Origin of the sequence: Janthinobacterium sp. ROICE36 (genome assembly GCF_002869965.1) — a bacterium.
Lineage (GTDB): Bacteria > Pseudomonadota > Gammaproteobacteria > Burkholderiales > Burkholderiaceae_D > Janthinobacterium.
In genome coordinates this window covers 1-115,343 of record NZ_PEBS01000001.1, presented here as the reverse complement: position 1 = coordinate 115,343, position 115,343 = coordinate 1, and the positions used below count along the sequence as shown (strand labels likewise).

At 62.9% G+C, this 115,343-nt stretch carries 99 protein-coding genes and 1 pseudogene (1 of these 100 running past the window's edge); 60 read left to right on the top strand and 40 right to left on the bottom strand.

The window, feature by feature from the left end:
- From CSZ94_RS00495 to CSZ94_RS00475, 5 genes are all read left to right on the top strand, one after another.
- Positions 1-77, top strand: partial view of a bifunctional enoyl-CoA hydratase/phosphate acetyltransferase gene (locus CSZ94_RS00495; RefSeq protein WP_102119684.1) — the 3' portion only. It extends 1,339 nt beyond the left edge of the window; 77 of the gene's 1,416 nt are visible here — the last part of the coding sequence; its start codon lies off the left edge, out of view; the stop codon is at positions 75-77.
- The gene (locus CSZ94_RS00490) at positions 74-1,294 is read left to right on the top strand and encodes an acetate/propionate family kinase (protein ID WP_102119683.1); all 1,221 of its coding nucleotides are present in this window, start codon (positions 74-76) and stop codon (positions 1,292-1,294) included. Before CSZ94_RS00495 ends, CSZ94_RS00490 begins: the two co-directional genes overlap by 4 nt.
- A 224-nt stretch (positions 1,295-1,518) precedes the next feature.
- Positions 1,519-1,995, top strand: coding sequence for a hypothetical protein (locus CSZ94_RS00485; protein ID WP_102119682.1), 477 nt, complete (start codon positions 1,519-1,521; stop codon positions 1,993-1,995).
- A gap of 165 nt (positions 1,996-2,160) precedes the next feature.
- Positions 2,161-4,419: a M43 family zinc metalloprotease gene (locus tag CSZ94_RS00480; RefSeq protein WP_219725951.1), complete on the top strand. Its 2,259-nt coding sequence runs from the start codon at positions 2,161-2,163 to the stop codon at positions 4,417-4,419.
- A gap of 5 nt (positions 4,420-4,424) precedes the next feature.
- A complete protein-coding gene (locus CSZ94_RS00475) occupies positions 4,425-4,793 on the top strand; it encodes a hypothetical protein (RefSeq protein ID WP_146009703.1) in 369 nt (122 codons plus the stop codon).
- Here CSZ94_RS00475 and CSZ94_RS00470 read toward each other — a convergent pair.
- From CSZ94_RS00470 to CSZ94_RS00450, 5 genes are all read right to left on the bottom strand, one after another.
- Positions 4,790-4,978 (bottom strand): helix-turn-helix domain-containing protein, encoded by a 189-nt coding sequence (locus tag CSZ94_RS00470; protein ID WP_180977305.1) that lies wholly within the window; start codon positions 4,976-4,978, stop codon positions 4,790-4,792. The two genes, CSZ94_RS00475 and CSZ94_RS00470, sit on opposite strands and share 4 nt — an antisense overlap.
- 187 nt (positions 4,979-5,165) lie before the next feature.
- A complete protein-coding gene (parC, locus tag CSZ94_RS00465) occupies positions 5,166-7,520 on the bottom strand; it encodes a DNA topoisomerase IV subunit A (RefSeq protein ID WP_102119679.1) in 2,355 nt (784 codons plus the stop codon).
- Between the two features lie 48 nt (positions 7,521-7,568).
- A complete protein-coding gene (locus tag CSZ94_RS00460; protein ID WP_146009702.1) occupies positions 7,569-9,374 on the bottom strand; it encodes a J domain-containing protein in 1,806 nt (601 codons plus the stop codon).
- Positions 9,375-9,386: 12 nt separating this feature from the next.
- Entirely contained in the window at positions 9,387-11,096 is a 1,710-nt protein-coding gene (locus CSZ94_RS00455; protein WP_102119677.1) for a molecular chaperone HscC, read from the bottom strand.
- A complete protein-coding gene (locus tag CSZ94_RS00450; protein WP_102119676.1) occupies positions 11,096-13,093 on the bottom strand; it encodes a DNA topoisomerase IV subunit B in 1,998 nt (665 codons plus the stop codon). Before CSZ94_RS00450 ends, CSZ94_RS00455 begins: the two co-directional genes overlap by 1 nt.
- Before the next feature lie 463 nt (positions 13,094-13,556).
- Between CSZ94_RS00450 and kdpF the strand changes: the two genes are divergently transcribed.
- From kdpF to CSZ94_RS00415, 7 genes are all read left to right on the top strand, one after another.
- Positions 13,557-13,646, top strand: a complete 90-nt coding sequence (gene kdpF, locus CSZ94_RS00445) for a K(+)-transporting ATPase subunit F (protein WP_034746483.1) — start codon at positions 13,557-13,559, stop codon at positions 13,644-13,646.
- Positions 13,646-15,451, top strand: a complete 1,806-nt coding sequence (kdpA, locus tag CSZ94_RS00440; RefSeq protein ID WP_102119675.1) for a potassium-transporting ATPase subunit KdpA — start codon at positions 13,646-13,648, stop codon at positions 15,449-15,451. Before kdpF ends, kdpA begins: the two co-directional genes overlap by 1 nt.
- A 9-nt stretch (positions 15,452-15,460) precedes the next feature.
- The gene (gene kdpB / locus CSZ94_RS00435; RefSeq protein ID WP_102119674.1) at positions 15,461-17,551 is read left to right on the top strand and encodes a potassium-transporting ATPase subunit KdpB; all 2,091 of its coding nucleotides are present in this window, start codon (positions 15,461-15,463) and stop codon (positions 17,549-17,551) included.
- 10 nt (positions 17,552-17,561) lie between these two features.
- Positions 17,562-18,137: a potassium-transporting ATPase subunit KdpC gene (gene kdpC, locus CSZ94_RS00430; protein WP_102119673.1), complete on the top strand. Its 576-nt coding sequence runs from the start codon at positions 17,562-17,564 to the stop codon at positions 18,135-18,137.
- A 57-nt stretch (positions 18,138-18,194) separates the two neighbouring features.
- Entirely contained in the window at positions 18,195-20,936 is a 2,742-nt protein-coding gene (locus CSZ94_RS00425; RefSeq protein WP_102119781.1) for a DUF4118 domain-containing protein, read from the top strand.
- Positions 20,933-21,631 carry a two-component system response regulator KdpE gene (gene kdpE / locus CSZ94_RS00420; protein ID WP_102119672.1) on the top strand — a complete coding sequence of 233 codons (699 nt, stop codon included), beginning with the start codon at positions 20,933-20,935 and terminating at the stop codon, positions 21,629-21,631. The genes CSZ94_RS00425 and kdpE overlap by 4 nt, the downstream gene beginning before the upstream one ends.
- 131 nt (positions 21,632-21,762) lie before the next feature.
- A complete protein-coding gene (locus CSZ94_RS00415; RefSeq protein ID WP_102119780.1) occupies positions 21,763-22,521 on the top strand; it encodes a TorF family putative porin in 759 nt (252 codons plus the stop codon).
- 136 nt (positions 22,522-22,657) lie between these two features.
- On the opposite strand, the gene CSZ94_RS00410 is transcribed toward CSZ94_RS00415, so the two are convergent.
- Genes CSZ94_RS00410 through CSZ94_RS00400 form a run of 3 tightly spaced genes read right to left on the bottom strand, consistent with a single transcriptional unit; the run spans position 22,658 to position 24,514 of the window.
- Positions 22,658-23,200, bottom strand: coding sequence for a ParA family protein (locus CSZ94_RS00410; protein ID WP_102119671.1), 543 nt, complete (start codon positions 23,198-23,200; stop codon positions 22,658-22,660).
- Positions 23,178-24,209 carry a 4-hydroxy-tetrahydrodipicolinate synthase gene (gene dapA, locus CSZ94_RS00405; RefSeq protein ID WP_102119670.1) on the bottom strand — a complete coding sequence of 344 codons (1,032 nt, stop codon included), beginning with the start codon at positions 24,207-24,209 and terminating at the stop codon, positions 23,178-23,180. Before dapA ends, CSZ94_RS00410 begins: the two co-directional genes overlap by 23 nt.
- The gene (locus CSZ94_RS00400) at positions 24,206-24,514 is read right to left on the bottom strand and encodes a hypothetical protein (protein ID WP_243136064.1); all 309 of its coding nucleotides are present in this window, start codon (positions 24,512-24,514) and stop codon (positions 24,206-24,208) included. The genes dapA and CSZ94_RS00400 overlap by 4 nt, the downstream gene beginning before the upstream one ends.
- Positions 24,515-24,745: 231 nt before the next feature.
- On the opposite strand from CSZ94_RS00400, the gene CSZ94_RS00395 reads away from it, so the two are divergent.
- Both CSZ94_RS00395 and CSZ94_RS00390 read left to right on the top strand, forming a co-directional pair.
- Positions 24,746-25,741, top strand: a complete 996-nt coding sequence (locus CSZ94_RS00395; RefSeq protein ID WP_102119669.1) for a gamma-glutamyl-gamma-aminobutyrate hydrolase family protein — start codon at positions 24,746-24,748, stop codon at positions 25,739-25,741.
- The gene (locus CSZ94_RS00390; protein WP_102119668.1) at positions 25,738-26,817 is read left to right on the top strand and encodes an alginate lyase family protein; all 1,080 of its coding nucleotides are present in this window, start codon (positions 25,738-25,740) and stop codon (positions 26,815-26,817) included. The genes CSZ94_RS00395 and CSZ94_RS00390 overlap by 4 nt, the downstream gene beginning before the upstream one ends.
- 13 nt (positions 26,818-26,830) lie before the next feature.
- Here the strand turns inward: CSZ94_RS00390 and CSZ94_RS00385 are convergent, their stop codons facing one another.
- The 8 genes and pseudogenes from CSZ94_RS00385 to CSZ94_RS00355 form a co-directional block, all read right to left on the bottom strand.
- The gene (locus CSZ94_RS00385; protein ID WP_102119667.1) at positions 26,831-29,281 is read right to left on the bottom strand and encodes a TonB-dependent siderophore receptor; all 2,451 of its coding nucleotides are present in this window, start codon (positions 29,279-29,281) and stop codon (positions 26,831-26,833) included.
- Between the two features lie 95 nt (positions 29,282-29,376).
- On the bottom strand, positions 29,377-30,156 hold the full coding sequence (locus CSZ94_RS28405) for a FecR family protein (RefSeq protein WP_258000705.1): 780 nt from the start codon (positions 30,154-30,156) through the stop codon (positions 29,377-29,379).
- A 54-nt stretch (positions 30,157-30,210) separates the two neighbouring features.
- Positions 30,211-30,693 (bottom strand): annotated as a pseudogene (locus CSZ94_RS28400) (sigma-70 family RNA polymerase sigma factor); the annotation flags it as partial.
- A gap of 198 nt (positions 30,694-30,891) precedes the next feature.
- Positions 30,892-32,022, bottom strand: a complete 1,131-nt coding sequence (locus CSZ94_RS00375; RefSeq protein WP_102119665.1) for a YbdK family carboxylate-amine ligase — start codon at positions 32,020-32,022, stop codon at positions 30,892-30,894.
- Positions 32,023-33,210 (bottom strand): cation:proton antiporter, encoded by a 1,188-nt coding sequence (locus CSZ94_RS00370; protein WP_180977304.1) that lies wholly within the window; start codon positions 33,208-33,210, stop codon positions 32,023-32,025.
- A 311-nt stretch (positions 33,211-33,521) separates the two neighbouring features.
- Positions 33,522-34,691, bottom strand: coding sequence for a vWA domain-containing protein (locus tag CSZ94_RS00365; RefSeq protein WP_102119663.1), 1,170 nt, complete (start codon positions 34,689-34,691; stop codon positions 33,522-33,524).
- Complete coding sequence (locus tag CSZ94_RS00360; protein WP_102119662.1) at positions 34,685-35,323, bottom strand: GNAT family N-acetyltransferase; 639 nt, start codon at positions 35,321-35,323, stop codon at positions 34,685-34,687. Before CSZ94_RS00360 ends, CSZ94_RS00365 begins: the two co-directional genes overlap by 7 nt.
- A gap of 9 nt (positions 35,324-35,332) precedes the next feature.
- The gene (locus CSZ94_RS00355) at positions 35,333-36,202 is read right to left on the bottom strand and encodes an AAA family ATPase (protein WP_102119661.1); all 870 of its coding nucleotides are present in this window, start codon (positions 36,200-36,202) and stop codon (positions 35,333-35,335) included.
- A gap of 233 nt (positions 36,203-36,435) precedes the next feature.
- Here CSZ94_RS00355 and CSZ94_RS00350 point away from each other — a divergent pair, with 233 nt between their 5' ends.
- Entirely contained in the window at positions 36,436-36,765 is a 330-nt protein-coding gene (locus tag CSZ94_RS00350) for a c-type cytochrome (protein WP_092796428.1), read from the top strand.
- Positions 36,766-36,776: 11 nt separating this feature from the next.
- On the top strand, positions 36,777-37,118 hold the full coding sequence (locus CSZ94_RS00345) for a c-type cytochrome (RefSeq protein ID WP_071075485.1): 342 nt from the start codon (positions 36,777-36,779) through the stop codon (positions 37,116-37,118).
- Positions 37,119-37,131: 13 nt separating this feature from the next.
- Here the strand turns inward: CSZ94_RS00345 and norR are convergent, their stop codons facing one another.
- Positions 37,132-38,688 (bottom strand): nitric oxide reductase transcriptional regulator NorR, encoded by a 1,557-nt coding sequence (norR, locus tag CSZ94_RS00340; protein ID WP_102119660.1) that lies wholly within the window; start codon positions 38,686-38,688, stop codon positions 37,132-37,134.
- A gap of 150 nt (positions 38,689-38,838) precedes the next feature.
- Between norR and nirK the strand changes: the two genes are divergently transcribed.
- The 3 genes from nirK to CSZ94_RS00325 are packed head-to-tail and all read left to right on the top strand — an operon-like array spanning position 38,839 to position 43,315.
- Positions 38,839-40,314, top strand: a complete 1,476-nt coding sequence (nirK, locus tag CSZ94_RS00335) for a copper-containing nitrite reductase (RefSeq protein WP_102119659.1) — start codon at positions 38,839-38,841, stop codon at positions 40,312-40,314.
- Between the two features lie 29 nt (positions 40,315-40,343).
- Positions 40,344-41,021, top strand: coding sequence for an iron-sulfur cluster repair protein YtfE (gene ytfE / locus CSZ94_RS00330; RefSeq protein ID WP_102119658.1), 678 nt, complete (start codon positions 40,344-40,346; stop codon positions 41,019-41,021).
- Between the two features lie 14 nt (positions 41,022-41,035).
- A complete protein-coding gene (locus CSZ94_RS00325) occupies positions 41,036-43,315 on the top strand; it encodes a nitric-oxide reductase large subunit (RefSeq protein ID WP_102119657.1) in 2,280 nt (759 codons plus the stop codon).
- Between the two features lie 2 nt (positions 43,316-43,317).
- Here CSZ94_RS00325 and CSZ94_RS00320 read toward each other — a convergent pair whose 3' ends face one another.
- The 3 genes from CSZ94_RS00320 to CSZ94_RS00310 all read right to left on the bottom strand — a co-directional run bounded on the left by CSZ94_RS00320 (position 43,318) and on the right by CSZ94_RS00310 (position 47,454).
- Positions 43,318-44,784 carry a virulence factor gene (locus CSZ94_RS00320; protein ID WP_102119656.1) on the bottom strand — a complete coding sequence of 489 codons (1,467 nt, stop codon included), beginning with the start codon at positions 44,782-44,784 and terminating at the stop codon, positions 43,318-43,320.
- Positions 44,784-46,931: a T6SS effector phospholipase Tle3 domain-containing protein gene (locus tag CSZ94_RS00315; RefSeq protein WP_102119655.1), complete on the bottom strand. Its 2,148-nt coding sequence runs from the start codon at positions 46,929-46,931 to the stop codon at positions 44,784-44,786. The genes CSZ94_RS00320 and CSZ94_RS00315 overlap by 1 nt, the downstream gene beginning before the upstream one ends.
- Positions 46,932-47,031: 100 nt before the next feature.
- Positions 47,032-47,454, bottom strand: coding sequence for a DUF1841 family protein (locus CSZ94_RS00310; RefSeq protein WP_102119654.1), 423 nt, complete (start codon positions 47,452-47,454; stop codon positions 47,032-47,034).
- Between the two features lie 442 nt (positions 47,455-47,896).
- On the opposite strand from CSZ94_RS00310, the gene mqo reads away from it, so the two are divergent.
- The gene (gene mqo / locus CSZ94_RS00305) at positions 47,897-49,480 is read left to right on the top strand and encodes a malate dehydrogenase (quinone) (protein ID WP_374703550.1); all 1,584 of its coding nucleotides are present in this window, start codon (positions 47,897-47,899) and stop codon (positions 49,478-49,480) included.
- A gap of 100 nt (positions 49,481-49,580) precedes the next feature.
- On the opposite strand, the gene CSZ94_RS00300 is transcribed toward mqo, so the two are convergent.
- The gene (locus CSZ94_RS00300; protein ID WP_102119652.1) at positions 49,581-50,213 is read right to left on the bottom strand and encodes an RNA pyrophosphohydrolase; all 633 of its coding nucleotides are present in this window, start codon (positions 50,211-50,213) and stop codon (positions 49,581-49,583) included.
- 204 nt (positions 50,214-50,417) lie between these two features.
- Here CSZ94_RS00300 and CSZ94_RS00295 point away from each other — a divergent pair, with 204 nt between their 5' ends.
- Both CSZ94_RS00295 and CSZ94_RS00290 read left to right on the top strand, forming a co-directional pair.
- Complete coding sequence (locus tag CSZ94_RS00295; protein ID WP_102119651.1) at positions 50,418-52,157, top strand: proline--tRNA ligase; 1,740 nt, start codon at positions 50,418-50,420, stop codon at positions 52,155-52,157.
- Entirely contained in the window at positions 52,154-52,780 is a 627-nt protein-coding gene (locus CSZ94_RS00290; RefSeq protein WP_102119650.1) for a lytic transglycosylase domain-containing protein, read from the top strand. Before CSZ94_RS00295 ends, CSZ94_RS00290 begins: the two co-directional genes overlap by 4 nt.
- 123 nt (positions 52,781-52,903) lie before the next feature.
- Here the strand turns inward: CSZ94_RS00290 and CSZ94_RS00285 are convergent, their stop codons facing one another.
- Together CSZ94_RS00285 and ffh are read right to left on the bottom strand one after the other, a co-directional pair.
- Entirely contained in the window at positions 52,904-53,299 is a 396-nt protein-coding gene (locus tag CSZ94_RS00285) for an SWIB/MDM2 domain-containing protein (protein ID WP_071653383.1), read from the bottom strand.
- 344 nt (positions 53,300-53,643) lie between these two features.
- The gene (ffh, locus tag CSZ94_RS00280) at positions 53,644-55,011 is read right to left on the bottom strand and encodes a signal recognition particle protein (protein WP_102119649.1); all 1,368 of its coding nucleotides are present in this window, start codon (positions 55,009-55,011) and stop codon (positions 53,644-53,646) included.
- 239 nt (positions 55,012-55,250) lie between these two features.
- Here ffh and CSZ94_RS00275 point away from each other — a divergent pair, with 239 nt between their 5' ends.
- The 16 genes from CSZ94_RS00275 to CSZ94_RS00200 all read left to right on the top strand — a co-directional run bounded on the left by CSZ94_RS00275 (position 55,251) and on the right by CSZ94_RS00200 (position 73,991).
- On the top strand, positions 55,251-55,760 hold the full coding sequence (locus tag CSZ94_RS00275; protein WP_102119648.1) for a sigma-70 family RNA polymerase sigma factor: 510 nt from the start codon (positions 55,251-55,253) through the stop codon (positions 55,758-55,760).
- Complete coding sequence (locus CSZ94_RS00270) at positions 55,757-56,749, top strand: FecR domain-containing protein (protein WP_180977303.1); 993 nt, start codon at positions 55,757-55,759, stop codon at positions 56,747-56,749. Before CSZ94_RS00275 ends, CSZ94_RS00270 begins: the two co-directional genes overlap by 4 nt.
- Positions 56,750-56,975: 226 nt before the next feature.
- On the top strand, positions 56,976-57,257 hold the full coding sequence (locus tag CSZ94_RS00265) for a hypothetical protein (RefSeq protein ID WP_102119647.1): 282 nt from the start codon (positions 56,976-56,978) through the stop codon (positions 57,255-57,257).
- Entirely contained in the window at positions 57,254-58,957 is a 1,704-nt protein-coding gene (locus tag CSZ94_RS00260; protein WP_180977302.1) for a PepSY-associated TM helix domain-containing protein, read from the top strand. Before CSZ94_RS00265 ends, CSZ94_RS00260 begins: the two co-directional genes overlap by 4 nt.
- Positions 58,954-59,295 carry a DUF3325 domain-containing protein gene (locus CSZ94_RS00255; RefSeq protein WP_102119646.1) on the top strand — a complete coding sequence of 114 codons (342 nt, stop codon included), beginning with the start codon at positions 58,954-58,956 and terminating at the stop codon, positions 59,293-59,295. The genes CSZ94_RS00260 and CSZ94_RS00255 overlap by 4 nt, the downstream gene beginning before the upstream one ends.
- Positions 59,296-59,386: 91 nt before the next feature.
- A complete protein-coding gene (locus CSZ94_RS00250) occupies positions 59,387-60,574 on the top strand; it encodes an efflux RND transporter periplasmic adaptor subunit (RefSeq protein WP_102119645.1) in 1,188 nt (395 codons plus the stop codon).
- A gap of 5 nt (positions 60,575-60,579) precedes the next feature.
- Complete coding sequence (locus CSZ94_RS00245; RefSeq protein WP_102119644.1) at positions 60,580-62,583, top strand: MacB family efflux pump subunit; 2,004 nt, start codon at positions 60,580-60,582, stop codon at positions 62,581-62,583.
- Positions 62,584-62,774: 191 nt separating this feature from the next.
- A complete protein-coding gene (locus CSZ94_RS00240; RefSeq protein WP_258000704.1) occupies positions 62,775-63,713 on the top strand; it encodes an ABC transporter substrate-binding protein in 939 nt (312 codons plus the stop codon).
- A 231-nt stretch (positions 63,714-63,944) separates the two neighbouring features.
- Entirely contained in the window at positions 63,945-64,748 is an 804-nt protein-coding gene (locus CSZ94_RS00235; protein ID WP_102119642.1) for a cytochrome C assembly family protein, read from the top strand.
- Positions 64,745-65,005: a PP0621 family protein gene (locus CSZ94_RS00230; protein WP_102119641.1), complete on the top strand. Its 261-nt coding sequence runs from the start codon at positions 64,745-64,747 to the stop codon at positions 65,003-65,005. The genes CSZ94_RS00235 and CSZ94_RS00230 overlap by 4 nt, the downstream gene beginning before the upstream one ends.
- Before the next feature lie 113 nt (positions 65,006-65,118).
- On the top strand, positions 65,119-66,159 hold the full coding sequence (locus CSZ94_RS00225; protein ID WP_102119640.1) for a sigma 54-interacting transcriptional regulator: 1,041 nt from the start codon (positions 65,119-65,121) through the stop codon (positions 66,157-66,159).
- The gene (gene ampD / locus CSZ94_RS00220) at positions 66,159-66,770 is read left to right on the top strand and encodes a 1,6-anhydro-N-acetylmuramyl-L-alanine amidase AmpD (RefSeq protein ID WP_102119639.1); all 612 of its coding nucleotides are present in this window, start codon (positions 66,159-66,161) and stop codon (positions 66,768-66,770) included. Before CSZ94_RS00225 ends, ampD begins: the two co-directional genes overlap by 1 nt.
- Positions 66,771-67,152: 382 nt before the next feature.
- A complete protein-coding gene (locus CSZ94_RS00215) occupies positions 67,153-70,107 on the top strand; it encodes a ribonucleoside-diphosphate reductase subunit alpha (RefSeq protein WP_102119638.1) in 2,955 nt (984 codons plus the stop codon).
- Between the two features lie 118 nt (positions 70,108-70,225).
- Positions 70,226-71,377 (top strand): ribonucleotide-diphosphate reductase subunit beta, encoded by a 1,152-nt coding sequence (locus CSZ94_RS00210; RefSeq protein WP_102119637.1) that lies wholly within the window; start codon positions 70,226-70,228, stop codon positions 71,375-71,377.
- Between the two features lie 782 nt (positions 71,378-72,159).
- The gene (locus tag CSZ94_RS00205; protein WP_102119636.1) at positions 72,160-73,374 is read left to right on the top strand and encodes a transcriptional regulator; all 1,215 of its coding nucleotides are present in this window, start codon (positions 72,160-72,162) and stop codon (positions 73,372-73,374) included.
- A gap of 83 nt (positions 73,375-73,457) precedes the next feature.
- Positions 73,458-73,991, top strand: coding sequence for a YggT family protein (locus tag CSZ94_RS00200; RefSeq protein ID WP_258000695.1), 534 nt, complete (start codon positions 73,458-73,460; stop codon positions 73,989-73,991).
- A gap of 46 nt (positions 73,992-74,037) precedes the next feature.
- On the opposite strand, the gene CSZ94_RS00195 is transcribed toward CSZ94_RS00200, so the two are convergent.
- The 8 genes from CSZ94_RS00195 to CSZ94_RS00160 form a co-directional block, all read right to left on the bottom strand.
- Entirely contained in the window at positions 74,038-74,979 is a 942-nt protein-coding gene (locus CSZ94_RS00195; protein ID WP_102119634.1) for a carbohydrate kinase family protein, read from the bottom strand.
- A gap of 11 nt (positions 74,980-74,990) precedes the next feature.
- On the bottom strand, positions 74,991-76,226 hold the full coding sequence (locus tag CSZ94_RS00190; protein ID WP_102119633.1) for a DUF3426 domain-containing protein: 1,236 nt from the start codon (positions 76,224-76,226) through the stop codon (positions 74,991-74,993).
- An 8-nt stretch (positions 76,227-76,234) separates the two neighbouring features.
- Positions 76,235-77,179, bottom strand: coding sequence for a 50S ribosomal protein L11 methyltransferase (prmA, locus tag CSZ94_RS00185; RefSeq protein ID WP_102119632.1), 945 nt, complete (start codon positions 77,177-77,179; stop codon positions 76,235-76,237).
- Positions 77,176-78,591, bottom strand: coding sequence for an acetyl-CoA carboxylase biotin carboxylase subunit (gene accC / locus CSZ94_RS00180; protein WP_102119631.1), 1,416 nt, complete (start codon positions 78,589-78,591; stop codon positions 77,176-77,178). The genes prmA and accC overlap by 4 nt, the downstream gene beginning before the upstream one ends.
- A gap of 101 nt (positions 78,592-78,692) precedes the next feature.
- Positions 78,693-79,151, bottom strand: coding sequence for an acetyl-CoA carboxylase biotin carboxyl carrier protein (gene accB, locus CSZ94_RS00175; protein ID WP_102119630.1), 459 nt, complete (start codon positions 79,149-79,151; stop codon positions 78,693-78,695).
- A 90-nt stretch (positions 79,152-79,241) separates the two neighbouring features.
- Positions 79,242-79,679, bottom strand: a complete 438-nt coding sequence (aroQ, locus tag CSZ94_RS00170; protein WP_101482773.1) for a type II 3-dehydroquinate dehydratase — start codon at positions 79,677-79,679, stop codon at positions 79,242-79,244.
- An 82-nt stretch (positions 79,680-79,761) separates the two neighbouring features.
- A complete protein-coding gene (locus CSZ94_RS00165) occupies positions 79,762-80,316 on the bottom strand; it encodes a TlpA family protein disulfide reductase (RefSeq protein ID WP_071075523.1) in 555 nt (184 codons plus the stop codon).
- Between the two features lie 19 nt (positions 80,317-80,335).
- Positions 80,336-80,974 carry a hypothetical protein gene (locus CSZ94_RS00160; protein WP_102119629.1) on the bottom strand — a complete coding sequence of 213 codons (639 nt, stop codon included), beginning with the start codon at positions 80,972-80,974 and terminating at the stop codon, positions 80,336-80,338.
- A 115-nt stretch (positions 80,975-81,089) separates the two neighbouring features.
- On the opposite strand from CSZ94_RS00160, the gene mpl reads away from it, so the two are divergent.
- The 9 genes from mpl (at position 81,090) to CSZ94_RS00115 (ending at position 90,497) form a co-directional block, all read left to right on the top strand.
- Positions 81,090-82,466, top strand: a complete 1,377-nt coding sequence (gene mpl, locus CSZ94_RS00155) for a UDP-N-acetylmuramate:L-alanyl-gamma-D-glutamyl-meso-diaminopimelate ligase (protein ID WP_102119628.1) — start codon at positions 81,090-81,092, stop codon at positions 82,464-82,466.
- Complete coding sequence (locus tag CSZ94_RS00150) at positions 82,463-83,047, top strand: YqiA/YcfP family alpha/beta fold hydrolase (RefSeq protein WP_102119627.1); 585 nt, start codon at positions 82,463-82,465, stop codon at positions 83,045-83,047. The genes mpl and CSZ94_RS00150 overlap by 4 nt, the downstream gene beginning before the upstream one ends.
- Positions 83,044-83,658 carry a chorismate--pyruvate lyase family protein gene (locus CSZ94_RS00145; RefSeq protein WP_102119626.1) on the top strand — a complete coding sequence of 205 codons (615 nt, stop codon included), beginning with the start codon at positions 83,044-83,046 and terminating at the stop codon, positions 83,656-83,658. Before CSZ94_RS00150 ends, CSZ94_RS00145 begins: the two co-directional genes overlap by 4 nt.
- A gap of 2 nt (positions 83,659-83,660) precedes the next feature.
- On the top strand, positions 83,661-85,748 hold the full coding sequence (locus tag CSZ94_RS00140; RefSeq protein WP_102119625.1) for a ribonuclease catalytic domain-containing protein: 2,088 nt from the start codon (positions 83,661-83,663) through the stop codon (positions 85,746-85,748).
- Positions 85,749-85,882: 134 nt separating this feature from the next.
- Positions 85,883-86,740 (top strand): TonB family protein, encoded by an 858-nt coding sequence (locus tag CSZ94_RS00135; protein WP_102119624.1) that lies wholly within the window; start codon positions 85,883-85,885, stop codon positions 86,738-86,740.
- The gene (gene aroE, locus CSZ94_RS00130; RefSeq protein WP_102119623.1) at positions 86,737-87,579 is read left to right on the top strand and encodes a shikimate dehydrogenase; all 843 of its coding nucleotides are present in this window, start codon (positions 86,737-86,739) and stop codon (positions 87,577-87,579) included. The genes CSZ94_RS00135 and aroE overlap by 4 nt, the downstream gene beginning before the upstream one ends.
- Complete coding sequence (gene mtgA, locus CSZ94_RS00125) at positions 87,561-88,307, top strand: monofunctional biosynthetic peptidoglycan transglycosylase (RefSeq protein ID WP_374703552.1); 747 nt, start codon at positions 87,561-87,563, stop codon at positions 88,305-88,307. Before aroE ends, mtgA begins: the two co-directional genes overlap by 19 nt.
- A gap of 222 nt (positions 88,308-88,529) precedes the next feature.
- A complete protein-coding gene (gene corA / locus CSZ94_RS00120) occupies positions 88,530-89,495 on the top strand; it encodes a magnesium/cobalt transporter CorA (RefSeq protein WP_034746658.1) in 966 nt (321 codons plus the stop codon).
- A 285-nt stretch (positions 89,496-89,780) separates the two neighbouring features.
- Positions 89,781-90,497: an HAD family hydrolase gene (locus CSZ94_RS00115; protein ID WP_102119621.1), complete on the top strand. Its 717-nt coding sequence runs from the start codon at positions 89,781-89,783 to the stop codon at positions 90,495-90,497.
- Between the two features lie 125 nt (positions 90,498-90,622).
- Here CSZ94_RS00115 and hemL read toward each other — a convergent pair whose 3' ends face one another.
- On the bottom strand, positions 90,623-91,912 hold the full coding sequence (gene hemL, locus CSZ94_RS00110) for a glutamate-1-semialdehyde 2,1-aminomutase (protein ID WP_102119620.1): 1,290 nt from the start codon (positions 91,910-91,912) through the stop codon (positions 90,623-90,625).
- Between the two features lie 50 nt (positions 91,913-91,962).
- Positions 91,963-92,820, bottom strand: coding sequence for a bifunctional hydroxymethylpyrimidine kinase/phosphomethylpyrimidine kinase (thiD, locus tag CSZ94_RS00105; protein WP_102119619.1), 858 nt, complete (start codon positions 92,818-92,820; stop codon positions 91,963-91,965).
- Positions 92,821-92,916: 96 nt separating this feature from the next.
- Between thiD and CSZ94_RS00100 the strand changes: the two genes are divergently transcribed.
- The 7 genes from CSZ94_RS00100 to CSZ94_RS00070 all read left to right on the top strand — a co-directional run bounded on the left by CSZ94_RS00100 (position 92,917) and on the right by CSZ94_RS00070 (position 102,872).
- A complete protein-coding gene (locus CSZ94_RS00100; RefSeq protein WP_010401308.1) occupies positions 92,917-93,069 on the top strand; it encodes a rubredoxin in 153 nt (50 codons plus the stop codon).
- 86 nt (positions 93,070-93,155) lie between these two features.
- On the top strand, positions 93,156-93,578 hold the full coding sequence (locus CSZ94_RS00095) for a response regulator (RefSeq protein WP_308410523.1): 423 nt from the start codon (positions 93,156-93,158) through the stop codon (positions 93,576-93,578).
- A 35-nt stretch (positions 93,579-93,613) separates the two neighbouring features.
- The gene (locus CSZ94_RS00090; protein WP_102119618.1) at positions 93,614-93,979 is read left to right on the top strand and encodes a response regulator transcription factor; all 366 of its coding nucleotides are present in this window, start codon (positions 93,614-93,616) and stop codon (positions 93,977-93,979) included.
- A gap of 11 nt (positions 93,980-93,990) precedes the next feature.
- Entirely contained in the window at positions 93,991-94,611 is a 621-nt protein-coding gene (locus CSZ94_RS00085) for a chemotaxis protein CheW (protein ID WP_308410522.1), read from the top strand.
- Positions 94,611-96,848, top strand: a complete 2,238-nt coding sequence (locus tag CSZ94_RS00080; RefSeq protein WP_102119616.1) for a methyl-accepting chemotaxis protein — start codon at positions 94,611-94,613, stop codon at positions 96,846-96,848. The genes CSZ94_RS00085 and CSZ94_RS00080 overlap by 1 nt, the downstream gene beginning before the upstream one ends.
- A gap of 73 nt (positions 96,849-96,921) precedes the next feature.
- Positions 96,922-102,198, top strand: a complete 5,277-nt coding sequence (locus CSZ94_RS00075; RefSeq protein WP_180977301.1) for a hybrid sensor histidine kinase/response regulator — start codon at positions 96,922-96,924, stop codon at positions 102,196-102,198.
- Positions 102,199-102,227: 29 nt separating this feature from the next.
- Positions 102,228-102,872 (top strand): hypothetical protein, encoded by a 645-nt coding sequence (locus tag CSZ94_RS00070; protein ID WP_102119614.1) that lies wholly within the window; start codon positions 102,228-102,230, stop codon positions 102,870-102,872.
- Positions 102,873-102,908: 36 nt separating this feature from the next.
- Here CSZ94_RS00070 and CSZ94_RS00065 read toward each other — a convergent pair whose 3' ends face one another.
- A complete protein-coding gene (locus tag CSZ94_RS00065; protein ID WP_102119613.1) occupies positions 102,909-104,372 on the bottom strand; it encodes a cryptochrome/photolyase family protein in 1,464 nt (487 codons plus the stop codon).
- Positions 104,373-104,813: 441 nt separating this feature from the next.
- On the opposite strand from CSZ94_RS00065, the gene CSZ94_RS00060 reads away from it, so the two are divergent.
- The 6 genes from CSZ94_RS00060 (at position 104,814) to CSZ94_RS00035 (ending at position 109,496) form a co-directional block, all read left to right on the top strand.
- Positions 104,814-105,416, top strand: a complete 603-nt coding sequence (locus CSZ94_RS00060) for a YqgE/AlgH family protein (protein ID WP_102119612.1) — start codon at positions 104,814-104,816, stop codon at positions 105,414-105,416.
- Positions 105,413-105,811, top strand: coding sequence for a Holliday junction resolvase RuvX (gene ruvX / locus CSZ94_RS00055; protein WP_180977300.1), 399 nt, complete (start codon positions 105,413-105,415; stop codon positions 105,809-105,811). The genes CSZ94_RS00060 and ruvX overlap by 4 nt, the downstream gene beginning before the upstream one ends.
- A gap of 39 nt (positions 105,812-105,850) precedes the next feature.
- Positions 105,851-106,375, top strand: coding sequence for a bifunctional pyr operon transcriptional regulator/uracil phosphoribosyltransferase PyrR (gene pyrR / locus CSZ94_RS00050; protein ID WP_102119611.1), 525 nt, complete (start codon positions 105,851-105,853; stop codon positions 106,373-106,375).
- Positions 106,368-107,333 carry an aspartate carbamoyltransferase catalytic subunit gene (locus CSZ94_RS00045; RefSeq protein ID WP_034746695.1) on the top strand — a complete coding sequence of 322 codons (966 nt, stop codon included), beginning with the start codon at positions 106,368-106,370 and terminating at the stop codon, positions 107,331-107,333. Before pyrR ends, CSZ94_RS00045 begins: the two co-directional genes overlap by 8 nt.
- A gap of 24 nt (positions 107,334-107,357) precedes the next feature.
- A complete protein-coding gene (locus CSZ94_RS00040) occupies positions 107,358-108,659 on the top strand; it encodes a dihydroorotase (RefSeq protein WP_102119610.1) in 1,302 nt (433 codons plus the stop codon).
- Positions 108,660-108,746: 87 nt separating this feature from the next.
- Positions 108,747-109,496, top strand: a complete 750-nt coding sequence (locus CSZ94_RS00035) for a lysophospholipid acyltransferase family protein (RefSeq protein WP_102119609.1) — start codon at positions 108,747-108,749, stop codon at positions 109,494-109,496.
- Here CSZ94_RS00035 and CSZ94_RS00030 read toward each other — a convergent pair.
- From CSZ94_RS00030 to CSZ94_RS00005, 6 genes are all read right to left on the bottom strand, one after another.
- Entirely contained in the window at positions 109,486-110,250 is a 765-nt protein-coding gene (locus tag CSZ94_RS00030) for an ABC transporter permease (RefSeq protein ID WP_102119608.1), read from the bottom strand. The two genes, CSZ94_RS00035 and CSZ94_RS00030, sit on opposite strands and share 11 nt — an antisense overlap.
- A gap of 2 nt (positions 110,251-110,252) precedes the next feature.
- Positions 110,253-111,497 (bottom strand): ABC transporter substrate-binding protein, encoded by a 1,245-nt coding sequence (locus tag CSZ94_RS00025; RefSeq protein WP_102119775.1) that lies wholly within the window; start codon positions 111,495-111,497, stop codon positions 110,253-110,255.
- Positions 111,498-111,518: 21 nt separating this feature from the next.
- On the bottom strand, positions 111,519-112,319 hold the full coding sequence (locus CSZ94_RS00020) for an ABC transporter ATP-binding protein (protein ID WP_102119607.1): 801 nt from the start codon (positions 112,317-112,319) through the stop codon (positions 111,519-111,521).
- Positions 112,316-113,395 (bottom strand): acyl-CoA dehydrogenase family protein, encoded by a 1,080-nt coding sequence (locus CSZ94_RS00015; protein WP_102119606.1) that lies wholly within the window; start codon positions 113,393-113,395, stop codon positions 112,316-112,318. Before CSZ94_RS00015 ends, CSZ94_RS00020 begins: the two co-directional genes overlap by 4 nt.
- Before the next feature lies 1 nt (position 113,396).
- A complete protein-coding gene (locus tag CSZ94_RS00010; RefSeq protein ID WP_102119605.1) occupies positions 113,397-113,951 on the bottom strand; it encodes a carboxymuconolactone decarboxylase family protein in 555 nt (184 codons plus the stop codon).
- A 118-nt stretch (positions 113,952-114,069) separates the two neighbouring features.
- Positions 114,070-114,990 (bottom strand): AraC family transcriptional regulator, encoded by a 921-nt coding sequence (locus CSZ94_RS00005; protein ID WP_102119604.1) that lies wholly within the window; start codon positions 114,988-114,990, stop codon positions 114,070-114,072.
- Between the last annotated feature and the right edge of the window lie 353 nt (positions 114,991-115,343).

Here is a 115,343-nt window from a genome sequence, read left to right as displayed (position 1 = left end):
ATTCGCGCGCCAGCCGCATCGCCTCGTGCGCCATCGCCGTGATGCTGGCCAATCATTACCGGAGCACGCCACCATGAACGCACCAGTCCAATATGCCGCCGACGGCAGCCTGATCCTGGTGCTCAATTGCGGCTCGTCGAGCATCAAGTTCGCCCTGTTCGAGCAAGCCGGCGGCGTGCTGCCGCAGCAGGCGCAATGGAGCGGCAAGGTCGAAGGCATCGGCCGCGAAAACGCCACTTACCGCGCCGGCGGCCTGCCGGCTGTATCCCTGCAGCTCGACCCGGATAAACCGCATCACGCAGCCCTTGAAACCATCCGCGCGCAAGTCGTGGCGCAGCTGGCCGGGCGCCCGCTGCGCGCCGTGGCGCATCGCGTGGTGCATGGCGGCAGCAAATATTTCGCTCCCGTACGCATCGATTTCAAGGTGCTGGCGGACTTGAAAAGTTTTGTACCGCTGGCGCCGTTGCACCAGCCATTTGCATTGGAGGCGATCGAGGTGCTGCTGGAATCGAGGCCCGACATTGCCCAGGTGGCGTGCTTCGACACGGCCTTTCACCACACGGTGCCGCAGGTCGAACAGATGCTGCCGCTGCCCTACGAAGCCTGGGAGCGGGGCTTGCGCCGCTACGGCTTCCACGGCCTGTCGTACGAATACCAGTCGCTGGTGCTGGAGCAGCGCTTCGGCCCTGTCGCGCGCGGCAAGGTCATCGTCGCCCACCTGGGCAGCGGCGCCAGCCTGTGCGCCATGGAGGACCTGCATAGCGTGGCCACGACCATGGGCTTTTCCGTGCTCGATGGCCTGATGATGGGTACGCGCTGCGGTTCGCTCGATCCGGGCGCCGTGATCTACCTGATGGAAATCGAAAAACTGTCGCTGGAAAAAGTGGCGCATGTGCTGTATCACGAGTCGGGCTTGCTGGGTGTCTCCGGCGTGTCGGCCGATCCGCCAGTGCTGCTGGCGCAGCAGGACCGGCAAGATGCCACGGGCGAGCGCATCCGCGCCGCGCTGGCCCTGTATATCCGCCGCATCGTGCGCGAGATCGGCGCCCTGACGGCCGTGCTGGGTGGGCTGGACATGCTGGTGTTTACGGCCGGTATCGGCGAGCACAGCGCCGAACTGCGCCAGCGCATCTGCACCGAGCTGGGTTTCATCGGCCCCGTGCTCGACGCGGAGGCCAATGCGCGCAACGCCAGCCGTATTTCCACCGATGCCAGTCGCATCGTGGTGGGCGTGGAACCGGCCAACGAGGAATGGGTGGCAGCACGCCATGCGGCCCTGGCCATCAGCGCATGAGGATCTGACAAGCCATCGCAGCCGATGGGAAATTTGCCGAATTGCACATATTTTTCGTTGAGTGCCCGTTGAGTGCGATAGCGCACAGTGTGGTTTGCCAGTTATCTTTACTATGAAGTCATGCCATTGCGCTACATCAAGAAACAGCGCGATGCCTGGCAAATTTTGAACATTTTGCCCGCCTTTAGTAAGAATAAAATTAAACCATATTGAAAGGTCTCATCATGAACAAATTACTCGCCGCCCTGATCGCTACCCTGTTTGCCACCGCTGCCATCGCGCAAACGTCGCCAGTTACCCCAGCCGTTGCCAGCGCTCAGGCGTCTGCGCAGCATGACATCAACAAGGCTGCCAACAAGGAAGCCAAAGTCGATGCCAAGGCTGACGCCAATGTCGCCAAGGCAGAAATGAAGGCTGACGAAAAGAAAGCCGACGCCCAGCACAAGGCGAACAAAACCAAGGCCAAGGCCCACGACAAAGTAGTCGATGCCGATGCGGAAGACAAGATGAAGGCGCAAGCCAAGGCTGACAAGGCTGCTGCCAAGGCCGATGCGAAAGCGGGCAAAACCTCCGTGAAAGCGGATGCCAAGGTCGCCAAGGAAAAAGTGGAAGCGAACGCCGATAAGGCCATCGCCGCCACCAAGACGGAAGAAGCCAAGGCCAAGGCGGACGCTGAAGTCAAGGCCGCCGCCGCCAAGTAATTCCCTATTTACGGGCCACGGCCTGCAAGCCCCAAAGACAGCTTCGGCTGTCTTTTTTTTCGTCCGCCACTTTTCTTGGCCACCGCTTGCCAGTCTTGATCTGGCGCAAATGCTCCTCTTTTCGCCGTGCCATAGTGAACTGGCAAACAGACGAAGGGAGACATCATGAGCACCGCTAAAACGAAAAAATCACCGGCCACCGGTTCGGCGGTAGGTATGCCTGCCATGTCTTCCATGCAGGCGATGCCGGTCGAGGGCGACGTACGGGCCGACGCTGGCGTGGCAGGCAGCGATGCCATGTCCGGGACCCGCCTGGGCATGTCGTATGCCGACCAGGCCGCCACCGATGCTGGCGCCACTCCTGCCGCCTGGAGCATGCCTGGCGGCGGCATGAGTGGCGACCGCGATGGTGGCGGGGGCGGCATGGGCGGCGGTAATGGGGGACAGGGTGGCGGCACGCCGCAGACACGCACCTGCGCCACGATGGACGTGCATCGCCGCCTGCTGAGCGAAGATCCTTCCTATGCGAGCGTGCGCGCCGATATTGAAAACCTGGCCGGACTCTACGAGGGTGACAGCGACATTGCCAGCCGTTCCGGCGTGACGCAGATACCGGTGGTGGTGCACGTGGTGTGGAATACGGCCGCGCAGAATATTTCGGATGCGCAGATCGCCAGCCAGATCGATGTGTTGAACCGGGATTTCCGGCGCGTCAATCCGGATGTGAACAGCACGCCGGCACCGTTCCTGCCGCTGACGGCCGATGCGCACGTGGAGTTTGCGCTGGCCACGATCGATCCGCATGGCGCGGCGACCAGCGGCATCGAGCGGCGCCAGACGACGGTGGCATCGTTTGGCGCCGACGATGCCGTGAAGTCGCAGGCGACGGGCGGCATGGATGCCTGGCCGGCCGACAGTTACCTGAATATCTGGGCGTGCCAGCTGGGTGGCGGCTTGCTGGGCTACGCGCAATTTCCCGGCGGCCCGGCCGCCACCGACGGCGTGGTGATTCTGCAATCGGCCTTCGGCACGACTGGCACGGCCGCGCCACCGTTCCACCTGGGACGCACGGCCACGCATGAAATCGGCCACTGGCTGAACCTGAACCATATCTGGGGCGATGACGGCACGGGGTGCTCGGGCTCGGACAATGTGGCCGACACGCCGAATCAAGGCGGGCCGAACACGGGCCAGCCATCGTTCCCGCATGTTTCCTGCAGCAACGGACCGAATGGCGACCTGTTCATGAACTACATGGATTATGTCGACGATCCCGCCATGTTCATGTTCACCGCTGGCCAGGTGGCGCGCATGCAGGCCTGTCTCGATGGTCCGCGCGCCAGCATCGGCACCGCGACGGGAGGCACTGGCGCCACGCCGCGCCCGAGTTCTTCTCCCGTCGTGGCCTGGGGCGCGCAGCGCCTCGACGTCTTCGTGCTGGGTACGGACCTCGCGCTGTACCACAAGGCATGGAATGGCACGGCCTGGGCGCCGTCCGTCACCGGCTTCGAAGGGCAGGGTGGCATCTGTACCAGTGCGCCGCAGGTGGTGTCGTGGGCACCGGACCGGCTCGACGTGTTCGTCACGGATACCGACAGCGGCTTGTTCCACAAGTGGTGGAATGGCACGGCCTGGGGGCCGTCGCTGACCGGCTATGAAGCGATGGGCGGGCTGTGTGTGGGAGATCCCCGCGCCGTGGCCTGGGGGCCGAACCGTCTCGACGTGTTTGTCGTCGGCACGGACCGCTGCCTGTATCACAAGTGGTGGAACGGTTCCGCCTGGGGGCCATCGCTGACGGGCTACGAAGCCATGGGCGGTATCTGCCTGGAGCAGCCGGAAGCCGTGGCGTGGGGGCCGAACCGCCTGGACGTCTTCGTCATTGGTTCCGACCGTGCGCTGTATCATAAATGGTGGAACGGCACGGCCTGGGGACCGTCGCTGACTGGCTATGAGCGCCTGGGCGGCATCTGCACCTCGTCGCCGAAGGCGGTGGCGTGGGGACCGAACCGACTCGATGTGTTTGTCACGGGCACCGATGGCGCGCTATACCATAAATGGTGGGATGGCGCCAAATGGGGGCCGTCCATCGACGGCTTCGAGCGCCTGGGCGGTATATGCTTGGGCGAGGTGGAAGCCGTGTCGTGGGCGCCCAAGCGGCTCGACCTGTTCGTCATCGGCACGGACAGCGCCCTGTACCACAAGGCATGGAACGGATCCGTCTGGTCGCCATCCGTGACGGGCTTTGAAAACCTGGGCGGCGTGTGCACTTCGCGGCCGCGCGCCACGGCCTGGGCGGCGAACCGCCTCGACGTGTTTGTCACGGGGACGAATGGCGCCCTGTTCCACAAGGCGTGGAACGGCACGGCCTGGTCGCCCTCCGTGCGCGGCTATGAAAGCCTGGGCGGCGTGGTATCGTGTTTCTGACGTCAATGTATCGAACGGGAGGCGGTATGCACGGCATGACGATGGCATTGCCCAGCGGTAGCTGGACGCATTCCTTCGAAGAGGATGCAGACGGTATCGAGGTGTACCGGCCCACGACCACGTTCGCCTTTCCGCCCAGCCGCAAGGGGCGCAAGGTTCTGGAGTTTGGTGTCGGTACCGGGAGCATGGAAGGAGGGGAGGCGAGCATGACCAGCCTGTCGCCCGGCCCCGATGACCGTCCCCGTGCCGGCCCGCTTACCCGCTTGCTTCCCCTGGGCATGGGGCGCTATGCACTGGCTGGCGCGCCGGGTCCGCAAGAGGTGATCGACATCGTCGAAGCGACGCCCGACGTGCTGCGCCTGTCGCGGCGTTAAGGCTTGCCGCACAGCTTGCAGGCGAGCGCCGTGCGGTTGCCCACGCCGAGTTTCTGGTAAATCGCATGCAGCTGGTTGCGGACGGTGGCTGGCGACTTGCGCAGTTCCCTGGCGATGCTTTTATACGGCAAGCCTTCGGCCGCCATGGTCGCTACCAGCCTCTCGGCCGGGGTCAGGCGCTGCATGGCAGCCTGCCTGTATCGTTGTTGCTCATACCTGTTCTCCTGGCTGTGGCAGCATGCCGGTGGCATGCCTGCAGGGATAACGGGAACGCAGGAAGTATCTGTAAAATTATTTTTTCCTGTGCCGGTAGGCGGCGATGGGCGAAAAAAAAGACAGGCGAACCTGTCTTCCCGTATGGATTGATGACGCTCAGCCGATGGCTGCCATCGAGACCGGTTTCAGCTTGGCCGCCAGCGCCTTGCCCTTCTTCGCGCGCTTGCCGAAGTGCTCGGCCAGGGCCGTGGCACCGAGCGATGCATCCTGCGGTTTCGCGGCCCGGCCGATGCCCGAAACCACCACGCCGCGCTGGGTGATCGGCTGCACGGCCAGCAGCTTGTCCTTGGCGTCCAGGTCGATCAACTTGACCCCGGTGCCGCCCTTGGACAGGGTTTTCATTTCATCGAGGCCAAACACCAGCAGGCGCGCGCCTTCCGTCAAACAGGCCAGGGCGCTGGCCGTCTCGGGGATGACCTTCGGCGCCAAGGGCACATCACCGTCGTCCAGGGTGATGAAGGCCTTGCCGCCTTTCAGGCGGCTGCTCATGTCGCCCGCCTTGGCGATGAAGCCGTAGCCGGCGCTCGACGCCAGCAGCAAGTTGGTGGCGCCATTGCTCGCAAAGTAGTGCAGGATGCGCACGGCGTTGCCAGGCGTGCCGCCGCTCAGGTCGCACAAGGTGGTGATCGGCACACCGTCGCCACGCGCGTTGGGCAGGGCCGAGACGGGAACCGAGTAAATCTTGCCATTGTTGCCAAAGCCCAGCAGGGTGTCGACCGTGCGGCATTCGAAGGCGCCATGCATGGTGTCGCCTGCCTTGAAGGTGAATTGCGCCGCATCATGGCCGATACCGGTGCGTGCGCGCACCCAGCCTTTTTCCGAAATGATGACGGTGACCGGTTCATCGACCACTTTTTGTTCAGCCACGGCTTTTTGCGCTTCCTCGATCAGGGTACGGCGCGCATCGCCGAACTGCTTGGCGTCCGCTTCGATCTCGCGGATGATGGCGCGCTTCATCGAACCCGGATTGTCGAGCAGGTCTTGCAGCGACTTTTCTTCCTTGCGCAGCTCGGCCAGTTCCTGCTGGATCTTGATCGTTTCCAAACGCGCCAGCTGGCGCAAGCGGATTTCCAGGATGTCGTCGGCCTGGCGCTCCGACAGTTTGAATGCCTCGATCAGGGCCGTTTTCGGCTCATCCGAATTGCGGATGATCTGGATCACCTTGTCGATATTGAGCAGGATCGCTTCGCGTCCTTCCAGGATATGGATGCGGTCCTTGACCTTGCCCAGTTTGTAGCTGGTGCGGCGCGTGACGGTCTCGAAGCGGAAATCGATCCACTCGCGCAGGATGTCGCCCAGGCCTTTTTGGCGCGGACGGCCATCGCCGCCTATCATCACCAGGTTGATCGAGGTCGACGATTCCAGCGAGGTGTGCGCCAGCAGCATCAGCATGAATTCCGTCTGGTCCTGATTCTTTGACTTCGGTTCGAACACCAGGCGCACGGGCGCGGCGCGGCCTGATTCGTCGCGGATGGTGTCGAGCGAATTGAGGATCAGCGCCTTCAGGGTCACCTGGTCCGGCGATAGCGCCTTCTTGCCCAGCTTGATCTTCGGATTCGTCAGTTCTTCGATTTCTTCCAGTACCTTTTGCGACGAGGTACCGGGCGGCAGTTCCGTCACGACGGCTTGCCATTGGCCGCGCGCCAGCTCTTCGATCTTCCAGCGCGCGCGTACCTTCATGCTGCCACGCCCGCTCGCGTACATGTCCTGGATTTGCGAGGGCGGCGTGATGATCTGGCCGCCGCCAGGGAAGTCGGGGCCGGGAATGATGGCCATCAGCTCGGCGTGCGTCATCTTCGGATCGCGGATCAGGGCGACAGCCGCTTTCGCCACTTCCGCCAGGTTGTGCGACGGAATTTCCGTGGCCAGGCCGACGGCGATGCCGGAGGCGCCATTCAGCAGCACCATCGGCAGGCGCGCTGGCAGCAGCTTCGGTTCTTCCGTCGAACCGTCGTAGTTGGGCTGGAAGTCTACCGTGCCCATGCCGATTTCATCCATCAGCAGCTTGGCGATCGGCGTCAAACGCGCTTCCGTGTAGCGCATGGCCGCGGCGCCATCGCCATCGCGCGAGCCGAAGTTGCCCTGGCCATCGATCAGCGGGTAGCGCAGCGAGAAATCCTGCGCCATGCGCACCAGCGCGTCATACACGGATTGGTCGCCGTGCGGATGCAGCTTGCCCAGCACGTCGCCGACCACGGCCGCCGATTTGCGCGGCTTCGCCGTGGAATTGAGTCCCAGCTCATTCATCGCATACAGGATGCGGCGCTGCACGGGTTTCTGGCCATCGCATACGTCGGGCAGGGCGCGGCCCTTGACCACCGAGATGGCGTAATCGAGATAGGCGCGCTCGGCGAAGGTAGAGAGGGTCAGCGCTTCGCCGTCGAATACCGGTTCATCCGGCTCGATAGGCTCAGGCTGGGCATCGTCAAATAAATTGGTTTGTGTGGACATAGCGCTTGTTTCGGTGTTGAGTGGTTGCGGTTGAATTCGTGGGGCTGATTATGACAGCCTGGATTTGGAAAAGGACTTGCCGTAGTTCAGATACATATAGCGCAAGGTGAGATACAGCACGGCCACGGCCAGTTCGACGCTGTTATGCATCATTGGCATGGCGCGGATGGAAGGAGCCTGATCGGCCAGCAAAAAAATGCCGATGGATGGCACCAGCACCAGTGGCCACATCGTCTTCCAGCGGAAATCGGTGGGGGAAAACAGCAAGCCGGCGCACGCCCAGACAAATAGCATGGCGCCGACGAGGGGGGCCGGCAACTGCTGCACATACAGTAGCGACAGCAAGCCTGCACAACCGATCAGCCACGCCGCGCGCAGGCGGGGCAAGAACGCCTCTGGCCAGCCGCAATCACCATACAGGCCGGTGGCGCTGCGCAGGGCCAGCGCCGCCAGGCAAAACATCAATGGCATGGCCTCGCCGATGGCCAGCGCGGTGGCACCTTTGCCGCTCATGAACATGGCGGCGAACAGCGACAGGCCCAGGGACAGGAGCAGCAGCATGCCATGCAGCAGCTGGCGGTTCATCGCATACGCGAGCAAGGCCGACGCGCACAAGCCGGCCGAGGTGAGGAGGCGCATGGTATCGCTGCGTTCGGGCAGGAAGAGCAGCAGCGCCAGCAGCAGATAGGGCACGATCCATCCCAGTTGCCGCAAGCCGGGCCGCGCCCACAGCACCGGCAGGCAATCCTGCAGCGCTTCCTGCAGCGTGTCGAGTCGCGCGAACAGCGGCGCGGGCCAGCGCAAGGCATGCATGGCCAGCAGGGCAAAGGCCAGCGCCTGGAAGCCCAGCAGGCTGGCATAGGCAGCCGTGTCGCCAAGCTTGAAACCGGCCGCATCGAGCACGCCCGCGAGCATGAAGTGCAGCACGAAACCCAGGCCGCCCGAAGCCAGCGCCGTCTGCTTGAAGTAGCGCTTGGAAAAGACGGCCTGTTCCCACTGCTCGAACAGGTCGGCATCGAGCTTGTAGGCCAGCATCTCGGCGTGCTGCCAGCGTATCGCGTGCAGCAGCTCGCGCAGCTGCAGCGTGAATTTTTGGTCGAACAGCTGGCGCACGTAGGCCGATGGTGGCTGTTGCGACATGATGCAGTCCAGGCCGGGATAGCTGTCGCGGTTGTCGCTGAAATGGGTGAACGAGCGGTCCGCCCGGTAGCGCTGCACGGCGCCGCGCACCAGATCCGCATGGCTGCGCGCCAGATAGGAAAAATCGTCGTCCCAGCCCAGCTGCTCGAACAGGGCCTGGCGCAGCGCCAGGTCATAGCCGGCGTTGGCGCAATAGCGCAGCGCGCACAGGTCGAACTCCTCGCGCACGTCGAGGTTCAGCATGGCGTCGTCCTGCAGCATGCGGGCCAGCACGTCGTCGGCATTCGCGTGCAGGGTCAGTGCCAGGCAGCCTTGCCACAGCATGGCCGCTTCCTGCGCCGGGTCTATGGCGACCACGCCCCATTGTTCCGATGGCGGTGCCTGTCTTTGCAGTGTTTCGTCGATCACGCCCCACAATTCTGCGGACGCCTCCTGCGCCGTGTCGTCGACGATGCCCCACAGGTCGGCCGGTTCCATGGGCGGCGCTTGCGCCGCTTCCGCTTCGACCGATTGCGGTTCCTGCAACTCCGCGGCAAACAGGTGTGCATGGCGCAGCGCGTATTCATACGCTTCACGCAGCTCCTGGAAGGCAGCCGGATCATCCTCGGGCCGCGTCACCTTCAGGCGTTTCGCATACGCGCGCTTGATGGCGCGCTCGTCGCCGGTTGGCTCCGTGCCCAGGATATCCCACAGGCTGCGCTGTCCCTTGTGCATGCCGCCGTCCATTTACAGGAAGCTCTCGCTCTCGACCTGGCGCAACACCTCGTCGAGCGCCTGGCGCGCCTTGCGGATGGTGTTCGGGTCCTGCGTTTCCAGCGCGGCCTGGAAGTTGGCCGTGTGCGCTGCCAGGTACTGGCGCACGTCGCCCAGCGACTGTTCGTACAGCCGGTCAGCGCGCGTGACCAGGGTGCGGTTTTCCATCTGCTCGCGCGGGTGGATCTTCAGGTCGGCCAATTCTGCAAAGCGTTGCTCGATCTGCTCCGGCGTCATCACGCCTGCGTTGTCGCTGATGATCATCTTGTGGCGTTCCTGCGTGGCCAGCACCGTCACTTCCGCTTCCAGCACGCCGCTGACGTCGTAGGTGAAGCGCACGTCGATGCCAATCTCGCCGGCTTTTTTCGCGGGAATCGGGAAGCTGATCTTGCCGAGGAAGACGTTGTCGGCTACCAGGCGCGATTCGCCCTGGAAGATTGTCACGTTGATTTCCTTCTGGTTGTCGTAAATGGTGGTGATGTTTTCCGTGCGCGAGACGGGCACCACGGAGTTGCGCTCGATGATAGGCAGGTAATGCCCGCCTTCATACTGATTCGCGACGACCTGGCGCGAAATCGAAATGCCGAGCGAGTACGGCGCCACGTCCGTCATGACCACTTCATCCAGGGCAGCATCGCGCATCTTGAGACCCGCCTGCACGGCGGCGCCCAGCGCCACGGCTTCGTCCGGGTCCAGGTGGATGACGGGGAAGCGGCCGAACATGCGCGAGACAAGTTTACGCACCAGCGGCATGCGCGTGGCGCCGCCTGCCAGCACCACTTCATTCAATTCCGCGGCGCGGATGGTGGTGTCGCGCAGCGCCCGCTCCACGGGCAGGCGCAAGCGCGCCAGCAGTGGTTCGCACAACTGCGCCAGTCTGTCTTCGCTGATCTCCCAGCTGTATTCCTTGTCCTGGTAGCGCGTGGCCATGCGCACGGATGGCTGGTCCGACAGCAAGCGTTTGACGCGCTCGGCTTCATCGCGCAGCAGTTGTTGCTGGCGCGGGTCGAACAGGCGGCTGCCGGCCGCATCGCGCAGGCCGCTGCCTTCCAGAAAGGCGTCGACCAGCACGCTGACGAAGTCTTCGCCCCCTAGAAAATTGTCGCCAGCCGAGGCGCGCACTTCCATCACGCCTTCGAACAGCTCCAGGATCGACACGTCAAACGTTCCGCCGCCCAGGTCGAAGACGAGGAATTTGCTTTCCTGTTCCTTGTCGCGGATACCGTAGGCCAGCGCAGCAGCCGTCGGCTCGTTCAGCAGCCGCTCCACCCGCAAGCCGGCCAGCTGGCCGGCGATGCGCGTGGCCTTGCGCTGCGCATCGCTGAAATACGCGGGTACGGTGATGATGGCTTCCTCGACCTTGTGGCCCAGGAAGGCTTCGGCATCTTCCTTCAGCGCGCGCAGCACCATCGACGACAGCTCTTCCGGACGGAATTGCTGCGTGCCGAGGGTGATTTTTTTTTCACTGCCCATGTAGCGCTTGAAGACGGCCGCCGTCAGCTGTGGGTGCGTTTGCAGGCGCTCGCGCGCGGCGCGGCCCACTAGCACGCTGCCGTCGTCGTCGATGCTGACGCACGATGGCGTCAGGTGTTCGCCCAGCGCGTTCGGGATGATGCAAGCCTTGCCGTCGCGCCAGATGGCGACCAGGCTGTTGGTGGTGCCCAGGTCGATACCGATGATCATCAGATATCCGCCTCCGCCTCATTGCCGTGTTCCTCGATCCAGGCGCGGCGTCCTGCCGCTTCGCCTTTGCCCATCAACATATTGAAGCGGGCGGCGCATGTCATGTGGTCGATTTCGCCCAAGGTCACGGGCAGCAAACGGCGCGTGTCCGGGTTCATCGTCGTTTCCCACAGCTGTTCGGCGTTCATCTCGCCCAGACCCTTGAAGCGGGAGATCGACCAGGCACCCTGTTTCACGCCTTCCTTGCGCAGCTTGTCCTCGATGGCGACCAGTTCGCCGTCGTCGAGCGCGTAGATTTTCTGCATCGGCTTCTTGCCGCGTGCCGGCGCGTCGACGCGGTACAGTGGCGGACGGGCGATGCAGATGTGTCCCTTGTTGATCAGGGCCGGGAAATGCTTGAAGAAGAGCGTCAGCAGCAGTACCTGGATGTGCGAGCCGTCCACGTCCGCATCCGACAGGATGCAGATCTTGCCATAGCGCAGGCCGGACAGGTCGGGCGAGTCGCCCACGCCGTGCGGATCGACGCCGATGGCGACCGCAATGTCGTGGATCTCGTTATTGGCGAACAGGCGGTCGCGGTCTGTCTCCCACGAGTTCAGGACCTTGCCGCGCAGTGGCAGGATGGCCTGGAATTCCTTGTCGCGGCCCATCTTGGCCGAACCGCCCGCCGAGTCGCCCTCGACGAGGAATAGTTCATTGCGCGTGATGTCCGACGATTCGCAGTCGGTCAGCTTGCCGGGCAGGACAGCCACGCCAGAGGATTTTTTCTTTTCCACTTTTTGCAGCGAGCGCTGGCGCGACTGCGCCTGCTTGATCACGAGATCGGCCAGCTTCTTGCCGTAGTCGACGTGCTGGTTCAGCCACAGTTCCAGCGGCGGCTTGGTGAAGGTCGACACCAGGCGCACGGCGTCGCGCGAGTTCAGGCGTTCCTTGATCTGGCCCTGGAATTGCGGATCCAGCACCTTCGCCGACAGCACGAACGAGGCGCGCGCAAAGACGTCTTCCGGCAGCAGTTTCACGCCTTTTGGCAGCAGCGAGTGCATCTCGACGAAGTTTTTCACGGCGCCGAACAGGCCGTCGCGCAAGCCCGATTCGTGCGTGCCGCCATTCGAGGTGGGAATCAGGTTGACATACGATTCGCGCACGATGGCGCCTTCTTCCGTCCACGCCACCACCCAGGCCGCGCCTTCGCCTTCGGCAAACCCTTCCGAGTCCGGGCCCGCGTATTGCGCGCCTTCGAACAGGGGAATCAGGGTTTCGCCATTCGATACCTGCGCCAGCGATTCGGTCAGGTAGCCACGCAAGCCTTCCGCATACTGCCAGGTCTGCGTATCGCCCGTCTTGGCGTTGGTCAGCGTGACGGTCACGCCGGGCAGCAGCACGGCTTTCGAGCGCAACAGGCGTTGCAGCTCGGTTTGCGAGATATTGGGCGAATCAAAATATTTCGCATCGGGCCAGGCGGTCACGCGCGTGCCCGACTTCTTGCCGTCGCGCGGGGCGGGACGGGAATTCAATGGCTCGATCACGTCGCCATTCGCAAACACCATGTGATGCAAGCCGTTGCCGTCGCTTTCCTTGCGCCAGACGGTGATTTCCAGGCGCGTCGACAGCGCATTGGTGACGGACACGCCGACACCGTGCAAGCCGCCCGAGAATGCGTAGGCGCCGCCCGAACCCTTGTCGAACTTGCCGCCCGCATGCAGCCGTGTAAACACGATTTCCACCGTCGGCACGCCTTCTTCAGGGTGGATGCCGACGGGAATGCCGCGGCCATTGTCTTCGACGGTGATGCTGCCATCCGTGTTTTGCGTGACGGCGATATGCGTGCAATGACCGCCCAGCGCCTCGTCGGAGGCATTGTCGATCACTTCCTGAATGATGTGCAGCGGATTTTCAGTGCGGGTGTACATCCCCGGGCGCTGCTTGACGGGTTCCAGTCCTTTCAGGACACGGATGGATGATTCGCTGTAGTCGGATGCTGGTTTTTTAGTGGCCATACGTGTTCAAGCTAAGTAAAGACAGTGGTTGGAACGCCAGGCCGGGGCACTGCGGGGCGCAGTGACAACGGCGGCGATAACTGTATGAATATACAGTATATTCCGTCCAGCGTCACTGGCAGAGGGCAGTGCGGCAGGCTTGGCGTCCTTGTGCGGACGCTCGCGCATTCTATCTTGTCCAGCGAGCAATAGCGCTACTCCAGGGCAACAACAGTGCGCTGCGCGCGTGGTTTTGCGCCAATTGTGGACGATTTTATGAGCCAAAGCCCCTGTTTTTACATCTTGTTTACAGCTGCCTCCCCAGTCTTTACGAATTTTTTAGACCCTTTTGGCTAATCTGCTCACTATCAAAACAAACCTGAATGAGGGTGGGAATGGATATCGTGTATCTCGGCTTGATTGCCGTTTTTTTCGTCGTGGTGGCCGGCTTTGCCGTCGCCTGCGACAAATTAGGGAGCGTCAAATGAACGCGTTTTATGTGCTGGGCGCCGTGGTCTCGGCTGGCCTGCTCGTGTACCTGCTGGTGGCGCTGCTGAAGGCTGAGGAACTGTGATGACGACGCAATCGATACTATTATTGGTGGCCTTCCTGGCCGTGCTGCTGGCCGCTGGCTATCCGCTGGGCTTGTACATGGCCAAGGTGGCCGGCGATGGCCCCGTGCGCGGCCTGGGCTGGTTGCAAAAATTTGAAAACTTGCTGTACCGCTGGTCCGGCCTGCCTGCCGACAAGGCCATGGGCTGGAAAAGCTACGCCATCGCCCTGATCGTGTTCAACGCGCTCGGCGCTGTCTTCGTGTATGCCCTGCAGCGCCTGCAGGGCTTCTTGCCTCTGAATCCCCAGGGTCTGGGCGCCGTCAGCCCCGATTCTTCGTTCAATACCACCGTCAGCTTCGTCACCAATACCAACTGGCAAGGCTACGGCGGCGAACAGACCATGAGTTACCTGACCCAGATGCTGGGCATGACGTGCCAGAACTTTTTTTCGGCGGCCACCGGCATTACCGTGATCTTTGCGCTGGTGCGCGGCTTCGCCTCGCGCTCGGGCAAATCGATCGGCAACTTCTGGGTCGACCTGGTGCGTGCCACCCTGTATATCCTGTTGCCGCTGTCGCTGGCCCTGTCGGTGGCCTTCATGGGCGAAGGCATGATCCAGAATTTTTCCGCCTATAAGGAAGTGACCCTGCTCGACCAGGTGGCGTATGAAACGCCGAAAATGGCGGCCGACGGCCAGCCCGTGCTGGACGCCGCCGGTAAACCCATCATGGAAGCGCAAGTGGCGACCACGCAGACGATCGCCATGGGCCCCGTCGCGTCGCAGGAATCGATCAAGCTGCTGGGCACGAATGGCGGCGGCTTCTTCAATGCCAATTCCTCGCATCCGTACGAAAATCCCACCGTGCTGTCGAACTTCCTGCAAATGCTGGCCATTTTCATCATTCCCGCCGGCCTGTGCTTCACCTTTGGCAGCATGGTGGGCGACCGGCGCCAGGGCTGGGCTGTACTGGCCGCGATGACCTTGATCTTTGTCGTCATGACGGTCGGCGTGATGAGCGCCGAGCAGCAAGCCAATCCGGCTTTGCAAGCCCTGGGCGTGGACCAGCAGGCCAGCAGCCTGCAATCGGGCGGCAATATGGAAGGCAAGGAAACGCGTTTCGGCATCAGCTCCTCGACTCTGTTCGCGGCGGTGACGACGGCGGCATCCTGCGGCGCCGTCAATTCCATGCACGACTCCTACATGCCCCTGGGCGGCATGGTGCCGCTGCTGCTGATGCAGTTCGGTGAAGTGATTTTCGGCGGCGTGGGCACGGGCCTGTACGGCATGCTGATGTTTGCCATCCTGGCCGTCTTCATCGCCGGCCTGATGATAGGCCGCACGCCTGAATACCTGGGCAAGAAAATCCAGGCCTATGAAATGAAGATGGTATCGCTGGCCATCCTGATCACGCCAGCCCTGGTATTGACGGGCACGGCGATCGCCGTGATGGTCGAACCGGGCAAGATCGGCGTGGCCAATCCGGGCGCGCACGGCTTCTCGGAGATCCTGTACGGCTTCACCTCGGCGGCCAACAACAACGGCAGCGCGTTTGCCGGGCTGTCCGCCAACACGCCGTTCTACAACGTGATGCTGGCGATCGCCATGTGGTTCGGCCGCTTCGGCGTGATCGTACCCGTGCTGGCAGTGGCCGGTTCGCTGGCGGCCAAGCAGCGCCTGTCGGCCAATGCCGGCACCATGCCCACGCACGGCCCCATGTTCTTCGGCCTGCTGATCGGCGTGGTGGTGCTGGTCGGCGTACTCAATTACGTTCCCGCGCTGGCCCTGGGCCCGATCGTCGAACACCTGCAACTTTTTACAAAATAAGAGGCTACCATGTCACGCACAAGCCTGACCTTGTTCGATTCCGCATTGATTGGCCCTGCCATCGTCGATGCGTTCAAAAAACTCGACCCCCGCACGCAGTGGCGCAGCCCCGTGATGTTCGTGGTCTATGTCGGCAGCATCATCACGACCCTGCTGGCCATCCAGGCGCTGAATGGCCAGGGCGAGGCGCCGTTTGGCTTCATCCTGTCCGTCGCCGTGTGGCTGTGGTTTACCGTGCTGTTCGCGAACTTCGCCGAGGCGCTGGCCGAAGGCCGCAGCAAGGCCCAGGCGGCCTCCTTGCGCGCCCTGAAGCAGACGGTGATGGCAAAGAAAATGCAAACGCCGAAATACGGCACCTCCTGGTTGCCCACGCCGGCGACCGATCTGCGCAAGGGCATGACGGTGCTGGTCGAGGCGGGTGACGTGATTCCCGCCGACGGCGAAGTGACGGCCGGCGTGGCCTCCGTCGACGAGAGCGCCATCACGGGCGAATCGGCGCCCGTCATCCGCGAATCAGGCGGCGACTTCTCCGCCGTGACGGGCGGCACCCGCGTGCTGTCGGACTGGCTGCTGGTGCGCGTTTCCGTCAACCCGGGCGAAGCCTTCATCGACCGCATGATCGCCATGGTCGAAGGCGCCAAGCGCCAAAAGACGCCGAATGAAATCGCGCTGACGATTTTGCTCGTGGCCCTGTCCATCGTCTTCCTGATCGTCACCGTGACCTTGCTGCCGTACTCGCTGTTTTCCGTGGCGGTGGCCGGTAGCCAAGGTGTGACAAGTTCGCCGGTGTCGATCACCGTGCTGATCGCGCTGCTGGTGTGCCTGATTCCGACGACCATCGGCGGTCTGCTGTCGGCCATCGGCGTGGCCGGCATGAGCCGCATGATGCAAGCCAATGTGATCGCCACCTCGGGCCGCGCCGTGGAAGCGGCCGGCGACGTGGACGTGCTGCTGCTCGATAAAACGGGCACCATCACCCTGGGCAACCGCCAGGCGTCAAGCTTTGTACCTGCTCCCGGCGTGACGGAGCAGCAGCTGGCCGACGCCGCGCAACTGGCCTCGCTGGCCGATGAAACGCCGGAAGGGCGCAGCATCGTCGTGCTGGCCAAGCAGAAGTTCAATATCCGCGAACGCGAGATGGCCAGCCTGCACGCCACCTTCGTGCCCTTCACGGCGCAAACGCGCATGAGCGGCGTGGATATCCCGGGCGAGCAGCAAGTGCGCCAGTTGCGCAAGGGCGCGGCCGATTCCATGAAAAAGTATGTGGAAGCGCTGGGCCAGCCGTATCCGCTCGAGGTGTCGCGCGCCGTCGACGATATCGCGCGCCGTGGCAGCACGCCGCTGGTGGTGGTCGATGACGGCCGCGTCATGGGTGTCGTGGAATTGAAGGATATCGTCAAGGGCGGCATCAAGGAGCGTTTTGCGGAACTGCGCCGCATGGGCATCAAGACCGTGATGATTACGGGCGACAACAAGCTGACGGCTGCGGCCATCGCCGCCGAGGCGGGCGTGGACGATTTTCTCGCCGAAGCGACGCCGGAAGACAAGCTCAAGCTGATTCGCAGCTACCAGTCCGAAGGCCGCCTGGTGGCGATGACGGGCGACGGCACCAACGATGCCCCGGCGCTGGCGCAGGCCGACGTGGCCGTGGCCATGAACTCGGGCACGCAGGCGGCGAAAGAGGCGGGCAATATGGTCGACCTGGATTCGAATCCGACCAAGCTGCTGGAAATCGTTGAAATCGGCAAGCAGATGCTGATGACGCGCGGGTCGCTGACGACGTTCTCGATTTCGAACGATATCGCCAAGTACTTCGCCATCATCCCGGCGGCGTTCGTGGGCACCTATCCCCAACTGAAGGCGCTCGACATCATGCACCTGGCCAGCCCCGCCTCGGCCATCATGTCGGCCGTGATCTTCAATGCCTTGATCATCGTCGTGCTGATCCCGCTGGCCCTGAAGGGCGTGCAATACCGGGCCATCGGCGCGGCCAGCCTGTTGCGCCGCAATCTGCTGATCTACGGCCTGGGCGGCATCATCCTGCCCTTCATCGGGATCAAGCTGATCGACATGCTGCTGTCCGCACTCAATTTAGTCTAAAGGAACCATCATGAGCACTATCGTACGTCCCGCCCTGGTCCTGTTTGCCGCGCTGACCGTGATCTGCGGTGTCGTCTATCCGTTTGCCACGGCCGGCATCGGACAGCTGGCTTTCAACGATGAAGTCAACGGCAGCATCGTCGAGCGTAGTGGCAAGCCCGTCGGCTCGATGCTGATCGGCCAGTCCTTCACGTCGCCCAAGTATTTCTGGGGCCGGCCATCGGCCACCGCGCCGATGGCCAACAACGGCGCCGGTTCGGGCGGTTCGAACCAGGGGCCGACCAATCCGGCCCTGGTGGACGCCGTCAAGGCGCGCATCGCCGCCCTGAAGGAAGCTGATCCCGGCAATACGCGCGCCATTCCCGTCGATCTGGTGACGGCGTCGAGCAGCGGCCTGGATCCGGAAATCAGTCTGGCGGCAGCCTTGTACCAGGCGCCGCGCGTGGCCCGGGTGCGCGCAGTGCCGCTGGCGCAGGTAGAAAACGCCATCGCCAAGGTGCAGAAAACCGCGTATATCGGCTTTTTCGGCGAACCACGGGTGAATGTGCTGGAACTGAATCTGGCGCTCGATGCGGCCGCGAAGTAAGATGATGCAGGGGCAGAGCCGCCGGTTTTGCCCCTGGTTTTGATATTAAAGATGCCCATGCTCCCCAACGACAGCCAACGCCCCGACCCTGATGCCCTGCTGGCGCAAGTGCAGGCGCAGGAAAAGAAAGCCGCGCGCGGCCGGCTGCGCATTTACTTCGGCGCCTCGGCCGGCGTCGGCAAGACCTATGCGATGCTGGCCGCCGCCCGCAAATTGCTGGCCGATGGCCAGGACTTGCTGGTGGGCGTGGTGGAGACGCATGGGCGCCAGGATACGGCGGCCCAGCTTGACGGTTTGCCCGTGCTCCCCCTGAAGGCCATCGAATACCGGGGCAAGACCCTGTTCGAGTTTGACCTGGACGAAGCGCTGTTGCGCGCGCCGCCGCTGATACTGATGGATGAACTGGCCCATTCGAACGTGGCCGGTTCGCGCCATCCGAAGCGCTGGCAGGATGTCGAGGAATTGCTGGCGGCCGGCATCGACGTGCTGTCGACCGTGAATGTGCAGCACCTGGAAAGCCTGAACGACGTGGTGGGCGGCATCACCGGCGTGCGCGTGGCCGAAACCCTGCCCGATACGGTGTTCGACCGCGCCGATGAAGTGGTGCTGGTCGATATTCCGGCCGACGAACTGTTGCGCCGCCTGAAGCAGGGCAAGGTATACCAGCCGCAGCAGGCCGAGCGGGCATCCCAGCATTTTTTCCGCAAGGGTAACCTGATCGCCCTGCGCGAACTCGCCTTGCGCCGCACGGCGGACCGGGTGCAGGACGATGTGCAGGCTTACCGCGTCGAGAAATCCATCAATTCCGTGTGGAAGACGGGCGCCGCGCTGCTCGCCTGCGTGGGACCGTACGCGGGTGGCGAACACGTTATCCGCAGCACGGCGCGCCTGGCCAGCCAGCTGAATGCCGAATGGCACGCGCTGTACGTGGAAACGCCGCGCCTGCAGCGCCTGCCGGCGCGCGAGCGCGAACGCATCCTGAAAACGCTGAAACTGGCGCAGGACCTGGGTGCGCGCACGGCCATTGTGCCGTCCGCCGACATTGCCGGCGCCGTGGTCGAGTATGCGCGCAGCGCGAATATCTCGAAAGTCATCGTGGGCCGTGGCCGTGCCGGTGCGCTGGTGCGCCTGTGGCATGCGCCGCCGTCCGTGCGCATGGCCAGCCTGGCACCCGATATCGATTTGATCGAGGTCGGCTTGCCGCCTGCCGATGCGGCGCCACGGCGCGCAGCCGGCGAAGACACGGACGCACCGCGCCGGCCATCGCGCCATTGGCGTTACCTATTGGCCGCTGGCGCCAGCCTGGGCACGGCCCTCGCCTCGGTCCCCCTGCAACCTTATCTTGACCTGGCCAATATCGCCATGCTGTCTCTACTGACGGTGGTGCTGGTGGCCGTGCGCCTGGGACGCGGACCGGCGGCACTGGCCAGCCTGGTGGGCGTGGCCTGCTTCGATTTCATCTTCGTGCCGCCGCGCTTCTCGTTTGCCGTGGGCGATTTTCAGTACGTGATCACCTTTGGCGTGATGCTGGCCGTGGGCCTGATCACGGGCCACCTGACGGCCGGCCTGCGCTTCCAGGCGCGCGTTGCCTCGCACCGTGAAGCGCGTGCCCGCGCCCTGTACGAGTTTTCGCGCGAATTGTCCGGCGTACTGCAGACGGAGCAGATTTTCGATATCACGAAAAGCGCCATCGAGCGGGCTTTCCGCGCGCGTGCCACCTTGCTGTTGCCTGATGACGAGGGCAGCCTGCAGACCTCGAATGGCGGCGAGCCGCTGGACATGGGCATCGCGCAGTGGGCCTTCGACCATGCGCAGGCGGCGGGGACGGGAACAGATACCTTGCCGGCTTCGCCCATTTTCTACCTGCCGCTGATCGCGCCGATGCGCACGCGGGGCGTGCTGGCGCTGTTGCCACTCGATGGCACGGACCGCGGGCGCTGGCTGCTGGTGCCGGAACAGCGGCAGCACCTCGATACCTTTGCCGCCCTGGCGGCCATTGCCCTCGAGCGCGTGCACTACATCGACGTGGCCCAGGGTGCGCTGCTGCAGATGGAGTCCGAACGGCTGCGAAATTCGCTGCTGGCGGCCCTGTCGCACGACTTGCGCACGCCATTGACGTCGCTGGTGGGCCTGGCCGAATCGCTGGCCCTGTCCAGGCCTGCGTTGTCGCCCGCGCAGCTGGACATGGCGCGCTCGCTGCAGTCCGAAACCGTACGCATGAGCGCCCTGGTGGCGAACTTGCTGGACATGGCGCGCATCGAAAGTGGGCAGGTGCGCCTGAACCTGCAATGGCAGGCGCTGGAAGAAGTGGTGGGCAGCGCTTTGCGCGCCAGCGGCCCGCAATTGCAGCAGCATGCCGTGCAGACGCAGCTGGCGCCGGATTTGCCGCTGGTGCGCTACGACGCCGTGCTGATCGAGCGCGTGCTGTGCAACCTGCTGGAAAACGCGGCCAAGTACACGCCGCCCGGCAGCACCATCACGGTCGCGGCCGGGGTGCACGGCCAGTTCCTGCAGGTGAGGGTGTTTGACGATGGCCCGGGCCTGCCGCCCGGCCGCGAAGAAGCCATCTTTGAAAAATTCACGCGCGGCGAGCGCGAATCTAACAAGCCGGGTGTCGGGCTGGGACTGGCCATTTGCCGCGCCATTGTCGAAGCCCACGGCGGCACCATCCACGCGCAGCCGCACGCGCCGGAACAGGGCGCTGCCATCGTGTTCAGCCTGCCGCTGGGTACGCCCCCTGCGCTGCCAGAGATCGAGCTCGATGACGCCAACGACTATGAAACAGGAAAACCATCATGAACGAACCTTCCGCCACCGCCTTGCTGGTCGAGGATGAGCCGCAAATCCGCCGCTTCGTGCGTGCCGCGCTGGAAGACGAAGGCTGGCAGATTTTCGAATCCGCCACCATGCAGCGCGGCCTGATCGATGCCGGCACGCGCCGGCCCGACCTGATCGTGCTGGACCTGGGCCTGCCAGACGGAGATGGCATCGACTTCATCGCCGACATCCGCAAATGGTCGGCCGTGCCCATCATCGTGCTGTCGGCGCGGGTCGACGAAGAGGACAAGATACGCGCGCTGGACGCGGGCGCCGACGATTACCTGACCAAGCCGTTCGGCGTGGGCGAGCTGCTGGCCCGCGTACGGGCCACCCTGCGCCGCCAGCGCCAGCCCGCCGCCAATGATGATGGCGTGGTGCAGTTTGGCGACGTGCGGGTCGACCTGAAGGACCGCCTGGTGACGCGCAACAAGCAATTGGTGCACATGACGCCGACGGAATTTCGCTTGCTCTCGGTGCTCGTGAAGAACGCGGGCAGGGTAGTCACCAATCCGCAGCTGCTGCGCGAAGTGTGGGGGCCGTCGAACAGCGAAAACGGCCACTATCTGCGTATCTACATGGGCCATCTGCGCCAGAAGCTGGAAGCCGATCCGGCCCAGCCGCAGTACCTGCTGACGGAAACGGCTGTCGGCTACCGCTTGCTGCTGCCGCTCTAACACCTGTTAATTCCCTGTTTGAAAACGGGCGCTGCGCGCGCCAGGGGGACGCTTTACCCATTGTTTTGCAGCGGCGGGCCAGCTGCGCCATGTTGGCAAAGGCCCATACCACCCATGAAGAAGAAAAAACCATGAATAAAATGCTACTGGCACTTGCCCTAGCCACCCCCTTCACCGCCTTTACGGGCAGCCTGGCCCACGCCGAAGAGTCCAAGCCCGACAATGAAGTCAGCTTCAACGTGGCCGGCGTGTCCGACTACCGTTATCGCGGCATTTCGCAGACGCGCTTGAAACCCGCGCTGCAGGGCGGCGTCGACTACGTCAACAATCCGACGGGCCTGTATGCGGGCGCCTGGGCCTCCACCATCAAGTGGACCAAGGATGCGGGCGGCAGCGGCGATGTGGAAGTGGACCTGTATGCGGGCAAGCGCGGCCAGTTGACCACCGATATCGGCTATGACGTGGGCGTGCTGGCGTATGTGTATGCGGACAACGGCTTGAAGCACATCGATGGCCTGGCTGACGCGGATACGCAGGAAGTCTACGGCCAGCTGTCGTACGGCCCCGCCTATATCAAGTATTCGCACGCCGTCTCCAATCTGTTCGGCATCGTCAACAGCAAGAACAGCGGCTACCTGGACATCGGCGCGAATATCGACCTGACGAACGGCTGGACCGGCAACCTGCACGCGGGCCACCAGAAGGTCAAAAACAATGATGCGGCTAGCTACACGGACTGGAAAGTGGGCGTCACGCGCGATTTCGGCGTGGTGACGGGCGCGCTGGCCGTGATCGGTACGAACGCGGGCAAGTCGGCCTATGCTTCGCCCGTGAACGGTAAATTCATGGGCAAGACGGCGCTGCAACTGACGGTCAGCAAAACGTTTTAATTGACGGAGACGAGGGGAGAGGCGGCGCATGCGCCGCCTTTCTTTTGTACTTAAGAGCGCCTAACAGAAGCGTAGCGAGCGGCAGTGAGCATCGGAGGCCGCAAATCGCGACGCGCAGTAGGTTATGTTAGGTACGCTAAGCGGGCAGGTTGAAAACGGCGCAATACAGCTGTCCCAGGCTGACCACGCGGGCGGCCGGAATCTGTGCAGCCAGGGCATGGGCCGGCGCCGCTTGCGTGTCTGTTGCCAGCAGGACGCGCAGTTCCGGATTGACGCTGCGCGCGTGGGCGATGCGGCGCGCCAGGTCAGCCTGCGCGGCGCCGTCCACGACGCCGTCCAGCGGCACCACCAGTACGCGCGCGGCGATCAGGGCCGAACGGCTGCCCATGGAGTCGCGGCCTTCGCTGTCGATGACGATGTCGTGGTAGCAGTGCACCAGGTGTTCCAGCTCCGGCTGCAAGCCCTTGGCGCTGATGGCGCGCGCCATCAGGTGCGGCCGCGTCAGGCTGCTATGCTTGGCCCCATCGTGCATATTCCTGGCCTGCTCCATGGCGCCCTGGCGCGGATCGGCATCGAGCAGCAATACCTTGCGTCCGGCCAGCGCGCGCGAGGCGGCCAGCCGCCCGGCCAGGATGGATTTCTCCATCCCCCCGCGTTCATCCGTGATGGCGATGATCATCTTGGCGCACGGCTGGCATGATGTTGGAGGCGGAGACCAGCTGCAGCAAACAGCCTTCGCGCGGCGCGTCCCTGTCGCTGGCGGTCCATAGGGGCAGCTGCATCAATGGCTCCAGTGCTTCGGCCAGCTTGTCCTGGCCGGCGGACGACATCGGCGTCATCGGCAGGCGCAGCTCGTCGCGCACCTTGCCCTGCATGGCCAGCGCCGCCTTCACGGGGCCGGGATTGGGTTCGGCAAACAGCAGGTGGATAACGGGCAGCATGGTCTTGAACAGAACGCCGGCGGCGCCGTGGCGACCCTGTCTGACCAGCTGGTACAGCTGCGCATACAGGTCGGGGCGTATCTGGGCGGCGGCCGACATGGCGCCGTGGCCGCCCATGGACAGGCTGGCCAGCAGCAGCGCATCGTCGCCGCACAGCACATCCAGGCGCGTGTCGCGCAGCAGTTCGCCCAGTTGCTGCAGCTTGCCGCCAGCTTCCTTGATGGCGACGAAGTGCGAGTCGCGCGCCAGCAGCGCCGCCGTCTGCGGTTCGATATGAACGCCGGTGCGTGCCGGCACGTTGTACAGCACGATGGACTGGTCGGTGGCGGCGGCGATGGCCTCGAAGTGGCGCACGATGCCGTCCTGCGAAGGGCGTACATAGGACGGTGCCGAGACCAGCAGGCCGGCCAGCGGATGATCGTGATAGCGTTGTACTGTGGCGACGACGCTGCGCGTATCGCTGCCACCGATACCCATCACGACGGGGAAGCGGGGACCGATGGCTTCGAGTACGCTATCGAGCAGCATGGTGTGTTCCGCGGCGCTCAGCATGGCCGCTTCGCCCGTGGTGCCGCATACCACCAGGCCATCGACGCCGCTGGCGGCCAGCTCGCAGGCCAGCTGCTGGGCGGCGTCGAGATCGAGTTCGCCGTCGCGAAACGGCGTGACCATCGGCACCCAGATACCCTGGAAGTGCGCGGTGATGCGCGATGAAGACATCGCCTGCTCGCAGGAATACTGGTTCATAGCGATTTCCCCTGGCTGATGCGGCCAAATTCCGCCGCCGGCAGCAGGCGCATGACGGCATCCATGGTCAGGCGCAGGGCCGGCTCCGTCACACACAGCCATACCTTCATGCGTTCGGCGTGGTCGACCGCCTCGACGCGCATGAACGACAACATGCCACCGCAGGTTCTGACGACCAGCTGGCGCAGCTCGGCCAGGCAGGACTTGTCGACCGTGATATGCATGAGGAAAGTGGGCAGGCGGGGATGGCGGTGGGGCAGTGCTTGATGCGCTTGATGCGTTTGCAGGCGTGAATGGGGTTCCATGGTGGCTTTGCAGCGGTGGTTGAGGTACGTTCAAGATTAGCAGCGGCGGCGTAAAGATTCTCTAAAAAGCGTGGCCTTCGGTGTAAACGGACTGTATGCGGGCTGTATGCAGTTTTACCACCGGCGTGTTGCGTGGATGCGCCGCGCATGTGCTTTTGTTACAAAATTGAATCGTGCTTTGGCAGGCAGGGGTTTATATTGAAAACGTCTCCGCTTTCAGTCAGCCATGCCATGTCAGACGAAAAAAATCCCCAGCATCCTCCTTCCACCGATCCTGCAGCGCCGGTACGGCCCGACCGGGTGGGCCGCCGGGCGCCCGATGATGAGCACCGTGCGCGCGACGCTGCCCCTCGCTACCTGAAGGATAACGATACGCCGCTGGCGCTGGCCTGGCGGGTGATCTCGTCGCGCTACCGCTCCATGCGCGACAAGGCCAGCCGCGATTTCATGCGGCGCACCCTGCGCATCGGCATCTCGGCGCGCATTTTCCACCCCGAGCCGGGCGCCACTGGCCTGCGCAGCAAGAACCTGCAATACCTGGAAGAGTCGATCGCCCAGTGGGTCATGTCGCGCGACGTGCTGGTGTTCATGATCCCGACGGTCAATACCAGCGGCCAGCTACATCCGAGCAATATCACCCTGCGTCACTATGCGCGCCACTTGGACGGCTTGGTGCTGCAGGGCGGCGCCGATGTCTCGCCGCAGACGTATTCCGAGGCGGCCACGCGGCCGGAATGGAGCGGCGACCGCGCGCGCGACCTGTACGAACTGGAACTGCTGCACGAATTCGTCGATGCGGGCAAGCCCGTGCTGGGCATATGCCGCGGCTGCCAACTCATCAACGTGGGCTTTGGCGGCACCCTGTACCAGGACATCGCCTCGGACGTGGAAGGCGCCACCTCGCACGTCAACGACCTGTATGACCGCCACCGCCACAGCATCGTCTTCCCGAAAGGCTCGTCGCTGGCGGGCATGTTCCCGAAGGCGGGCGAGGCGCTCGTCAATTCCATCCATCACCAGTCGGTCAAGGACCTGGGACGCGACATCACTGTCGAAGCATATTCGCAAGGGGACAACATCGTCGAAGCCATCCGCTATCAGCGGGCCCGCTTCGTCATGGGCTTGCAGTGGCACCCGGAATTCCATTCTGCGGGCGGCGTCGAGCTGCTCGACTGCACACCCATCCTCGACAACTTTTTGCGCGCGGCGCGGGAGACGCGGTTTTGAGTACGCATCTGATCCGCCGGCGCATTGTGCTGGTTGGCCTGCTGGCGCTGCCCCTGGCGGGCTTGCGCGCCGCGCCGCACCCGCGTGATAGCGTGCTGCCGTTTGCGCTGACGTCCGCGGCACGTGCCCGCACGCTCAAGGCGCGGGTGGCGCCGGGCATAGCCGAACAGGTGCTCAAGGTGGCGCGCAAGGAGGCGGCGCGGCCCGTGCACCTGATGGCCGAAGTGCGCACGGGCGGCTTGCTGAAGGGAGAGGGCGGACGCGAGACCAGCCAGCAGGCGCAGGAAGACTGGCGCCAGGCGCGCTTGCAGGCGCTGGCCTGGAGATTATCGGGCGAGATGGCGCATTTCGAGGCAGCGCGCCAGCTCCTGCTGGCCTGGAGCGGCGCTTATCAGCCATCGTTCAGTCCCGTTGACGAGACGGAGCTGGCCAGCCTGCTGATGGGTTTTGACCTGGTACAGGAGCGCCTGAACGGCGTCGAGCGCGAGCAGGTGCGGGTATTCTGCCGCACCCTGGCGCAAGGGTATTTGAGCGATCCCATCAAGGTGGGCGGTCCGTCCACGGCGCGCAACAACTGGCATAGCCACCGCATCAAGATCGGCACGGCCGCCGCGTATGTCACGGGCGACGCCTTGCTGATCGCGCGCGCGAAGGAGCGCTTCCTGGCGCACGTGCCGCGCAATATCGGCGCCGGCGGCGTGCCTTTCGATTTCGAGCAGCGCGATGCCCTGCACTACACCACCTACAGCCTGGAGCCGCTGCTGACGACGGCCCTGATGGCGCAGGCGCATGGCGACGACTGGTATGGCGCACCGGAAGCGCGGCGCCTGGCCGAGGCGCTGGCCTGGCTGGCGCCGTATGCGCAGGGCAGAAAGACGCACGAGGAATTCGCCAAGAGCGCCGTGCCCTTCGACCGCAAGCGCGTGGCGGCCGGTGAAAAGGGCTTTACGGGCAATTGGGAGACCAAGGGCGCCGCCAATGTGTATCTGCTGGCGGCGCGCTTCGACCCTGCTTACCTGCCTCTGGCGCTGGAGTTGCGCCCGCCCGCCTGGGCGCTGGCGCTGTACGGCGCTTAGTGAGAACTTCGCGTTAGAACTTCGTGCGCACGGTGAACATCACATTGCGCGGTTCGCCGTAGAAGCCCGTCTGGAACAGACCCAATCCCGTGAAGTACTTCTTGTCCAGCAGGTTGTTCACGTTGACGCTGGCCGTGACGTTCTTGCTGATCTCGTAGCGCGCCATCAGGTTGACCTGCGCGTAGCCGCCCTGCTTGATGCGTGAATAATCGTCGATGGCGGGATTCCAGATATTGCCGTCGTAGCTGCTTTGCCAGTTGATGCCACCACCGACGGTCAGCTTGTCCAGGCTGGCCGGCAGGCGCCACGTGCCCTGTACGCGCACCAGGTGGGCAGGCTGCGTTGTTTGCAGCATGGTGGAAAACACGTCTTTGCCATCCACGTCCCGCACATGCGCATAGGTATAGCCGGCGCTCAGCTTCACATCCTTCATCACTTCGCCCGTCACTTCCATTTCCAGGCCGCGGCTGGTGACGCCGTCGATAGCTTTATACGCTTCTTCGCCGTTGACTTCGCCCACAGAACTGGCCACGTTGCTTTGACGGATCTGGAACAGGGCGGCGCTGGCGTTGACCTTGCCATCGAGGTATTCGGCTTTTACACCCGCTTCCACACCCTTGCCGCGCACGGGCGCGAGGAAGTTGCGGTTGATGTCGCGGTTGCTTTGCGGCGCAAAGATGCTGGTGTAGCTGCCGAACACGGAATAGGTCTTGTCGAGCTCATACACGACGCCCGCATATGGCGTGATGACGTTGTTTTCCTCGATGCGCGAGGTGATGCGTGCGGTGTCGGCGTCGAAGAAAGTGCGGTCCTGTTCCTGCTTGTAGTTGCTCACGCGCGCGCCCACGATGACGGACAGCGCATCGACAGGATGCAGGCGCGCAGCGCCATACAGGCCGCTCTGGCGCGTGCGGTCGTTGTCGTTACCCAGGCGCTTGAAGGCCGGTTCCGCATACTGGCCGCGCCAGTCGAAATAGCTGCTGTCGAGGGGCGGATAGACCGATTCGTAGACGGGGCCATCCTGTTTTGCCGTCGAGCTGGAATAGCCGAACATCGCTTCATGCTGGCGGCCAAAAGCGGTAAATGACCCGCTGGCGTCGACGTTGACGGTGGTCTGGCGGCGCTCGCCCTTGTATTTGCCCATGAAGAAATACGTGCCTTCGCCCGTATCGGGGCGGGGATTGCCGCCGCTGGCCGAACCGAGCACGCTGTCATGCTTGCTGCGCAACTGGTTGGCGCTCAATTTCAGTTTCCACGCGTTGGCGAACGTGTGTTCGAGCGAGGTGAACAGCGTGGTGTTCTGCATATCGCGGCGGCTCCAGTCCGTAGCCGGGTTCCACGCGGTCGGGAAATCCGTGCGGGAACCGTCGGAAAGCAGGACGGGGAAGCCCGTCCAGGTCGAGCCGCGCGGCTTGTACTCCTGCTGCGTGAAGCCGGCCGTCAGCAGGGTGACGGGTGTCAGGTCAGCCTCGATGATGCCGTAGGCGACCGATTTTTGCTGCGTGTAGCGGTCCAGGTAGGAGTGCTTGTCCTGGTAGGCGCCCACCAGGCGGCCGCGCACCGTGCGGCTGTCGTTCAGGGGGCCGGAGACATCGGCTTCGCTGCGGTAGTTGTCCCACGATCCTGCGCCCAAGGTCGCCGCACCCTCGAAGTTGGCGGTGGGGCGCTTGCGCACCATGTTGACGGTGGCCGACGGATCGCCCGAGCCGCTCATCAGGCCCGTCGCGCCCTTCAGCACTTCGATGCGGTCATAGGTGGCCATGTCGCTGTTCGTCGTGCCCCAGTCGTAGACGCCGTCATAGATGGCCGACACGCCGTCGTACTGGAAATTGGTGACGGCAAAGCCGCGCGCCTGGAAGCTCCAGCGGTCGCTGTCGTAGTTTTGCACGCTTACGCCATTGACGTTCTTCATGACGTCGGAGACGGCGTTGCTGTTCTGGTCATCCATCTGCTGGCGCGTGACGATGGTCAGCGACTGCGGCGTTTCGCGCTGCGTCAGCACCAGGCCCGTCGCGCCGCTGGCGGGGCCGCCCGTATAGCTGCCCGTGCCGCTGGTGGCGGCGCTGCGCTCGGCGGCCGCCACCACGGTGACGCCGCGCATGAGGGCCACACCGCGGCTGTCCGCTGAGGGGGCGTTCGCGCCGGCGGGGATCTTTTGCAGCAGGTAGCCGCCATTCGCTTGCGGCACGGCTTGCAGGCCGCTGCCCGCCAGCAGTACGCGGAAGCCCTCCTGCAAGCTGTAGCTGCCTTGCAGGCCGGCGCTGGGCAAGCCTTGCGTGGCATCGCTGGAGAACGACAGCAGGATGGCGCTGTCGCTGCCGAAGCGCGTCAGTACGTCACCGAGCGCGCCGGCCGGGATGTCATAGACGCGTACTTGCTGGCTTTGTGCCAGGGCCATGCCGGTCTGCGACAGGGCGCAGGCCAGTACGGTGCGGGTAAGGAGGGAACGCGAAGCGTGGTGCATGGAGTAAAACCTTTCGTGGATGCGCAAGATGGAGACTACTTGTCTACCAAGTCACGCGAGCACGGCGAAACAGCTCACTTTGCCGAAAATATTTTTCAGCGCGCCGCCAGTTCGATCCTGACGACTTGATGGCCCCAGAAGCGCGTGATGGTATTGCGCCGCAGTTGCAGGCTGGAGCTGACGGCGTCGAGGATGGCGCCCACATCGGCCAGCGGGTAGGAGCCGGACACGCGCAAGCTGGCGATGGCCGGCGCGCAGCCCAGTGGCTGTTCGCTGTAGCGCGACAGCTCGGCGAGGAAATCGGCCAGGCGCATGTCGCGCGCCACCAGCATGCCATCGAGCCAGGCGCCGCCATAGGGCGCCAGCGCCTGGCGGTGCACACCCGTGCCGTCGAAGTGCGCGCCTTCGCCGGGACGCAGCACCAGGCGCTGTGCGCCATCGCTGGCCAGCACGGCGACGCTCCCTTCGAGCACGCCGGCACTGGCGTATTGCTGGTGCAGGCGCACCGTGAAACGCGTGCCCAGCGCCTGCAGGCTGCCATGCGGCGTGTCGACGAAGAAGGGCCGTTGCGCCCCATCCTTGCCGGTAGCGATGAAGATTTCTCCCGCCAGTAATTCAATACGGCGCTGTGCGCCGTCGTAAGCGATATTGACGGCGCTGCTGGTATTGAGCGTGAGCCGCGTGCCATCGTTCAAGGTCACCACGCGGCGCTGGTTGACGCCGGTGCGATAGTCGGCCGTCCAGCCGCGCCACGGGCTGCGGCGTTCAAACGCATACAGCGAGGTGCCGCAGGCCAGCAGCAGGGCCAGGTTCTTGACTGCATGGCGGCGCGGCGCGTTCGCTTGCGCGCAGGAGCGCAACAGGCTCGCGTGCATGGCGGGCGACAGATGCTGGTGCTGCGTTTGCAGCTGCTGCCACGCCTGGGTGGCGCTACCGGCGCGCTGCAGATGGCGTTTCACCGTGGCCAGCGAGATGCCGAGCTGGCGCGCGATCTCTTCCTGCGGCAGTTCATCGAGCTGGCGCAGCAGGAAGGCCCGCTTGACGGCGGGCGGCAAGCCATCGAGCATGCGGTCGAGTTCAAACAGCGTGGACAGCAGCAGCGCCCGTTCCTCGGGCGATGGCGCATGCGGGGACGGCAGCTGCGCCAGCACATCGAGGTAGGCCTGTTCCAGCTTCTGGCGGCGGTAATGTTTGAACAGCACGCGCTGGGCCACGGTAGCGAGATAGGCGCGCGGCGCGCGTGCGACGACGGCTTCTTCGCGGTCGAGCAGGCGCATGAAAGTGTCCTGCGCTACATCGGCCGCGCAAGCCCTGCTGCCGAGTTTTTTACGCAGCCAGCCCTGCAGCCAACCGTGGTGGTCGGCGTACAGTGTCGCGATGTCCTGGCGTTGTAGCGGCTTTGCCAGCGGCATCGCGTTCCCCTTGCATGGCCGGTCCGGGTGGATCGGTGTTTTTAAACAATAATAAGAATCATTCTCACTTATTGTAACAAGCGGGGGCGGATGCTGTAAATGACAGGGGATGGGGTGTGGTTTTTTGGGTTTGCGTTGTTGGGGTAAAAGTCACGATGCCTGGCAAAACCGACGCGCAGCAGGTTTGGCCAGGTATCCTCAATAATTCATCGGTTCACCACGAAAACATCTGATCGCCGAATCAACCATGCCCTCGGCGCTGCCCTGCACATTGCGCTGCTTGCGCAGGTATTGCGCGTCGCTCCACTGCTTGGCCACGTCCGACAGGTGTTTCAGGGCCGCCGTGCTGCCCAGCGCCTCGGCGTGCGGCTCCATCTTGCGCAGGGTGGTCATGATGTCTTCGCGCAGCGACATCGTTTCGTAGGTTTTCGGATGCGTAATGGCGCCATCGAGGCCGAAGCGGCAAGCCTGGAAGCGGTTGTAGTTATACACCAGGTAATCGTCTTCCACGGGTGGTGTTTCCTTGCGTTCGAGCAGGTAGCGGCATAAGGCCTGCAGGTAGGCGGCCAGCGCGGCGGCCCGCTCCACCGTCAGCGGTGTGTCGCACACGCGCAGTTCGATGGTGCCAAATTCCGGCTTGGGACGGATGTCCCAGTAAAAGTCCTTCATGCTCTTGATGATGCCGGTGTTCTCCATCTTGGCAAAATACTCGTTGGAGAACTGCTCCCAGCTGAGGGTGAACGGCGCGCGCCCGCTCATGGGAAACGCGAATACGGAGTTCAGGCGGGCCGAATCGAACAGGGTGTCGCGTCCCTGCACGTAGGGCGAGGAAGCCGACAGGGCGATGAAGTGGGGGATGTAGCGGTTCAGCGAATGCAGCAGGAACATGGCGTCGTCGCCCGAGGCGCAGCCGATGTGCACGTGCTGGCCGAAGATGGTGAACTGCTTGGCCAGGTAGCCGTACAGTTCCGAAATCTCCTGGAAACGGGGCTTGGAGAAGATCTTTTGCGACGACCATTGCTGGAACGGGTGGGTGCCGCCGCCCGCAATGCCGATATTGAGCTTGTCGCCGGCCGTGATCAAGGTGTCGCGGATTTCCTGCAGCTGCTCCAGCAGGGGGCCGTGATGCGTGTGCACGCTCGAGTTAATCTCGATCATGCTCTCGGTGATTTCCGGCGTGACGTTGCCGGGGAACGGTTTTTTATTCAGCAGATGCAGCAGGTCGGGGCTGGCGGCCGTCAAATCATAGTCCGACAGGTTCACCAGTTGCAGTTCGAGTTCGACGCCGAAGGTCAGCGCGGCCGATTGGCCAAAGGGTTCCAGCGGCATTTAGCGCTCCTTGATTTCGTGGGTTTCTTTTGCCAGCATCAGCACGCGCTGCACCAGCACGGGGCCGACCAGTTCCAGGCCCAGGGTGACGGCGGCCAGGGCGTTCAATTCGTCGCCGAAGTTCACGCCGTGCTGGCGCGCGTGTTCGAGCAGCAGGATGATGAAGACGGAGACGGGCGTCAGGGCCACGCCCGTCAGCACACCCTTGCGCCAGGAAATGCCGCTCACATGCGAAAACGCGGCCACGCCGGCGACTTTGGTCAGCAGGCGCCCGCCCACGACGGCCAGGGCCAGGCCCGCGCCAGCCGTTACGCTGGCCCATTCCAGGGTCGAGGCGGCATACACGAACAGCAGCACCGTCAGCAGCTCGCCCAGCGCGCCGAAATTGCGCTGCGCCTGGCTGAAGGCCACGCGGCGGTGGCGTGCCACCAGGCCAAACGTCAGGGTGGCCAGCAGCGGCGACAGGCTGGTGGTGTAGGTCAGGGCGACGAGCAGCATCACCGACAGCGCAAACGCGACGGTGGCATCCTGCGCCATATTGCCCAGGCGGCGCAGCATGGCCGGCACGACGATGCCGAAGACGGTGCCGGCGGCCACGGAGGCGGCCAGCACGGCGGCGCTGCTGCTGCTCGCCTGGATCAGGTCGGTGGAGCTCTGGAACATCCAGAAGCCGACGATGATGTTGAACGTGAAGACGGCCAGCACGCAGTTGAGCGCCGTCAGGTGGACGATGCGTTCCGTCACCTGGCCCGAGCTGCGTTCCTCGTTGATGACGCGCATGATGGTGGCCGGCGAGGTGGACATGGCCAGTGATGCCAGCAGCAGCGCCGTCATCGAGGTGCTGCCGAATTCGATGCCGATGAAGTAGACGACGGCAAAGGTCAGCAGCGATTCGACCAGGCCCGTGACGGCGATCCACGGATTGTTCTTCAGCCAGCGCAGGTTGATGCGGTAGCCCACCTCGAACAGGATCAGGCCGAAGGCCACGTCGGCCAGTACCAGCATGGGCCCGGCGTCCGTCTGCGGCAGCACGCCCACTTGCGTTTGCGCGAGGATGAAACCGATCACGCCGTAAAAACTGATGCGCGGCAGGCCAGTCCAGCGGTGGCCGAATTCGCCCACCACCCAGGCCAGGGTAATGGCGAACGGCCAGGACAGGTCGGCGGCGATCGAGATCAGACTTTGCATGCTCATTCCTTTGAAATAGCGCTGGCACCGGCCGGCAGCACGCAGGCTGGCGCGGTAATGTCGTGGTGCAGCGATGGTGCATGGTTTGCGCAGAGCGCTGCGCCGATTCTACCGGAGCAGAGGGCGCGCACGATGTGCGCAATCGAACAGTATCGCGGCCATTGCGGCCGCGCACAGGATGCAGCAGGTTGGGCAGGGCTGGTATTAGCGTATGGTACCCGCCCGCAGCGGAGAGGCTCCGCACGGTAGTGCCGTGGCGCAGTGTACGCCATGGCAGCCCCTTGCCGCCATGGACTTTTTGTCGTGTATCCTTATTTACTAAGCAGACGCATGCCCCGTTCCAGTCCGTCGATTGACAAGGGGAACATGCGGTTGTTCATCAATTGCCGCATCACGCCAATCGACTGGCGGTATTGCCACAATCCCTCCGACTCGGGATTGAGCCAGATGAACTTCGGGAACGCCTGGGTAAAGCGCGCCAGCCACGTCGATCCTGCTTCTTCGTTGTTGTATTCGACCGAGCCGCCCGGCTGCAGGATTTCATAGGGGCTCATGGTGGCGTCGCCGACAAAAATCAGCTTGGTATCGGGCGGATATTTGCGTAGTACGTCCCAGGTGGGGAAACGCTCGGCGTTGCGGCGCCGGTTGTTTTTCCACAGGTAATCGTAGACGCAGTTATGGAAGTAAAAGAACTCCATGTTCTTGAATTCCGTCTTCGCCGCCGAAAACAGCTCCTCGGTGCGCTCGATATGGTCGTCCATGCTGCCGCCCACATCCAGCAGCATCAGCACCTTGATGCGGTTCTTGCGCTCGGGCCGCATCCGGATGTCGAGGTAGCCCGCGTTGTTGGCTGTGGCGGCGATGGTGGCGTCCAGCGCCAGTTCGTCTTCCGCGCCTTCGCGCGCGAATTTGCGCAGGCGGCGCAGTGCCACCTTGATGTTGCGCGTGCCCAGTTCGCGCTCGCCGTCGTAATCCTTGTAGCTGCGCGCTTCCCATACCTTGACGGCCGTGCGGTTGCCGCCCTTGCCGCCGATGCGGATGCCTTCCGGATTCGTGCCGCCATTGCCGAACGGCGACGTGCCGCCCGTGCCGATCCACTTGCTGCCGCCCTCGTGGCGTTCCTTCTGCTCCTTCAGCAGCGCGTTCAGGCGGTCCATCAGCTTGTCGTAGCCGAATTTCTCCAGCTGCGCCTTCTGCTCTTCGGACAGCTCGCGCTGCATGCGCTTGAGCAGCCAGTCGAGGGGAATCGCCGCATTCGTCTCGAAGGCCGCGTTGACGCCCTTGAAGTACTGGGCAAACGCGCGGTCGAACTTGTCGAAATGGGCTTCATCCTTGACCAGGGTCAGGCGCGACAGGTAGTAAAAATCGTCCATTGAAGCGTCGATGACGTTCTTTTGCAGCGCTTCGAGCAAGGTCAAAAATTCCTTGATCGAGACGGGAATCTTCGCATCCTTGAGCGTGAAGAAGAAATCGATCAGCATGGCGCCGGCTCTCCCGCGCGGGGCAGTGCGGCGATGGGGCGCTGCGCCAGCTTGTAGCGCAAATGGGCGGCAATTTCCGGCCACTCGCCGCGCATGATGCTGTACATGACCGTGTCGCGCACGGTGCCGTCGCGGCGCAGCGCATGGTGGCGCAGCACGCCATCCTTTTTTGCGCCCAGGCGTTCGATGGCCGCCTGCGAGGCATGGTTGAAATTATCGGTGCGAAAACCCACCAGCGCGCAGCCGAGGGTGTCGAAGGCGTGCGCCAGCAGCAGCAATTTGCAGGTGGTGTTGACGTGGCTGCGCTGGCAGCGCTTGGCATACCAGGTGTAGCCGATTTCCAGGCGCCCGATACTTGGTATCACGTCATGGTAGCTGGTGGTGCCGAGCACCTCGCCGCTGACCGCGTCGACGACGGCAAAGGCGAAGCGTGCCGGGCGCATCTCGATGCCTTTGAAAATGTACTGGTCCACCTGGTCCGGTTCGGGCACGGAGGTGACGCGCAGATTCCACAGCTCGCCATCGGTGGCCGCCGCGCGCAGCCCGGGCGCATGGTGTGGCGCCAGCGTTTCGAGGCGGATACCGTGCAGTTCCAGGGGTACGAAGACCTTGTCCGGGCTGATGTCGTTCACCTGTGCTCCTTAACGGTTGGTGCGCGACATGAACATCAGGCGCTCGAACAGGTGCACATCCTGCTCGTTTTTCAGCAGCGCACCATGCAGGGGCGGCACGACAGCCTTGTTGTCCTTGCTGCGCAGCGCGTCAAAGGGGATGTCTTCGGCCAGCAGGAGTTTGAGCCAGTCGAGGAATTCCGACGTCGACGGTTTTTTCTTCAGGCCCGGCACGTCGCGCACTTCATAGAAGGTTTGCAGGGCCTGCGCCAGCAATTCCTGTTTCAGGTGCGGGTAGTGGACGGCGACGATCTGCTCCATCGTGTCCTTGTCCGGGAATTTGATGTAATGGAAGAAGCAGCGGCGCAAGAAGGCGTCCGGCAATTCCTTTTCGTTGTTCGAGGTGATGATGACCAGCGGACGGTGGCGCGCCGTGACCATTTCGCGCGTTTCGTAGACATAGAATTCCATGCGGTCCAGTTCGCGCAGCAGGTCGTTCGGGAATTCGATGTCGGCCTTGTCGATTTCATCGATCAAGAGCACCACCGGTTCAGGTGCCGTGAACGCCTGCCACAGCACGCCCTTGACGATGTAGTTCTGGATGTCGCGCACGCGCTCGTCGCCCAGTTGCGAATCGCGCAGACGCGACACAGCGTCGTATTCGTACAGGCCCTGCTGCGCCTTGGTGGTCGATTTGATATGCCATTGCATCAGCGGCATGTTCAGCGCGGCTGCCACTTCTTCGGCCAGCATGGTCTTGCCCGTGCCCGGTTCGCCCTTGATCAGCAACGGGCGCTGCAGGGTCAGCGCCGCGTTCACGGCCAGTTTCAGGTCGGCGGTGGCGACATAGCTGTCGGAGCCTTCGAAGCGTTGGCCTTGCTGGGTGTGCTTAGCTTGCATGAGCGGTCTGCCAAAGTGGTGAAAGGGTGAGTATAAACAGAACTGAGACGCACCGCCACGCGGACGGCCTGTGCCCGCCTGCCTACAATGCGGGTTTTATAGGTGGACTTGCAAGAATATCTTGGCTAGAATCGGCAAGCAGCAGATTAATTGTCAACCTTAATTGTCTATACATAAAATCAATAAAAACCAGCTCTGGCGTTTCTCCGATTACCTCTGTTCACATTGCCACTATGAAAAAAATATTTGCACTTCTCGTGCTTGCCGGCATAGCAAATGCCGTCACAGCGGCTGACATTGTAGGAAACGCCAAGGCAGCGACTGCCAAGGTGGAAATGTGTATCGGTTGCCACGGCATTCCCGGTTACAAGGCGACCTTCCCCGAAGTGTTCCAGGTACCGATGATCGGTGGCCAGCCGGCAAAATATATTGAAAATGCGCTGCAAGCCTACAAGAAGGGCGATCGCAAGCACCCCAGCATGAAGGGTATCGCCAGCAGCCTGTCTGACCAGGATATCGCCGATGTCGCCGCGTATTATGCGCAACAAGCCAAGCCGAACTGAGGACCAGCCAGATGAAAACACTACTCGCCGCCCTCGTTTGCGCCACCGTCTCGTTCGGCGCCAGCGCCGCCGGCAATATCAACACGGGCAAGGCCCTGGCCGAAAAATACAGCTGCGCCACCTGCCATGGCAAGGATTACGGTTCGCCCATCGACCCTTCGTACCCAAAACTGGCGGGCCAGCACAAGGATTACCTGGAACACGCATTGACGGCGTATAAACGGGGCGACAAGGCCAACGGCCGCAATAACGCCATCATGACGGGCCAGGTGAAACCGCTGAGCAACCAGGACATCAAGGACCTGGCTGCCTACCTGCACAGCTTGCCAACCACCCTGGTGATTCACCGCTGAGCTTTAGCCCGGCTCAGGCTTTCAGGCCTACCCGGCGCGCCAGCTTGTGCAAGTTGCTGGCGTCCAGCCCCAGATGGCGCGCGGCGGCAGCCCAGTTATCCTGATGCAGGGCCAGCGCTTGCCGGATGGCCTGGCGCTGGCTCGCTTCGACGATCTGATGCATGGACAGCAGCGGCGCCGCCGGCGTGCCGCACGCGGCCGGCGCTGGCAGCAGCGCGTCCGTGCCCGCCGGCGCTTCCAGCGCATCGAGGTCGAGCATATCCGTTTCCAGTGTCACGATGTCCTTGCGGTTCGCGCCACGGATGACGGCTTTCAGCGCGGCCCGGCTGATCACATGCTCGAGTTCGCGCACGTTGCCCGGCCAGCGGTAATGGCAGAGCGCGTTTTCGGCGGCGGCCGACAGGCGCAGGCTGCGCAGGCCCAGGCGCGCACGGTTGAGTTCAAGAAAACCGCCCGCCAGCAGCAGCACGTCATTGCCCCGCTCGCGCAGCGGCGGAATCGGCACGGGATAGACCGATAAACGGTGATACAGGTCGGCGCGGAACGTGCCGTCGCGTACATGCTCGCGCAAGCTGCGGTTGGTGGCGGCGATCACGCGCACGTTGACCCGGCGCGGCCGGTCCGCGCCCAGGCGCTGGATTTCGCCATTTTGCAGGGTGCGCAGCAGCTTGGCCTGTATCGACAGCGGCAACTCTCCCACTTCATCGAGAAACAGCGTGCCCCCTTCGGCCGCTTCGAAGCGGCCTGGCCGGTCGCTGACGGCGCCGGAAAACGCGCCCCGCACATGGCCAAACAGCTCGCTCTCGGCCAGGGATTCCGGCAAGGCCGCGCAATTGACGTGGATCAGCGGCTTGCCGGCGCGGCGCGACAGGCGGTGCAGGCGGTGCGCGCACAATTCCTTGCCGACGCCCGTTTCGCCCAGCAGCAGCACGGGCAGGTCCGATTCGGCCACTACCTGCAATTCATGCAGCAGCTGCGTGATGGCGCGGCTCTGGCCGACGAAGTCGTGTTCCTCGCGCGGCGCTTGCGCATCGGCCAGCATGGCGCCTCCCGACAGGCGCAGGGCGCGGATTTCCGTTTCCAGGCGGGTCACGCGCACGGCCGCCTCGATGGCGCAGGCCAGCTCGCCCAGGTCGCGCTGCGCGCGTGCGTTGAAGGTGCCCACCTGCAGCGCGTCGAGCGTGATCACGCCCCAGCGTTCACCTTCCAGGTCCAGCGCCATACCCATGCAGTCGTGCACGGGCAATGGCTCGCCGGCCCGTTCGGCGATCAGGCCATCATACGGATCGGGCAGGGAACTGTCGTGATGGAAGCACAGCACGCCGCGCCGTTGCAGGATGGCGGCCAGGCGCGGATGGTCGGCGATGGCGAAGCGGCGCCCCAGCGCGTCGCTGGCCAGGCCGGCCATCGCCACGGGGCGCAGGTGCTCGCCATCGAGCTTGAGCAAGGCCACGGCTTCGCAGCCGAAGTGGGCGCGCAGGCTGCCCACCAGGCGCTGCAGGCGCACGGCCACGGGAAGGTCGGCGACCAGGTCGGTGAGTAACAGCAGGTGGATAGCAGTGGTGGTCATAAGTACCATGCAGGGTACAACGAACCCTACTTAAACAGGGTCATGCCGACCCTGCATTTTTCAAATCGTTGATTTAAAACAAGTTTTTCCTGGCACACGGTTTGCGTAGGTAAGAGTGCCGAACCGGCATACAAGACCAAGGAAAGCCTGATGAAAACGCCCCCCTCCCTCCGCGCCATTGCCGCCGCCGTCTGCGTCTTGGTCATGCCCCTGTCCGTGCAAGCCCAGGCGAGCCTGCCGGCCACCGCTGCCGCCACTGCGGCCAAACCTGGCGCAGCGACGCTCAAGCGCTATGAACTGCAAACCAATATCGTCGACGGCAAAATGGTATTCATCGACGCCAAGGGGCAGGTCAACCCCGTGCTGGCGGCCAAGGTGGGCGACACGGTCGAACTCGTGCTGAAAAGCGGCGAAGGTGCTGAGCACGACTTGCTCATTCCCGAACTGAACGTGGCATCCGCCAAATTCAGCGCCAACAGCGGCAGCACCAGCGTGCGCTTCAAGGTCACGCGCGCCGGCACGTTTACCTATTACTGCTCGATTCCCGGCCACCGCCAGATCGGCATGGAAGGCAAGCTGGAAGTGAGTGGCACGTCGCTGGCCGAAGCGCGGGCACCGAAGGCTGCCGGCGTTGCCAGCGAGTCCAGCCAGGCCGCCGCGCTGGCCCTGTACACGCCCGCGCCATCGCCGATGCGCGGCCCCGATCCCTCGGCCGTCAGCGTGGCGGCCAATCCGGCGCAGGTGCCCGCCGCCATCGGCGCGCGCGCGCCGCAGTTGCTCAAGTACCGCATGGAGACGGTGGAATTGTCGGGCAAGCTCGATGACGGCACCAGTTTTACGTATTGGACTTTCAATCGCCAGGTGCCCGGCCCCATGCTGCGCGCGAAGGTGGGCGATACGATCGCGCTGACCCTGTTTAATGCCAAGGACAGCAAGATGATCCACTCGATCGACCTGCACGCGGTGACGGGCGGCCATGGCGGCGGACAGCACACGCAGGTGGCGCCAGGGCAGGAAAAAACCGTTACCTTCAAGGCGCTCAATCCGGGGCTGTTCGTCTACCACTGCGCCACGCCCCTGGTGCCGCAGCATATCGCGGCCGGCATGTACGGCATGATCCTGGTCGAACCGGAAGGCGGCTTGTCGAAGGTGGACCGCGAGTATTACGTGATGCAGGGCGAGATGTATACGGGACGTCCGCACGGCGCGCCCGTGCACCAGGAACCGAACCTGGAAAAAATGGCCAATGAGTTGCCCGACTACTACGTCTTCAATGGCGAAGTGGGCGCCCTGAGCAAGACGCATAAATTGCAGGCGAAAGTCGGTGAGACGGTGCGCATCTATTTCGGCGTCGGTGGCCCGAACAAGATTTCATCGTTCCACATCATCGGCGAGATATTCGACAAAGTGTACAGCGAAGGCTCGATCAGCAGCCCGAAACACGACGTGCAAACCACGCTCGTGGCACCGGGCGGTGCGACCATCGTCGAACTCAAGGTACAGCACCCTGGCAGCTATCTGCTGGTCGACCATGCCTTGTCGCGCGCCGGCAAGGGCGCCGTGGGCGTGCTGGAAGTGACGGGCGAACCCGTGCCGGGCGTCTACCACGCGGGCGCCGTGCAATAAATCTACCTATTCATCCTCAAGGAACTGTTATGGAAATGATCGAGTTATCCCTGGGCCAGCTGGCCCGCCGCATCCCTGGCGCCACGCGCCTGTTCGATGCGCACCGCCTGGATTTCTGCTGCGGCGGCAACAAGACCCTGCGCGCGGCCGCCGAAGCGGCCGGCGTGGATGCGGCGCCCATCGTCGAGGAACTGCGGCTGCTGGCAGGGCGCGCAGATGCCAGCGGCGAGCGTGACTGGCAGGACGCCTCGGCCACCGAGTTGGTGGAACACATCCTGGCGCGCTATCACGCCGTGCACCGCGAGCAGTTGCCCGAGCTGATACGCCTGGCGCGCAAGGTCGAGCAGGTGCATGGCGACCGCGCCGACTGTCCGCACGGGCTGGCGGAACACCTGTCGGCCATGGCCCAAGAGCTGGAAAGCCATATGCGCAAGGAAGAGGACGTGCTGTTCCCGATGATCGTGCGCGGCCAGGGCCCCCGGGCCGGCGCGCCCATCAACGTGATGCGCATGGAGCACGACGACCATGGCGTGGCCTTGCGCGCGATGGAGGCAATGACGAACGATATCACCGCGCCGGCTGGCGCCTGCACTACCTGGCGCGCGCTGTACACGGGCTTGCGCACCTTCCGTGTCGACCTGATGGCGCACATCCATACTGAAAACAATATCCTGTTCGAGCGCTTTGCGCCGGCCGTGGTGCACTGACAAAGGAAAGACCCATGGGTCCCTATAAAAAACTCTGGTTCACCCTGATCGGTGTGCTGATCGTAACGTTTTCGCTGCTCGGCTACTATGGCGTCGAAGTCTACCGGCAGGCGCCACCCATCCCCGCACAAGTGCTGGCGCAGGATGGCCGGCAGCTGTTCGACCGCGAGGGAATCCTCGACGGCCAGACAGCCTGGCAATCCGTGGGCGGCATGCAGCTGGGCTCCATCTGGGGCCACGGCGCCTACCAAGCGCCCGACTGGACGGCCGACTGGCTGCACCGCGAACTGACGGCCTGGCTGGAACTGGCTGCGCAGGAGCAACATGGCAAGGCATACGCGGCGCTCGACGGCCCTGCACAGGCGGCGTTGCGCGAAGCGCTCAAGATGGAATACCGCGGCAACCGCGTCGACGATGCGCAAGTGTTGCGCCTGTCGGCGCGCCGCGTGCAAGCCATCGCCAACACGGCGCACTATTACGACGAGCTGTTCTCCGACGCGCCCGCGCTGCACGTCAGCCGCGAGCATTTCGCCATGAAGGAAAATACCCTGCCCAGCGCCGAGCGGCGCGCGCAGATGACGCAGTTCTTCTTCTGGACGGCATGGGCCGCCGCCACCGAACGTCCGGGCCAGAAAGTGACCTATACGAACAACTGGCCGCATGAACCGCTGATTGGCAACCAGCCCAGCGGCGAAAACCTCGTCTGGTCGGTCGCCAGCGTGGTGGTGCTGCTGGCCGGCGTGGGCTTCCTCGTCTGGGGCTGGGCCTTTTTGCGCGACCATGACGAAGCGCTGCCGACGCCCGGCGCGCGCGATCCTTTGACCACGTTTGCGCTCACACCCTCGCAGCGGGGACTGGGAAAATATCTGTTCCTGGTGGTGGCGCTGTTCACCTTCCAGGTCTTCATCGGCGGCTTTACGGCGCACTACACGGTGGAAGGGCAGCAGTTTTACGGCATCGACGTCTCACGCTGGTTCCCGTATGCGCTCACGCGCACCTGGCATATCCAGGCCGCGCTGTTCTGGATCGCCACGGGCTTCCTGGCCGCCGGCCTGTTCCTGGCACCCTTGATCAATGGCGGAAAAGATCCCAAATGGCAGCGCCTGGGCATCGATGTGCTGTTCTGGGCCCTGGTCGTCGTTGTTGTCGGCTCCTTCATCGGTAACTACTTGGCGATTGCGCAAATCATGCCGCCCGAGTGGAATTTCTGGCTCGGCCACCAGGGCTATGAATATGTGGACCTGGGACGTTTATGGCAAATTGGCAAGTTTGTCGGCATCTTGCTGTGGCTCGTGCTGATGCTGCGCGGCGTCGTGCCAGCCCTGCGCCAGCCGGGCGGCGACAGGAACCTGCTGGCGCTGCTGACCGCGTCCGTGGGCGCTATCGGCCTGTTCTATGGCGCCGGCCTGTTCTACGGCGAACGCACGCACCTGTCGGTGATGGAGTACTGGCGCTGGTGGGTGGTGCACCTGTGGGTGGAAGGTTTCTTTGAAGTCTTCGCCACCACGGCGCTGGCCTTCATCTTCTCGACCCTGGGTCTGGTGTCGGTGCGCATGGCCACGACGGCCAGCCTGGCGTCGGCCTCGCTGTTCATGCTGGGCGGCATACCCGGCACTTTCCACCACCTGTACTTTGCCGGCACCACCACGCCCGTGATGGCCATCGGCGCCAGCTTCAGCGCGCTGGAAGTGGTGCCGCTGATCGTGCTGGGGCATGAAGCGTGGGAAAACTGGCGTCTGAAGGAGCGTGCGCCGTGGATGGAGCAGTTGCGCTGGCCGATGATGTGCTTTGTCGCCGTCGCCTTCTGGAACATGCTGGGCGCTGGTGTGCTGGGCTTCATGATCAACCCGCCCGTGGCCTTGTACTACATCCAGGGCCTGAACACGACCCCCGTGCATGCGCATGCGGCGCTGTTCGGCGTGTACGGTTTCCTGGCGCTGGGCTTTACCTTGCTGGTGCTGCGCTATTTGCGGCCCGATTACCGCTTCAGCCCTGCCTTGATGAAGACGGCGTTCTGGGGCTTGAACGGGGGCCTGGTGCTGATGCTCTTTACCAGCTTGTTGCCGATTGGCATTATCCAGTTCCACGCCAGCGTGACGGAAGGCCTGTGGTATGCGCGCAGCGAGGCATTCATGCAGCAGCCACTGCTGCAAAACCTGCGCTGGATACGCACGTTCGGTGACGTGGTATTCATCGTCGGCGCCGTCGCCATGGCGTTGCAGGTGGTGCTGGGGTTGCTAAGGCCGCAGGTAAGCGAGGGCACGCGACCGGCGGCTGCCGGCACGCCATTGTGAGCTCAGTTCGAATAGCCCTGCATCAAGGCCTTGGCATCGTGGCGCAGTCCCCACCACGGTAAAAAGACTGAAGCTTCGCCGCGTGCGCGGAACCAGGGTTTTTCCGGATCGATGGGGCGCGCCACCGCAGGTGGCGCCACCAGCAGGGCAACGGGCGCCTCCAGGTCGCCCGTGCCTGCCACCAGCACCGGCCGGCCCTGGTGATTCGCGTAGGCGACGGCCAGCGCCACATTCGTCAGCGCCGTGCCGGCCCCCATCTCGCCCAGCAGGGCCGAGGTGTTGAAGGTTTGCTTGGTAAAATCCAGATCGGGTAAATTCAGTGTCAAGCTTTGTGCCAGCGAGCCAATGCGCTCGGAAGATGCCGGATATCTGTTGCCCGCATCGTGGATCACATAGGCTATCTTGTCAGTATCGAGATTGACCTGCTCCGCCGCCTGTTCGATGGCCGCCGCCCATGCCTGCACCGCGCGCGGCGGTTGTCCTTTCGCCGCCTGGTAGTCGGCGACGGCGGCCGTTGCCGGGAAGCCCAGCCAGGCCAGCGGCGCACGCTGTGTCTTGAAGTCGGGACCGGCCAGTATCAACAGAGCGATGTTTTCATCGATCTGCTCATCCTTGGGCGGAAAGCTGGGCGCGTCCCAGTTCATCACCCATACGGTTTTATCGGGATGCGCCTGCAAATATGCCAGGCCCGCCGCCAGCGAGGTAAAACCTGCGTTCGCGCCGCCCATCGTCACGCGCACGTCGGGCGGCGTTGCCGTAGTCCAGGAATTGGGGAAGTGGGGGTTGCCGATGCTGAAGGTATCGCTGATATTGTCGCGCAAAAAGTTGCCCGCTTCCACTGGATCGAGCCTTCCGGCGGGCAGTGCATACTCGATATGGATGCCGGCCAGTTCGCGCCGGGTCGATTTGTCTTTCAGCGAGTGCGCGTTGTAGAAGTAACTGCCATTGGCGAAATAGGATTGACGGAACAATAATGTCAGCTCATCCACGTATTTATGGTGATAGCCTTTGAAGGTCTCCTCGCCATCGTTACCCGATGCAATCATGCCGATGGATTGCACCTTGCTAAAGCGCGCTGGATTTTCCCTGACTTTGTCATCGTTCTGGTTCGGCTTGGCCAGCCCCAAGGTCCACAACAATTGCCATTCCGTCGAATAGTCGCGCCGTTGCAAGGGATTGAGCCATTGCACGCCCACCACCTGGGCCATATAAGGCCTGGCTGGCTGCGCAGGCGTCGCTGTCGCGACATCGCCTTTCGTGGCTGGCTTGATCGCGCAAGCACTGAGCAAGGAAAATATTATCAGGGCAAATAACAACGGCATCACGAGATAGCGTTTCATCATGTCTCCATCGGTGAGGGGAGCGGCGTCGGACTGGCTGGCGAACCAGACTGCCATGCTGGCAAGCAGGAAAAATGCACAGCAACTCCAAGCCAGGCGGCGTAGGGGAGTGGCGATCAGTGTACGCATCAGTGATCCTTCCAGCGCGAGTTCCTGCGTTTGTTAGCGATGGAATCTGGTAACGCGCCAGTGCTGCCAGGACTATGAACCCAATCGAACACACTCATTGTCTTGAATTTTCCAGTTCTAAAGTATTCATGAAATATCTTGTGCGAATGACTGTCATCCAAGTTCTTCAACAATCGCCAATCGGCTATCACTCGCAATTCGCGCAACGCCTTTTCTGGAATATGGCTTACCCCCACCGCCACGTCATACGCCAATGCCTTTTCCGCATGCATGCCATTGGTCGTGATGGTTGAATGGTCGGTGGCGTGCGTGTCGAGGTTGGCGGCCAGATTGGCGGTGATGATGTCGCCGCGCCATCGCTTGTGCTCTTCGCTGGCGGTGGCCGGCATGTCTTCTTCGCTGACCTTCTCTCCCATCGGCGTGCGGCCCGTGCGTTTGGCCATCAAGCGCACGCGGGCGTGGTCTTCGTACAGCATGGTGGCGTGGCTGTCGCGGTCGCCCTTGGGCGCGCCTATCTGCTCATCGCTCAAGGCCTGGTAGGGATCGCCGGCAGCATGGCCGCGCCGTGGATCGCGCAGGCTGCCGCGCGGATTGTATAGCTGGTCGAAGTCCTCGCTGGCCACGCCGTACTGCACTGCCTGCGGCAAGAACGGTTCGGGCAGCGCCGGCGCATTGACGGGGATGCTCCAGTCGCGCGGCGGCAGCGCGTTGATGCGCACGCCCGCTCCTTTCGCCAGGGGAATCAAGGCCAGGGCGGCGACTTGCGTCATGGCGCGGCCGCTTCCCGTGCTGTTGGCCAATCGCCCTTTCTGGCTGGAATAGTCGGCGATCTTCGAATGCGGCACCCAGAAGTCCAGGCTGCCCCGTTCCGGATGATTGTGTTGCTTGCTCCAGTAATCATAAATTCCTGGCTTGCCGACGGGGTAGCCTTGGGAAAACACCCGCTGCGTGAATACATTCTTTCCTTGCGCCGCCTGAATTTCGGCTGCGCACAGGCCGCGCCAGCCCATGCCCTGGATGGCGGTCGAGGAGATGACCCGGTCATGCGGATTGCAATACAAGGTGACCTTGCCGCGTGTGGTGGTGACGGGGCCGCAACGGTAGTTGTTGCTGTCGCTATCCGGCGTAAAACCGTGCGCGTGGTTGGCGGCCAGTTGCGCCAGCGCGGCTGAATGCGGCGGCACATCGGCCTGCTGGCCGACGATCTTGAAGAAGTTTTTCAAGGTCTCGATGCGCGCCTGGCAGGTCTGCCGGCCCACGTTGCCGTCCGGATCCGCCTCCTGGCCTTGCACCCAGTCTTCCGTGCTGTTGTCTTCGAGTACGCTGTATGGCGGATTGCACAGCACATAGGTGTCGGCCACGCAGCGGCCCTTGATCCCTGCTGCATCTTGCACATCGGCCATCTTGTCGCCCAGGAAGGCGGCCGCCATGCCGATCATATTGCCCTGGCTATGGCACACGAGGGTAATCGGCACGTCGGCCTGTTCCTTGCGTATCGATTCGACCAGCTTCGCCAGTCGCAGCGCGGCCAGCACAAAATACGGGCGAGGCGGCGCCGAAAACACCATGGCGTCGTTGAGGGGGTTGAGGTGTTCGATATGTATCCACAGAAACAAGGTATCGAGCAAGCCATTGCCCCACAGGTCAGGCAAGGAAGAACAGCCGTTCGCGAATGGCCCGCCGCCCCAGTAGTCATATTCGTTGAGATAAATGGAAGCGCCGTATTCCTGTAATTCGAGGTCACTGGCCTTGTAACCCCAGCGGAACTGGATCACGGGCGAGTGGTGCCCGGCGTCGGCAATGAAGGTGTTGGGCGTGCGGTCGGGGTCGACAAAGCCGTCATCCGTCAATTCGCGCCGGTAGGTAACGGGCCATAACTGTCCACCTTCCACGCTGGGGTAGGCCAGGTGTTCATCGCAGCGTTTCAGGCGGGTATTCAAGCCCTTGCACAGGCCCTCCTCGCTCTGGTGGTACCACTCGCCATCGGAATTGACGCCATGCACAAAGATGACGATGCCCGGTGACGGCATCTGCTGCAGGCAGTCCAGCAGGCTGTGGCTGAAATTGGTGCTGCCGCAGACCCTGCCTACCATGATAAGGCGGGGATCGATAGCGGGTTTAACCGGTCCGTTGCTGGGATCGCTCATGGCACACCCTGTTCATGGCTGGAGTTGCCACTGTAGAGTGTTGCTTATCTGTATGTCTTATGCCAGATCAAGCAAACTTGTGCAGAATACTACCTTGGGTTTAGCGGCGCCGCACGCAGTCGATATACGCATCCGTATCGGGCGGCAAGCCCGAGCGCTGCGAAGCCCAGATCATCTGGCCCAGGCATTCCATCACTTCGTGCTGGGCTGCATGGGCCGAATCGAGGCGCTGCGTGAGTTGCTGCACGGCCGGGCGGATGCCGCGCGGCTGGTCCACCTGCACCTGTTCCGTGATCGACAGATGCATGGACAGGTGCAGGAAAGGATTGGCTTGTCCCCCTTCGACGGAATAGTCGCGCGCCAGTGCCGCTTCGACATCGGAGAGCTCGTTTTCATACTCGGGGTGTTCGAGGATCCAGTCGAGCGCGATGGCTTCCATCGGCGTGAGGATATCATGGGCGCTGTGCTTGCGCAAAGTGTCGCAAAAGAAGCGGCGCACATCGTCGGAAGAGGGGTTGAACATGGCTGAAGGACTATGGCTAAAGGGCAGCGGGCATTGTACCGCGTAGATAAGCAAAGGGCATCGGGGATGCCCTTTTTGCCGTCCGGCGCCCGCTGGCATGACCCGATAGTCACTGTTATTTAATACCCTGCAGTAAGTATTATCCACTACCGTCGCAGCCTGGCGGTGCCAAATAACGGTGATAAAATCGCCGCTCTTGATATTTGCACTGGACATGACGGCGATTTTATTGCCACTCCGTGTTTTCATTGCCCGCACCTTTGCCACCAGATCTCGCTCCTGGCTTATCCCGGAGCGCGGCAGCATGCCTATCACCATCGACATTGCGCTGTCCGGCCGCCCTGGTGTTCCGGTTGGCCAACTGTTTTCATTTCATACAGCGATGGTGCCGCCACAGTGGCGCGCAAGAATCATCCTTCAGTATCCAAAAATGGAGTTACGAATGCGTAAATCGCTATTACTTTTGATGTCGTGCCTGATCCTGGCGGCATGTGACAAGACCCCTCCGGCCTCGTCCGAAAAACCGGTCGATGTGCTGCTGATCGGCGCCGGCACCATGAGCGCCACCCTGGGCAGCATGCTCAAGGAACTCGATCCTTCGCTGACCATGGAAATGGTCGAACGCCTCGATTCTGTCGCCGCCGAAAGCTCGGATGCGATGAATAACGCGGGCACGGGCCACTCGGCGTTCGCCGAGCTGAACTACACGCCGGAAGCGGCCGATGGCAGCATCGAGACCAAGAAAGCCGTTGATATCAACGAGCAATTCGAAATTTCCAAGCAATTCTGGGCCTATCAGGTAGCCAACAAGCACCTGGGCGCGCCGCAAACCTTCATCAACAACGTGCCGCACATGGCCTTTGTCTGGGGCGATGCCAATATCGCTTTCTTGCACAAGCGCTATGCAGCGCTGCAAAAGCAAAACCTGTTCAAGGGCATGCTGTACTCGGAAGACCCGGCGCAGATCGCGCAATGGGCGCCGCTGGTCATGCAAGGGCGCGACCAGGGCCAGAAAGTGGCCGCGACGCGCATGGAAATCGGTACCGACGTCAATTTCGGCAACCTCACGCGCGGTCTGGTGAGCTACCTGACGGACAGCCATGGCATGGTCCTGCACCTGCGCCACCAGGTGGAAGACATCCGGCGCGGCGCCGATGGCGTGTGGAACGTGACGGTGAAAGACTTGAACGCCGGCAAGGAAAAAATCGTGCGCGCCAAGTTCGTCTTCATCGGTGCCGGTGGCGGTTCGCTGCCGCTGCTGGAAAAATCGGGCATTCCTGAAGCCAAAGGCTACGGCGGCGTGCCGGTGGGCGGCCAATGGCTGGTTACCACCAATCCCGACCTGGTGGCGGCGCATGCGGCCAAGGTCTACGGCAAGGCATCCGTCGGTTCGCCGCCGATGTCCGTGCCACATCTCGATACGCGCATCATCGATGGCAAGAAAGCCCTGCTGTTTGGCCCGTTTGCCACTTTCTCGACCAAGTTCCTGAAAAACGGTTCGTGGACCGACTTGCCAGCCTCGATTGGCAGCGGCAACGTCAAGCCCATGCTGCAGGCTGGCTACGACAATATTCCGCTGACGAAATACCTGGTCGAGCAAGTCATGAACACGCCGGAAGACCGTTTGAAAACCCTGCGCGAATACTTGCCGAACGCCAAGATGGAAGACTGGACCTTGCAAAACGCCGGCCAGCGCGTGCAGATCGTCAAGGATGACACGGTCAAGGGCGGCTTGCTGCAGTTTGGCACGGAAGTCGTCGGCGCCGCCGATGGCAGCATCGTCGCCCTGCTGGGCGCCTCGCCCGGTGCCTCGACCGCGCCGCCGATCATGATCAAGGTACTGCAAACGGCCTTCAAGAGCCGCCTGGCCACGCCGGAATGGCAGGCGAAGATGGTGGAAATGGTGCCGTCATATGGTCAAAAGCTGAACAATGCCCCGGTCCTGGCCAACAAGATCCGCCACTACAGCAGCAATATCCTGGGTCTGAAAGCCATCACCCTGGATGTACCGCCTGCGGCCAACTAAGTTGACTTGCCCGGCAGGGGAGTGTCCTGCCGGCATGAAAAAAGGGGCAGCCTGTTCAGGCTGCCCCTTTTGCGTGGGAGAGTGCGTTCATTGCGGCGGACTACCCCTTGTCCGGCAAGATCAGCTCCGGCGTACATCCTTCGGCGGCAATGCCGTCGCAAGGCTGGGCCAGTGACGCGCCATCCTGCCCGCGTGGCGCATGGGGTTGGCGCAGGTAGCGCGAGGTGTGGCGGTGCGCTTGCTGTGCGTTGCCATGCACGGGCCAGGTCAGGAAGCGGGACAGCTCCTGCAAGGCGCGCTGATACACATCGCGTTTAAATTCAATCACGACATCGAGCGGGACCCAATATTCATGCCAGCGCCAGGCGTCGAACTCGGGATGGTCGGTCAGGCGCAGATTGACGTCGTTATCGCGCGCGCACATTCTCAGCAGAAACCAAATCTGCTTCTGGCCACGGTAATGGCCGCGAATCTCGCGCTTGATGAAGTGGTCAGGCACTTCATAGCGCAGCCAGTCGCGGGTGCGGCCGACAATTTTGACGTGTTCCTGTCTGAGTCCGATTTCCTCTTCAAGTTCGCGAAACATGGCTTGTTCCGGTGTTTCGCCATATTTGATACCGCCTTGCGGAAACTGCCATGAGTGCTCGCGCACCCGCTTGCCCCACCACACCTCGTTCTGGGCGTTTAGCAGGATGATGCCGACGTTGGGCCGAAACCCTTCACGGTCGAGCATAATGCACCTCAAACTTTCTGCGGCAGAGCGTCTTTTTTTACATAATTACCCACAACTTCGCAAGCCGGTGACCTTTTCGGGGTGCGAAAAGCGCCGGAATCGCACCAATTGAGCGCATTTGTGTAAAGTATGGACGCATCAGCCAGCTAATCCTTTAAAATTAGGTTGATTATAACCCTCTCTTTTTAAAAAGAATTCACCGTTATGCGCGCCTCCCGTTTTTTTATTTCCACACTTAAAGATGCACCTTCTGACGCGGAAATCGTCAGCCACCAATTGATGATGCGTGCAGGCATGATCAAACGCCTCGGTTCCGGCATCTATACCTACATGCCGATGGGCCTGCGCGTGATCCGCAAGGTGGAAGCCATCATCCGTGACGAGATGAACAAAGCCGCCGGCATCGAACTGCTGATGCCGCTCGTGCAGCCAGCCGAACTGTGGCAGGAGACGGGCCGCTGGACCAAGATGGGCGACGAACTGATGCGCGTGAAAGACCGCCACGGCCGCGAATACGCGATTCAGCCGACATCGGAAGAAGTCATCACCGACGTCGTGCGCACGGAAATCAAGTCCTACCGCCAGTTGCCGCTGAACTTTTATCATATCCAGACCAAGTTCCGCGACGAGCGCCGTCCCCGCTTCGGCCTGATGCGCGGGCGCGAATTCACCATGAAGGACGCCTATTCCTTCGACCGCGACCTGGCCGGCATGCAAGCGTCGTACAAGGTCATGTTTGACGCCTACACGCGCATCTTCACGCGTTTTGGCCTGAAATTCCGCGCCGTAGCAGCCGATAACGGCGCCATCGGCGGTTCCGGTTCGCATGAATTCCACGTCATCGCCCACACGGGCGAAGACGCGCTCGTGTACTGCCCGACGTCCGATTACGCCGCCAACATGGAAGCGGCCGAAGCGCTGCCGCCAGCGGGCGAGCGCCCAGCCGCTACCCAGGCGCTGACGAAAACGGCCACGCCGGACACCGTCAAGTGCGAAACCGTGGCGGCCTTGCTGGGCCTGGACTTGTCGCAGACCGTGAAAACCATCGCCCTGACGGTGGATACGACGGGCAAGGACGAGAAAGTCACGCAACAGCATTTCATGCTGCTGCTGCGCGGCGACCATGAATTGAACGAGATCAAGGTGGGCAAGGTTGCCGGCCTGGCCGGTCATCGCTTCTCGACCGAAGCGGAAATCCTGGAAATCTACGGCACCATCCCCGGTTACCTGGGCCCGATCGGCACGAAAGCGCCCGTCACCGTGGTGGCGGACCGTACGGTCGCCCACATGAGCGACTTCGTTTGCGGCGCGAATGACGCCGGTTTCCATTATACGGGCGCCAACTGGGGCCGTGACGTGGCCGAGCCAGCCATCGTGGCCGACTTGCGCAATGTCGTTGCCGGCGACGCATCGCCGGATGGCCTGGGCGCACTCGCCATCGAGCGCGGCATCGAAGTGGGCCACGTGTTCCAGCTGGGTACGGCGTATTCGGAAAGCATGAAAGCTACCTTCCTCGACGAAAACGGCAAGCCTGCGCCGCTGCAGATGGGGTGCTACGGCATCGGCGTGACGCGTATCCTGGGCGCCGCCATCGAACAGAACTTCGATGACAAGGGCATCATCTGGCCGGCGTCGATCGCGCCATTCGAGGTGGTGCTGTGCCCGATGGGCATGGACCGCAGCGAACTGGTCAAGGAAGAGACCGAAAAGCTGTACGCGGCCCTGCAAGGCGCTGGCGTCGATGTCATCGTCGACGACCGCGGCTTGCGTCCGGGTGCCATGTTTGCCGATTGGGAACTGATTGGCGTGCCGCACCGCATCGTCATCGGCGAACGCGGCCTGAAAGAAGGCAAGCTGGAATACCAGGGCCGCCGCGACGCGGAAGCCACCGGCGTGGCGCCGGACGAGATCGTCGCCTTTATCCAGGGCAAAATGGCGCAGTGAAGCGTTTATCCGTAAGCAAGGTGGCTGGCGCACTCGCGCTGGCCGCCAGCCTGGCCTGCGTTTCCTTTGCGCAGGCCGGCAACCAGAAAGAGGAAGCGCTGGCCGACTCCGTCCGCCTGGCCCTGTCGCACGCGATCCGCGACGAACGCCCGCCGCAACCCACATTTTCCACCCCCATCGAATTGCAGCGCTACCAGCAATGGCTGGCGCAGATGTCGCAACGCCTGCAGCGCAAGCTGCCGGATGCGCAGCTGCGCACGGAATTCCTGGAAACCGTCTGGTATGAAGCGCGCCGCGCGGGCCTGGAGCCGGCCCTGGTGTTGGGCCTGATCCAGGTGGAGTCGGCCTATCGAAAATATGCCGTCTCGCTGGCCGGCGCACGCGGCTACATGCAGGTCATGCCGTTCTGGACAGGCGTCATCGGCGACAGCGATCGCAGCAAACTGTTCCACATGCAAACGAATTTGCGCTATGGCTGCGCGATTTTGCGCATGTACCTGGACATGGAAAAGGGCGATTTGTACCTGGCGCTGGGCCGGTACAACGGCAGCCGGGGGAGGGCCGAGTATCCGAATGCGGTAAGGGCGGCGTGGAAGCAGTGGGAATTCAAGCCGGCAGGTTAGGTCGGACGTAGGTCTGCAAGACCGTAATCCGACAACATTGTTGGCGTTTGCGGCCAAAAAAATGCCCCGCTCGCTGAATCAGCTGCGGGGCACTCGCTCGGTGTTGGGCCGGCGCGTATCTGATTATTTTAAATGATCGGAGATCAGTTTCGTCATTTCAAACATGGAGACTTGGGCTTTGCCGCCGAAAACAGCTTTCAGCTTGTCGTCTGCATTGATCATGCGGCGGTTGGCCGGATCTTGCAGATCGAGTTTTTTGATGTAATCCCATACCTTTTTGGTCACTTCCGTGCGCGGCAGTGGTGCTGCGCCAACAACGGCGGCCAGCTCTTTCGATGGCGTCATTGCTTTCATGAATGCTGCGTTTGGCTTGCGTGGTGTTGCCGGTGCTGCCGCTTTCTTCGCCGCTGCTGGTTTAGCTGCTGCTTTGGCTGCGGGTGCTGCTTTTTTGGCGGCTGCAGGCTTGGCTGCTGCTGCTTTGGCTGGCGCTGCTACTGGGGTTTTTTTGGCTGTTGCCATCTTCGAGCCTCCTTAACAAACACATGGGAAATTGCGCAATTAATCGCACGGCTAATATTGGTGTGGATTTACCTTGTATGCAAGTGTTTTTCACGTTTTTACGAGGAAAAAGCAGGGAAATGACGTGCCTGTCTCCCGGGCGCACCGCTTGGGGGCGCGGAATGGCGTTTTTGCCCGTAAAGGGCATGCTTGCTGGCTATGCGGGGAGGGGCGCTGCGAGGGAAGGAAGGAACCATGCCGGACCCATGAAAATGCAATCCGGCATTATTTGAAACGGTGTTTTTACTGGGATTTGCGACGTGATGTATGTCATCTACATCCCCGCGAACGGGGATGTTGGCGCCTTAGCGCATGCCGGGCATCATGCCCTTCATCGAGCGCATCATCTTCATCATGCCGCCGCCCGACAATTTCTTCATCATCGTCTGCATTTGCTCGAATTGCGTCAGCATGCGGTTCACTTCCTGCACTTGCACGCCGGCACCGGCGGCGATGCGGCGCTTGCGCGTGGCCTTGATCAGTTCAGGCTTGGCGCGTTCCTGCGGCGTCATCGAGTCGATGATGCCGCACATGCGGCGCACCTGTTTATCGGCTTGATCCATGTTCTTGCCGCCTGCCGCCTGCTGGAACTGCGCCGGCAGCTTGTCCATCAGGTTGGCCATGCCGCCCATTTTCTTCATTTGACCCAGTTGCGCCTTGAAGTCGTTCATGTCGAACTTGCCGCCGACCTTGATCTTTTGCGCCAGGTCGGCCGCCGCCTTGCTGTCGACGCCCTTGCGCGCCTCTTCCACCAGAGCCAGGATGTCGCCCATGCCCAGGATGCGGTTGGCCATGCGGGTGGGGTCGAACGCTTCCAGGCCGTCGAGTTTTTCCGAGACACCGGCAAACTTGATCGGTTTGCCCGTGATGTGGCGCACCGACAGGGCAGCACCGCCGCGTGCATCGCCATCGAGCTTGGTCAGCACGATACCGGTCAGCGGCAGCGCATCGTTAAACGCTTTCGCCGTGTTGATGGCGTCCTGGCCCAGCATGGCATCGACGACAAACAGGGTTTCGATCGGTTTCACAGCGCCGTGGACGGCGGCGATTTCGCGCATCATCTCTTCGTCGATACCCAGGCGGCCTGCCGTATCGATGATCAGCACGTCGTGGTAATGCTTTTTCGCCCAGTCCAGCGCGGCCAGGGCGATATCGACCGGCTTGTCGGTGCTGGAAGACGGGAAGAAGTCGGCGCCCACCTGGGCGGTAACCGATTGCAGCTGCGCGATCGCGGCAGGACGATAGACGTCGGCCGAGACGGTCAGCACTTTCTTCTTCTTTTCTTCCTTCAGGTATTTCGCCAGCTTGCCGACGGTGGTGGTCTTACCCACACCCTGCAAACCGGCCATCAGGATGATGGCGGGCGGCTGCTGGGCAAAGCTGAGCTGCGACGCTTCCGGTCCCAGGTCGGCGCCCATCAGGGCTGCCAGCTCGCGCTGCACCACGCCGACCAGGGCCTGGCCTGGCGTGAGCGAGGAAATGACATCCTCGCCCATGGCTTTTTCTTTGACTTTGGCGATGAATTCGCGCACGGCGGGCAGGGCGACGTCGGCTTCGAGCAGCGCCAGGCGCACTTCGCGCAGCATGTCGGCGGTGTTCGCTTCGGTCAGGCGCGCCTCGCCGCGCATGGTCTTGACGACTTTGGCAAGCCGTTGGGTGAGATTATCTAGCATGATGAACCTGCAATGAAAAGCTTGGGAGTGGGCGGCGAAAGCCGGACGATGGCCGTCATTTTACCTTATCGCGGTTGGCTGGCGGTCCTGCGCTGCACAGCCTGGCGGTTGGTCTGCTTTTGAATTAGTTGGTATTTCTGCCAATGCCGTGATTGCACGAAAGCTAAAAACACGGTTAAAATGAGAATAATTCTTATTTACATTTGCGGGCGCACTGCGCTTGACCGGAAAGGGATGCCATGTCGGCCGCCGATTTTGCCCAGCAACAAGACCTGCACGCGCTCTACAGCAGCCATCATGGCTGGCTGCAGGGCTGGCTGCGGCATAAGTTGGGCAATGCGGGCGAAGCGGCGGACCTGGCGCAAGACACTTTCATCAGCGTGCTGACCAACGGCACGGCGCCGCAGATCCGCGAAGCGCGGCCTTTTCTCGCCACCATCGCGCGGCGCCTGGTGGCGCACCGCTACCGCCGGCAAGTGCTGGAGGACGCTTATCTGCAGGCGCTGGCCTGTTTGCCGCACGAGGTGGCGCCCGCGCCCGAGGAACGGCTGCTGGCGCTGGAAGTCTTGCAGGAAATCGATGCGGCCCTCGATGGCTTGCCAGCGCCCGTGCGCACGGCGTTTTTACTGGCACAGTTGGAAGGCATCAGCTATGCCGAGATCGCCGCGCGCCTGAACGTGTCGGCCAGCTCGGTCAAGCAATACCTGACGCGTGCCAACCGCCAGGTGTTTTTCTCCCTGTCGGCATGAGCACGCTGGCAGAACCCGCGACCCCGGCGACCATAGCCGAGGAAGTGCAGCTGCAAGCGGCCGAGTGGCTGACCGTGCTGATGTCGGACGAGGCCAGCGAAGCGGAACACGCCGCCTGGCAGCGCTGGCGCTGCGCCGACCCGGAACATGAACGGGCCTGGCAGCATATCGACGCGGTGTCACAGCGCTTCAATGGCTTGCACCGCAGTGCGGCCGCGCAGGCGTTGTCTGGCACGCAGCAGCAAGCCCTTAACGGCAAGCGGCGCCAGTTGCTGGCATGGCTGGGCGTGGTGGCTGGAGGCGGCTTGCTGGCCACGCAGACGGGCGCCTGGGATGACGTGCGCGCCCTGCGCGCCGACTACCGCACGGCCACGGGCGAGCGGCGCGAGGTGGTGCTGGACGATGGCAGTGTGCTCAGCCTGAATACGGGATCGGCCGTGAACGTGCGTTTCGATGACAAGCGCCGCCTGATCGAACTGCTGGCCGGCGAAATCCTCGTCACCAGCGGCCACGCTGCCGGCAGCGCCGCGCCGCTGGTGGTGGTTACGCGCGAAGGCCTGGTGCGCGCGCTGGGCACGCGCTTTGTCGTGCGCCAGCAGGATGACTACAGCACCGTGGAAGTGTTTGAAAGCGCCGTTGAAATCCGCCCCCGCGACAGCGCTGGCGCGCCCTTGCTGCTGGCGGCCGGGCGCGGCGTGGCATTTTCCCGCCATGCGCCGGACGCGCCGCACACCATCGATGCATATGCCGATGCCTGGTCGCGCGGGCAGTTGATCGTCGACGATGTGACACTGGGCGACTTCCTGGCCGACCTGGCCCGTTACCGCCCCGGCGTGATCGACTGCGCGCCGGCAGTGGCCCAGCTGCGCCTGTCGGGTGTCTTCCCGCTGGCCGACACCCAGCGCATTTTGAACATGCTGCCCAACTCGCTGCCGGTGCAGGTGCGCAGCCGCACGCGTTACTGGGTGACGGTGGAGCCGGCCGCGTAGCCCGCCTCGATAACAATATTTTTCAATCGGACTGCCCGTTTTCGATTCTCGCGGCACCTGTAGTTGAGAGACCTAATTTCAAGTACCCATTCAAGGCGCCACGTTGCGCGGTTTCATGCCGCTGCGTGCCGCCGCCATAATTAACTTTGATGGAAGGACGCAGTGTGATGCATCTGATGTACAAGGTTTGCCGCCCGGCACAACAGCCATACCCAGGGACGCCGCGATGATGAAATCGGCCAACATGATGTTGTTCTCGCGCGTGCTTGCCGCCGTCTTTGGCGGCTATGCGCTGACGTCCGGCGTGGCAGTGCTGCTGTCGGCAGTGCTGCCGCTCTCGCGCGCCGAAGCCGTGCTGACGGCCACCCTGAGCGCCTTCGTCGTCTACACCTGCGCCGTGGTCTGGGTCTTTGCCGTGCAAGACCTGCGCCGCACCTGGCTCGGCATGCTGTTGCCAGCCATCGTTTGCGGCGGCATCGGCATGCTGCTGTCGCGAGGTGCCGCATGAATGCCGTCAAGGTAGACAAAGTGGTCAAGACGCCACAGCAGGGCGGCTTGCGCCAGGCCATGGCCTGGCTGCATACCTGGAGCGGCCTGTGGATTTCCTGGCTGCTGTTCGCCATTTTCCTGACCGGCACCCTGGCCGTCTTCGACGACCCGATCGGCCACTGGATGACGCCAGAACACGCTTTGGCCGAGGCGGCGCATGCGAACGATCCGCCGCTGCCGAAGGTCAGCGACCGCGGGCAACGCCTGGCGCTGGCGCTCGACTTCATGGCGAAGGAACACCCGAAGGCGGACATGTGGGAAATCTGGCCGGTGCAGCGTCCCGACCACGGCTTGTCCGCCTACTGGTTCCAGCCCGGCGGCGGTTATGGCTCGGCGGACCTCGATCCGCTGACGGGCGCCATCGTCAAACATGCGCGCGAGGTAACGCAGCGCGAAACCATCGGTGGCCACCATTTCGTCGATTTCCACTACGAGCTGCACGCGGGACGCATCGGCGTATGGATCGTCGGCATCACCACCATGATCATGCTGGTGGCGCTGGTGAGCGGCGTCATCACGCACAAGCGCATCTTCAAGGATTTCTTCACCTTCCGCCCGGCCAAGGGCCAGCGTTCGTGGCTCGACGCGCACAACGCGGTGGCCGTGCTGACGTTGCCGTTCCAGTTCATGATCGCCTACACGGGCCTGGCATTTTTCAGCGATGACTATGTGCCGGCCCCCGTGGTGGCGCAATACGGCATGAACAATGCCAAGAAGGCCTTTTTGGCCGACTGGAACGATGCGGGCAAGCCTGCGCGCATCGGCCAGCCGCTGGCCATTCCCGCGCTGGAATCGTTCGCGCTGCGCGCCGAACAGGCCATCGGCCAGGAAATCCGCGCCGTGGTGCTGGACAATCCGAACGACGCTTCCATGCGCGTGTGCATGTATGGCTGGAACGAGGACGCGGATTTGCTGGAACGGATCAGCGCCAATTCGGGCAGGGCCTGCTATGCGCTGGCCACGGGCGAGCAGGTCGCCGTGCGCCTGCCGGGCGAGTCGGACACGGGCGGCGCCGGCCTGACGCGCTCTGTCATGTCGAACCTGCACATGGTCGGCTTTGGCGGCACGCCGATGCGCTGGCTGTATTTCTTCTGCGGCCTGGCCGGCACGGCCATGATGGGCACGGGCGCCATTCTATTTATGGTCAAGCGCCGCCAGAAGTCGGGCGGCGAGTTCGGCGCCTATACGCAGAGCGTGTACCGCGTCATCGCATGCCTGAACGTGGCGGCGATTGTCGGCCTTTCCATCGCCTGCGCCGGTTTCCTGTGGGCCAACCGTTTGATCCCCGTCGGCATCGAGCAGCGCGCCGGCTGGGAAGTGCGCGCCTTCTTCGGCGTATGGTTTCTGATGCTGGTGCACGCCTGCCTGCGCGCGGAAAAGCGCGCCTGGATCGAGCAACTGGGCTTGCTGGCGGCCCTGTGCCTGCTGCTGCCAGTGCTGAATGTCCTGAGCACGGGCGACAACCTGGTGTCGCAAATCGCGCGCGGCGACTGGGAAAGCGCCGGCGTGGAGCTGGGCAGCATGGCCTTCGGCCTGCTGGCTGGATGGGGCGCGTGGAAAGTCCACAAGCGCAAGGAAAAGCCGCTTAAAAAAGCCGCCGCCAGAGAAAACGCTGCGCCCGCAGCCAGCCTGCAGGTCACTACGGAAGGACAATCATGAGCACTACCATCCTGTGTGCGCTGGGCCTGTCGTATGCGGGCATGGCCAGCCTCTCGCTGGCGATGGACCGCCACCATGGCCAGGTCTGGGGCAGGGACGCGGCGCCGAATGTGCGGCGCGCGTTGCAACTGGCCGGCACCGTGTTGCTGGCGCTGGCCATCTGGCCTTGCGTGGCCGGCTGGAGTGCCAGCGTCGGCGTGGTCGCCTGGCTGGGATTCATCGGGGCGGGAGCGCTGCTGGTGGCCCTGCTGCTGCCGTATGCCCCCCGATTGCTGTTGCGTAGTTCCCTGCTGGCAGCCGTCGCCGCGCTGGCAGGGCTTGTGACGTTTCTGCGGTGATGACCACCGCCATTTTCAAGGATAGACTGATGCATTTTTCACGCCCGGCGACACCGATTGATGTTTTGAATGTAGTGAAGGCGGCTTCCTGATGGCGGCCCGCCTGCCTTCCCGCCGCGCCCGCATCCTGGGCGGCGCGGTCTTGCTGGCGCTGTTAGGCGCCGGTGCACTGTGGGCCACGCGCGGCCCGACCACCGTGTTCGACACGGCGCCCGTCAAGCGCGGCAATATCGAGGCCAGCGTCACGGCCATCGGCACCTTGCAGCCGCAAACCTATGTCGACGTAGGCGCGCAGGTGTCGGGCCAGATCACGCGTTTGCACGTGCAGCCCGGCAGCGCCGTGGAAAAAGGCCAGTTGCTGGCCGAGATCGACCCCAGCGTGCAGCAAGCCACGGTCGACGCGGGCCGCGCCGCCCTGGCGGGCTTGCGCGCGCAGCTGGCCGACCAGCAGGCGCAGCATCGCCTGGCGGGCCAGCAGCACGTGCGCCAGAAGCAGATGGCCAAGTTCGACTCGACGCCTTTGGCCGACCTGGAAACGGCCGAAGCCACGCTGGCGTCGGCCGTCGCCAAGATCGACCACCTGAAGGCGCAGATTTCCCAGACCCAGGCCAGCCTGAAGGCGGACGAGGCGCGCCTCGGCTATACGCGCATCTACGCGCCCATGGCCGGCAAGGTGGTGGGCCTGGACGCGAAGGAAGGGCAGACCCTGAACGCCACGTACCAGACGCCGAACATCCTGCGCATTGCCGATCTGTCGGCTATGACGGTGTGGACGGAAGTGTCGGAAGCGGACGTGCGCCGCGTGCGCCCGGACATGCCCGTGTACTTCACCACCCTGGGCGGCGACCAGCGGCGCTGGAGCGGCAAGGTGCGCCAAGTGCTGCCCGCGCCGCCGGTGCCCGGTGGTTCTGCCGCCGGCACGGCCCTGGCGCCGTCGACCAGCAAGGTGATTTTATATACCGTGCTGTTCGACGTGGATAACGCCGATGGCGAATTGATGCCGCAGATGACGGCGCAGGTGGTGTTTGTCACGGCCGCCGCCAAGAATGTGCTGGCCGTACCCTTGCCGGCCCTGAAACCATCGACTGAAGAAGGCGCCAAGCCGGGGCAGTTCACGGCCCGCGTGATGGGTGCCGACGGCAAGGTCGATACGCGCGCCGTCACCGTGGGCGTGCGTAACCGCCTCAGCGCGGAAGTGCTGCAAGGCTTGCGCGAAGGTGAATTGCTGGTCACGGGCGAGCAGCCGGCCGGCAGCGGCGCCAGCAGGTTCCAGTTATGAGTGCCATGAGCGAGGCCGCGTTGCTGGGGCAAGCCGGCGAGCCTGGCCAGCCAGCGCCTCTGATTGAACTTGCCGGCATTCGCAAGCGCTATGGCGGCCATGATGGCGCGCCGGCCGTGGAAGTGCTGCGCGGCCTGACCTTGGCTATCGGCGCCGGCGAATTCGTCGCCATCGTGGGCGCGTCCGGTTCCGGCAAATCGACCCTGATGCATCTGCTGGGCTGCCTTGACCGTCCCAGCGACGGCAGCTACCGCTTCGCCGGCCAGGACGTGGCCAGCCTGAATCCTGATGCACTGGCGTGGTTGCGGCGCGAGGCGTTCGGCTTCGTCTTTCAGGGTTACCATTTGATCGCCACCGAATCGGCGCGCGAAAACGTGGAAGTGCCGGCCCTGTACGCGGGCATGCCTGCCGCCGCCCGCCACGCGCGCTCGGAAGCGCTGCTCAAGCGCCTGGGCCTGGGCGATCGGCTCGATCACCGGCCGAATCAATTATCGGGCGGGCAGCAGCAGCGCGTGTCGATCGCGCGCGCCCTGATGAATGGCGGGCGCATCATCCTCGCCGATGAACCGACGGGGGCGTTAGATAGCAGCAGCGGTGCCGAAGTCATGGCCCTGCTGGGCGAACTGGCCGACGCGGGCCACACCATCATCCTCATTACGCATGACCGCAAGGTGGCGGCCCAGGCGCGCCGCGTGATCGAGATCAGCGATGGCGAAATCATCGCAGACTCGGGCGCCGTCGTCATCCCCGCCACGTCGACGGCCCTGCCGCCGCTCGACATGTCGCGCGCCGCGCATGGTGCGCATGACGAGGGCGCGTCGCTGGGCACGGAGTTGCTCGACGCGGCGCGCGCCGCCTGGCGCGTGCTGTGGATCAACCGCTTCCGCACGGGCTTGACGCTGCTCGGCATCGTCATCGGCGTCGCTTCCGTGATCGTCATGCTGGCCATCGGCCTGGGCACGCGCCAGCAAGTGATGGCCCAATTGGGCGCGTTCGGCTCGAACCTGCTGTATATGTCGTCGATCGGTGAAAGCTCGCGCATTCCCGGGCGCAGCATTACCTTGGCCGACCTGGAGGCGCTGGAGCAAGTGCCGGGCATTTCCCACGTGCTGCCGAATGTCACCGGCAACAAGGTGATACGCCACGGCAACCTCGACGTGCAGACGTATGTGCGCGGCACGGGGCCGGCCCTGCCGCAGATCCAGACCTGGCCGGTGGCCAACGGTGGTTTCTTTACCGAGGAGGACGAGCGCGAGATGGCCACCGTGGCCGTGCTGGGCGCGCACCTGGCGCAAAAGCTGATGCCCGACGTGCCCAACCCCGTGGGTCAGAGCATCCTGATCGGCAACGTGCCTTTCCAGGTGATCGGCGTGATGAGCGCGAAGGGCGCGCTGACGGGCGAGAAGGATGAAGACGATGTGTTGCTGCTGCCGTTTTCCACGGCCGGCATCCGCGTCTTCGGCCAGCGCGAACCCACGTATATCGTGCTGGCGGCCGACGATGTGAAGCGCATCGCCGAGACGGAAAAAGCCGTCGATGCCGTCATGTTCGAGCGCCACCGCATCCGCGACTATGGCATCAGCAACGCGGCCGCGTCGATCGCCGCGGAAGCCAAGACGCAGGACAACATGACCATGATGCTCAGCCTGATCGCCGCCGTCTCGCTGGTAGTGGGCGGCATCGGCGTCATGAACGTGATGCTGATGACGGTGCGCGAGCGCACGCGCGAAATCGGCATCCGCATGGCGACGGGCGCGCGCCGGCGCGACATCCTGCGCCAGTTCCTCACCGAAGCCGTGCTGGTGTCGGTGGTGGGCGGCGTGGCCGGCATCGTGGTCGGCGTGACGGTGGCCGGCCTGCTGCTGGTATGGGACGTGCCGGTGATCTTTTCGCTGAGCGCCATCGCCGGCGCGTTTGGCTGCGCCGTGGTGACGGGGCTGGTGTTTGGCTTCATGCCGGCGCGCAAGGCGTCCGAACTCGATCCGGTGGTGGCGCTGGCCGGACAATAGCTGTTGTAACAGCGCCGGCAGCGCGGCTGCCGGCAAAAAAATATTGGCCTCGCTCTTACACGCGGTACTATCTCCTCATAATAAAAAGCAGTGTTTCGCGTAGTCTTGCCCTTGCGGGCACACACCCACCACCACAGGAGAACCCGATGCAGACAAAATCAACCTTGAAGACCGGTATCGCCGCCGCCCTCATGCTGGCGTTCAGCATGGGCGCTGTCCAGGCGCAGGAAGTCGTGCGCCTGGGGAATTTGAAATTCGCCCATTACGGCGCCGTGTCGTACATCAAGGAAATTGCACCCAAGTGCGGCATCAAGGTCGAAGAGCATATCTTTGCCAAGGGCCTCGATGTGATGCAGGCGATTATCGCGGGCGAGTTGGACGTGGGGGCGACGGCGTCCGAAGCGGCCATTTCCGGTCGCGCCGGCGGTGCGCCCATCTATGTGGTGGCTGGCTTTGCCAAGGGCGGCGCGCGCCTGGTGGCGGGCATGGGGCAAAAGATTGCCAGCGTCAAGGATTTGAAGGGCAAGCGCGTGGGCGTGACGCGCGGCGGCATCCAGGAAGTGCTGCTGCTGGCCGAGCTGTCGCAGGCTGGCCTGACGTATGCCGACACCAAGGGCAAGGATGTGCAACTGGTGTTCCTGGCCTATGCCGACTTGAACCAGGCACTGATGGGCAAGAATATCGACGCCATGATGCAGTCCGAGCCGCAGTCGTCGCAGGCGATCAACAAGGGTTTCGGCACCGAGGTCATCAAGCCCTACGACACACCCATCGGCGAGCCCGTGCGCACCATGGTGATGACGGAAAAGTTCTACAAGGAACGCCGTCCCGTGGCGGAAAAATTCATGCGCTGCTTCGTCGAAGCCACCAAGACCTTTATCGACAACAAGGCGACGGCGGAAAAGTATGTGCGCGAAGTCGTGTTCCGTGGCCAGATCACGAAGGATGACTTCGACGATGCGATCAGCAATTCGCCGTATTCGTACGACATCTCGCCCGAGCATATCCAGGTCACCACCGATGTGATGGTAAAAACAGGCGTGGGCCGCATGAGCAAGCCGCCCCTGGCCAAGGACTGGGTCAAGACGGACTTGCTGGAGCAGGCGAAAAAGAGCCTGAACGTAAAGTAAACCGGATGTTGGCAGTGCCGATGGCTCGCTTAAGCGGGCCATCATTTTTTTGCGGCATACTCATATATATGTAGGCGGCGCGAAAGTTTGCCGAAATCTTGAGGGTGCGCCACCCCGTCATGTCTCAGGCGCGATATCATGGCAGGCTTGCGACATTGGATGGCGGCGTCGTGCCTGCCATCCGGGCTGTCGCCTGAATCGCGCTTGTCGGCTATGGTGTAAACTTAAACTATGCAGATCTATTTCTTTTTCATCGCCGCCCTGTTGTACGCGGCGTGCGCAGTGCTTCCTTCGTCGCGTGCCCGGCTCATCGCCGGCCTGACAGCCGTTGCATGGCTGGCGCACGCCGCCACCCTGTGGTTCGACCTGATGGCGCCGGGCACCTTGCGCTTCGGGTTTTCCGCCATGCTGTCGGCCGCGCTGTGGGTCTCGGTGGGCGCCTACTGGATAGAGAACCGCAATTTCAGTCTTGACGGATTGCGCCGCATGGTCATGCCCAGCGCTGTCATCGCCGTCGGCCTGGCCTGGGCCTTTCCTGGCATCCAGGTCAGCATGGAAGGCAAGTCGGCCGTCTTCGGCTGGCATATTGCCGTGGCGGTGTTGGCCTACAGCACCCTGACGATTGCCGCTTTTCACGCCGTACTGATGGCGCTGCAGGAATCGCGTTTGCATACGCGCAGCGAAAGCCGCGGCTTCATCGGCAGCGCACTGGACCAGCTGCCAGCCCTGCTGACGATGGAAAAGTTGCTGTTCCGCATGATCGGTCTGGGTTTCATCCTGCTCAGCCTGACCGTGCTGTCGGGCATCGTGTTTTCCGAGCAATTATTTGGCAAGGCGCTCAACTGGGATCACAAATCCGTGTTTACCATGCTGTCGTGGCTGCTGTTTGCCGCCCTGCTGGCAGGGCGCCGCTTTCGCGGCTGGCGCGGCAAGACGGCTTTGAGCTTCACCCTGGCCGGTTTCGCGACTTTGCTGCTGGCCTATGTCGGCAGCCGATTTGTACTGGAAGTGGTTTTACACCGAGGATACGCATGACACGTGTTTTATTCTGGCTGGCGCTGGTATTCCTGGTGCTGTTTGCTATCCGCAGCAAGATTCGGGGCATGCAGCAACGGGCCCGCGCGCAACAGCAACAGCAGCCGAATCCGTTTGCGCCGCCGGCTCGGCCGCAGGAATTGCCGGATGCCGAGCTGATGCTGTGTTGCGCCCATTGCGGCGTGTACTACCCGGCCTCTGAAAATGTGCAGGCCAAGGGGCACGATTACTGCAGTCACGCGCACGCCACGCTGTAAGGGGAAGCCCGCGCCGCATTGCTCATCCGTATCGTAACGTCCTCCGGCAGCAGCCCGGCGTAGCATCTGCAGCAAGCGGTTCGCCACCGCGCTTGCAGAAAGGCGCGTCCCCCATGCCCAGTCCCAACCCGCAGACGGCGGCCAGCGGCCTGCCGTCGGCACCGCAGCTAGCTGGCAATTCGCTGCCCATGCAGGCGCTGCGCGCGCAGATCGGCCGCATCGCCCGCTGTGGCGCTCCGGTGGCTATCCGCGGCGAATCGGGCACGGGCAAGGAACTGGCGGCACGCGCCATCCACACGCAGGGTGCGCGCGCCAGCTTCCCGTTTATCGCCGTCAACTGCGGTGCCATTCCCGAAGCGCTGATGGAGGCCGAATTCTTCGGCTGCCGGCCGGGCGCCTATACGGGCGCGCTGCACGAGCGCCAGGGATTGTTCCAGGCGGCCCATGGCGGTAGTTTGTTGCTTGATGAAGTCGATGATTTGCCGCTGGCCATGCAGGTAAAGCTGCTGCGCGTGCTGCAGGAGCGCCGCGTGCGCAAGCTCGGCGGCAGTAGCGACGAAGCCGTGGACGTGCGCATCCTGTGCGCCAGCCAGCATGGCCTGGCGCGCGGCGTGGCCGCCGGCACGTTTCGCCAGGATCTGTTTTACCGCCTCAATGTCATCGAGTTGGCGCTGCCGCCGCTGCGGGAACGGCGCGGCGATCTGCAGGTATTATGTGAGGCAATCCTGGCGCGTCTGGCGCCGGGCCAGGTCGTGAGCCTGGCGCCGCCGGTGCTGGCGGCCCTGGCCGCGTATGCGTTTCCCGGCAATGTGCGCGAACTGGAAAATATGCTGGAACGGGCACTGGCCTTTGCCGATGGCGGCGTGATCGCGCTCGACGGGCTGGGCCTGCCATCGGCGGCGGGCCTTACCCCGTTGCGGGCGGCGCCGGCCTTGCCGGAGCGGCAACTGTGCCTGCCGGGCATGGCCGTGTGCGACGGGGCCCCGGTCTTGCCGCTGGATGTGTATTTGCGCCAGGCCGAGCGCGACATGATCATGCAGGCGCTGGTGCAGGCGTGCTATCACCGCGCACGGGCGGCGCGCCAGTTGGGGCTGAGCGTGCGCCAGTTGCGTTACCGGATGCAGAAATTGACGATACAGGAAGTGCAACCTTGATGACAGTATGGACGATAGATGAAGACGGCTGGTGCGGCGGCGCGCTGCGCTATGACTCGCCGTACCAGGATGCGCGCCCGGATGGTGTGCAAGTCGACTTGCTGGTGATTCATAACATCAGCTTGCCGGGTGGCCACTTTGGCGGACCGCATGTGTCAGACTTGTTTACCGGCCGGGTAGATTATAATGCCGATCCTTCTTTCGCCGACCTGCGTGGCTTGCAGGTGTCGGCGCACTTTTTTGTGCGGCGCGATGGTGCGCTGTTGCAATATGTTTCTGCTGATCAACGTGCCTGGCATGCTGGCGCGTCCACATTCGAAGGACGCCCGCAATGCAATGGCTATTCCATCGGTATCGAAATGGAAGGTACGGACTTTGTCCCCTTCCAGCCGCAGCAATACCGCGTGCTGGCGGCGCTGACGGCGGCGCTGGTGGCGCGCTATGGCTTGTCCCAGGTGCGCGGCCACGCGCATATTGCAGGGGGGAGGAAGACAGATCCGGGACCGTTTTTTGACTGGTATTTTTATCAAGAATGCTGGTTGGAAACTGTGCGTGGGCAGCCTGCGTTAGCGCTTACTACGCGGGGATTGGGCTTTCCATCCATACCCTGAAAAGTCAACCGAAATCGTATATGAAAATACAAAAAATTACGCTGGCGGATGCCGGAAAACTATTGCATCGCCTTTCGATGGGCACTACAATTAGTGCATAACTTGGATTTAAAGACTATATGTAGTGCCATCACAGACGTTTTCAGAATTATTACCAAAGCTACCCTGTTTGTTGATATGGCAACGGGAACTGGCGTTTCATCACCCTTGATCGTGTTTCGCGCTACCCGGGCTGTACAGGTTGGGCGTATGATTTCTGGCTGCGTATTATTTATTATTTGACAACAAACACCTGAAGAAACCCTGACCATCGGGCGTTCTATTCAACAACACACGCGGCAGCAAAACTGCAGGCTGACTTTAGCTGACAACGGGAGCTTCAATGCAATCACCACAAGATATTTCCATCCATCCAACGCCAGTATCGCCAGCGCCAGGCGCGGCCAATAGCGTGGCGAGCACGGGCGCGGCATTGGGCGACTATCGCATCATCCGCCGCAACGGCGCGGTGGTGGCATTTGAGCCTTCGAAGATCGCCATCGCCATGACCAAGGCGTTTTTGGCCGTTAATGGCGGCCAGGGCGCCACTTCGGCACGCGTCCGCGAACTGGTGGAGCAACTGACCGACGGCGTCGTCGCCGCGCTGGTGCGCCGCCATCCGGGGGGCGGCACCTTCCATATCGAAGACGTGCAAGACCAGGTGGAACTGTCGCTGATGCGTTCGGGCGAGCACGACGTGGCGCGTGCCTACGTGCTGTACCGTGCCAAGCACATGGAAGAGCGCCGCCTGCAGAAGGAAGCGCTGGGCGCTGCCGCGCAAGTGACCGCACCCCAACTGAACGTGCTGGACAACGGCGTGCGCCGTCTGCTGGACATGCAGGAAGTGCGCGACCTGATCAACGCCGCCTGCGCCGGACTGGAAAAACACGTTGATGCCGACGCCATCCTGGCTGAAACGGTGAAGAACCTGTACGACGGCGTGCCCGTCGAAGAGCTGCACAAGTCGGCCATCCTGGCGGCGCGCGCGCTGATGGAAAAAGATCCGGCCTACAGCCAGGTCACGGCCCGCATCCTGCTGCACACGGTGCGCAAGGAAGTGTTCGGCAAGGAAGTACCGCAAGCGGCCGCTGCTGCCGAGTACCTGACCTATTTCCCGCAATATATCGCCAAGGGCATCGCCAACGAGCTGCTGAACCCGGTACTCGCCAGCTTCGACCTGGAACGCCTGGCGAAAGCCATCGTGGCCGATCGCGACTTGCAATTCGGCTACATCGGCCTGCAAACCCTGTATGACCGCTACTTCCTGCACATCCAGGACGTACGCATCGAAATGCCGCAAGCGTTCTACATGCGCGTGGCCATGGGCCTGTCGCTGAACGAAGCGGACCGCGAAGCGCGCACCATCGAGTTCTACAATCTGCTGTCCTCGTTCGACTTCATGAGCTCGACCCCGACCCTGTTCAACTCGGGCACCCTGCGCTCGCAGCTGTCGTCGTGCTACCTGAGCACTGTCTCGGACGATCTGGAAGGCATCTACGACGCCATCAAGGACAACGCGCTGCTGGCCAAGTACGCCGGCGGCCTGGGCAACGACTGGACGCCAGTGCGCGCCCTGGGCGCCCACATCAAGGGCACCAACGGCAAGTCGCAAGGCGTGGTGCCGTTCCTGAAAGTGGTCAACGACACGGCCGTGGCAGTCAACCAGGGCGGCAAGCGCAAGGGCGCCGTCTGCGCCTACCTGGAAACCTGGCACATGGACATCGAGGAATTCCTCGACCTGCGCAAGAACACGGGCGACGACCGCCGCCGCACGCACGACATGAACACGGCGAACTGGATTCCCGACATGTTCATGAAGCGCGTCATGGAAAAAGGCGAGTGGACCCTGTTCTCGCCATCCGAAACGCCAGACTTGCACGACCTGGTCGGCAAAGCCTTTGAAAAGGCTTACCTGGGCTACGAAGCCAAGGCCGCCGCCGGCGAAATCCGCTCGTTCAAGAAGATCGCCGCGCTGGACCTGTGGCGCAAGATGCTGTCGATGCTGTTTGAAACGGGCCACCCATGGATCACGTTCAAGGATCCTTGCAACATCCGCAGCCCGCAGTCGCACGTCGGCGTCGTCCACAGCTCGAACCTGTGCACGGAAATCACGCTGAACACGGGCCCTGACGAAATCGCCGTCTGCAACCTCGGTTCCGTGAACATGCCGGCGCACATGAAGGAAGGCAAGCTCGATCACGTCAAGCTGGCCAAGACCGTCCGCACCGCCATGCGCATGCTCGACAACGTCATCGACATCAATTACTACGCGGTCGAGAAGGCGCGCAATTCGAACATGCGCCACCGCCCGGTCGGCATGGGCGTCATGGGCTTCCAGGACTGCCTGCACATGATGCGCATCCCGTTCGCCTCGGACGCAGCGGTCAGCTTCGCCGATACCTCGATGGAAGCGGTCTGCTACTACGCTTACCTGGCGTCGACGGAACTGGCCGAAGAGCGCGGCCGCTATGAATCGTATGCCGGTTCGCTGTGGGACCGTGGCATCCTGCCGCAAGACTCGGTGAAACTGCTGGCCGAAGAACGCGGCGGCTACCTGGAAGTCGATTCCTCGTCGGCCATGGACTGGACGCCGGTGCGCGAACGCATCGCCAAGTTCGGCATGCGCAACTCGAACTGCGTGGCGATCGCCCCGACGGCGACGATTTCGAACATCATCGGCGTGTCGGCCTGTATCGAGCCGACGTTCCAGAACCTGTACGTGAAATCGAACCTGTCGGGCGAATTCACCGAGATCAACGGCTATCTGGTGCGCGACCTGAAGGCACGCGACCTGTGGGATGAAGTCATGATCTCCGACTTGAAGTACTTCGACGGCTCGCTGGTGAAGATCGACCGCATCCCGCAAGATCTGCGCGATATCTACGCCACCGCCTTTGAAGTGTCGCCTAGCTGGCTGGTGGAAGCGGCTTCGCGTCGCCAGAAGTGGATCGACCAGGCCCAGTCGCTGAACATCTACATGGCTGGCGCATCGGGCAAGAAGCTGGACGAAACCTACAAGCTGGCATGGCTGCGTGGCCTGAAAACCACCTACTACCTGCGTACCATCGCCGCTACCCACATGGAGAAATCGACCTCCAAGACGGGCGCCCTGAACGCCGTGGCCGTCGATGGCGGCATGTCGGCCAGCGCACAGAGCGCCCAGGCAGCGGCCGTGGCGGCAGCCGCTGCCGCCGTGGTGGCACCCGTAGTAGCTGTGGCAGCGGACGACGCCGATGGCGAAGCTTGCTACCTGCGTCCGGGTGATGATGGCTTTGAGGAATGCGAAGCCTGCCAGTAAGATTTTAGTTGTCAGCCCGGCACGGTCGGGCTGATTCAATGTTGTTAATGTCCGTATTGTCCGATTCAACGGACCTGTTGCGGATCGCCGGCTCGCCGGCATGGAAAGGAAGAAGATTATGTCGTTGTCATGGGATGATGAAACCACGTCGGCAGCTGTGCCGCGTCCGGCGCAGCAAGCGCCACTGGGAAATACCGAATTGAACTTGCCGGCTGGTGCCGAGCCGTCCGAAGCGAACGCCGAGCAAGTGGCGCGCCGCGTGAATGCCGACGACAAGCGCATCATCAACGGCAAGACGGACGTCAACCAGCTGGTCCCGTTCAAGTACAAGTGGGCGTGGGACAAATACCTGGCCGGTTGCGCCAACCACTGGATGCCGCAGGAAGTGAACATGCAGCGCGATATCGAGCTGTGGAAAAACCCGAACGGCCTGACGGACGACGAGCGCCGCCTGGTCAAGCGCAACCTGGGCTTCTTCGTGACGGCCGACTCGCTGGCCGCCAACAACATCGTGCTTGGCACCTACCGCCACATCACGGCGCCGGAATGCCGCCAGTACCTGCTGCGCCAGGCGTTCGAGGAAGCGATCCACACGCACGCTTACCAGTACATCGTCGAATCGCTGGGCCTCGATGAAGGCGAGATCTTCAACGCCTACAACGAAGTCAAGTCGATCCGTGACAAGGATGAATTCCTGATCCCGTTCATCAACACGCTGACCGACCCCGCGTTCACCACCGGCACGGTGGAAAACGACCAGAAGCTGCTGAAATCGCTGATCGTGTTTGCCTGCCTGATGGAAGGCCTGTTCTTCTACGTCGGCTTCACGCAGATCCTGGCGCTGGGCCGTCAGAACAAGATGATGGGCGCGGCCGAGCAGTACCAGTACATCCTGCGCGACGAATCGATGCACTGCAACTTCGGCATCGACTTGATCAACACGATCAAGATGGAAAATCCGCTGCTGTGGACGGCCGAATTCCGCGAAGAGATCAAAGTGCTGTTCCTGCAGGCCGTCGATTTGGAATACGCGTACGCGGAAGACACCATGCCGCGCGGCGTGCTGGGTCTGAACGCGCCGATGTTCAAGGGCTATCTGCGCTTCATCGCCAACCGCCGCGCGCAGCAGATCGGCATCGAGCCGCTGTTCGCCCAGGAAGAAAATCCGTTCCCGTGGATGAGCGAAATGATCGACATGAAGAAGGAACGCAACTTCTTCGAGACGCGCGTGACCGAGTATCAGACCGGTGGTGCGCTGAACTGGGAATAAGCGTTTTCCCGCCAACGCCAAAAGCGCCGTCATCGTGACGGCGCTTTTTTTTGCCTGCATGGCGGTGAAAAATGCCGTCGCCGCGGGAGCTTAAAAACGCCTCCAGCGGGAGGGGAAAATGCGTGCTTCATTCAGCGATGCGAAGAGGCTTGCGCCAGGTTTTTCGGATGCCGAGAACGGCCGCATTATCGGCCAAAAAAATCGTTTCCGGAGACGCTGACGGCGGCATTTGGCACGCGATTGTGCGATAGCACGCGTATCGTGCAAAAAAGGCCGCGAAAACGTGTCGTGCCGGTTGCGCATCGACAAGGTTTTCGTGTACTTTATGAGATTGCAAATGTGAGCGTTAGAATGCGGGGTTTTTTAACCGGCGCGGTAGCGAAAAAACCTCGTAAAACAGGGATACAGATTTACACGGATATGCACAAAACCACACCGTTTTCGTCTGCCGCCGTGCCCGAATTTTTTCAGGCATGGCGGTTTTTTATTTGACGCATGGGTGTTGTAGCGAGCGCGATGCGAGGAGCGAAAAAACGCACGGCATCGAAAACGAATGACCGAATTCAGACTTTGCCACCAGCTGCGAGATAAAGCAGGGTGGCACCGACGATGGCTGAAGTGCTGCAAACGTGAGGAGTTGCAGCAGTTCAGCTGGTGCCGAATTCATTAGCGCAAACGACCGTTTGTGCCGATGAATAATTCGCCTGGCCTATCCCTGTGGTGGGTCGGACGGGTTTAAATCTTGTAGCTTAAATTTCTCATCTCAGATGAAGGAGAGACAAATGGCAACAGCCGCTAAGAAATCAGAAGTAAAGAAACCAGCCGCCAAGGCTGCTCCTGCCGCGAAGAAGCCGGCAGCCGCAGCCAAGACGGTTGCCGCTAAACCAGCTGCCAAAGCCGCAGCCAAACCAGTCGCAAAACCAGCCGCCAAAGCCGTAGCCAAGCCGGCAGCGAAAGTGGCTGCCAAGCCAGTAGCGAAAGCCGCAGCGAAACCAGCGGCCAAGGCAGCAGCAAAACCGGCAGCCAAGCCAGCAGCGAAAGTGGCAGCGAAACCTGTCGCCAAGGCAGCAGCGAAGCCAGTAGCGAAAAAAGCCGTTGCCAAGCCGGTAGCCAAAGCCGCAGCGAAGCCAGCCGCCAAAGCAGCAGCCAAGCCAGTAGTGAAAAAAGCCGCAGCGAAACCTGCAGCCAAGGCAGCGGCGAAACCGGTCGCCAAGGCAGCAGCCAAGCCAGCAGCGAAAAAAGTCGTCGCCAAGCCAGCCGCCAAAGCAGCAGCCAAGCCAGCAGTGAAAAAAGCCGCAGCGAAACCTGCAGCCAAGGCAGCGGCGAAACCGGCCGCCAAGGCAGCAGCCAAGCCAGCAGCGAAAAAAGTCGTCGCCAAGGCAGCAGCGAAGCCGGCCGCCAAAGCTGCAGCGAAGCCAGCAGCAAAAGCGGTAGCCAAGCCGTCGGCAAAAGCAGCAGCCAAACCGGCAGCGAAGCCAGCAGCGAAAGCTGCAGCCAAGCCAGCGGCCAAGGTAGCAGCGAAGCCAGCAGCAAAAGCTGTCGCCAAGCCAGCAGCGAAGGTCGCAGCAAAGCCGGCAGCGAAAGTTGCCGCCAAGCCAGCCGCCAAAGTTGCCGCCAAGCCGGCAGCCAAAGCTGCAGCGAAACCTGCCGCCAAGGTCGCAGCGAAACCGGCAGCCAAGCCCGCGGCCAAGGTAGCAGCCAAGCCAGCGGCAAAAGTTGTCGCCAAGCCAGCGGCCAAGCCGGCAGCGAAAGCAGCAGCGAAACCTGCCGCCAAGCCAGCGGCAGCGCCAGTGGTGGCAGCAGCGCCGGCAGCAGCTCCAGCGGCAGCCGCCGCCGTGGCAGCCAAGCCAGCCGCCAAGAAGGCCGCGCCTAAAAAGGCCGCACCGAAGAAGGCAGCGCCTGTCGCCAAGCCATCGGCACCCATCGCACCTGTAGCAAAGACCGTGTTGGCACCGGCTGCAGCCTGGCCATTCCCAACCAGCACCCGCCCATCGTAATTCCAACGATACGGGTGCCTGGATGAGGCAACACGCCGCTGTGTGACTCAATCACACAGCGGTTTTTTTTTGGAGAATTAGTCGTGCTGATCGTTATCCTTACATTGGTCGTTGATACCATTGCCACCTTGCTGGGCGGCGTGCTGCTGCTGCGCTTCTGGATGCAGGCGGTACGCGTGCGGCCTCCCTCGTCGGTGGCGCAATTCACGTTTCAATTGTCCGACTGGCTGGTGCGCCCTCTGCGCCGCGTGGTGCCGGGCGTGGGCGGGTATGACTGGGCCAGTCTGATCGGCGCCTTCCTGATCGTGCTGCTGGCCAGCGCGGTCCTGTTTATTTCCGGCGCTCCCGTCGAAGTGGTGCTGCTCAAGTCGCTGCAACGCTTCCTGCAATGGATACTCTACGGTTTCATGGCCTTGCTGATCATCGAAGCGATCTTTAGCTGGGTCAACCCGCATGCGCCGCTGGCGCCGTTTGTACGCGCCCTGAACGAGCCGCTGCTGCGTCCTATCCGCAAGGTCGTGCCGCTGGTCGGCAGCCTGGACCTGTCGCTGCTGGTGGCGCTGATCCTGTTACAGATCGCGCAAGTGCTGGTGGGGATGATTATCGTGCTGAGGTAAAGCGGGGAGGTCGGCCTGGCGCTGGTGCGCAAGCCGACCGGACTAGCTATTCGTAGCGGTAGCCGAACGCCGCTTCAAACTGGTCGGCGATGCTGGCCGGCGTAAATAAATGGTTTTGCGCACCCTGGGTGGCGATCTTGATGGCACCCAGCAGGCTGGCCAGGCGGCCGCTGGTTTCCCAGCCCAGGTCGTTGGTGATGCCGAACAGCAAGCCAGCACGGTAGGCGTCGCCGCAACCGGTCGGGTCCAGCACTTCCTTGGCAGCTACGACAGGGATGTCGATGCGCTTGCCGTCCGTATAAATTTCCGAACCTTTCTCGCCGTGCGTGACGATCAGCGCTTCCAGGCGGCTGGCGATGTCCGGCAGGCTCAAGCCCGTGCGTTCCATCAACATTTCCATTTCATAGTCGTTGGCCGACACATACGTGGCTTTGTTGATGAAGTCGATCAACTGGTCGCCATTGAAACGTGGCAGCTGTTGACCTGGGTCAAACATGAAGGGAATGCCCAGTTCGGTCAGGTCGGCGGCGTGCTTGAGCATGCCTTGGTCGCCGTCCGGCGAAATAATGGCGACCTTGGCCGGCCCCGCATTGGCGATCGGGTTTTCATGTGCAAACGACATGGCGCCCGGGTGGAAGGCATTGATCTGGTTATTGTCCGCATCAGCCGTGACGAAGCACTGTGCGTTGTAACTGTCGGCCTTGATCAGGATGTTGGCGGTGGAAATGCCCAGCTTTTGCAGGCGCTCCAGGTAGGCGGCGCTGTCCTGCCCCATGACGCCGACGATGCGCGGGTCGCCGCCCAGCATTTTCAGGCTGTAGGCGATGTTGCCCGAGCAGCCGCCGAACTCCGTGCGCATGGTGGGCACGAGGAAGGATACATTCACCTTGTGCAACTGGTCGGCCAGCAGGGATTCGCCGAAGCGGCCGGGGAATTGCATGATGGTGTCGGTGGCAAGCGAGCCGCAGATCAGCGATGTTTTGGTCATGATAGTGTCGGTTAGGGGTAAAAGATGGCGATATGATAGCCAGACGCCGTGAGCTGGTCTAATGCAAAGTACAGTTTGATGGTTTGTTCCGAGCGCGGCGCAAACCCCTTGCTCACGTCGATCGTGACCGGCAGGTAGTCGCGCGGCGCGATTACGCGGCGCAGGAGCGGTTTGTCGTTGGCGTCGTTGAGTATCAGTTCAATGCTGGGCCAGGCTTGCACGCTGCGACTCTGGTTGCGCAGCAGCGAGACGTAGGAAAAGGTCTGTTCCTTGAGGGTTTGCAATTCCCCCTGCTCGATGGCTAGCGCCTCGATTTGTGCCGGCAAGTCGACCTGGCAGCCACTGATCTTGCACAGCGCGACCAGGGTCGGCTTCCACTGCGGAAACTGCGCCGCCAGCGGATTGCGGAAGGTGGTCATCACTTGCAGTAATAACAGGAGCAGCAGCACCGCCGAGCCGATGGCCATGGCCACGCGCAGGGCCTTGCCGCTCTGTTCGCGGCGCCGGCCCTGGGTCACAAAGGCCGGTTCGTCGTCGGCCGGCGCCATTGCCGTTTCCTCGGCCTCGGTCTCAATCGCTGGCTCGGGCACAACAGTGGCGGGCATGGGGTCAAATGAGTGGTCGGCCAAGGTCGGTTCCAGGCGCGTGGGTGCAGGCGCGACGCGCACGGGCTTGTGAAGGCTGACTTTGTCGGTGGCAGGCAATGCTGGAGCTACTGGGGCGACCACCGTTTCCAGGTTCGGTTCGCGGCGGCTGTCGCGCAAATACGTGGCGAAGGCGGGTGCCTCATCCACCTGGCGGCGCTTGAAGGGCGCCATGGGCTGGGGCAGCGGCGCTTCGGGCGGCTCGGCCGGTGCCATGACAGGGGCGGCGACAGGCGCGTCAGCCAGCGCCTCGTGGGGCAGGTTGACGTCGAGGTCCAGTTCGATGTGTTCGCTGTCGTCTTCCTTGAGCTGCGCTGTTGCCGGCAAGATGCCGAACGGGTCGAATGAGGTGTCGAAGTCCAGAGAATAGATCGGTTCGTCGTCTGTGGTGTTGTCGGCCGGATAAGTGGTCGACAATGCAGCGGCAGCGCCGGGGCCGGACGTTAACAACGGCGATGCCGCAGCTGGATCGACCAGTGCGGCATTGCCGTCAAACACTTCCCTGCACGTGCCACAGCGTACGATGCCCCCACGTAACTTCAACTGGTCAGCAGCGACCCGAAATATCGTGTTGCAATGGGGGCATTTGGTGGCGAGGGCCATTGCTGTGCTTATGCACCTTCCGCGCGTGGCGCAGGTGCTTGCGTGGCGCCCAGGCGGCCATGCAGGGCGACCCAGCCCTCTTGCTCGGCCCAGACACCCAATTGGATGAACGGTGCGTAGGCGGCGGCCACTTCCTCCGCCTGGCGTGCCAGCACGCCGGACAGGACCAGGGCGCCGCCGTCGGCGACGCGACCCGACAGCATCGGCGCCATCAGCTTCAATGGGCTCGACAGGATGTTGGCGACGACGATGTCAAATTTTGCCGTGGCGTGTGCCGAAGTGGCAAACGTGTCTGGCAAGAAATATTCGATCTCGCACTGGTTGCGTTCGGCATTGTCGCCAGCCGATTCGATGGCTTGCGGGTCGATATCGACGCCGGCCACTGTTTGCGCGCCGAGCTTCTTGGCCACCATGGCCAGGATGCCGGAACCGCAACCGTAGTCGAGCACGCTCTTGCCAGGGGCGGGATTAGCTTCCAGCCACTCCATGCACAGGCGCGTGGTCGGATGGCTGCCCGTGCCGAAGGCCAGGCCCGGGTCCAGTTCCAGGATCAGGCCAGCAGGATCCGGTGCCTCGTGCCAGCTGGGCACGACCCAGATATTCTTGCCGATGTGAATCGGCGCGAATTGCGACTGGGTCAGGCGCACCCAATCCTGCTCTTCCACGGGGCGCATGGTAAATGTCGGTACCGTTACCATGCCGACAGCTGCGGCTGCTGCGGCCACGATGGCGGCCTGGTCGGCGTCGACGTCGGTCAGCGCCACCACGCGGCTGCGTTCCCACGCCGCTTCCTGCGGTTCCATGCCGGGCTCGCCAAACAAGGGCTGCTCGGCATCCGTGCCTTCATCGGCGTCTTCCACCGAGACCGACAGGGCGCCCGCTTCCATCAACGCGTCGGACATGGCCTCGGCGTTGTCACGGGCGATTTCGATGACGATTTCCGTCCAGCTCATGCGCCCGCCTTGATTTCGGATTTCTTGGCGATGCTGGGGCTGCCGCTATTCAGGTTCTTGCCCAGGTCCGGCATGTCGGCCAGTTTCTGTTCCAGATAGTGAATGTTGGTGCCGCCTTCGATGAAGCGCGCGTCGATCATCAGTTCGCGGTGCAGGGCGATATTCGTGTTGATGCCTTCGACCACCATTTCGGACAGGGCGATCTGCATGCGGCGGATCGCTTGCTCGCGCGTGGCGCCGTAAGCGATCACTTTGCCGATCATCGAGTCGTAGTGCGGCGGTACGTAATAGCCGGCGTAGGCGTGCGAGTCGACGCGGATGCCAGGGCCGCCCGGTGCATGCCACGACACGATCTTGCCTGGCGATGGCGTGAACTTGAATGGATCTTCGGCATTGATGCGGCACTCGATGGCGTGGCCCGACAGCAAGACGTCGCGCTGGCGGAAACGCAGTTTTTCGCCGGCGGCGATGCGAATCTGTTCTTGCACGATGTCGATGCCGGTGATCATCTCGGTGACGGGATGCTCGACTTGCACGCGGGTATTCATTTCAATGAAATAGAACTCGCCGTTTTCGTACAGGAATTCAAACGTGCCGGCGCCGCGGTAGCCGATCTTGCGGCAGGCTTCGGCGCAACGGTCGCCAATTTTCTCGATCAGCTTGCGCGGGATGCCCGGCGCCGGCGCTTCTTCGATGACTTTCTGGTGGCGGCGCTGCATGGAGCAGTCGCGCTCGCCCAGCCAGACGGCGTTCTTGTGTTCGTCGGCAAGGATCTGGATTTCCACGTGGCGCGGATTTTCCAGGTACTTCTCCATATACACTTCAGGGTTGCCGAAGGCGGTGCCGGCTTCCGTCTTGGTCATCGACACGGCGTTGATCAGCGCAGCTTCCGTGTGCACCACGCGCATGCCGCGTCCGCCACCACCGCCAGCGGCCTTGATGATGACCGGATAGCCGACCTTGCGGGCGATTTGCACGATCGCTTTCGGATCGTCCGGCAATGCGCCTTCCGAGCCGGGCACGCAAGGCACGCCAGCCTTGATCATGGTTTGCTTGGCCGACACTTTGTCGCCCATCAAACGGATCGATTCGGAGCGGGGGCCGATGAAGACGAAGCCCGATTTCTCGACGCGTTCGGCGAAGTCGGCGTTTTCCGACAGGAAACCATAGCCAGGGTGAATCGCTTGCGCATCCGTCACTTCAGCGGCGCTGATGATGGCGGGCATGTTCAGGTAGCTCAGGGACGACTGTGCCGGTCCGATACAAACGGATTCATCGGCCAGCTTGACGTATTTGGCGTCCTTGTCGGCTTCGGAGTGGACTACAACCGTTTTAATGCCCATTTCGCGGCAGGCGCGCTGAATACGGAGGGCAATTTCACCACGGTTGGCAATCAGGATTTTTTCAAACATGGTAGGTTCGCGTATGTCTGTGAGAGCCGGCGAGCCGGCGAAACAACAAGTGTGAGGGGTTAAAACTGCAAACGGCCGTCGCCGGCCGTGTTGACTGGGTTTTAGCCGATCACAAACAAGGGTTGACCGAATTCGACCGGTTGGCCGTTTTCGACCAGGATCTGGGTCACAACACCGGCTTTATCGGAGTCGATTTCATTCAGGAGCTTCATCGCTTCGATGATGCACAGCGTATCACCTTCCTTGACGGTGGAGCCCACTTCAACGTACGCGGCGGTGCCAGGAGCGGAGGAGCGGTAGAAAGTGCCCACCATGGGCGACTTGACCACATAGCCCGTTGGCTCGGCGACGACGACTGCGGCCGCTGGCGCAGGTGCGGCAGGCGCGGCTGGCTGGTAGTGGGCTTGCATGCCTTGCGGCTGCATCATGACCATCTGGTTTTGCGGCATGGCCGACGATTTGACGATGCGAACCTTGCTTTCGCCTTCGGTAACTTCCAGCTCTGCGATGTCCGATTCGGCGACCAGGTCGATCAAGGTCTTGAGTTTTCGTAGATCCATGTAAAACCCCTAGGAATGTAGTTTGTTTTATGAGTGATGCGGTGATGTCCAGAACCTATCGCCGCGCTAAATGCATGCAGATCGCGTAGATTAACGTTTTTTAAGCGCAAAGTCGATGGCAAGCCGATATCCATCGATACCTAGCCCGCAGATCGTCCCCTGCGCGATCGCGCTGAGAAATGAGTGATGTCGAAACGTTTCGCGTTGATAAATATTCGAGATATGGACTTCCACGAACGGGATGGCGACCCCGGCCAGCGCATCGCGCAAGGCAACGCTGGTATGGGTCAGGCCGCCCGGATTGATGACGATGGCATCGATCCCTTCCGCTCGCGCGGCATGGATGCGGTCGATCAGCGCGCCTTCATGGTTACTTTGAAAGCAAACCAGGTCGGCACCGGCCGCCATGGCTTGCGCCATTGCTGCCTGCTCGATATCGGCCAAGGTGCTGGCGCCGTAGACCTCAGGCTCGCGCGTTCCCAGCAAATTCAGGTTGGGACCGTTGAGCAGAAGGAGGTTTTTTGCCATGTATGGAAGACCGTTTTAGCGAAAGTTCCGCATTTTGCCGCCAAAGATACGCATTGGCAAGAGAAAAAAGCACGCTCCGAATTTACAATTTATCCAGATCGGCGCGCAACTGATCAAATTTCAAGCGGCCCAGATAGGTCTTTTTGACTTCGCCATCGGCGCCGATCAGCACCGTAAAGGGCAAACCGCCCGTGGCATTGCCAAAATGACGCGACAGGTCGGTGCCGCTCAGACCGGACACATACACGGGATAGGCGATCTTGACCTTGCTGGCAAAAGTGGCAATATTGCTGGCCGAATCGATGCCGATGCCGATGACTTGCAGATTTTTCGCCGCATAATGACCTTGCACTTCGGATAACTCCGGCATTTCCTCCACGCAAGGCGGGCACCACGGCGCCCAGAAATTCACCAGCAAATTCTTGCCTTTCCATTGCGACAAGGCTTGCGTTGCGCCCGCCGCGTCCGGCAGGGACAGCGCATACAGTTCGTTGACGGGGCCCGTCGCGCCTGGCGCGATGGTGGTCGTCAGCGGTCCCGCTGCTTTCGCCTTTTCCTTGCTCAAGCCCACGTAGGCGCCCATGCCGCCGAACATCAGCGCCACGATGGCGCAGCCGATCCAATTCTTTTTTGTCATAACTTTATCTATATCAATGTTAGTCAGCAGCCGGCACGCCATCGGCGAGGCTGGCGGCCAGCAGGCTGCGCAGCCCGGCGATGTCGGTGCGCAGCACTTTGCCGTCCGCCTTGGTTTTCAGTGCGCCGCGCATATCGTCGAGCTCATACAGGGCTGCGTGCACGCCTTCGTTTTTCCATAAAAAACTGGCCGTCTCGACCGCATCATAACGCGCTCCCTTGAAATGCGGGCTTTCCGACATGTCGAGCACGACATTTTTATTCAGCAGGAAGATGTGGATTTCCTTGGCGCTCTCGGCAAACAGCTGCAAATAGATTTCGTCGTGGGGGCCGGCCGTGCCGTTCAGCACGGGGCCGCTGAGCAGGGGATGAAATTGTTGCAACGCTTGCATGACCTGCAGCGCGATCGTGCGCAGCTGGAACAATCGCGCCGGCTGGCTGTCGGCCAGGAACAGGGCATGGTATTGCCGCACCTGCTCTTCGATCATGTCGTTGTCAGGCAGTATGTTGGGCCGCTGCGGCGCGTCGCCCAGCACCTGCCGCGCCGCCTTGCGCTTGGCGCTGCCATAGTCGGCGCCATCCTGCGCCACCAGGCGCGCGGCAGCGGCGGCGATTTCCAGGCGCCACTGCGCGCTATCGTCAAATGCATCGTTCGTCATGAGCGAGATGATACTCCGAAGCGGAAAAAGTCATGGCGTCAGGTAAAATCCCACACTTGCTCTTTTTTATCTCACCGTCTTACTTACTTAAGCGTGCACCTTTCGCACTGATCACATGCATATTCATATTCTCGGCATTTGCGGTACCTTCATGGGCGGCCTGGCCGTGCTGGCCAAGGAAGCCGGCCATAAAGTCACCGGTTGCGATGCCAACGTCTATCCGCCGATGAGCACCCAGCTGGAATCGCAGGGAATCGAACTGATCCAGGGTTTTGATCCCGAACAAACCCAGCTGAACCCGGATTTGTATGTGATTGGCAATGTGGTCTCGCGCGGCAATCCGCTGGTGGAAGAAATTCTCAACCGCAGCCTGCCGTACGTCTCCGGCCCGCAGTGGATCGGTGAACATATCTTGCGCAATCGGTGGGTACTGGCCGTGGCCGGCACGCATGGCAAAACGACCACGTCGGCCATGCTGGCCTGGATACTCGAAGACGCGGGCTATGCGCCGGGCTTCCTGATCGGCGGCGTGCCGATGAACTTTGGCATTTCCGCCCGCCTCAGCGGCAAGATCGACGGCAAGAGCGCCGATTCGGACTTCTTCGTCATCGAAGCCGATGAATACGACACGGCCTTCTTCGACAAACGCAGCAAGTTCGTGCATTACCACGCAAAGACGGCCATCATGAATAACCTGGAATATGATCACGCCGACATCTTCCCTGATCTGCACGCGATCGAGACGCAATTTCACCATCTGGTGCGCACCGTGCCCGGCATCGGCCGCCTGGTGTTCAATGGCGACGAAGCGTCGCTGCAGCGCGTGCTGGCGCGCGGATGCTGGAGTGAAAAGGAAAGTTTTGGCCAGGATGCCAACTGGCAACTGCAAGAGCAGGCCGATGGCAGTTTCGACGTGTATTTCAATGGCCAGCAGGAAGGCCATGTGACGTGGGCACTCACAGGCAAGCACAACCGCAGCAATGCGCTGGCGGCCATCGCCGCCGCGCGCCACGTGGGCGTACCGATTGCCCAGGCGTGCGCCGCGCTGGCCACGTTTGACAGCGTCAAGCGCCGCATGGAAGTGCGTGGCGTGGTCAACGACATTACCGTGTACGACGATTTCGCGCATCACCCGACGGCCATTGCCACCACCGTGGGCGGCCTGCGCCAGAAAATAGGCAGCAGCGCCCGCATCCTGGCCGTGCTGGAACCGCGTTCGAACACCATGAAGCTGGGTGCCATGAAAGATGCGCTGCCGGGCAGCCTGAAGGATGCCGACCTGGTCTTCGGTTTCGGCAGCCATGCCGCGCTGGGCTGGAGCCTGGGTGACGCGCTGGCGCCGCTGGGCAAGATTGCCAGCGCCTATGAAGACATCGATACCTTGGTGACCGCCGTGGCCGCTGCCGCGCGTCCCGGCGACCAGATCGTCGTCATGAGCAACGGCGGCTTTGGCGGCGTGCACCAGAAATTGCTGGAGGCGCTGGGCCGATGATTCTGTACCTGCATGGATTCCGCTCGTCGCCCCAGTCGATGAAGTCGCGCCTGCTGGCCGCGCAGATGCAGGCGCTGGACCGCGAAGCAGAGTGGTTGTGCCCGCAATTGCCGGCCTCGCCCAAGCTGGCCATCGCACTGGCCCTGTCGCTGGTCACAGATGTGGCGCCCGCCGACCTGACCATCATCGGCTCCTCGCTGGGCGGCTATTACGCCACCTGGCTGGCCGAGCAGCTCGGTTGCCGCGCCGTGCTGCTCAATCCCGCCGTCGTGCCCCTGGTCGACTTGGAGCAGCATGTGGGCGTGACGACAGAGTTTCATTCGGACCAGCCATTTGAGTTCAAGCGCGAATACATAGCCGAGCTGGGAACCTTTGCTGTAGGGAAAATTACTGAGCCGCAACGTTATTTCCTGATCGCCGCCAGCGGCGATGAAGTGCTCGACTACCGCGACATGCTGGCGCATTATCAGGGGGCGCAGCAGTGCGTCATCGACGGCAGCGACCATGGCATCAGCGAATTTGCTGCATACCTGGCGCCCGTGCTGGCATTTTGCGGCATCCCTGCGGACGCCGCCCGGTGAGGCCGGGTTCGCTGCGCCAGGCGCAATGGCATGCGCACGTCAACGCCATCAATGCGCCAACGGCCCTGCGCCACTGGCTCACGGGCGGCGGGTCGCTGACGGCCAAGCTGCAAGCGCACAGTGGCGCGTTCCGCGTGCAATGTTTGCACCAGGAAACGGCGCGTTGCCTGAGCGACGAGGCGGCCAGCATCGGCTTGCACCGCGCGGGTCGGGTATGGGAACGCGAAGTGCTGTTGCGTTGTGATAACAAACCGGCCGTGTTTGGCCATACCGTCGTACCCATGCAGGCGACGGCCACGGACTGGCCCTTGTTTTCCGCGCTGGGCGAGCGTTCGCTGGGCACGACCCTGTTCGGTGACCGCATGGTGCGGCGCGGTACACTGGAATTTGCCCGCTTGCGCGCCGGCCACCCGCTGGTGCAGCGGGCGCAGGCGGCGCTGGCACGGGAAGGGCAGCGCGTCGACGAACAGGCCTTGTTTTTTGCCCGCCGCTGCCTGTATCAGCGTCACCAGGGATTGCTGCTGGTAACCGAAGTATTTTTGCCGGCGGTGCTCGAGTTGATATCCCTCACTCGCACCGTTGCAACCGACACATTAATAAACAAAGCATAACAATGAATCTATTTTTTGAAGAATCCGGCGATTTCAAGGTCGGCACGGTCCTGTCGCAAGCGGGTGAAGCGTACCAAGTGGAAATGGCCAGCGGCAAGCGCACCAAGGTGAAGATCAAGGATGTGCTGCTGCAGTATGAAAAGCCAGCCCCGGCCGAGCTGCTTGAGCACGCCAAGGCTGTTGCTGCCGAGATTGACCTCGATTTCCTGTGGGAAGTAGCGGGCGAAGACGAGTTCGGCTTTGCCGAGCTGGGCACCGAGTACTTCGGCCACGCCCCGTTGCCGCCGGAAGCCGCTGGCCTGATCCTGGCCTTGCATTCGGCGCCCGTGTATTTCTACAAGAAGGGTCGTGGCCGCTACAAGGCGGCGCCGGAAGCGTCGCTGAAGGCGGCATTGGCCGGCATCGAAAAGAAAAAGCAGCAGGCGCTGGTGCAGGCAAGCTATGTGGAAGAGCTGAAACAGAACCGCTTGCCCGCCTCGATGCAGCCCATGGTGCTGCAACTGCTGTTCAAGCCGGACAAGAACACCATCGAATACAAGGCGCTGGAAGCGGCGTGCACGGAATTGCACACGACGCCGCCGCGTTTGATGCTGGCCGTGGGTGGCATTGCGTCGCCGAAAGACTTGCACCTGTCGAAATTTCTCTACGAAAATTTCCCCAAGGGTGCAGGTTTTCCGAGCGTGCCCGTGCCGAGCGTGACGGCCAAGCTGCCGCTGGCCGACGTGGCCGCCTTCTCGATCGACGACGTGACCACCACCGAGATCGACGATGCCTTCTCCGTGCAGCCGCTGGCCGATGGCACCGTGAAAGTGGGTATCCACATCGCCGCGCCGGGCCTGGGCATCCGCCCGGAAGACGTGATCGACAAGATGGCGCGCCAGCGCATGTCGACCGTCTACATGCCGGGCGACAAGATCACCATGCTGCCGGATGAAATCGTGAATGCTTTCACGCTCGCGGAAGGCACGACGTGCCCGGCCCTGTCGCTGTACGCCACGCTGGACCCGAAAGCCGACTGGGCCGTGGTCAGCACGCAGACGCGCGCCGAACTGGTGCCGATTGCCAGCAATTTGCGCCACAACCAGCTCGATGACCTGGTCAACGAGGAAACGCTGGCCAGTGGCGAAGGCGAGTATCCGCACAAGGCTGATTTTGCCGTGCTGTGGCAATGGGCGCAGCAGCTGGAGCAAGGCCGCATGAAGAAGCGCGAAGCGTTCGGCCTGAAGCCGGAACAGAATAACCGCGTCGATTTCAACTTTTATGTAGAAAACGACATCGTCACCGTGGCGCGCCGCAAGCGTGGCGCGCCGCTGGACAAGATCGTCGCTGAACTGATGATCTTTGCCAACAGCACGTGGGGCAAGATGCTGCACGACCATGGCGTGCCCGGCATCTACCGTAGCCAGGGCGGCGGCAGTGGCAATAGCTGGGCGGCAAAGATGCAGGTGCGTATGGTCACCCATGCGGCGCCGCACCAGGGTCTGGGCGTGGACCAATACGCGTGGAGCACTTCGCCCTTGCGCCGCTATACGGATCTGGTGAACCAGTGGCAAATCATCGCTTGCGCCGAGCATGGCGTGACGGCGCCGCTGGTGGCCCCGTTCAAGCCCCGTGATGCAAACTTGTTCGCCATCGTCTCGGCGTTTGACGCCGCGTATGCCGCATATGGCGATTTCCAGTCGAACATGGAACGCTACTGGTGTTTGCGCTGGCTGCACCAGGAAAACGCGCGCCAGGTCGATGCCGTCGTGTTGAAAGATGAAATCCTGCGCCTGGTCGACATTCCGCTGGTCATCAAGCTGCCGGGCATGCCAGCGGTGGCGCGCGGCGCCCAGGTGAAACTGGACTTGCTGCGCTGGGATGAAGTCGACCTGAGCATCGAAGCGCGCCTGCTGGAAATCGCCGCCGTGCCGGATGCGGCGTCCGATGCCGAACTCGATTACGAGGAAGATGCGGGCGATGCCGGTGGCGACGAAGGCGACGTGGCGCCGGAAGCATCGCCGGAAGCGGCAAATCAGGTCAGCGACGCCGATGCGGAAGTGGCGGAACTGGCCAGCGAAGACGTGGTCAGCGAGCCCGAGGTCAAGTAAGGCCTCCAAGCCACAAGGCGGTGCCGAAAACTGTTGCCGGCACCGCCCTTTGACGTAGAATTCAGCCATCTTGTATCTTGTGCTTGTTGCGAACTGGGTTGCGCGTGAAGTCTTTCCGAGAGTATCGTTTCCTCATGATTGCCGTGGCGGTATCGCTGCTGGCGCACGGCGCCTTGCTGGCGCTGCATTTTGTCGCCCCGGCCCCGCAAAGGGCCGTCGCTACGGACCCTGGCCTGGAAGTGATCCTGGTCAACGCCAAACATGCGAACAAACCGCTGAAGGCCGACGCCCTGGCGCAAGCCAACCTCGATGGCGGTGGACTAGCCGACAAGGGCCGCGCCAAGTCGCCCTTGCCCGACATGCGCAAGGTGGAAGAGGGCGACAGCGTCAAGGCCAGCGCCCGGCGCATTGCCGAACTGGAACAAAAACAGCAGGAATTGCTGACACAGGCGGCCAAGCCGACGCCCTATAGCGCCGCGCCCGTCACGGAAAAGGACAAGCCCAATCCCCTGGCCTCCGGTTCGGACTTGATGGAAAGCAGCAAGGCCATCGCGCGCATGGCGGCCGAGATCAGCCAGACCGTGGAAGACCAGAACAAGCGTCCACGCAAGACTTTCATTACGCCCAGCACGCAGGAGGTCGGCTATGCCATGTATTACAAGACCTTGCAAAAGCGCATCGAGGAAATCGGCACCCTGAATTTCCCGCAAAAGAATGGCCGCAAGATGTATGGCGAACTGGTCGTGTACATTCCCATCTTCCAGGACGGCACGATTTACCAGAAGGAAGGCGGTGCCCGCGTGGAGAAAAGCTCGGGCAACGCGGCACTGGACGCGGCCGCCCTGGCCATCGTGCGCCGCGCGGCGCCTTTCGGCCGTTTCCCACCGAATATGTTGTCGAGTGATAAAGATGACCTGTGGGTCGTCATCACCCGTTTCAAATTTACCCGCGAAGAAAAAATGGAAGCTAACCTGACTGGCGGCAGCAATTGAACAAGCAAAATATTAAGCCTGATCAATATTGCGTATTTGGCAATCCCATCGCCCACAGCAAGTCCCCCCTGATACACGCCGCGTTTGCCCTGCAGACGGGCCTAGCCATGGCCTATGAACGCCGGCTGGCGCCGCTGGATGGCTTTGCCCTGGCGGCCCTTACGTTTGCGGCCGAGGGCGGCAAGGGCGCGAACGTGACCCTGCCCTTCAAGCTGGACGCGTGCGCGCTGGCCACCGTCCTGACGCCGCGCGCGCAAGCGGCCGGCGCCGTCAATACCCTGCGTTTCGATGGCGAGACCATTCTTGGCGACAATACCGATGGCGCAGGCCTGGTGGCGGACATCATGCGCAACGCAGGCGTGGCCATTGCCGGCAAGCGCGTCCTGCTGCTGGGCGCGGGCGGCGCGGCGCGCGGCGTCGTGCTGCCCTTGCTGGAACAGGCGCCGCAGGAAGTCTTCATTGCCAACCGCAACGTGGCCACGGCCGAGGCGCTGGTGGCACAGTTTGCCAATGCGCTGGCTCACCCCGATCAACTGCGCGCCGGCGGCTACACGCAGCCCGAGGGCCAGTTCGATATCGTCATCAATGCCACCTCGGCCAGCCTGGCGGGCGACTTGCCGCCCGTGCCAGCGAGTATCTTCGGCAGCCACACTCTGGCGCTGGACATGATGTATGGCGCGCAGCCCACCGTCTTCATGGACTTTGCCGCGCAGCATGGCGCGCAGGTGCGCGATGGCCTGGGCATGCTGGTGGAGCAGGCGGCCGAAGCATTTTACGTGTGGCGCGGCGTGCGGCCGCAGACGCAGGACTTGCTGGCGCAATTGCGGGGCAGCCTGTGAGCGCCGGCAAGAAGGGCGCGCGCAAAGGTGGTAGCGGCAAGCGCTACGGCTGGATCAAGTGGCTGTTCATCGTGCCCGTAATGGCCTTCATCGTCGTGCAACTGTATTTCTTCCTGCAAATCTGGTGGTGGGTCGACCACAACCCGTCCAGCACGGCCTTCATGCGTGAACAGTTGTCTGTCTTGCAGGACAAGCATCCCAATGCGACCATCCAGCAGACGTGGGTGCCATACAACCGCATCTCGAACAACTTGAAACGGGCCATCATCGCCTCGGAAGATGCGAATTTTTCCGAGCATGAAGGGGTGGACTGGGAAGCCTTGCAAAAGGCATATGAGAAAAATAGCAAAAAACAAAAGGTTGTGGCGGGCGGCTCCACCATCACGCAGCAACTGGCGAAGAATCTGTTCCTGTCCGGTTCGCGCAGCTATGTGCGCAAGGGCCAAGAATTGATCATCACGTATATGCTGGAAAGCCTGATGGAAAAGCAGCGCATTTTCGAAATTTATTTGAATGTGGTGGAATTTGGCACGGGCATCTTCGGCGCCGAAGCGGCTGCGCGCCACTATTACAAGGTCAGCGCTGCCGGCCTGAGCGCCGGACAGGCGGCGAAACTGGCCGTGATGCTGCCGAACCCCCGCTTTTATGACCGTCACCGCGATACGGGTTATCTGAACCGGCGCACTAGTGTCATCCTGCGCCGCATGGGAGCGGCGGAACTGCCTTGATGGCAGCCGGCTTTCTTTGCATAAAATCAAAGCTGCTTGATTGGCACTATTGCGGCGCAGCATCTTAATCGGCTCGGTTGGCGCAACGCCGCACTTTTTCCGTGAAAAAGCGGTGCCGGGGGGTGGTCGTGAAAAGGCCTTTGCGGGTACACTTGCGCTGTTTTCATTTTTGGCGCAAGCGCCAGCACATCACGATAACCCAACATCCGGCTGAGAGCGCGCATGATCAATGTCTTTGTATTACAGAATGGCCGGCTCAACCAGGTGCCGATCGACAGCCGCGCAGACCTCGAAAATGCCGAACCGGTGTGGGTCGACCTGACCGACCCCACCGATGATGAACGGGCCTGGGTCAAGGCCATCTACAACGTCACCCTGCCGGGCGAAGATGAAGTCAAGGATATTGAAGCGTCGGCCCGCTATTACGAAGCGGAAAACGGCGACTTGCATCTGCGCACGGACTTCTTGCGTGAAGAAGACGACGGTCCCTCGCGCGTCATCACGGTAGCCTTCATTCTGGCCCGCAAGATCCTGTTTTCCATGCATACGGACGACCTGCCCGTGTTCCGCCTGGTGCGCATGCGCGCCCGCTCGCGGCCAGGCTCGATCGCCGACTACATGGACGTGCTGCTCGACCTGTACGCCACCGACGCCGAATATTCGGCGGACGTGCTCGAAGGCATCTACCAGAACCTGGAAGAAGTCAGCACGCGCGTGCTGCAAAAGGAATTTACCGATGCGCACGCGGCCGAAGCGCTGAATGCGATTGCCCACGAGGAAGATTTGAATGGCCGCATCCGCCGCAACATGATGGATACGCGCCGCGCCGTGAGCTTTTTGATGCGCGGCCGCTTGTTGAATTCCGAGCAGTTCGAGGAAGCGCGGCAGATTTTGCGCGACATCGAATCGCTCGACGGCCATACCTCGTTCCTGTTTGACAAGATCAACTTCCTGATGGATGCCACCGTCGGTTTCATCAACATCAACCAGAACAAGATCATCAAGATCTTCTCGGTGGCCAGCGTGGCCTTCCTGCCGCCGACCCTGATCGCCAGCGTGTACGGCATGAACTTCAAGCTGATGCCGGAACTGGAGTGGTCGTTCGGCTATCCGTGGGCCTGGGGCTTGATGATTACCAGCGCCATCGCGCCCTTCCTGTATTTCCGCCATCGGGGCTGGCTGAAATAACCGTCTCGCCGGGACGCTCCCGCGTCCCGGATTTCAAGGCGAGCGCAGCAATTTCAAAAATCGGCGATAATCATTGGTATTGCGTGGTATTGCATTGGTATTTGCGCGTAGCCGCTTGCCTGGCGCCCGATTCTTTCCCCCGTAATCTGCTTTTTGCAGAAAAGTATCGTTATTGATACGTTTTCTGCGTGGTAGCATCCGCCTGTTCCACCTATGATCGTTGCGATGCCAGCCTTGGCCGGCTGGCCGCCGCATTTCCCGTCACCGTTGCCTTCTGGAGAGTCCATGCCTGATACCGCCACTATCCCACCGCGCTTTACCCATTTGATCAGCGACTGCGATGGCGTGCTGATCGACAGCGAAGCCGTGGCCCTGCAAGCGCTGCTGGAATTGCTGGCGCCGCGCCTGCCCAATTTGCCCCAGGGCGTCACCCTGCAAGGCTTGATCGAGCCGCGCCTGGGCCAGCGCCTGGTGCCGCTGATGCAGGATATCTACAAGGAACTGGGCTTGCCGCAATTGCCGGCCGACGAGATCATGGCCATCGGCAACGCCGTCGATGCGGCCTGCGATGCGCAATTGCGCGCCGTGCCGGGCGTGGCCCAGGCGCTGGCCGCCATTGCGCTGCCCAAGGCCGTGGCCTCGAACAGCGTCAGTGCACGCGTGCTGTCGGCGCTCGAGCGCACTGGCATGGCGCCCCTGTTCGATCAACGCGTGTTTACGCCGGACCTGGTGGGCCACGCCAAGCCGCATCCGGGCGTCTACCTGGCGGCGGCGGCCGCCTTTGGCGTGCCGCCTGGTCAATGCCTGGCGCTGGAAGACAGCGTCACGGGCGTGACGGCCGCCGTGGCGGCAGGCATGACGGTGCTGGGCTTCATCGGCGGCGGGCATATCGCCCCCGGCCAGGAAGCGCGCCTGAAGGCGGCCGGCGCGCATCTCGTGTTCAACGACATGGCCAGCTTGCCGGCGCTGGTGGCTGCGGTGCTACAAAGCGCTACAGTGTAACGACACCTGACAAAACCGTAGCGAGCGGCAGTGATTTGTGGCCGAGAAGCGCAACCGTACTCTAGTACGGTGAGCATCGCCGGCCGCAAAGCGCGACGCGCAGTAGGTTTTGTCAGGTGTGTACCTTACGCGAGTTTTGCGAATACCTTGCGCGCAGCGGCGATGGTGGCGTCGATGACGGCATCATCGTGCTGTGCCGAGACGAAGCCCGCCTCGAAGGCGGCTGGCGCAAAGTACACGCCTTCGTCCAGCATGGCGTGGAAGAAGGCGTTGAACTTGCTACGGTCGCCCGCCATCATTTCTGCGTAGCTGGTCGGCGGCGTGGCGCTGAAATAAATGCCAAACATGCCGCCGATGTAGTCGGCGCAGAAAACCACGCCCGCCTCTTGTGCGGCGGCCGTCAAGCCTTCGGCCAGGCGCTTGGCCGTGGCGCCCAGTTGCTCGTAGAAGCCTGGCTGCTGGATCAGTTTCAAGGTGGCCATGCCGGCTGCCACGGCGACCGGGTTGCCCGACAGGGTGCCCGCCTGGTAGACGGCGCCCAGCGGTGCCATGTGGTGCATCAGCGCCGCGCTGCCGCCGAAGGCCGCCACCGGCATGCCGCCGCCAATCACCTTGCCCAACGCGGTGAGATCGGGCTGGATGCCGTACAGCGCCTGCGCGCCGCCCAGGGCCACGCGCAAGCCGCACATGACTTCATCGAAAATGAGCAGGGCGCCGTGCTGCGTGCACAGCTCGCGCATCGCCTGCAGGAATTGCGGCGTGGCTTTCACCAGATTCATGTTGCCGGCCACCGGTTCGACGATGACGCAGGCGATCTCCGCGCCGAAGCTGTCGAAGGCGTCTTTCAGCTGTTCGACGTTGTTGTAGTCGAGCACCAGGGTGTGCTTCACAAAATCTTCCGGCACGCCGGCCGAGGTCGGGTTGCCGAAGGTGAGCAAGCCGCTGCCCGCCTTGACCAGCAGTGAATCGGCGTGGCCGTGGTAGCAGCCTTCGAATTTGACGATCTTGTCGCGTCCCGTGGCGCCGCGCGCCAGGCGCAGGGCGCTCATGGTCGCTTCCGTGCCCGACGATACCAGGCGCACCTGCTCGATCGACGGCACCAGGCGCGTGATTTCCTCGGCCATCAGCACTTCGCCTTCGGTCGGCGCGCCGAACGACAGGCCCAGCGCGGCGGCATCCTGCACCGCCTTGACTACTTCGGGGTGGGCGTGACCGACGATGGCCGGGCCCCAGGAACCGATGTAGTCGATATAGCGCTTGCCGTCCGCATCCCAGAAGTACGGGCCTTCGGCGCGCGTGATGAAGCGCGGCGTGCCACCGACGGAGCGGAAGGCGCGCACGGGCGAGTTGACGCCGCCTGGCGTGGTTTTTTGTGCGCGGGCAAACAGGATGTCGTTCTGTGAAGTCGTCGTCATGATAATCGTGCCTTGAAAGTGGATCGTTGTCTGTGTCGTCTGTTCTGTGCTTATTGGCCGCCGCGCTGGCGCTGCTGCTGGAATTGCCGGTTCGGCACCAGCTTGCCCATGCCGTGGCGCTGCGCGTGGGCCAGCGCGCCGGTGGTAAATTCCTGCGCCGCCACGACTACCTGCGGCACATCGTCTTCGTTTTCAGCCAGGGCCAGCAGGGCGGTGGCCGCCGCCGAGAGGGTGCTGCCGGCGCCGTTGAAGATGCCCGGCAGGTGCTGCCATTCGTCGTGGCGCACCACGCCGTCCTCGCCGAACAGAGTATTGGCGCGCAATTTGCCTTCGGCCGTGCCGGACTTGCTGGCGTCGGCCGGCATGCCGGTGACGAGCACGTATTCGCAGCCCAGGGCTACCAGGTAATCGACATCGTTTTGCAGGGTGTCGTCCGGGTCGGCGTCGCGCCAGGTTTCGGCCAGGCGCTCCAGCTCCACCGGCGAAAGCACCAGCAGGGTCGTTTGCGGGATCAGCAACTGGCGCACGGCCGTGAGGATATCGTCGTCGTCCATGCCCTGTTCCGGCAGCGCCGAAATGAAGGGATCGAGGATCAGCGGCACGTTCGGATAGTCGGAGACGATTTCGGCGATGGCCGTGACGTTTTCCACGCTGCCCAGGGCGCCGATCTTGATGGCCGAGACGGACATGTCTTCGAGCAGCACGCGCGCCTGGTCGGAAACCCAGTCCGGGTCGACTGGCTGCACGTCTTCCACGCGCGCTGTATCGCTGATCAACAGGCCCGTGGTGACCGACAGGCCATGGCAGCCGAAGGCTGAAAACGTGGCCAGGTCGGCCTGGATGCCGATCGCACCGACCGGATCGGACACGCCGAAGCTTAATATGAGGGGAGAAGTTTGGTTTTGCACGGCGGGTAGATTAAGATACCTAATTCAGCATTTTACTTGATTGAAGGGTGGCAGAACGTGAGTAGCAACGAAACAACGCAGCAATTCCAAACGTGGATGTGTCTAATTTGCGGCTGGGTTTATGATGAAGCGGCCGGTCTGCCCGACGAAGACATCGCTCCCGGCACGCGTTGGGCCGATGTGCCGATGAACTGGACCTGTCCTGAATGCGGTGCGCGCAAAGATGATTTCGAGATGGTGGCGCTTTAATTGATCCAGATCCGTGGGATGGTGCTGCCTGCATGCTGGTATCGCGGCGGCCTGTGCTATGGTATGAAAGATTGTCGAATAATCACATGACGCGCCCCTTCCTGCCCGAGGCACCGTCCGATGCCATGTACGCCAGCGCCACGATACTCGTCATCGACGACAGCGCCACCAGCCGCAGCGCGGCGGAAAAGGTCTTGCGCGAGGCAGGTTATCGCGTAGTGGTGGCGGAAAACGGCTTCGAGGCCTTGGCCAAGATCGCCGACTGCCAGCCGGCGCTGATCGTGTGTGACATTGTCATGCCGCGCCTGGACGGCTACCGCACGTGTGCGCTGATCAGGGCCAGTGCGGCCTTTCATGCCACGCCGGTGCTGATGCTGTCGTCGAAAGAGGGCTTGTTTGACCGCGCGCGCGGCGCCATGGCAGGCGCCAGCGCCTGCCTGGTCAAGCCGCTGGTGCGCGAGGCACTGCTGCAAGCCGTGCGGCTGCACCTGGCCAGGCATTTTGAGTAAGTGGTTTATTGATAGACAACGCAGCAAGGAAGCAGATGGCCATACACACAATTCTGATCGTCGATGACTCGCCGACAGAACGCTATTACCTGAGCGAGATACTGGTGCGTGCCGGTTATGCCGTCGTCACGGCGCAGGACGGTGCCGACGCGTTGGCGCAACTGAAGCAGTCCAAGCCCGACCTGATACTGATGGATGTGGTGATGCCTGGTGCGAATGGCTTCCAGATCACGCGGGCGATTGCGCGCGATCCCGAACTGCAGGACGTGCCGGTGATTATCTGCTCCTGCAAGAGCCAGGAAACGGACCGCATCTGGGGCTTGCGCCAGGGTGCGCGCGATTACCTGGTCAAGCCGATGGTCGAAGCCGAGCTGCTGGCCAAGATCGCTGCGCTTTCCTGAGAATGCAAACGATGCCAGGTCACGGCGTTTCTACAGCGGCCTTCCCGCCTGCCGCTGCCGCCATGCCATCCTTCGAGACGGGCGCGCGGCAGGGGCGCTTGCGCCAGTATCAGTTGCAATTGATCGAGCGGATACAGGCCGCGCGCAGCGGCGCGCTGGCAGCGCGCAAGGAACTGGGCGTGATGCTCGGTGGCCGGCCGTGCCTGCTAGACCTGACGCAGCTCGGTGAAATCGTCATTGCTACCGGCGTGCAGATCCAGGGCGTGCCGCTGGCGCAGGACTGGTATCTGGGCCTGGCGGCCATGCGTGGACGCCTGACGGGCGTCGTCGACCTGGCCCGCTACATGGGCGAACCGTCTTGCGTACCTGGCAATCACTGCCGCATCATCACGTTTTCTCCCCGCCTGGGCCTCAATTGCGCTGTGCTGGTCGAGCGCGTACTGGGCTTGCGCCAGCTGCGTACGCTGCAATCCATACCGTTGCCGGATGCGCCACCATCCTGGGCGGCGCAGGCGCTGCGCGACAGCGAAGGGCAGCAGTGGCTGCGCCTGGACCTGGCGCAGCTGGCGCAATCGGAACGCTTCCTCGATGCCGGCTTTGGCGGCCTGGCCGCACACAAGGATATTTGCTGATGGGCGCCCATTCCCCCATTCTGGCCGCCGGCATGCCCGAAGCGCAGCACGCCGCAGATGCACCGGCATCGGCGGCCGACCTGCCGCTGCGCCTGCGCGACGCGCTGGGACGGCGCAAGTCGCTGGCCAAGGCACCGGTCAGCGACTTGAAGCTGCCGCTGATCGGCCATTTGCCGCTGCAAAAGCAATTGAGCATCCTGTCGACGGTGATGGCCCTGAGCCTGGCCGCCAGCCTGCTGTTCGTCGGCCTCAACACGCGTAGCGGCAATATCGCCTCGGCGCAGACGCAGCTGGCCAGCGACGCGCTGATGCATTCTCAGCGCATCGGCAAGGCTGCGCCGAATGCCGTGCAAGGCAATCCGGAAGCCTTCCGCCAGCTTGAGGAAAGCCGCAATGAACTGAACCAGGATTTTCGCCTGATGCTGCGCGGCGGGACATATCACGGGCGCGATATCGGCGAGTCGCGTTCCGGCCTGCTGGCGGCGGTGGCCGACGCGCGCAAGAAGTGGGCCAGCAGCGACCGTGCGGCCAGCACCATCTTGCGCCTGAAAACGGAGCTGGGCGAATTCGACAAGACCTTGCAGCAATTGAACGCGCTGTCGCCGGCGCTGCTGGCGCAGACGGAGGAAATCGCGGTGCTCAAGGTACAGCACGGCGGCAACGCGCGCGACCTGGCCGTCATCGGCCGCCTGATGATGCTGAGCCAGCGCATGAGTCGCAGTGCCAGCGAGTTTCTGTCGTCGGGCAGCATCAGTTCGGAAACGGCATTTTCGCTGGGGCGCGACACGACGTATTTCCGTACCGCCGTCGAAGGCTTGCTCAACGGCAGTGTGGCGCTGCAATTGGCGCCCACGCGCGACGCCGAATTGCGCGACCGGCTGGTGGCGCTGAAAGGCAGTTTCGACACTTACCAGAAACTGGTCTCGTCGATACTCGACCGGCTGGATAAATTCAGTTCGGCCAAGAGCGCCGAACAGCTGATCTTCAACGAGAACGAAGACCTGCGCCAGCGCTTGACCCTGCTGCTGCAGATGTACCACGTGAACCAGGAAACGCTGGGCATGGCCTTCTGGATGATGGTCGGCGGCGTGTTGCTGACCCTGATCGCGGCGGCCGGTATCGGCCGCGTGCTGCTGCAGGACTCCGTCAACCGCACGCGCGACGCCGAGCGGCGGCGCCAGGAAGCGGAAATCCTGCGCCTGCTGTCGCAGGAAAAGGAAGCGCAGGCCAAGGCCAAGAATGAGCAGAACCAGGCGGCCATCCTGCGCCTGATGAACGAATTGCAGAAGGTCGCTGACGGCGACCTGACGGTGCAGGCCACCGTGTCGGAGGATATCACGGGCGCCATCGCCGATTCCGTCAACTACACGGTCGAGGAATTGCGCGGCCTGGTGGGGAGGGTGACGGCGACGGCCGAGCAGGTCAACCGCGCCTCGACGCAGGCGCAAGGCATCTCCAGCAAGCTCCTGATCGCTTCGCAGCAGCAGTCGCGCGAAATTCAGGGCGTCAGTGCCACCGTGGTCAAAATGGCCAATGCGATTACCGACGTGTCGAAGTCGGCCAGTGTCTCGGCCGACGTGGCGCGTCAGTCGGTGGCGGCGGCGCAGCAGGGCGCGACGGCGGTGGAAAACGCCATCAAGGGCATGCATGAAATCCGCGAGCAGATCCAGGATACGTCCAAGCGCATCAAGCGCCTGGGCGAATCGTCGCAGGAAATCGGCGAAATCACCGAGCTCATTTCCGACATCACCGAGCAGACCAACGTGCTGGCGCTGAACGCCGCCATCCAGGCCGCCTCGGCCGGCGAGGCGGGCCGCGGCTTCTCGGTCGTCGCCGAGGAAGTGCAGCGCCTGGCCGAACGCTCGGCCGCCGCCGCCAAGCAGATCGGTGCGCTGGTGCGCACCATCCAGGCCGACACCCAGGACGCCACCCGCGCGATGGAAAAATCCACGCAGGGCGTGGTCGAGGGCGCACACCTGTCCGACGCAGCCGGCGCTGCCTTGAACGACATCAGCCAGGTGTCGAAACACCTGGCTGAACTGATCCAGGGCATCTCGTTTGCCACCGGCACGCAGGCCGGCTCGGCCAGCGGCGTGGCCTTGAATATCCAGCATATCCTGAGCGTGACGCAGCAGACCCAGGACGGCACGCAGCAAACGGCGCAGTCGATCCACAAGTTGTCGATGCTGGCGCAGGAACTGAAAAACTCGGTGTCGCGCTTCCGCGTCGCCGCCTGAACGCCGCGCCATTCCAGACGCGGCGTGTTGTGCGTACCGATTTTTGCGCTACGATTTCTTTACCGAGGCATGCATGAGCACACCTGATAGTCCGCAGCAGTCCAAGCCGTTCGACAGCGAACCCCTGTCGTGGGTGATGGTGGAAATCCGCGAGGCGCTGGGCCGCTCGAAAACGGCGCTGTTCGAAGCGGGTGGTCGCGAGCGCGAGGAACGCGCCACGGCACTGCAGCATGCACGCTCGCACCTGCGCCAGGCGCATGGCGCGCTGGTGATGGTGGACGTGGCCGGTGCCAGCCTGCTGACGGATGGCGCCGAACAGGCACTGACGCGCTTTCGCGACGGTAGCCTGGAATACACGCTCGACCATGCGCAGATCGTCGCCGGGCTGTATCAGGCCCTGATCGAATACCTGGAAGACCTGGTGGCCGGCACGCCGCCGCAGCCGACGCGTTTGTTCCCTTATTACCGCGACTTGCAAGCCATGCTGGGCGCCGAACGCAGTCATCCGGCCGACCTGTTTTTTCCGCCTGCATCGATGCTGGAAGGGCATGCCATCGCGCTGGCGGACGCTTCCTTGGTGGCCGATTATCCGGCCTGGCGCGGGCGCTTTGAAAAGTCTTTGCTGCCCTTCCTGAAAGCGCCGGATGATGCGACGCGGCGCCAGCACGCGAGCGACTTGCACGCCACCCTGAGCATGGTGGCGGACGCGCAGCAAGAAGCGCCGGCACGTACCTTCTGGTTCGCCATGCAGGCGTTTGCGGGACTGGCGGCCAGCGGCGAGGGCATGGGCACGCTCAACGTCAAACAGTTGTTCGGCCTGATCAATCTGCAATTGCGCCGCCTGGCGCAGGGCACGGCCAGCCTGCCCGCATCGATGCTGCGCGACGCTTTGTTCTTCATCGCTGCCGCCGCCGAGCCGACGCCGGAGGCGCGCCAGCTGCGTGCCGCTTTCGCGCTGGAGGGGCAGGTGCCCGCCGACGTGGAAGCGCGGCGCTACGGCCAGGTCGACCAGGATGCCTTGCAAGGCGCGCGCACGGCATTGGCGCAGGCGCGCGCCAGCTGGAGCCGTCTGGCGCAAGCCGACCTTGATCCCGCCCTGGGCGACGCATTCGAACAGTCCTTGCAGCAGGTGGCGACGCAGACCGACATCCTGAAACAGCCGGCGCTGGCCAGCCTGCTACGCGAATGCGCGGCCGTGGCGCGGCAAGCCGTCGTCAGCGGGCGCAGTGCGGCCCTGGACAATGAAATCGGCATGGCGCTGCTGTTCGCTGACACGGGGCTGGAGCAGGTGCGCCGCCTGCCCGACGATTTTGCCGGCAATGCGGAAACCATCGCCGCGCGCCTGCAGGCGCTGCTCGCTGGCGAAGCACCACCGCCCATCACGGCGGGCGAGTTGTCGCGCCAGATCGAGCAGGGCCAGATCGTCGCCGCGCTGGCCGAGGACATGAAGACGGGCCTGCGCCAGGTGGAGCAGGTGCTCAACGCTTATTACGCGGATGCCTCGCGTGGCGTGGCGGGGAGCCTGGATAGCGTCGCACCCTTGCTGGGGCAGTTGCAGCAGCAACTGGCGGGACTGGGACAGGAAGATGCCCGCGCCGCCGTGCGGCAGGTCGACGCGGCCGTGCAGCAGCTGGCCGGTGGTGACGCCAATGCGGAGGCGCTCGACGAGATCGCACAAAATGTCAGTGCGCTGGGCTTTTTTGTTGATATGCTGGGCCGCAACGCGCAAGCGGCCAGCGGGCGTTTCCATTTCGATGCCGCCGCCGCTACCTTCCGCGCCCTGCCATTTGAAAAAGTCGCCGCCGCCGGTGTCGTGCCGGTACCCTTGCTCGACCAGGCCCTGGCGCCCGTCGCGCCTGCCGGGGTGGATGCTGCGCCGGCAGTGACCGATGTCGACGCGCAGATGCTCGACATCTTCATCGCCGAAGCGCGCGAAGTGCTGGCCTTTGTCGATACCACGCTGGCCCTGCCGCGCGAGCAGGCCGCCAGCGGCGACCACCTGGCCATGCTGCGCCGCTCGTTCCATACCCTCAAAGGCAGCAGCCGCATGATCGGCCTGGCGCAGTTTGCCGAGGCCGCCGGTGCCATCGAGCGTGTCATGAATACCTGGCTGGCCGAGACGCGCCCTGCCAGCGACGATTTGTTCACCCTGCTCAATTACGGCTGGTACCAGCTCAGCGAGTGGGTGGCCGAACTGGACGGCGGCGCAGGGCGCGAGCGCGAGGCCGGCATGTTGCTGGCGGCGGCCGAACGCGTGCGCGAAGGCGGTCCGTTCGAACTGCGCAAGCTGCGCCCGGCTGCTGCGGTGGCCAGCAATGGCAATGTGATCGGCTTTCCGTCCGCCACGGCGCCCGCCGCGCACGAAGCGCCTGACGATCACCTCAAGCACGTCGGTGCACTGCGCATCAGCCTACCCTTGTACAACATCTACCTGGCCGAGACGGATGAATTGCTGCGCGTGCTGACGCGCGACTTCGGCGAATGGCGCCATGAGCAGCGTGCCGTCAGCGCGGAGGCGCTGCAAGCCGTGCATACCCTGGCGGGAACGTCCGGCACGGTCGGCTTCCAATCCTTGCGCGACCTGGCGCATGCGATCGAGACGGTGATCGAGACGGTGGTGCCGCCGCTGGCCGGCCTGTGCGCCGAGCAGCATGACGTGCTGGAACAGGCTACGCAGCGCATCGCGCAAATGCTGCAGGCGTTTGCGCTGGGCGACCTGGCGCCATCGCAGCCGGACATGATCGAAGCGCTCAACACCCTGTGGCGCGCCTTGACGGCGGTGCCAGGCGCAGGCAAGGAAGACCAGCTCGACGCCCTGTTTGCGGCCGCTTACGCCAGTATCGTCGGCACGCCGGCGCAGCCTGCCGAAGCGCAGGCCAACGCCTTGGCCGAGATCCCTGCGGCGCAGCTCGAGACCTTGTTCGAGGCGACGTATGCGAGCATCGTCGCCGATGCGCTGCAGCCGGCCGCGCTGGCGCCGACGCCGGACAGTGGCGCCAGCGACGACCTGTTCGACGCCGGCTTCGAGCACGCGCCGCCGCTGGAGCACGTGGAGCCGGAAGCGCTGGCGCCGGCCATCATGCCGGCCGATGCTGTCGCGCTGCTGGCGGCGAGCGCCGGCATCAGCGATGAACTCGACCTCGATTTATTATCCGTCTTCCTGGAGGAGGGCGCCGACCTGCTGCCGCAGATCGGCGAGGCGCTGCGCAGCTGGCAACAGCAACCGCACGACAGCGGCCAGGCGCAGATGCTGCTGCGCACCCTGCATACCGTCAAAGGCAGCGCGCGCATGGCCGGCGCCATGCGCCTGGGCCAGCATGCGCATGAAATCGAGACGCATATCGAAAACATGCTGCACGCAGGCACCGCCACGCCGCAGGCTTTCGATGAATTGCTGGCCCACTACGACCATGCGCTGCACCTGTTCGAACAGTTGCAGCAGCCCTTGCTGCCCTTGCCAGGCATGGAAGACACGCCGGCGGCCGAACCGAAGGCGGCGCTGGTGCGGGTGCGCGCCGATATCCTCGACCGTCTGGTGAACCAGGCGGGCGAAGTGTCGATTACGCGGTCGAAGATGGAAAATGAAGTTGGCGTGCTGGGCGCCTCGCTGTCCGAGTTTTCCGACAACCTCGCGCGCTTGCGCCGCCAACTGCGCGAAGTGGAAATGCAGGCCGAATCGCAGATCGCCTCGCGCATGGCTGTCGGCAGCGAGCGCGAATTCGATCCGCTTGAATTCGACCGCTTCACGCGCTTGCAGGAACTGACGCGCATGATGGCTGAAAGCGTCAACGACGTGGCCTCGTTCCATGAAAACCTCAGTCACAGCGTCGACGCGGTGACGGACGACCTGGTGCTGCAGGCGCGCCTGACGCGGGAGCTGCAGCGCGACCTGATGCAGATCCGCATGGTGCCGTTTGCCAGCATTGCCGAACGCCTGTTCCGCGTGGCGCGGCAAAGCGCCAAGGAAGTCGACAAGCGCGTCAACCTCGATATTCGCGGCGGTGGCGTGGAAATCGACCGCAGCGTGCTCGAACGCATGGCCGCGCCGTTCGAGCACCTGTTGCGCAACGCCATCGTGCACGGCGTCGAGCCGCGCGAGGCGCGCCTGGCCGCAGGCAAGAGCGAGACGGGCGAGTTGCTGGTACAGGTCAGCCAGCAGGGCAATGAAGTGGCGATCGCCTTTTCCGACGATGGCGCGGGGCTGGACCTGGAACGCATCCGCGCCAAGGCGCACGGCGCCGGCCTGGTGGCGACGGACGCGCCCTTGACCGACGCGCAGGCGGCCGAGCTGATTTTCACGCCCGGTTTTTCCACCGCCGACAGCCTGACGGAACTGGCCGGGCGCGGTTTTGGCATGGACATCGTGCGCTCCGAAGCGCTGGCCCTGGGCGGGCGCGTGGAAACGCTGACGCAGGCCGGACTGGGCATGCGTTTTACCATCCACTTGCCGCTGACCCTGGCCGTGACGCAAGTGGTGCTGCTGGCGGCGAACGGCAAGACGTATGCCTTGCCATCAGTGCTGGTGGAGCAGGTGCTGCACCTGAAAGGCGAGCAGTTGGAGCAGGTGCGGGCGGCCGGGCGCATCGAGTCGCACGGGCAGTCGCTGGCGCTGCACCACCTGTCGGCCATGCTGGGCGAGACACCGGCGGCGCAGGCCACGCAGCGCTATGCGCCTGTGCTGCTGCTGAGGAATGGCAATGACAGGCTGGCGCTGCAGGTCGATGACGTGGTGGGCAACCGCGAGGTCGTGGTCAAGCATGTAGGGCCGCAGCTGGCGCGCATGCCGGGCATCGCCGGCGCCACGGTGCTGGGCACGGGCGATATCGTGCTGATTCTTAATCCGGTGGCGCTGGCGCAGCACCTGGAACATCATCCGGAATTGCTGTCGCAATATGCGCTGGCCAGCAGCGAACAGCATGCCGCCTCCAGCGCACTGGCCGTGCCAGCCGTGCGCGTGATGGTGGTCGACGATTCGCTGACGGTGCGCCGCGTGATGCAGCGTTTGTTCGAGCGTGAAGGCTACCAGGTACTGCTGGCAAAAGATGGCGTCGAGGCACTGGAGCAGCTGCATGCATTGGAACCGGCTGCCATGCCGGCCCTGCTGCTGGTTGACGTGGAGATGCCGCGCATGGATGGTTTTGACCTGACGCGCAATGTGCGTAGCGATGACAAGACGCGCGCCATTCCCGTCATCATGATCACCTCGCGCAGCGCCGACAAGCACCGCGCGCACGCGTTTGAACTGGGTGTGAATGCGTATTTCGGCAAGCCGTTCCAGGAAGAGGAATTGCTGGCGGAAGTGCAGCGCTTGCAAACGGAGTCTGCTTCCGAAACACCTCGACAACGATAACGGGCGTGCATCGTCGCGCCAGGAAAATAATGAGCATGCACGCCAAACTGAAAAAACTTGAAGACAAAGCCATGGTCAAAGGTGAGCATGCGCTTGCCGCAGCCGCCGCCCATCTGTTGCAGGATATCGGCTCTGTCGACAGGCAAATCAACCTCGTCGGGGCGCTACATGAAGTGGGCTACCTGCAAAACTCGCTGAAGCCCTACTGGCATGCGTTCCGAGCCGATGAGTCAGCATGGATAGAACGCTGCCTGGCGAGGCTGCTCACTGCCGATCATGACTACTGGGCACTCGCCGCGCTGCTGGGGTGCGATGGCCCGGCCACCATCGGCATCGCCATGGGCAAGGGATTCAACTCTGCCGCGACGAGGCTGTATGAACGTTTTGATAAACCCGATGTCCATGTCGATACCTTGTATTTGACAGGTATGGGGAGGGTGCTGCATCCCATCCTGGAAGTCGGCTACGACACCAGGGATAGGATCAATGTCGATGTGGGCAGGGCGCGGGCGCTGAGTTTGGACAATAAACTGGACAATAAGCTCGACAATCTGCCATGGCGGCCAGGTGAGCCGCTGGGAACGGGAGGACTGTCCCTTTCCATGCAGGCGAAACTTCCGCACGGCGCCTGGCGGTCGGTCTGGACGGCGTTCACGACAGGCGATGCGCATTGAACGCGGCAGCGGTGCCCGGCCTCGCCGCTTCCTGTCTTATTTCACCACTTTGACCACTTCATAGCGCTCCAGGGTCTCTTTGCGCGCGGAGTCGTGCTGTATCAGCGGTTCCGGATAATCGCGCCCCAGCTCGATGTCTTTTTGCTCGAGCAGCATGCGTGGCACCAGCCAGGGCGCGTGGATTTCCTTGTCGCCCAGCGCCTTCAGTTGCGGCAGGTAGCGGCGGATGAAGCGACCGTTCGCATCGAATTTTTCCGATTGCGTGATCGGGTTGAAGATGCGGAAATAGGGTTGCGCATCGCAGCCGGACGAGGAGGCCCATTGCCAGCCGCCGTTGTTCGACGCCAGGTCGAAGTCATTCAGGTGCAGCGCGAAATACGCTTCGCCGCGGCGCCAGTCGATGCCCAGATCCTTGATCAGGAAGCAGGCCGTGACCATGCGCAGGCGGTTGTGCATATAGCCCGTCTGGTTCAGCTGCGCCATGGCCGCGTCCACCAGCGGATAGCCGGTGCGCCCCTCGCACCAGGCCGCAAATGCGGCATCGGCTTCGGGGCCGGTTTCCCAGGCGATGGCGTCGTAGGCCGGTTTGAAGGCGCCGCCTTCCACATGCGGGTTCTGGTACAAAATCATGGCGTAGAAATCGCGCCAGATCAATTCAGCCAGCCACACGGGCGCGCCATCGCCGCCGCTGCCCCGGTCCATCAGGTCGACCACGGTGCGCACCAGGTAGCGCAGCGATACGGTGCCGAAGCGCAGATGCATGGACAGGTAGGACGGCCCCTTCAGGGCAGGAAAATCGCGCGCCACGTCATAGCGGGTCACGCGCGGTAAAAAATCCTCGAACAGCATACTGGCGCCTGACATGCCCGTGGGAATGGCCAGTTCGGCCAGGTTACTGGTGTCGAAACCCAGCTCCCCCAAGGTAGGCAGGGGGACAGGCGTGCCGCTGCGCGGCGGCGCGAGGGTGGCTGCGTGCGGTTCGATATCGAGCGGCGCCAGGCAGCCGGGTTCGGCGCGCATTTTCTTCAGCCAGGCATTCTTGTACGGCGTGTAGACGGTGTATGGCTTGGCCGAGAGCGTCAACACCTCGTCCTTTTCAAAGATCACCTGGTCCTTAAAGCTGAACCACAGGCGCGCCTCGTGCGTGAGCGCGGCGGCCACCCGGGCGTCGCGGGCGATCGCTTGCGGCTCGTAGTCGTGGTTGGCAAACACGGCGTCGGCGTTCAGCTCGGCGGCCAGGCGCGGGATGGCCTCGGCGGCGTCCGCGTGCAGCACGATCAGGTCGCCACCCAGCTGGCGCAGCTCGTCGGCCAGTTCGGCCACGCTGGCATGGATGAAATCGACCCGCCGGTCGCGGCGCGGCAGCGCTGCCAGGATGGTGGTGTCGTAGACGAAGACACAATGCACGGCCTGGCTCTGGCGCAGGGCGTGATGCAGTGCAGCATGGTCAAATGCGCGCAGATCGCGCCGGAACCATACCAGGGTAGTCTTGATTGTCATTATTTTGCGTGTTCAGGGTCAAAGATAGGCCATTTTTTGCCGCCAACAGGGCTTTATGGCCGCGCGCGTCGCGCCTTTGGCGTCGCTGCAGCGGCAATTCAGTGTAAACTAGCGGCTATGTTCGTGGTGGTTTATGTGCGACAGCGATTGTGCAATCAATTTTACAATTGACATGGCAATGCGCTCGCAAGCGCGGCGAGGTTTGATATTTCGCAAGTTGCAAAGCGTACTGAAGTAGCCGAATGGCTAAGCGAATGTATAAAAAATTTATAATATAACAAGAATAGCGCCTGGCATTACGCTTCTCGCCGTCCAATATTCGCGGCAGCGTGCGTCAGGCGTACGATAGCGGGGTAAGCGAGACTTGCCAGCAAGCCCACAGAGAGAGCATCGCGTATGAAAAAGAGTAAAATCGACCATTCTCTACCAGGACATCGTTTGATGCAGGGTGTGGGAGAACCGGTCGCGACCGGTTCCTCCACCCTGAATCTGGCCAACCATTTCCTGATTGCGATGCCGGCCATGCAAGATCCGATCTTCGGTGGCACGGTCGTGTACGTTTGTGAACATAATGAAAACGGCGTACTGGGCGTCGTCATCAACAAACCCACCGACATGACCATGGAAGTGCTGTTCGACCGCATCGATCTGAAACTGGCGGCCGGCAGCGACACGCCCATCATCAACGAACCGATCATGTTCGGCGGCCCCGTGCAGGACGACCGCGGCTTCGTGCTGCATACGCCGGGCGCGCATTATTCCTCGTCGCTGACGGTGACCGATGAAATCGCGTTTACCACCTCGATCGACGTACTCGAAGCCGTCGCCAAGGGCGATGGTCCCGAGCGCATGCTGGTGTCGATCGGCTATTCGGGCTGGAGCCCGGGCCAGCTGGAAGACGAGATCGGCCGCAATGGCTGGCTGACGGTCGGCGCCTCGGCCGACATCCTGTTCGACTTCCCCATCGAGCAGCGCTACGTGGCGGCCATCAAATTGCTGGGCATCGACCCGCTCATGCTCGCCAGCGAGGCTGGCCACGCATGAGCGGTGACGCCATCGACACCATCCTCGCCTTTGATTTCGGTTTGAAACGCATCGGCGTGGCCATCGGCAATAGCATGATTTGCCAGGCCAAGCCGCTCAGCGTGATCACGGCCACGGCGAATGAGCCGAAGTTTGCCGCCATCGATAGCCTGATCAAGGAGTGGGGCGCGAGCCGCATCGTGGTGGGCCTGCCCAGCCATCCGGATGGTACCGAACACGACATGAGCGCGCGCTGCCGCCGTTTCGCCAACCAGGTGCATGGCCGCTTCAACCTGCCAGTGGAACTGGTCGATGAACGTTATTCCTCTGCCGTCATCGCCGCCAGGCGCGGCGAAGTCATCGACGACCGCGCCGCCGCCATCATCCTGCAACAGTATTTCGACGCGAATTATTAATCTGACCTTAGCCTCCCATCCTGAATGATTAAGAACTCTATGCCGCATCCTACGAATCCTTCCCAACTCGACGCCGAGGCCCTGTACGCGGTCTTGCTGCAGCAGGTGCAGAGCGGCCTGGCGGGCATCCCCAACGTGGCTATCGTCGGCATCCATTCGGGTGGCGCCTGGCTGGCTGAACGTCTGGCGCGCGACCTGAACCTGCCGGGCCGCCTGGGCGTGCTCGACGTCTCGTTCTACCGCGACGACTTCGCCCAGAAAGGGCTGCATGCCGACGTCAAGCCGACGCAGATCAGTTTTGACGTGGCCGGCGCCACCATCCTGCTGGTCGACGACGTGCTGTACACGGGCCGCACCACGCGCGCGGCCATCAATGAATTGTTCGACTATGGCCGTCCGGCCAAGATCATGCTGGCCGCCCTGGTCGACCGCGGCGAGCGCCAGTTGCCGGTGGCCGCCGATTTCGTGGCCGCCTTCACTGCCGTGCCGGCGGGCCAGGCCCTGGTCCTGAAGCAAGCCGACGATGGAAAATTCACGTTCACCCTAGATACCCACCATGCTTAATCCGCAACTGAATAAACACGGCGAACTGCAACATCTGCTGACGATCGAAGGCTTGCCGAAGTCTATCGTCAACCACATCCTCGATACCGCTTCCTCCTTCGTCGGCATCTCCGACCGCGATGTGAAAAAGGTGCCACTGATGCGCGGCAAGAGCGTTTTCAACCTGTTCTTTGAAAACTCCACGCGCACCCGCACCACCTTCGAGATCGCCTCGAAGCGCCTGTCGGCTGATGTCATCAACCTCAATATCCAGGCCTCGTCGGCCAGCAAGGGCGAGTCCCTGCTCGACACCATCGACAATCTGTCGGCCATGCATGCCGACATGTTCGTCGTGCGCCACGCGCAGTCGGGCGCGCCCTACCTGATCGCCAAGCACCTGATCGACACCAAGCAGCCGCACGTCCACGTCGTCAACGCGGGCGACGGACGTCATGCGCACCCGACCCAGGGTTTGCTCGACATGTACACGATCCGCCACTACAAGAAGGATTTCACGAACCTGACGGTGGCCATCGTGGGCGACATCCTGCACAGCCGCGTGGCCCGTTCCGACATCCACGCGCTGACCACCTTGGGCGTGCCGGAAGTGCGCGCCATCGGCCCGCACACTTTGCTGCCGGGCGGCCTGGAACAGATGGGCGTGCGCACCTTCACCAACATGGATGAAGGCTTGAAAGGCGTGGACGTGATCATCATGCTGCGCCTGCAGAATGAACGCATGAGCGGTGCACTGCTGCCATCGGCGCAGGAATATTTCAAGAGCTATGGCCTGACGCCCGAGCGCCTGGCGCTGGCGAAACCGGACGCCATCGTCATGCATCCGGGACCGATGAACCGCGGCGTGGAGATCGACTCGGCCGTGGCCGACGGTCCGCAGGCGGTGATCCTGCCGCAGGTGACGTTCGGTATCGCCGTGCGCATGGCGGTGATGAGTATTTTGGCTGGTAATCAGGGCTGATAGCCCAAGGACGAGTAAGCGAGCATGACGACACTACATATCAAGAACGGCCACCTGATCGACCCTGCCAACGGCATCGATGGCTTGCAAGACCTGTTTATCGCCGACGGCAAAGTGCTGGCCGTGGGCAGCGCCCCCGCCGGCTTTGCCGCCGACACCACCTTTGACGCGGCCGGCCTGGTAGTTTCGCCCGGCCTGGTCGACCTGTCCGCGCGCCTGCGCGAGCCGGGTTACGAATACAAGGCGACGCTGGAATCGGAATTGCAGGCGGCCCTGCAGGGTGGCGTCACCAGCCTGGTGTGCCCGCCCGATACCGACCCGGTGTTAGATGAGCCGGGCCTGGTGGAGATGCTGAAATACCGCGCCAAGACGCAGAACAAGGCCCACGTGCACCCGCTGGGCGCGCTGACCATGGGCTTGAAAGGCAAGTCGCTGACGGAAATGGCGGAACTGACGGAAGCCGGTTGCATCGGCTTCGCGCAGGCGGAAGAGCCGATCGAGGACACCACCGTGCTGCTGCGCGCCATGCAGTACGCGAACACCTTCGGCTACACGGTCTGGCTGCGCCCGCAAGATCCGCACATCGGCCGTGGCGGCATCGCCCACAGCGGTCCGCTGGCCTCGCGCCTGGGCCTGTCCGGCGTGCCCGTGATGTCCGAAACCATCGCCCTGCACACGATCTTTGAATTGATGCGCGCCAGCCGCGCGCGCGTGCACCTGTGCCGCATCTCGTCGGCGGCGGGCCTGGAACTGATCCGCGTTGCGAAGGCCGAAGGCTTGCCCGTCACCTGCGACGTGGGCGTGCACCATGTGCACCTGACGGACGCCGATATCGGCTTTTTCGATTCGAACGCGCGCGTCACGCCGCCGTTCCGCAGCCAGCGCGACCGCGATGCGATCCGCGCCGGCCTGTTCGACGGCACGGTGGACGCCATGTGCTCGGACCATACGCCAGTCGACGACGATGAAAAACTGCTGCCCTTCGGCGAAGCCTCTCCGGGTGCCACGGGCCTGGAACTGCTGCTGTCGCTGGCCCTGAAATGGGCCGACGACTATGCGCTGGCGCAGCCGCAAGCCGGTACCCGTCCGCTGGCGCGCGCCGTGGCCAAGGTCACGTCCGACGCGGCGCGTGTCGCTGGCATCCCGGCCGGCAGCCTGGCCGTGGGCGAAGCGGCCGACATCTGCGTCTTCGATCCGGCCGCGCGCTGGACGGTGTCGTCGGCATCGCTGGCCAGCCAGGGCAAGCACACGCCTTTCCTCGGCTATGAGCTGAGCGGCATCGTCAAGGCGACCATCGTGGCTGGACAGGTGGCGTTTCAGCGTTAAAAAATCAGATCCATGGACCGGGGCGCGCTGCCCCGGCATCCCTTGTCTGCTCCCGGATTTCGGTTCTGGTTTATTTGTTGGTGTGATTTGAAACTTCTGCTTACCTACCGCCTCGCGCGCATCGCCATACACCTGGGCTGCGGCATGGCCAAGAGCGCCGTGCTCTTTCCCTGGCTGGACCTGGAGGGGCGTAACCGGCGCATCCGCCGCTGGTCGACGCAGCTGCTCGACATCTGCGGCGTGCACGTGGAGCAGCCGGCCGCCAGCATTCCGGCCCTCGACCATGCGATGGTGGTGGCGAACCACGTCTCGTGGCTCGACATCTTCGTCATCAATGCCGTCCACCCCTGTCGTTTCGTCGCCAAGGCGGAAATCCGCGCCTGGCCGATTCTTGGCTGGCTGGCGGGACGTGCCGGCACCATCTTCATTTCGCGCGGCAGCAAGCGTGACCTGCGCCTGATTTTTCAGGGTCTGGTGGATAAGTTGACGGCGGGCGAGCGCATTGCGTTCTTCCCCGAGGGTACCACCGCCGCGCAAGGACAGATCCTGCCGTTTCATGCCAACCTGTTCGAGGCGGCCATCGATGCGCAAGTGCCGGTGCAGCCGTTCGCGCTCGTGTATGTGGATGGCGAGGGGCGGCTGCATCACGCGGTCGACTTCATCGGCGACATGAGTTTTGCGCAAAGCATGGTGGCGATCCTCAGCGGCCCGCCCATCACGGCGCGCCTGACTTGCCTGGCTTCCGTCGCTACGGACGATGCACACCGGCGTGAGCTGGCGGCGGCAACGCAGGCGGCGGTGGCCGCCGCGCTGCCGCTGGACCAGCTTAATTCTTGACGTGCAGCCAGCGCGCGTGGGCGGCGCGTGCCAGGTAGTCGAGGATGAAACCTAAAATCCCGATCAGCACGATGGCAGCCATCAGTTCCGAATACGCAAGGCGGTCGCGCGTGTCGAGGATGAAGTAGCCGAGGCCGGCCGAGACGCCCAGCATTTCCGCCGGTACCAGCACGATCCAGATGATGCCGATGGCCAGGCGCACGCCCGTCAGAATATCGGCCGTGATGCCCGGCAAAATCACCTTGAAGACGATCTCGCTGCGCGTGGCCGACAGGCTGCGCGCCAGCAGCAGCCAGTTCGGATCGAGGCGCGCCACGCCGGCCGCCGTATTGAGCAAAATCGGCCAGACGGCCGCAAACGCCAGCAGGAAGTACACGGGCGCGTCGCCGACGCCCAGCACCATCACGGCGATCGGCATCCATGATAGCGGCGAAATCATGCGCAGCAGCTGGAACAGCGGCATGGCCGCGCCGGAAAAACTTTTCGACATGGCCACCAGCACGCCCAGCGGCACGCCGATGATGATCGCCAGCCCCAGGCCGACAGCTACCCTTTGCAGGCTCAATACCACGTGCAGCCAGATATCCGCACCGCCCAGCATTTCCCGGAACGCCAGCGCCGTGGGCAGCGGCGCAAAGGCGGTGGCGATGGGCGTGGATTTTTCCAGCGCCGTGACGCCCATGGACCACAGCAGCAAGGCACAGGCCAGCCCCACCAGGGGCAGGCCGAACTTCGTGAACAACTTCTTTGCCATCGTCAGACCGCCACGGTTTCGCTGCGCAGCAGGTTGGCCGGCAAGCCGAAGGCGGCCGGGCCGCCCACGGCGGTGATGGCCTTGCGCACGAAGCGGTCATCGACCAGGTCGCGCGCGGCAAACTTCGGATCGAGTTTGGCCAGGAAGCGCGTATCGCCTTCGACCTTGGTGCGGCCGATGGCGCGCACCAGTTCTTCCGTGTACGAGGCAAACGGATAGGGCTGGAAGTCGATGCGGCGCTGCTGCCAGTTCTTGTGCACGATCAGTCCCTGCTTTTCATAGCTCGCGTAATCGGTGGTGGCCAGTACCTTGGTCAGTACCTGCAGCGGATGCGGCGTATAGCGGTGCTCGCCCACGTTCGACAGCAGCTTGGCCGTGTCGACCTGGTTCGAGCGCGTCCACAGCTGCGCCTTGACGATGGCGTTGGTCACCTTCTGCGCCCATTCGGGACGCGTGTTGATGTCGCGCTCCGACAGGAACGTGACGCAGCACGCATGGTTTTTCCACACGTCGCCCGAGAAGCGCAGGATCTTGCCGATGCCGGCGTTTTCCGCCGCCGCATTGAACGGCTCGGCCACGATGTAGCCGGCGATCGACTTGCTGGCCAGGGCCGAGACCATTTCGGCCGGCGCCAGCACGATCAGGTTGACTTCATTCGATTTGATGGTCGCGTTGCGCGCGCGCGTGACCGGGGTCAGGCCATTCGAGGTCAGGATTTGCTGCAGCAGGATGTTGTGGATCGAGTACCAGAATGGAATCGCGACCGTGCGTCCGCCCAGCTCGGAGACCTTGTTGATTTCGTTGGCCACTGTCAGCGCGGAGCCGTTGACGTGGTTCCAGGCGACGACTTTGGCGGGGAACTTGGCACCGTAGCGCACCCACAGGGTGGCGGGCGACAGTAAATGGATGACGTTGACCTGGCCGGCCACGAAGGCTTCGATGATCTGCGCCCAGCTGCGGAACAGGCGCGGCGTTTCCGCCTGCAAGCCTTCCGCCTCGAACATCTTGCGGGCGTGGGCGACGAGCAGCGGGGTGGCGTCGGTGATCGGCAGGTAGCCGATTTTCACCGGCTGGTCGTCGCCTTTCGGGCCTTGCTGGGCCATGGCGTCGCCGGCGAACAGCAGCGGCGAAGCGACGCTGGCCGTGGCCAGGGCCGACATGCGCAGGAAGTCGCGCCGTGTCAGGCCGCAGTCGCAATCGGAGGAGGCGCAGATATGCAGGGGTTTGTTATCGTTGGGGAGGGACATGATGGGTTCCAATAAGGTGCATTAATGTGCGGCGTGGGCCTGGTCTTGCTGTTGTAGTGCCTGCAGGGCGTCGAGAATGTCCATCTTGAGGGCGATCACTTCGGCGCTGTGGCCGATTCTGGGCTGGGCGATGGCGACGGGCCACTCGCGCACGATGTTGCCGGGCTTGCCACCCATCAGCAAGATGCGGTCGGCCACCAGGATGGCTTCATCGATATCGTGCGTGACCAGCAGCACGGCCGTATGCCAGCGGTGCACCACGTCGACCAGCAGCGACTGCATCTCGGCGCGCGTGATGGCGTCGAGCGCGGAAAACGGTTCGTCGGCGAATAGCAGTTCCGGTTCGCGCGCCAGCGCACGGGCCAGCGCCACGCGCTGCGCCATGCCGCCCGACAGCGCGGATGGATACAGCTTTTCGCGGCCCTTCAAACCGACCGCTTCGATGGCTTGCGCCACGCGCGCCTGGTGCGCTTCGCGCGTGAGCTGCGGCTGGTGCTTGAAGTCCAGGCCGAAACCGGCATTGCCCGTGACGTTCAGCCAGGGCAAGAGGCTGGCCTGCTGGAAGACGAGGGCGCTGCGCGGGTCCGGTTCGCGCATCGGGGCGTCGAGAAACTGGATCGCGCCCGTGGATTGCGGCTGCAAGCCGGCCAGCACGCGCAGCAGGCTCGATTTGCCGCAGCCACTGCCGCCCAGCAGGCAGACGATTTCGCGCTTGCGCACGCCCAGCGAGACATGCTGGAACACGGGCGCCGTGCCCGGATAGGCGTAGCTGAGATCGCGCGCCTGCAGCGCCCAGTCTTGCGCTTCCACTGCTACCGTCATGCCGGGGCTCCCGCTGCCGCCTGCTGGCTGTCGAACAGCTGCAAGGCTGATTGCAATTGCGTCAGGCTGGGGGTGACGATGGGGATGAACGACGATTCGCGCCAGCGGCGGGCAAAGCCCTGCTGTTCGGCGTTCAGATAGGCGCGGCCGCCCATCGCCTGAAGTTCCAGCATCAGAGCCTGCTGCAGCACGTCCGCCAGTTGTATGCGCAGGCGGAACATGGCCGGCGCCTGCGTCTTGAAGCGGCCATCGTGCACGCCGGCCAGCAAGGTGGCAACAGCCGCCTCCAGGGTGACTTGCAGCGCTTCGATGCGCGGCGTGAGCGCGTTGCGCGAGCCGGCCGAGATCTGCGCCGCCTTTGCCAGGCTGGCGCGCGCCAGGCCGATCGACAGGCCGCACTGCATGCCGAGGAAGGAGGGACGCACCTGCGGCAGCCAGGCTGGCGCATTGTCGCTGATGATGTCCGCAGCGGGGATGTGCACCTGCGTCAGCTTGACCGAGGCCGTATTGCTGCCGCGCAGGGCGACCAGTTCCAGGTCGTCGCTGCGCTGCACGCCTGGGGTGCCGCTGTCGAAGGCGACGATGGCGGGTGGCGCGCCGTCGTTCGGCGCCACGGCGGCCGCCGCGACAAAGCCCGCCTTGCGCAAGTTCGTCACCCAGGCCAGGCCGCCGTCGACCAGCAAGCCGTCATCCTGGCGCACGCCCGTGATTTGCAGCTGCTCGATGCCGGACAAGAATTTCATGGCGTTCGACAGGCCGCTGGCGCCCGCCTGCGTGCCCGCCAGCAGGCCGGGCAGGCGGCGCTCGGCCAGCGCGCGGTTCTCGCTTTGCAGCAGGAATTCGATGAAGCAGCGCTGGCCCCAGAAGACAAAGGCCGCCGTTACCGATTGCTCGGCCACATTGGCGATGGCATCGATGGCGTCGCGCACGTCGCCGCCCGCGCCGCCGTGCTCCTGCGGCACGCCGATGGCCAGCAGCTGGTCGCCGGCCAGCGCGGGAAGTACAGTTTCTGCCAGTTCCGACGATTGGTCGAGCCGGTCGGCATGCATGTGCAGCCAGTGATTGAGGTGGCCCATGTCAGACCGCGCCAGGCAGGTAGGGCGTCAATTGCGGATTGACGGGCGTGCCGGCCAGGCTGTTGGAAAAATTGCACAGGGTGGCCAGGCTGATGCCCAGCACCACTTCCAGCGCCTGCTGTTCATTGTAGCCGGCGGCCAGGAAGGCTTGATAGTCGGCGTCGCTGACGGCGCCGCGCGTGGCGATGACGGCCGTGGCGAAGGCGGCGACGGCGTCCAGCTTCGTATCGCCGGTCGGCTGGCCATGCTGCAGGGCGCGCACGATATCGGGCGTCTGGCCCGCTTTTTTCAGCGAAATGGCGCTATGGCCGGCGATGCAGAAATCGCAGCCATGGATGCGCGCGGCGGTGATCTGCACCACTTCGCGTTCCATCAGGCTCAGGCTGGCGCGCGCATTGATGCCCGATACGCTCAGATAGGTTTCCAGGGCCAGTGGCGCGTTGGCCAGTACGCCGATCAGGTTGGGCAGGAAGCCGTTGTTGGCGATGGCCTTTTCCACGAAGGGACGGCTATCGGCCGGGGCGGTATCGAGAGTGTGCAGCGTCAGACGGGACATGGGGTACCTTGCTAGTTTAGTAAGTCACCCAGCCATTATATCGGCCATGCCGTGCATGCAACAGACGTCAGCGTCGTCCTTTTGTGCTCGTTCGTCTTTGATTGCGCAAACCTTGATGTCAGCTGGCCAGTTGACGCTGGCGCTGGTCGCGCCGGTAGGCGCCCGGTTGCTCGCCCGTGACCCGCTTGAAGGCGCGCGTAAAGGCGGCGGGCGAACGATAACCCACCAGTTCGGCTGCGCGTTCGACGGAGACGCCGTCGTGCAGGCGCCGTGCGGCGATCTTCATGCGCAGCAGGAGCAGGAATTGGGCCGGCGAGTGGCCGCTGGCGTTGGCGAAATGCTTGCAGAAGCTGGCGCGCGACATGCAGGCCGCCTTGGCCATGTTCTCGATCGACCAGTCGTCGGCGGGGGCGTCGAGCATGCGTTCGAGCAGCGGCGAAAAGGCGGGTTGGTGCAGCAGCGACAGCAGGCCGGCTGCTACCTGCTCGCCTTGCGCCACATGGCGGATGAGGTAAAAGAACAGCAGTTCGACCAGGCGCGCGATGAGCGGTGACGGTTGCTCCGGGTCGCCGCCTGCCTCTGCCAGTATCAGGTCGAACAGCGCGGCGGCGGCGCCGAAGGCGGGCGCGTCGCCGCGTATCAGCAGATATGGCGGGAAGGAGTCGACGATCAGCGCGCAAAGGGCGCCACGAAATTGAAAGAAGCCGCAGGCCAGCGCCGTCGCCGGCTGGTCCGTGGGCGATTGCAGCGGCAGCATGGCTTGCGCGCTCACCGCCTGCAGCGGATCGCTGTGGGGGCTGAGGAAGTGGGGCAAGTCGCGCAGCAGGAAGACGCCATCGCGCGGGCCGAGCGCTATCGGCGCGGCGCCATCGAGATGCAAATAGCAGTGGCCATCGAGCACCAGGTTAAAGCTGCCCAGTTCCCGGCCCGCCGTGGAGGCGCGCCAGCGGCCACAGTACTGGCCCACATGCAGGACGGCGGTGTCGAGCTCCAGGCTGCCGAGCAGCCAGCGCGCCAGCTTGTCGGTATCAGGATGCATGGGATGGCACAGGCAAAAGCTGCATCATACGGCGCTTGGGCGGCAAGGCAAACGACCGATTTCGACTAAGCATATGCACGCCATGCGTATCACTTGGCACTTGGCACTTAGCAGGGTGTTGAAAAAGGACCCCAGTCCTTCGGATTTTGTCGCCAGACATGCGAATTTTTCGGGCTGGAAGCCGCATTTTTCCTAAAAAGCAGTTTTCAGCCACTTTTCAGGCCGTTTTTTGACATTTTTTAGCGCTTTCCGTACTCTATGGACGGAGTTATCCAACCACCGCCGATAAACGCCAGCCAAAGATCGTCGCCATGCGCGTCAGGTTGTAAGCGGCGAAAGTGAACGTGGTTTGT

Excerpts from the sequence above, each read along its gene's own strand:
- kdpF (WP_034746483.1), top strand. The coding sequence starts at position 13,557 with ATGAACGCGTTTTATGTGCTGGGCGCCGTGGTCTCGGCTGGCCTGCTC.
- corA (WP_034746658.1), top strand. The coding sequence starts at position 88,530 with ATGATCAATGTCTTTGTATTACAGAATGGCCGGCTCAACCAGGTGCCG.
- ruvX (WP_180977300.1), top strand. The coding sequence starts at position 105,413 with ATGAGCGGTGACGCCATCGACACCATCCTCGCCTTTGATTTCGGTTTG.
- CSZ94_RS00045 (WP_034746695.1), top strand. The coding sequence starts at position 106,368 with ATGCTTAATCCGCAACTGAATAAACACGGCGAACTGCAACATCTGCTG.
- CSZ94_RS00235 (WP_102119642.1), top strand. The coding sequence starts at position 63,945 with ATGCAGATCTATTTCTTTTTCATCGCCGCCCTGTTGTACGCGGCGTGC.
- ffh (WP_102119649.1), bottom strand. The coding sequence starts at position 55,011 with ATGCTAGATAATCTCACCCAACGGCTTGCCAAAGTCGTCAAGACCATG.
- CSZ94_RS00300 (WP_102119652.1), bottom strand. The coding sequence starts at position 50,213 with ATGCTCGACCGTGAAGGGTTTCGGCCCAACGTCGGCATCATCCTGCTA.
- CSZ94_RS00350 (WP_092796428.1), top strand. The coding sequence starts at position 36,436 with ATGAAAAAAATATTTGCACTTCTCGTGCTTGCCGGCATAGCAAATGCC.
- CSZ94_RS00460 (WP_146009702.1), bottom strand. The coding sequence starts at position 9,374 with ATGCACAAGGGACAGCGCAGCCTGTGGGATATCCTGGGCACGGAGCCA.
- CSZ94_RS00250 (WP_102119645.1), top strand. The coding sequence starts at position 59,387 with ATGGCGGCCCGCCTGCCTTCCCGCCGCGCCCGCATCCTGGGCGGCGCG.
- CSZ94_RS00310 (WP_102119654.1), bottom strand. The coding sequence starts at position 47,454 with ATGTTCAACCCCTCTTCCGACGATGTGCGCCGCTTCTTTTGCGACACT.
- CSZ94_RS00245 (WP_102119644.1), top strand. The coding sequence starts at position 60,580 with ATGAGCGAGGCCGCGTTGCTGGGGCAAGCCGGCGAGCCTGGCCAGCCA.
- CSZ94_RS00215 (WP_102119638.1), top strand. The coding sequence starts at position 67,153 with ATGCAATCACCACAAGATATTTCCATCCATCCAACGCCAGTATCGCCA.
- CSZ94_RS00275 (WP_102119648.1), top strand. The coding sequence starts at position 55,251 with ATGTCGGCCGCCGATTTTGCCCAGCAACAAGACCTGCACGCGCTCTAC.
- mpl (WP_102119628.1), top strand. The coding sequence starts at position 81,090 with ATGCATATTCATATTCTCGGCATTTGCGGTACCTTCATGGGCGGCCTG.
- CSZ94_RS00015 (WP_102119606.1), bottom strand. The coding sequence starts at position 113,395 with ATGGGCCACCTCAATCACTGGCTGCACATGCATGCCGACCGGCTCGAC.
- CSZ94_RS00450 (WP_102119676.1), bottom strand. The coding sequence starts at position 13,093 with ATGGCCACTAAAAAACCAGCATCCGACTACAGCGAATCATCCATCCGT.
- CSZ94_RS00230 (WP_102119641.1), top strand. The coding sequence starts at position 64,745 with ATGACACGTGTTTTATTCTGGCTGGCGCTGGTATTCCTGGTGCTGTTT.
- CSZ94_RS00205 (WP_102119636.1), top strand. The coding sequence starts at position 72,160 with ATGGCAACAGCCGCTAAGAAATCAGAAGTAAAGAAACCAGCCGCCAAG.
- CSZ94_RS00470 (WP_180977305.1), bottom strand. The coding sequence starts at position 4,978 with ATGCAGCGCCTGACCCCGGCCGAGAGGCTGGTAGCGACCATGGCGGCC.
- mqo (WP_374703550.1), top strand. The coding sequence starts at position 47,897 with ATGCGTAAATCGCTATTACTTTTGATGTCGTGCCTGATCCTGGCGGCA.
- dapA (WP_102119670.1), bottom strand. The coding sequence starts at position 24,209 with ATGAACCAGTATTCCTGCGAGCAGGCGATGTCTTCATCGCGCATCACC.
- CSZ94_RS00475 (WP_146009703.1), top strand. The coding sequence starts at position 4,425 with ATGTATCGAACGGGAGGCGGTATGCACGGCATGACGATGGCATTGCCC.
- CSZ94_RS00370 (WP_180977304.1), bottom strand. The coding sequence starts at position 33,210 with ATGCAAAGTCTGATCTCGATCGCCGCCGACCTGTCCTGGCCGTTCGCC.
- CSZ94_RS00270 (WP_180977303.1), top strand. The coding sequence starts at position 55,757 with ATGAGCACGCTGGCAGAACCCGCGACCCCGGCGACCATAGCCGAGGAA.
- hemL (WP_102119620.1), bottom strand. The coding sequence starts at position 91,912 with ATGACGACGACTTCACAGAACGACATCCTGTTTGCCCGCGCACAAAAA.
- CSZ94_RS00395 (WP_102119669.1), top strand. The coding sequence starts at position 24,746 with ATGTCAGACGAAAAAAATCCCCAGCATCCTCCTTCCACCGATCCTGCA.
- CSZ94_RS00285 (WP_071653383.1), bottom strand. The coding sequence starts at position 53,299 with ATGGCAACAGCCAAAAAAACCCCAGTAGCAGCGCCAGCCAAAGCAGCA.
- CSZ94_RS00240 (WP_258000704.1), top strand. The coding sequence starts at position 62,775 with ATGCTGGCGTTCAGCATGGGCGCTGTCCAGGCGCAGGAAGTCGTGCGC.
- CSZ94_RS00065 (WP_102119613.1), bottom strand. The coding sequence starts at position 104,372 with ATGACAATCAAGACTACCCTGGTATGGTTCCGGCGCGATCTGCGCGCA.
- CSZ94_RS00010 (WP_102119605.1), bottom strand. The coding sequence starts at position 113,951 with ATGTCCCGTCTGACGCTGCACACTCTCGATACCGCCCCGGCCGATAGC.
- CSZ94_RS00345 (WP_071075485.1), top strand. The coding sequence starts at position 36,777 with ATGAAAACACTACTCGCCGCCCTCGTTTGCGCCACCGTCTCGTTCGGC.
- CSZ94_RS00210 (WP_102119637.1), top strand. The coding sequence starts at position 70,226 with ATGTCGTTGTCATGGGATGATGAAACCACGTCGGCAGCTGTGCCGCGT.
- CSZ94_RS00090 (WP_102119618.1), top strand. The coding sequence starts at position 93,614 with ATGGCCATACACACAATTCTGATCGTCGATGACTCGCCGACAGAACGC.
- CSZ94_RS00355 (WP_102119661.1), bottom strand. The coding sequence starts at position 36,202 with ATGCAAGCTAAGCACACCCAGCAAGGCCAACGCTTCGAAGGCTCCGAC.
- CSZ94_RS00485 (WP_102119682.1), top strand. The coding sequence starts at position 1,519 with ATGAACAAATTACTCGCCGCCCTGATCGCTACCCTGTTTGCCACCGCT.
- accC (WP_102119631.1), bottom strand. The coding sequence starts at position 78,591 with ATGTTTGAAAAAATCCTGATTGCCAACCGTGGTGAAATTGCCCTCCGT.
- CSZ94_RS00490 (WP_102119683.1), top strand. The coding sequence starts at position 74 with ATGAACGCACCAGTCCAATATGCCGCCGACGGCAGCCTGATCCTGGTG.
- CSZ94_RS00025 (WP_102119775.1), bottom strand. The coding sequence starts at position 111,497 with ATGTCCCTCCCCAACGATAACAAACCCCTGCATATCTGCGCCTCCTCC.
- kdpC (WP_102119673.1), top strand. The coding sequence starts at position 17,562 with ATGAGCACTATCGTACGTCCCGCCCTGGTCCTGTTTGCCGCGCTGACC.
- CSZ94_RS00315 (WP_102119655.1), bottom strand. The coding sequence starts at position 46,931 with ATGAGCGATCCCAGCAACGGACCGGTTAAACCCGCTATCGATCCCCGC.
- aroQ (WP_101482773.1), bottom strand. The coding sequence starts at position 79,679 with ATGGCAAAAAACCTCCTTCTGCTCAACGGTCCCAACCTGAATTTGCTG.
- CSZ94_RS00365 (WP_102119663.1), bottom strand. The coding sequence starts at position 34,691 with ATGCTGATCGATTTCTTCTTCACGCTCAAGGATGCGAAGATTCCCGTC.
- kdpA (WP_102119675.1), top strand. The coding sequence starts at position 13,646 with ATGACGACGCAATCGATACTATTATTGGTGGCCTTCCTGGCCGTGCTG.
- CSZ94_RS00455 (WP_102119677.1), bottom strand. The coding sequence starts at position 11,096 with ATGATCATCGGTATCGACCTGGGCACCACCAACAGCCTGGTCGCCATC.
- CSZ94_RS00150 (WP_102119627.1), top strand. The coding sequence starts at position 82,463 with ATGATTCTGTACCTGCATGGATTCCGCTCGTCGCCCCAGTCGATGAAG.
- CSZ94_RS00020 (WP_102119607.1), bottom strand. The coding sequence starts at position 112,319 with ATGACGGTAGCAGTGGAAGCGCAAGACTGGGCGCTGCAGGCGCGCGAT.
- kdpB (WP_102119674.1), top strand. The coding sequence starts at position 15,461 with ATGTCACGCACAAGCCTGACCTTGTTCGATTCCGCATTGATTGGCCCT.
- prmA (WP_102119632.1), bottom strand. The coding sequence starts at position 77,179 with ATGAGCTGGACGGAAATCGTCATCGAAATCGCCCGTGACAACGCCGAG.
- CSZ94_RS00410 (WP_102119671.1), bottom strand. The coding sequence starts at position 23,200 with ATGATCATCGCCATCACGGATGAACGCGGGGGGATGGAGAAATCCATC.
- CSZ94_RS00160 (WP_102119629.1), bottom strand. The coding sequence starts at position 80,974 with ATGACGAACGATGCATTTGACGATAGCGCGCAGTGGCGCCTGGAAATC.
- CSZ94_RS00415 (WP_102119780.1), top strand. The coding sequence starts at position 21,763 with ATGAATAAAATGCTACTGGCACTTGCCCTAGCCACCCCCTTCACCGCC.
- CSZ94_RS00265 (WP_102119647.1), top strand. The coding sequence starts at position 56,976 with ATGATGAAATCGGCCAACATGATGTTGTTCTCGCGCGTGCTTGCCGCC.
- CSZ94_RS00480 (WP_219725951.1), top strand. The coding sequence starts at position 2,161 with ATGAGCACCGCTAAAACGAAAAAATCACCGGCCACCGGTTCGGCGGTA.
- CSZ94_RS00165 (WP_071075523.1), bottom strand. The coding sequence starts at position 80,316 with ATGACAAAAAAGAATTGGATCGGCTGCGCCATCGTGGCGCTGATGTTC.
- nirK (WP_102119659.1), top strand. The coding sequence starts at position 38,839 with ATGAAAACGCCCCCCTCCCTCCGCGCCATTGCCGCCGCCGTCTGCGTC.
- CSZ94_RS00005 (WP_102119604.1), bottom strand. The coding sequence starts at position 114,990 with ATGCATCCTGATACCGACAAGCTGGCGCGCTGGCTGCTCGGCAGCCTG.
- ytfE (WP_102119658.1), top strand. The coding sequence starts at position 40,344 with ATGGAAATGATCGAGTTATCCCTGGGCCAGCTGGCCCGCCGCATCCCT.
- accB (WP_102119630.1), bottom strand. The coding sequence starts at position 79,151 with ATGGATCTACGAAAACTCAAGACCTTGATCGACCTGGTCGCCGAATCG.
- CSZ94_RS00030 (WP_102119608.1), bottom strand. The coding sequence starts at position 110,250 with ATGGCAAAGAAGTTGTTCACGAAGTTCGGCCTGCCCCTGGTGGGGCTG.
- CSZ94_RS00075 (WP_180977301.1), top strand. The coding sequence starts at position 96,922 with ATGAGCACACCTGATAGTCCGCAGCAGTCCAAGCCGTTCGACAGCGAA.
- CSZ94_RS00375 (WP_102119665.1), bottom strand. The coding sequence starts at position 32,022 with ATGCCGCTGGAACCCTTTGGCCAATCGGCCGCGCTGACCTTCGGCGTC.
- norR (WP_102119660.1), bottom strand. The coding sequence starts at position 38,688 with ATGACCACCACTGCTATCCACCTGCTGTTACTCACCGACCTGGTCGCC.
- CSZ94_RS00135 (WP_102119624.1), top strand. The coding sequence starts at position 85,883 with ATGATTGCCGTGGCGGTATCGCTGCTGGCGCACGGCGCCTTGCTGGCG.
- CSZ94_RS00040 (WP_102119610.1), top strand. The coding sequence starts at position 107,358 with ATGACGACACTACATATCAAGAACGGCCACCTGATCGACCCTGCCAAC.
- CSZ94_RS00385 (WP_102119667.1), bottom strand. The coding sequence starts at position 29,281 with ATGCACCACGCTTCGCGTTCCCTCCTTACCCGCACCGTACTGGCCTGC.
- CSZ94_RS00100 (WP_010401308.1), top strand. The coding sequence starts at position 92,917 with ATGTGTCTAATTTGCGGCTGGGTTTATGATGAAGCGGCCGGTCTGCCC.
- parC (WP_102119679.1), bottom strand. The coding sequence starts at position 7,520 with ATGTCCACACAAACCAATTTATTTGACGATGCCCAGCCTGAGCCTATC.
- pyrR (WP_102119611.1), top strand. The coding sequence starts at position 105,851 with ATGCCGCATCCTACGAATCCTTCCCAACTCGACGCCGAGGCCCTGTAC.
- CSZ94_RS00195 (WP_102119634.1), bottom strand. The coding sequence starts at position 74,979 with ATGACCAAAACATCGCTGATCTGCGGCTCGCTTGCCACCGACACCATC.
- CSZ94_RS00115 (WP_102119621.1), top strand. The coding sequence starts at position 89,781 with ATGCCTGATACCGCCACTATCCCACCGCGCTTTACCCATTTGATCAGC.
- CSZ94_RS00255 (WP_102119646.1), top strand. The coding sequence starts at position 58,954 with ATGAGCACTACCATCCTGTGTGCGCTGGGCCTGTCGTATGCGGGCATG.
- CSZ94_RS00225 (WP_102119640.1), top strand. The coding sequence starts at position 65,119 with ATGCCCAGTCCCAACCCGCAGACGGCGGCCAGCGGCCTGCCGTCGGCA.
- CSZ94_RS00425 (WP_102119781.1), top strand. The coding sequence starts at position 18,195 with ATGCTCCCCAACGACAGCCAACGCCCCGACCCTGATGCCCTGCTGGCG.
- CSZ94_RS00070 (WP_102119614.1), top strand. The coding sequence starts at position 102,228 with ATGAGCATGCACGCCAAACTGAAAAAACTTGAAGACAAAGCCATGGTC.
- CSZ94_RS00095 (WP_308410523.1), top strand. The coding sequence starts at position 93,156 with ATGACGCGCCCCTTCCTGCCCGAGGCACCGTCCGATGCCATGTACGCC.
- CSZ94_RS00320 (WP_102119656.1), bottom strand. The coding sequence starts at position 44,784 with ATGCGTACACTGATCGCCACTCCCCTACGCCGCCTGGCTTGGAGTTGC.
- CSZ94_RS00325 (WP_102119657.1), top strand. The coding sequence starts at position 41,036 with ATGGGTCCCTATAAAAAACTCTGGTTCACCCTGATCGGTGTGCTGATC.
- CSZ94_RS00295 (WP_102119651.1), top strand. The coding sequence starts at position 50,418 with ATGCGCGCCTCCCGTTTTTTTATTTCCACACTTAAAGATGCACCTTCT.
- kdpE (WP_102119672.1), top strand. The coding sequence starts at position 20,933 with ATGAACGAACCTTCCGCCACCGCCTTGCTGGTCGAGGATGAGCCGCAA.
- CSZ94_RS00400 (WP_243136064.1), bottom strand. The coding sequence starts at position 24,514 with ATGGAACCCCATTCACGCCTGCAAACGCATCAAGCGCATCAAGCACTG.
- CSZ94_RS00085 (WP_308410522.1), top strand. The coding sequence starts at position 93,991 with ATGCCAGGTCACGGCGTTTCTACAGCGGCCTTCCCGCCTGCCGCTGCC.
- CSZ94_RS00080 (WP_102119616.1), top strand. The coding sequence starts at position 94,611 with ATGGGCGCCCATTCCCCCATTCTGGCCGCCGGCATGCCCGAAGCGCAG.
- ampD (WP_102119639.1), top strand. The coding sequence starts at position 66,159 with ATGACAGTATGGACGATAGATGAAGACGGCTGGTGCGGCGGCGCGCTG.
- CSZ94_RS00190 (WP_102119633.1), bottom strand. The coding sequence starts at position 76,226 with ATGGCCCTCGCCACCAAATGCCCCCATTGCAACACGATATTTCGGGTC.
- CSZ94_RS00140 (WP_102119625.1), top strand. The coding sequence starts at position 83,661 with ATGAATCTATTTTTTGAAGAATCCGGCGATTTCAAGGTCGGCACGGTC.
- CSZ94_RS00060 (WP_102119612.1), top strand. The coding sequence starts at position 104,814 with ATGCAGGGTGTGGGAGAACCGGTCGCGACCGGTTCCTCCACCCTGAAT.
- CSZ94_RS00260 (WP_180977302.1), top strand. The coding sequence starts at position 57,254 with ATGAATGCCGTCAAGGTAGACAAAGTGGTCAAGACGCCACAGCAGGGC.
- CSZ94_RS28405 (WP_258000705.1), bottom strand. The coding sequence starts at position 30,156 with ATGCACGCGAGCCTGTTGCGCTCCTGCGCGCAAGCGAACGCGCCGCGC.